The sequence below is a fragment of the Bradyrhizobium lablabi genome, from assembly GCF_900141755.1.
Taxonomy (GTDB): Bacteria; Pseudomonadota; Alphaproteobacteria; order Rhizobiales; family Xanthobacteraceae; genus Bradyrhizobium; species Bradyrhizobium lablabi_A.
Map to the genome: position 1 here is coordinate 1,425,941 of NZ_LT670844.1, position 115,343 is coordinate 1,541,283.

Consider the following 115,343-nt stretch of genomic DNA (forward strand, 5'->3'; position numbering starts at 1 on the left):
TCGGCAGGTCGCCGAGGTCTTCCATCTTCAAGGGCGAGTTGTTGAGCTGGATGTTGTATTCGAACTGGCCGATCTTCTGCGTTCCGACCGGCGTAATCAGGTTTTGCGCGGCGAGCGCGTTGGCGACGTCCTGTCCCGACAATCCGCGGGCCTGCAGCGCCGTCGAGTTGAGATCGATCTGCACCTGGCGCTGCTTGCCGCCGAACGGATACGGGATCGCGGCGCCGGGCACTGTGACCAGCGGCGTGCGCAGCTGGTTGATGCCGATGTCGGCGAGGTTTTGTTCGGTAAGGCCCTCGCCCGACAAGGCGACCTGGATGATCGGAACGGTTGACGCGCTGTAGTTCAGGATCAACGGCGGCGTCGCACCCGGCGGCATCTGTTTCAGAAGGGTCTGCGAAATCGCGGTGACCTGGGCGTTGGCGGTGCGGATATCGACGTTCGGCTGAAAGAAGATCTTGATGATGCCGAAGCCATTATAGGAATTGGCAACGATATGTTCGATATCGTTGACGGTCGTCGTCAGCGCGCGCTGAAACGGGGTGGTGATACGGCCGGCCATCTGGTCCGGCGGCAGGCCGGTATATTGCCAGACCACGCCGATCACGGGGATACGAATGTCCGGGAAAATATCGGTCGGCGTGCGCAGCGCGGCGAGCGGTCCGACAATCAACAGAAGCAGCGCCAGCACGACGAATGTATAGGGCCGGCTGAGCGCAATGCGTACCAGTGCGATCATGAAATAGGCATTCCCCGAAACAGAAAAGGGCGCAGAACTCGCGCCAAAGGTCAATTGACCGTATGCTGATTTACCCGAACCGCGGCAAAATAGCCAAGGTCCAGCACGCCGCCGATATTCACTTCCGCGATACCGGCCTGTCGGCGATGCCGGCCGCGGACGGAAGCTCTCGTCTTCTCAAAGTATGACCGGAAATGCAGGCAGCGTTTTCAGCCTCTTTTTCTAATCGCCCGAAAAAGGTTCTTTCCTAATCATCCGAAAAAGGTTCGCTTTCTCCTTATGGCCGGGCTTCGTTATGGAGCCGCACTCCATTGGCTGCTCTTTGAGTCACATTCTCAGGCTGCCCGCACCGAGGTCAGGAACTTGCTGACTTCGATTTTGAGCCGGTTGCTGTCGCCGGACAGCGACTGCGCCGCGGAGAGCACTTGGGAAGAGGCCGATCCGGTCTCGCTGGCGCCGCGCTGCACGTCGGTGATGTTGGAGGATACCTGCATGGTGCCCTGGGCGGCCTGCTGCACGTTGCGGGAAATCTCCTGCGTCGCCGCGCCCTGCTCTTCCACGGCGGCCGCAATCGTCGAGGAGATCTCCGACAGTTTTTCGATGGTGCCGCTAATCTCCTTGATGGCGTTGACCGACTCTTGCGTCGCCGCCTGGATGCCGGTGATCTGGGTACCGATCTCGCCGGTCGCCTTGGCGGTCTGCTCGGCGAGTGCCTTCACCTCGGACGCCACCACGGCAAAACCGCGGCCCGCTTCGCCGGCGCGCGCCGCCTCGATGGTCGCATTCAGGGCTAACAGGTTGGTCTGTCCGGCAATGGTGTTGATCAGTTCGACCACGTCGCCGATGCGGCTAGCTGCCTTCGAGAGTTCGCTGACGCGATCGTTGGTCTTGCGCGCCTGATCGACGGCATCGGTCGCCATCCGCGCCGAGTCCTGCACCTGGCGGCTGATCTCGTTGACGGAGGAGGCCATTTCTTCGGTGGCGGAAGCCACCGACTGCACGTTGGTGGAAGCTTCTTCGGAGGCCGCGGCGACCATCGTGGTCAGCTCCCGCGACCGCTCGGCGGTGGCGGTCAGCGTGCCGGCCGAGGCCTCGAGCTGTGCCGAGGCAGAGGATACGGTATTGACGATACCGCCGATCATCGATTCGAAATCGCGCGTGATGCCGTCGACCCGGCGGCCGCGCTCGATCTTGGCTTCGGCGTCAAGCGCTGCGGCTTCATCGGCGGCTTTCTTCGCGATCAGCGCCTCCTTGAACACCTGCAAGGTGTCCGCCATGGCGCCGATTTCGGTCTTCTCACCCTGATGCGGCACCTGCGCGGTGAGATCTCCGCCGCCCAGCGCCTGCATCGGCTCGACGATGGAGGCGATGCCGCGCGAGACATCGCGAATCAGATAGAAGCCGACGGCAATTCCGACGATGATGGCGATGCCGAGGATGGCGGCGAGCATGATGAAGGCGGAGGTGTAATTGTCGGCCGCGTCCCTGGCGGCCTTGTCGGCGCCGGCGTTGTTGAGCTCGATGCCCTTCTTCAGGATGTTGTCGGCCTCGATCCCGATCTTGTTCACCGTCTTGGTATTCAGTTCGTGCGCTTCATGGGGAAAATGGCCGGGGCTCTTGCGTGACAGCGCCACGACCTCCTCGGTGCCCTTCTTGTAGCTCTCCCACAGCCTGACCCAGTCATTGTACAAGGCGCGCTCTTCCGGAGTCGTAATCAGTGCCTCGTAGCTCTGCCGGATTCTCATGTTGCTATCGATGACGGTCGCCAAAACCTTTTCCGTCGCGTCCTTTTCCTCGATGGTTTCGCCGAGCATGTGCTCCCGGATCGCGTTGCGATAGGCGATGACGCCGGCGCGCAGATCGCCGAGCACGCGCACACTCGGCAACCAGCTGGTAGCGATGTCCACGGTATTGGCGTTGATCGCCCGCATATTCCAGACCGCCAAAAGGCCCATGCCCGTCACCGCAACGAGCAGGAAGGCAACGACGGCGGTGATCTTGGCGCGGATCGAGAACTTGGCGAACATCAGGGGAATCTTTCGGGTTTGGAGCGCAGTGGTGCTTACGAAGCAAGGCGGCGGAATGCCCGCCTGCATCAAAGCCGATGCGGGCTGAGTTTTTGTTAACCCGATTCTTCTTAAAGTTCCGTAAGACTACGCAGCACCGGGGAAATACGGGGTGCTTAGCGCATCAGCTTGAGCGCATCGGAGAAAAATTCCGGGCCGCCGAAATTGCCTGATTTCAGCGCAAGCAGCATGTCGCCGTCCCTTGCGCCGACCGCGCGCAATACCGGCACACCGGCGGCGATTTCCGCGCCCACCAGAAAGCCCGGAATTCCCAGCCGATCCACGACAGCGCCGGAGGTTTCGCCGCCGGCGACCACCAGCCGCCGCACGCCCGATTGCACCAAACCTTCCGCGATATCGGCCATCGCCTGCTCGATCGCTTGTCCCGCGGCATCGCGGCCATGGCGGGCCTGCAACGCCGCTACTTTGTCAGGCGTCGAACTAGAGGCGATCAGGATCGGGCCCTCGCCGAGCCGTTCCCTCGCCCAGGATAACGCGCGCCGGGCTTCCTCTCTCCCCGCGACGACGCGGTCGGGATCGAGATACAAAACCGGCATCGCCTTCTCGGCGTTGGCGATCTGCTGCAACGTCGCCTGCGAGCAACTGCCGGCAAGACACGCCGCAGGTCCCCCTACCGCTGCGTCGGTAGCGGCGTTCGGGGCATTCGGTTTGACTTTGCCCGAGGCGACCAGCGCGCGGGCAAGGCCGAGGCCGAGACCGGATGCGCCGACGGAGACGCGATGGTCCAGCGCGACCGTGCCGATGGTTTCGAGATCGCGTTCGAAAACGGCGTCGGCGATGGCCGCGCCGATGCCGTTCTTTGCAAGATCGGCAAGGCGCGCGCGGACGGCCTCCGGCCCGCGCGCGATCACGGCGAGATCGACCAGACCCACTTTTGCCCGGCTTTGGCGCGCCAGCACCCGCACCAGGCTGGAATCATGCATCGGATTGAGCGGATGATCTTTTAGGGGACTTTCGTTCAGCGGCACCACACCCACGAACAGATTGCCCATATAGACGGTGCGGCCGGTTTCCGGAAACGCCGGCGTCACCAATACGATGGTGTCGCCGGAATCGGCGCGCAGCGCGTCCATCACCGGTCCGATATTGCCGGCGTCGGTGGAATCGAAGGTCGAGCAGATCTTGAACAGCACATGGTCCGCGCCTCGCCCGCGCAGCCATTGTTCGGCCGCGCGCGAACGCGATACCGCAAGGCCCACCTCGATCGAGCGGCTTTTCAGCGACACCACCACCGCATCGACCTCGGGCAATCTCAAATCGTCGGAGGGCACGCCGATGGTCTGCACCGTGCGCAGGCCACAACGTGTCAGCGTGTTGGCGAGATCGGAGGCGCCGGTATAGTCGTCGGCGATGCAGCCCAAGACAAGGGTCACGGTTTTGCTCCGGCATAGGGCTTGAACCAGGCAAGGCCGTCGGTGGTCTTGCCGCGCGGGTTATATTCACAGCCGACAAAGCCGCCATAGCCGAGCCGGTCCAGTTCCTTGAACAGGAACGGATAGTTCAACTCCTCGCCATCAGGCTCGTGGCGCGAGGGGATGCTGGCGATCTGGATGTGGCCGATGATCGGCATCATCTCGCGCAGTCGCATGGTTACATCGCCGTGGATGATCTGGCAGTGATAGATGTCGAACTGCAGCTTCAGATTGGGAATTTCCAGCTCAACGATCAAATCGCGCGCGAAGTTAAAATCGTTGAGAAAATAGCCGGGCACGTTGCGCGGGTTGATCGGCTCGATCACGACGTCGAGGCCATGAGCCATCAGAAACTCGGCGGTCCATACCACCGATCGCGTGAACGCCGCCTCGGCCTGCGGATCCCTGCGGTCGGCGATGCCCGCCATCAGATGCAACCGCTTGACGCCGGTCGCCTGCGCGTAAGGCAGCGCGGTGCGCACGCTGTCCTGCAGGTCGCCAAAACGATCAGGCAGCGCCGCAAATCCCTTTTCGCCGGCCTCCCAGTTGCCCGGCGGCAGATTGAACAGCGCCTGGGTCAGCCCGTTACCGCGCAGCCGCTCGCCGATGGCGTCGGCGGGAAAATCGTAAGGAAACAGGAATTCGACGGCGGTAAATCCCGCTTTCGCCGCCGCCTCGAAACGGTCGAGGAACGGCACTTCGTTGAACATCATCGTCAGATTGGCGGCGAAACGGGGCATTGCGGTCCTCTTGTTCGTTCTATTTCGGCTCACCGGGCAGCTTCGTGCCCGAGATGCGTCCGTAGAGCCGCGCTACCGAGGCATCGTCGTCGCGGCCCATGCCGGAAGCCGACGCCATCAGGAACATCTGCAGCGCTGCGGACGCCAGCGTCGCCGGAAATCTGGCGTTGCGTGCCATGTCCTGGACGATGCCGAGGTCCTTGACAAAAATCTCCACCGCGCTGCGCGGCTTGTAGTCGCCGGCGATCACATGCGGCATGCGGTTCTCGAACATCCAGGAATTGCCGGCGGAGGCCGTGATCACCTCATAGACTTTTTGCAGATCAAGCCCTTGCCGGGCGGCAAACGTAATCGCTTCGGAGGCGGCGGCGATATGAACGCCGGCCAAAAGCTGGTTGATCATCTTGAACGCGGCGCCGTGGCCGGCGGCATCGCCAAGCTCGTAGAGTTTTGCCGCCATGGCATCGAGCGCCGGCCGCGCCTTGGCAAAGGCGGCAGCGCTCCCCGAGGCCAAAATGGTCAACTCGCCCTGCGCCGCGCGCTGCGCGCCTCCCGAGATCGGCGCGTCGAGATAATGCCGGCCGGTCGCTTCCAACTGCTTTGCGAGCCGCTTTGCCACTTCCGGATCCATGGTCGCGGAGGAGACGAACACCGTATCCTTCGCCATCGTTTCGACAACACCGTCCTTGCCAAACAAAATGGTTTCGGTTTGGGCGGCATTGAGGACGACGCTGATGACGATATCGGCCCCTTTTGCGGCTTCCGCCGGTGTTTTAGCGCCTTTGCCGCCGTCGGCAACGAACCGCGCAACAAGGTCGCCCGCGACATCGCAGCCGGTTACGTCAAAGTCCTTGCGGCGAAGCGAGGTCGCCATGCCAAATCCCATCGAGCCCAGCCCGATGACGGCGATACGCGGTTTTGCAGTTCTGGATTCAGGCATCGGCATTTCCTCAAACGGGTTCCTCGTCAGCCGAAATTCGAAAACGGCCTTTGTCTCTCCGTATCACGGCTTGGCCGCGCTGCCAAAGCATGAGACAAGGCGGCAAAGAGGATGCTGCCATGACCGAAAGCAATATCCGCGAAGAAATCTGCCGGCTCGGCCGTTCGCTGTTCGAGCGCGGGCTGACGCCGGGGTCGTCGGGTAATATCAGCGTCAAGCTCGACGACGGCGGGTGGCTGGTGACGCCGACCAATGCCTCGCTCGGCTTTCTCGACCCGGCACGGCTGTCGCGGCTTTCACCCGACGGCCGGCTCGCCTCCGGCGATGCCCCGACCAAGGAAGTGCCGCTGCACACCGCGCTCTATCAGACCCGCAACGCCGCGCGCGCCGTGGTGCATCTGCACTCGACGCATTCGGTCGCGCTCTCGATGCTGCCGGAGATCGACCCGCGCGCCGCGCTGCCGCCGATGACGGCGTATTATTTGATGAAATGCGGCGCCACCGCACTGGTGCCCTACTATCGACCGGGCGATCCGGCGGTGGCGGATGCCATCAAGGGGCTCGCTGGGAAATATTCATCGGTGCTGCTCGCCAATCACGGCCCGGTGGTCTCCGGTGACACCCTGGAAGCCGCAGTGTTTGCGATCGAGGAACTGGAAGAGACAGCAAAGCTCTATTTACTGCTGCGCGGGTTGAACCCAAGGTATCTGACGCCGGAGCAGGTTTCGGATTTGGTGAAGGCATTTGGGCTCACGCTGCCGGAACATGGGCACGACTAACCTCTCCACGTCATGGCCGGGCTCGTCCCGGCGATCCACGTCTTTAGTGCCTCAAGAAAGTAAGACGTGGATGCCTGGGACAAGCCCGGGCATGACGGCGGAACCGAAGCGTGGATTGCTTCGTCGCTGCGCTCCTCGCAATGACGATTGAGGCTACAATCCCAGATACGCTTTCCGCACATCTGGATTGCCCTTGATGTCCACCGCCCTACCCTGCATCAGCACGCGGCCGGTTTGCAGGATGTAGGCGCGGTCGGCGATGTCCAGGCACTCGGCCATGCGCTGCTCGACGATCAATACGGTCATGCCGGCGTCGCGGATTTGCTTTACCGCGGCAAAGATTTCGTCGACCAGCTTTGGCATGATGCCTTGCGACGGTTCGTCCAGCATCAGAAGGCGCGGCCGCGTCATCAGCGCGCGGCCGATCGCGAGCATTTGCTGCTCGCCGCCGCTTAGCGTCTCGGCGCGTTGCTCCAGGCGTTCGGATAATCGCGGAAACAAATTGAACACCAGTTTAAGCGGCGCGTCGCGATCGGTTTCGCCGCGATACATGTAGCTGCCGAGCCGCAGATTGTCGTGCACCGACAGCCGCGGAAACAGCCGTCGGTTTTCCGGCACATAGGCGATGCCGCGCGCGGTGATGATGTGCTGCGCCAGGCCGTCGATCCGCGCGCCGTCGAAGGTGACAGAGCCGGCGCGCGGACGTTCGGCGCCGGCGATGGATTTTAACAATGTCGATTTGCCGGCACCGTTAGCGCCGGCGACGCAAACGATCTCGCCCTTGGCGACCTCGATGCTCACCGAAGAGATCGCGACCAATCCCTGATAGGCGGTGGTGACTTCATGCACCGACAGCATGACGATCCCCAAGATAAGCGCTGATGACTTTCGGATCGCGCACGATGTCGGCCGGTTTTCCCTCGACCAGCACCTTGCCGAGATCGAGCACGATGGCGCGGTCGACCAGCGGCATCACGATCTCCATGACGTGCTCGACCATCAGCACGGTGACGCCGGAAGCGCGCACTTTCCGCACCAGTTCCACGCCGGTCTGGGCCTCGATCGGCGTCAACCCGGTGAGCACTTCGTCGAGCAGCAGCAGCTTTGGTTCGGTCGCAAGCGCGCGGGCCACCTCGAGCCGGCGTTTTTCCGACGGGATCAATTCGCTGGCGAGCACGTCGGCGCGCGCGGCGAGACCGCAAAATTCCAGCACGTCATGGGCCTTGCGGCGGGCCTCGCGCATCACGGTGGTGCGGACCAAGGCGCCTACGATAACGTTGTCGATGACGCTCATGGTTTCAAAGCTTTTGACGACCTGAAACGTGCGTGCGATGCCGCGCTGGCAGCGCTCCGCCGCCGGCAATGCGGTGACGTCCTCGCCGTCGAACATGAGCGAGCCTTGGGTCGGCGGCAGCACGCCCGCGATAAGGTTGAACAATGTCGACTTGCCGGCGCCGTTAGGGCCGATCAGGCCGACGATCTCGCCGCGCCCGACCGAAATCGAGATATCGCTGTTGGCGATCAGACCGCCAAAGCGTTGCCAGACGCCGCGGGTTTCGAGTAGCGGCGTCATCGCGCGGTTCCCTTGCGACGGCGCGAGAACAGTCCGACCAGCCCTTCGGGCCGCGCCAGCGAGATCAGCACGATCAGCGTGCCATAGACGATCAGGTCGACGCCGCGGCCGGAGCCGCCGATGTAGGAGCGCGTGAGTTCAGTGAGCGGGATCAGGATGACGGCGCCGAGCACCGGTCCCCACAACGTGCCGATGCCGCCGAGCACCGCGGGCAGCGCCATCAACAGCGAGAACTGAAAACCCATGACGCTTTCGGGATCGATATAGGACACGAACTGCGCGTAAAAACTGCCGCCGACCGCGGTGAGAAAGGCCGAGACCGCCGCGGCGCCCATCTTGGAATTGAACACGACCACGCCGAGACTCTCGGCGGCGTCCGGATTGTCCTTCACCGCGCGCCACCAATAGCCCCATTTGGAATCCTCCAGCCACCAGGTCACGAGCCAGGCGATGCAGGCCAGCACCAGCGCGAAATAGAAATAGGGAAGCTTGCTGCGCGTGAACTGAAAGGTAAGCCAGCTGTCGTGGCGCACGGGAATGTCGATGCCGAGCGCGGCACCGGCCCAATTCCAATTCTGGAACAGTAACAGCGCAGTCTCGGCGATGACGATGGTGGCAATGACAAAGTAGTGGCCGCGCAATCGGAAACAGGGATAGCCGAGCGCCATCGCAAAAGCTGCCGATATCAGGCCGCCGCCGATCATGCCGAACCACGGCAGCAGGCCGAATTTGGTAAAGAGAAGCGCTGTGGTGTAGGCGCCCAATCCAAAATACAGCGCATGGCCGAGCGAGATCTGCCCGCAATAGCCGGAGAGGATATTCCAGCTCTGCGACAGCGCCGCGTACAGCAGGGTCAGCACCATGATGTTCTGGACGTAGACGTCCTTGACGAACAGCGGCACCAGCGCTGCGATGATCGCAAAGCATGCGGCAACCAACAAATCGCGGCGGCGGCGCTCGGCAAATGTCTTGTCCATCAGATCGACCCGAACAGGCCGCGCGGCCGGATGAAGACCACCAGCAGATAGACCGCGTAGATGCCGACCGATTTCAGCGAAGGCGGCAGGATTAGTGCGGTGGATGCCTCGACCAGACCGACGAGGATGCCGCCGGCAAAGGCGCCGAACACGCTGCCAAACCCGCCGAGCGCCACCGTGACATAGGCGATCAGGGCAAAGGAAGCGCCGACATCGGGATAGATGTAGAAGAACATCGCCATGATCGCGCCGGCCAGCCCGACCAGCGCGGCGCCAAGACCCCAGCCGAGCGCGAACACGCGGTTCTTGTCGATGCCGACCAGCGCCACGGCGCCGGCGTCCTCGCGCGTGGCCTCAAGGGCGCGGCCGAAATCGGTGCGGTTGATGAAAAAATACAGCCCGACAAAGGCCGCGATCGACACCACCGCGCCGGCGAGCTGCGGCACTGGCAGGAAAATGCCGGCGACCGAGACTGTCTTGCCGCCCAGCCACGAATGGGTGACGCTGCGATAGTCCGGTGTGAAGAAATACTGCGCGAGCCCGCGCATCACGATGGCGAGCCCGAAGGTCGAAAAGATCTGCACCATGCCGGCGTTGGCTTTGGCGCGCACGGCAAAGCGCACGATCAGGAGATAGACAACCGCGCCTAACACGAACAGCGCCGCCGCGACCAATGGCGCCGCCAGCAAGGGATCGACGGCAAAGAACGCGAACAGGAAGAACGTCGCGTACATCGCGATCATGAGGAATTCGCCATGGGCGAAATTCACCACGTCCATCAGGCCGAAGATCAGCGCCAGCCCCACGGCGATCAGACCGTAGAGCAGCCCCATCAGGAGCCCGCTGGCGAGAGACTGGATGATGGTTTCGGCGGTCACCGGTGTTGCTCCAGGCCAACAGCCTCATCCTGAGGAGCGCGCATCGCGCGCGTCTCGAAGGATGGCCGCGAGTCCGTGCGTTGCCTCCATCCTTCGAGACGCTTGCTTCGCAAGCTCCTCAGGATGAGGGCGCGCGCCGCGGTGTGACGCGCGCGCGGCCTCACTTCATCGGCCAGACGGCTTCGGCGACGGCGGCCTGCGGCGGGGAGATGGTGACGAACTTGCCGCCGACATATTGCAACAGCACCGGATCGGCATCGTTGTTCTGGCCCATCTCGTCGAATTTTATCCGATTCCACGGCATGATGGTCTGCTCGCCGGGGATATCGGTTAGAGCCAGCGCTTCGCGGATCTTGTCGCCGTCAGTGGACTTGGCGCGATTGATGGCATCGGCCATGACGATCAGGCCCATGAACTGCCGCGAGGTGAGGTCATTAAAGTCCTTGCCGGACTTTTCCTTGAACATGGCGTTGATCTTGCCGACCATCGGCCGCTTGGTGGCGAGATCAAGCGAAAAAGTGCCGCGCGAGATCACGCCTTCGAGCTTGTCGCCCACCGCGTCATACAGCGCCTTCTCCGAGAAGCCCGCGTCCTGCGCGACGATGGCGTTGGGCTTGTAGCCGAGTTCGGCCATGGTCTTGACCAGAAGGATGCCGTCGGTGGTGTAGCTCGAGGGCATCAGCACGTCGGCGTTGGCGGCCTTGAGCTGCTGCACTTCGGCGGACAGTGACGGCGAGTTGGAGCGGTATTTGATATCGGCGACCACCTTGTAGCCGCGATCGTTGGCCAGCTTGAGCTGAGCGTTGGCCGAGTCGGTGCCGAAGATCGTGTCCTCGTGGAACAGCGCCAGCGTCTCGATCTTGGTGCCCTTCTTCTTCATGGCATCGAAGAAATCGAACATCGCCGCCGAGTACATCTCGTCATGGGGCGCGGCGCGGAAATAGAACTTTAGGCCGCGGCGATGCAGGCTCGGCGAGGAATTGTCCGCCGAGATGAAGGGAATCTGATAGCGCTCGCAGACCTGGCTGACGGTGACAGCGACCGCGCTCTGATAGGTGCCGATCACGGCGCAGACCTTTTCCTGGGTGATCAGGCGTTCGGTCTCGGCGCGGCCCTTCTGCGGATCGGACTGGTGGTCGGCAAACACCAGCCGGATCTTGGCGCCGCCGAGGCCGGGCAACCCTTCGTCCTTGGCCAGCGGCAGATCGAAATCATACTTCTTGTTGATGATTTCGAGAGCGGTCTCGTACGCCTTTTGCGCATCGACGCCGATCTGCGCGTTGGCGCCGGAGAAGGGATAGGTCAAGCCGATCACCACTTCGGTGGTCTGCGCGCGGCCGGCGATCGGAAGCAGCGCAGCCGTGGCGGTGGCCCCAAGCAATACATTTCGGCGAGTGATCGTCATACCAAAATCCTCTGTGTGATGCGAAAGCTATCGATGAAACGTTTGAAGTTTGCGGTAAAGCCTGAAAGTGCAGCAAACGCTGCCCATTAAAGCACGGCCAATTGCTTGTTCCGCAAATCCGTCACCAGCATCAATCCCGGCGCGTGCGTGATCGCAAACGGCAGCTTTGCCGCTGCGATCACCGCTTGCGGGGTGACGCCGCAGGCCCAAAACACCGGGATCTCATCGGCTTCCACCGGAACGGGATCGCCATAATCCGGCTTGGCGATATCCTTGATCCCGATCGAATGCGGATGGCCGAGATGAACCGGCGCGCCATGCACGGAAGGAAATCGCGAGGTGATCTGCACCGCGCGGATCGCATCCGCAGGCTTGAACGGCCGCATCGACACCACCATGGGGCCGGCGAACGGACCCGACGGGTGGCACGCGATATTGGTGCGGTACATCGGCACGCGCACCTTGCGCTCGATGTGACGGATCGGCAGGTCGTCCGCCATCAGCGCTTCCTCGAATGAAAACGAGCAGCCGAGCACAAACGCGACCAGATCGTCGCGCCAATGCGCCATGATGTCGGTCGGCTCGTCGGCCACCTCGCCGTCGCGCCACACGCGATAACGCGGCACATCGGTACGGATATCGAGGTCGATCCCGAGCGAGGGAATACGCGGGTCGCCGACGTCGGACATGCCGATGATCGGGCACGGTTTCGGATTGAGCTGGCAAAACCGGTGAAACGACGCCGCGAGTTTTTCGGGCAGGATCGCGAGATTGCCCTGGACAAAGCCATTGGCGATGCCGGCCGTGGTCGAGGCCATGCCTGCCCGGCACGCCAGCCGCGCCTGCAGGCTCGGAAGCGGGTCTTTTTCGCCGTGAAGCTGCGGCTCTGCCACTAAAACGGTCATCACATCGCCCTGCCTATTATCTCGACAGGAGTGAAACCTATGTCTACTATAAAGTCTAATCTTCCTTTCTAATTGAAATCGATAAATCTAAATTATCGATGGGAGTTTTGGGCTGATGGTGGATTTCAAGTCGATCGAGACCTTCCTGTGGGTGGCGACCTTGGGCAGTTTTCGCGGGGCGGCGCAGCGGCTGAACACCACCCAGCCGGCGATCTCGCAGCGGATCGCCCAGCTCGAACGCGAGATGGGGGTAAAACTCCTGCACCGCGACCACCGCGTGGCCTCGCCGACCCCCGGCGGCCGCCAGTTGATGGTCTATGCGGAAAAGCTGATCGGGCTGCGCTCGGAAATGATGGCGGCGGTCGGCGACCGCTCGGCCATGCGCGGCGTGTTGCGGCTCGGCGTCGCCGAGACCATCGTGCACACCTGGCTGCCGCGGCTGATCAAGAGCCTCAACACCACCTATCCCAACCTGTCACTGGAGATCGAAGTCGATATCACCCCGAACCTGCAAGCGCGGCTGTTGGCGCAGGAGATCGAGCTCGGCTTCGTGCTCGGCCCATTGTCAACACCCAGCGTACGCAGCCGCGTGCTGTGCGATTATCCGGTCGGTTTCCTGGCCAGTCCCGGGCTCGGCCTCGGCAATGGCCCGCTGACGGTCCACGACCTCGCAAAATTTCCGATCATCACTTTTCCGAGCAAGACCCAACCTTACGAGATCGTGCGCTCGCTGTTCAACCGGCCCGGTCTGCCGCCAATCCGGCTGCACGCCAGCGCGTCGCTGGCGACCGTGGTCCACATGGCGATCGAGGGGCTCGGCGTCGCGGTCATCCCCACCGCGATCGTCGAGAACGAAATGGCCGACGGGCGATTGCAACTGCTGTCGACCGACCTCACGATCGCGCCGCTGACGTTTTCGGCGAGCTGGCTGGAATCCCCCGACACGGTTGCGGTCGAACTCGTCGCCGAGCTCGCAAGCCGGATCGCGCAGTCGAGCACCTTGGTTGACGCGCCGCCGCCGGCGCGGCATTGAAAAGCTCGGTTCACCTCTCCCCGCTTGCGGGGAGAGGTCGGATTGCGAAGCAATCCGGGTGAGGGGGTACCGGTCTATCGATGGGCACCAGCTTCGCGGATAGCCCCCCTCACCCCGACCCTCTCCCCGCAAGCGGGGAGAGGGAGAAGTAGAGCAGTCACCGTGTCCAAGAGTTCTGGAACCGCCGCATGAGCCCCGTCGCATCCAATCTTCAGATCGATTCCGCCCGTCTCTGGGATACCATTCACGAAACCGCAAAATTCGGCGCCACGCCAAAAGGCGGCGTGCGGCGGCTGACGCTTGGCCCTGAAGACAAGCAGGTGCGCGACTGGTTCCGCAAGTCGTGCGAGGCGGCCGGCCTCGAGGTGCATGTCGACACGCTGGGTTCGATGTTCGCGCTTCGCAAAGGACGCGACATGTCGAAGCCGCCGATCGGGCTGGGCTCGCATCTCGATACGCAACCGACCGGCGGCAAGTTCGACGGCGTGCTCGGCACGCTCGCCGCGCTCGAAGTGGTGCGCACGCTCAACGATGCCGGGATCGAAACCGAAATGCCGATCTGCATCGTCAACTGGACCAACGAAGAGGGCTCGCGCTTTGCGCCGGCCATGATGGCGTCCGCCGCCTATGTCGGCGATTTCACCACCGACGATATCTTGTCGCGCAGGGATGCAGAGGGCGTCACGGTGGGCGAGGCGCTCGACAGCATCGGCTATCGCGGCGAGAAGCCGGTGGGCACCCAGAAATTTTCAAACTTTGTCGAACTGCACATCGAGCAGGGGCCGATCCTTGAAGCCGAAGGCAAGACCATCGGCGTGGTCGATTCCGGCCAGGGCGTGTTGTGGTATGACGGCAAGATCACGGGCTTTGAGAGCCACGCCGGCTCGACCCCGATGCCGCTCCGCCGCGACGCGCTGGCAACCCTGTCGGAGATCGTGCTGGCGATGGAGAGCATTGCGAAAAAACGCGGCCCCAACGCGGTCGGCACCATCGGCGAAGCCGTGATTGCAAAACCCTCGCGCAACGTCATTCCCGGCGAGATTGCCTTCACCATGGATTGCCGCAGTTCCGATGCCGCGATTATGGCCGCGCTCGATAAGGATCTGCGCGCGGCAATTTCGGAAATCGCGGCGCGGCGCAAGGTCGAGGTCGCGCTCGATCTGGTCTGGCACAAGCCGCCGACCCATTTCGACGCCAAACTGGTCGATGCGGTGGAACATGCCGCCAAGGCGCTCGGCTATTCACACCGCCGCATCACCTCCGGCGCCGGTCACGACGCCTGCAATCTCAACACCATCATGCCCACGGCGATGGTGTTCGTGCCCTGCAAGGACGGCGTCAGCCACAACGAGCTCGAGGATGCCACGCAAGCCGATTGCACGGCAGGCGCCAACGTGTTGATGCATACGGTGCTGGCGCTCGCCGGCGTCGCTTCCTGAGAAGAGTGGGAGATTTTCGGTGCGCGGTGTATTTGTCGATGCCAATGAATCGCTGGCGGTGATTTTCGAACGGCTGAACAAGCCCGGCGATCCGCCGGTGCGTATCAACCGCGATCCCGACATCAAATCAGACCAGATGCCCGCCTTGCTCGACGGCGCCGAGATCGTCGTCATCGATCACACGGCGTTGCCGACCGACGTCGCGCGACGCTGCACCGGGCTAAAGCACGTCGTCTTCCTCGGCACCGGCGCCCGCAGCTACATGAATCCGGACGAGCTCGCCGAGCTTGGCATCGAAGTTCACCTCATAAAAGGCTATGGCGACACCGCGGTCGCCGAATGCGCGATCGCGCTGATGTGGGAGGCCGCGCGCGGCATCGCGAAAATGGATCGCGAGATGCGCGCCGGCAACTGGCTGCGCGAAGACGCCATGCAGTTGACCGGCAAGACGCTCGGCCTGATCGGGTTCGGCGGCATCGCCGCCGAAGTGGCCCGCATCGCGCTCGGCGGCGGCATGCGCGTCATCGCCTGGAACCGGACGCCCAAAAAATTTGCCGGGGTCGAATTCGTGGATATCGATACGCTGTTGGCGCAGAGCCAAATCATCTCGCTGCATCTGTTGTTGAACGACGAAACCCGAGGGTTCATCACCCGCGAGCGCATCGCGGCGATGAAGCCGGGCGTCATCCTCGTCAACACCGCCCGCGGCGCCATCGTGGACGAGGCCGCGATGATCGATGCGTTGAAGTCGGGCCACATCCGGCATGCCGGGCTCGACGTTTTCAACATCGAGCCGCTGCCAAAGGATCATCCGCTGACGAAATTGCAAAACGTGACGCTGTCGGCGCATTCGGCGTTCCGCACCCCCGAGGCGAGCGAGAATCTGATTGGTGCAGCGTGGGAGCATTGCCGGCGGATTGTGAAGGGGTAACCCACCTCGTCGTCCCGGCCTTGAGCCGGGACCCATAACCACAGGCCGGCGTTGTCGCGCGAGGCTGAGGCCACAGCGCAACATCACAACAGACAGTTGTGGTTATGGGTCCCTGCTTAGAGGTGGCGCGGGCTACTCCACCATCTCCGCGACCGCCTTGCCGCAAGCCGTGGTGTCGGCATTGCCGCCGAGATCCCGCGTGCGCAGCGTACGTTCGCCGAGCGTGCGCTCGATTGCGGTGACGATCGCCGCCGCGGCCGGCTTCTCGCCGAGATGCTCCAGCATCATCGCGCCGGACCAGATCATGCCGATCGGATTGGCAATCCCCTGCCCCGCGATATCGGGCGCCGAGCCATGCACCGGCTCGAACACGGACGGGAAATTGCCTTCCGGATTGATGTTGCCCGAGGGCGCAATCCCGATGGTACCGGTGCAGGCCGGACCGAGATCGGACAGGATATCGCCGAACAGGTTGGAGCCGACCACGACGTCGAACCAGTCCGGGTGCAGCACAAAATTCGCGGTGAGGATGTCGATGTGGTACTTGTCCCACTTCACCTTGGGATAGGCTTTCGCCATCGCCTCGACGCGCTCGTCCCAATACGGCATCGTGATCGAAATCCCGTTGGACTTGGTCGCCGAGGTCAGATGCTTCTTCGGCCGCGACTGCGCCAGATCGAATGCGAATTTTAAGATGCGATCGACGCCGGTACGGGTCATGATGGTTTCCTGGATCACGAATTCGCGCTCGGTCCCCGGGAACATTCGCCCGCCGACGGACGAGTATTCGCCTTCAGTGTTCTCGCGCACCACCCAGAAATCGATATCGCCGGGCTTGCGGTTCGCAAGCGGCGACGGCACTCCCGGCATCAGCCGCACCGGGCGCAGATTGACGTACTGGTCGAATTCCCGGCGGAATTTGATCAGCGACCCCCACAAGGAAATGTGATCGGGGATTTTGGCCGGCCAGCCGACCGCGCCGAAATAGATCGCGTCGTGTTTGCCGATCTTTTCCTTCCAATCCTCCGGCATCATCTCGCCGTGCTTTTCGTAATAATCCCAGGACGCGAAGTCGAACTGATCGAAATGCACGGCCACACCGTGCTTTTTCGCCGCCATCTCCAGCACGCGCAGGCCTTCCGGCACCACCTCCTTGCCGATGCCGTCGCCGGCAATGACCGCGATCCGATATGGCTTTCTTCCGTTGCTCATCGATAGTTTCCTTATTCGTCTGGCCGCGCCGGCAACGCCCCTGATCTGCTCCGATTGCAATGGACCAAAGTTTGTCACGGTGCAACGGTGCAGTGCAATGTTGACCGCTTCCGCGACCCCAGCCTAACAATTAAAAACTTCCCGAGGACGCTTAAATCAAACGTCTCCCCCACCAAGAGAGAAAACCCATGGACCTGCATTTGCGCGGCAAGCGCGTCCTGATCACGGGCGCATCGAAGGGCATCGGCGCTGCCGCTGCCGAAGCCTTTGCCGAAGAAGGCTGCCATCTCCGTCTTGCCGCCCGCAGCGGCGACCAATTGAAGGCGCTTGCCGAGCGTCTGCGCTCGGCCCATCAGATCGACGCCACGGCCCATGTCGTAGACCTCCGCAAGGGCGAGGATATTGCGAAGCTCGCGAAAGACGCAGCCGATATCGACATCCTCGTCAACAATGCCGGTGACATTCCGGGCGGCTCGATCGACAAGATCGACGAGGCGACCTGGCGCCACGCCTGGGAGCTGAAAGTGTTCGGCTATATCAATCTGACGCGGGCGATCTACGCGCAGATGAAGGCACGCGGGCACGGCGTGATCGTCAACGACATCGGCGCCGCCGGTGAAAAATTCGACGCCAATTACATCTGCGGCAGCGCCGGCAACGCCGCGCTGATGGCTTTTACCCGCGCGTTAGGCGGAAAGAGCCTAGCCGACAACATCCGCGTGGTCGGCATCAATCCGGGCCCGGTCGGCACCGATCGCCACGTCACGCTGCTCAAGACGCGTGCAAAACATCAATTCGGCGACGAGAACCGCTACAAGGAATTCCAGAAGGGCCTGCCGCTCGGCCGCCCCGCGCACGCCCGCGAAATCGGCGACCTGATGGCGTTCTTGGCCTCCGACCGCTCCGGCTATACGTCGGGGGTGATCTTTACTGTCGATGGCGGGATCAGTGCGGGTTGGGGGTAGTGCACGGCCTGCCCAGATCGCGAGACGCGAGCGATCACTCTCAGTCGTCATGCCCGCGCTTGTCGCGGGCATCCACGTCTTTCCTTGGCGCAACAAGACGTGGATGGCCGGGACAAGCCCGGCCATGACGAACATCCTAGTCTCACTCGCACAACTGCCTGACCAACGTCGTAATCCGCCCACCCGGCGCGATCATCTCGTGCATGATCGTAAAATGGTCGGCGCCGGGAATTTCCTCGTAACTGACCGGCAATCCGAACCTCGCGCGATGGCAGGCAAAATCCGCACTCTGCTTGCGGAGCAGCGGCAACTCTGCGCTGCCAGCGACCAGCGCCAGCGGCTTTGTCGCGCCGCCTTGCTGCAGCATCGGCGAGTTGCGCCGCGACATTCCCTCATCGAGCTTTAGTTTGTCGTTGAGATAGCTGTGTCGGATCGGCTCGAGGTCGTAGATGCCGCTGATGCCGATTCCCGCTTTCACCTGCGGATGCGCCAGCGCCATCGCCGTCAGATGGCCGCCGGCGGACCAACCGGACACCACGATTCCGTCAGCATCACCGCCGAGCGCGGGCAACCGTTCGGCGAGAGAACCGATGCCGGCGTGTATCTCGGCGACGATCTCATCCAGCGTCGCCTCCGGCGCCAGCGTGTAGCCGATCAGCGCGACATTGATGCCATGCGCTAGCGGACCTTCGGCAAATAGCGCAAAAACTTCCTTGGCGCGAAGCTGCCAATAGCCGCCGTGGATGAACAAAAGCGTCGGCGCCTTTTCGCGCGCTTTGAGAAAGTCGATGCGATTGCGCTCGCGCGGACCGTAGCGCAGGTCGAGATGTCCGGAATGGCGCGCCCGCATTACAGCCGAGCGGCGCTCCCAGCCGGCGACGATGTCGGCGCTTCCCTTGACCGCAACGCCGTTGTTGAGGCCGAGGTCAAGCGCTTCCCGGCTCATGCCGCGCCAGTCAGGCGCGTCGAACGGCGTAGCCATGCGTTAGTCTCCGATGATGGTGCGTTGTCGTGCGTTTCCTCTTGCCCGAAAATGTTTTACAGCACTACCGGCCGCCGAGAAGCGGAACGAACGGAGAAACATGGTGGGATCCGATCAAGAACTGGTGCGGGCGACGGCGTGCGCCGTGGTCGACAAGCTCAAGGCCGGCGAAATCACGCCGCTCGATCTGCTCGACGTGCTGGAACGGCGGATCGGGCAAGTCGACGGCAAGGTCAACGCCCTGCCGACGCTTTGCTTCGATCGCGCCCGCGACCATGCGAGGGCGCTGATGAAAAAACCAGCCGGCGAGCGCGGCCTGCTCGCCGGGCTGCCGCTGCCGATCAAGGACCTCACCAATGTCGAGGGCGTGCGGACCACGCAGGGCTCGCCGATCTACCGGGACACGATCTCGGCGCGCTCCGATATCGTGGTCGAACACCTCGAAGCCAATGGCGGCGTGATCTACGCCAAATCCAACACCCCGGAATTCGGCGCCGGCGCCAACACTTTCAATGAGGTGTTTGGCCCAACCCTCAACCCCTGGGACCTCACGCGCTCCGCCGCCGGCTCCTCCGGCGGTGCCGCGGTCGCGCTTGCGACCGGCACCGCGTGGCTCGCGCATGGCAGCGACATGGGCGGCTCGCTGCGCAACCCCGCAAGTTTTTGCGGCATCGTCGGGATGCGGCCCAGCATCGGCCGGGTTGCGCATTCCCCCGCCTTCAAGATCGATCGCAATCTGACGGTGCACGGCCCGATGGCGCGCAATATCGAGGACGCAGCACTATTGCTCGACGCCATGAGCGGCGAGCATCCGGCCGATCCGTTATCGCTCCCCGTGCTACCGACCTCGTTCTTGTCCGCCGCGCGCTCCGGAGAGAGGCCGAAGCGCATCGCTTATTCGCCCGACCTCGGCATCACCCCGGTCGATCCCGAAGTTGCCGCCATCACACGGAAGGCGGCTGAACGCTTCGCCGAGGCAGGCGTAATTGTCGAAGAAGCCCATCCGGACCTGCGCGAGGCGCACGAATGTTTCCATGTGCTGCGCGCGTTCGATTTTGCCATCAGCAAGGCGGCGCTGCTGCGCACCAAGCGCGACCAGCTCAAGCCCGAGGTGATCTGGAACATCGAGGAAGGCCTGAAACTTTCGGTCGAGCAGCTCGAACGCGCCGAAGCCCAGCGGGTCGCGATGGCCGCGCGCACACTTGAATTCTTCAAGACCTACGATCTGCTGCTGGCGCCGGCCACTATTGTGGCGCCGTTTCCGGTCGAGAACCGTTATGTCGCCGAATGTGCAGGCGTAAAATTCGACAATTACGTCCAGTGGCTCGCGATCGTCTACGCCATCACGCTGGCGTGCTGCCCGGCACTGTCGCTGCCGTGCGGGTTTACCGCGTCAGGCCTGCCGGTCGGCTTGCAGATCGTGGCGCCGTCGCGTGGCGAGGCGCAGCTTCTTGCGGGAGCAAAAATGCTGGAGGACATTTTGGGGATACGCGGCACGACACCGATCGACCCGAGGCCTGCGAAGTAGCTTCCCCTCATGGTGAGGAGGCGCTCTTGCGCCGTCTCGAACCATGAGGCCACGGTGGCTTCCCCATCCTTCGAGACGCGGCCAAGAGGCCGCTCCTCAGGATGAGGAAGAGCACGAGCCGCCGCAGTTCAAGCCGCTACTTCGCCGGCCTGTCCGCCCGCGCCTCGTGCTGCAACTGCAAAAACATCGCCAACGCGAGACGGTCGATCATTTCCGGCTCCTGGAGCGAGACAAGTTTTGGCTTGTGCAGCACCGCGTTGACCAGGGTGCCGAACATCATCTGAAACGCGAAGCCGATGCTGCGCTTCTTCGCCTCGATCCGGCCGCGGCCCATCCGCGCCAGCAGTAACGGCGTGGCGAGATCGACCATGGCGCCTCCGGTGGTGCGGATGGTTCCCCACCGGTCCGGATAGATGCTCTCGAATTGCGAGGCGGCGCGGACGACGCCATCGTTGCGGCGCACCACTTCGACGGCGACTTCGACCACCCTTCGACACGCCGCTTCCAGCCCGCTGCCGAGATTGTCCTCATCGGCGACCGCCGCGCGGACGGCGGCGAGCGCCCGCGTGACCGCAAGCGACATCAGCGCATTGAAGAAGGCATCCTTGCTTTCGAAGCGGCCATAGAAGGCGCCGATGGTGACGCCGACGCGCGTGCACAAATCCTCGATCGAAAGTTCATCGAGCGAACGCTCGCGCAACATCAGGGCGGCGGCTTCCAGGAGCGCAACCGAAGTTTCCTGGCTGCGGCGCTGCCGCGTCGGCAGGATGCCGGGGAGGTCCCGAACGGTAAGCCAGTCCGTCGGCTGTCCATCTGCGGTCACGCGATCATCCAAATTTGTATTGACGGCAATATTATAGTCATGCCTATATTTCGGTACAATAGAAAACAGCGCGCCCTCTGAAGGGATCGAAGCGCGAAGCATGGCCGGCCGGTGCGCGAAGCGGTCGCGGGCGACGGTAAAGGGAGGTCAAGTCGAATGTCGAAATCCCCCAGATTGAGGCTGCGCGTCGACCAGGAGAAGTGTCAGGGACACGCCCGCTGCAAGTCGCTGGCGCCCGAACTGTTCGAGCTCGACGAATACGGCAACGCACACGAAGTCGGCGACGGCTCCGTGCCCGCGGGGCTCGAGGACAAGGCATGGCTTGCGCAGGCGAATTGCCCGGAAATCGCAATCGAAGTGACCGAGGAATGAATCTCGCCGCGAAGCGGTTGGCGCCGCCCATCATTTGATTTGAGCGAACGAACCAGAGGATTTGTCCCGATGTCCGACACCGCCCCCGTCGCGCCCGATCACCCTCCCGTAACCGATTGGGTCCACGATTTCGACCATACCGATCCGCGCTGGACCGAAGACCCGTTTCCGATCTGGGATGAACTGCGCAACGAATGCCCGGTGGTTCACACCAAGCGATTTCACGGCGTCTACCTGCCGACCACCTATCAGGCGGTGAAGGAAATCGCCTACGACACCGAACATTTTTCCTCGCGCCGTGTCATCGTGCGCGACGAGCGGCCGGAGCTTTCGAAGAACGCCGCGCCGCCGATCACCTCCGATCCGCCCGAGCACAAGCCAGCCAAGCAATTGCTGCTGCCGCCGTTCACCCCCGACGCGATGAAGAAGCTCGAACCGCGGGTTCGCGCCATCTGCAACGAGCTGATCGACGAATTCATCCAAGACGGCAAATGCGATGCCGCCGCGCGCTACACCAAGCACGTCCCGGTTCGCGCCATCGCCCACATGCTCGGTATCCCCGAAAAGGACGGCGATCTCTTTATCAAGTGGATCCACCAGATCCTCGAGCTCAGCATCAAGGACGAAAGCATACTGAGGCAGGCGGTAGGCGAGATGACCGCCTATTTCGCCGGCCATATCGAGGAGCGCAAGAAGCAGCCCACCGATGACCTGATTTCGACATTGATGAATGCCAAGGACAAGAATGGCCAACCTTTGGATGATACCCATGTGCTGGGCTCGCTGCGACTTCTGCTGATTGCCGGCATTGACACGACCTGGAGCGCGATCGGTTCCTCGCTCTGGCATCTGGCGAAAACGCCCGCCGATCGCGACCGCCTGATCGCGGAGCCGGAATTGCTGCCGACCGCTATCGAGGAATTGCTGCGGGCCTATTCGCCGGTGACCATGGCGCGCGAGGTGATCAAGGAAACGGAGATTGCGGGCTGCCCGATCAAGCCGGGCAACATGGTGCTGCTGTCGTTCCCCGCCGCCAACCGCGACCCCGCCATGTTCCCAGACGCCGACAAGGTCGTGATCGACCGCAAGGAGAACCGCCATGCCGCGTTCGGCCTCGGCATCCACCGCTGCGTCGGCTCCAATTTGGCGCGGATGGAGATGACGGTTGCGATCGAGGAATGGCTGAAGCGTATTCCGGAGTTCAGACTGGACCCGGCCGGCCAGGTCACCTGGTCGGAAGGCACGGTTCGGGGACCGCGGCAACTGCCAATGCTGTTTGGAAAGCCGGGCTGAAGTCTGCTAACAAGCGGCCTTCATTTGCTGGAGGCCGCCATGTCCGTTGAAGCCGTAGAATCGGCCCCCGATCACATCGATCTCGCCGACGCGGAACGCCGGATCAAGGCGATCTTCATTGGCTCGATCGGCAATCTCGTCGAATGGTACGATTTCTACGCCTATACGGCGTTTTCGCTTTATTTCGCGCCGGCGTTCTTTCCGAACAGCGATCCCGTGGTGCAGCAGCTCAACGCCGCCGTGCTGTTCGCCGCGACCTTCCTGATGCGGCCGCTCGGCGGCTGGCTGTTCGGTTACATCGCCGATCGCTACGGCCGCCGGCTGTCACTGACGCTGTCGGTGATCTGCATGTGCTTCGGTTCGCTGATCATCGCGGTAACGCCGACCTATGCCTCGATCGGCATCGCAGCGCCAGCCATCCTGGCGCTGGCGCGGATCATCGAGGGCTTGAGTCTTGGCGGCGAGTATGGCGCCAGCGCCACCTATCTGAGCGAGGTCGCCGACCCCAACCATCGCGGCTTCTATTCCTCCTTCCAATACGTCACCCTGATCGGCGGCCAGCTCACCGCGATCATCGTCCTGCTGCTGTTGCAAAAGGTGTTCTTGACGCCTGAGGAATTGAAAGCATGGGGCTGGCGGATTCCGTTCGTGATCGGCGCCCTGCTCGCGATTTTTGCCGCGGTGATGCGCCGCAAACTGCATGAGACCGAGGCGTTCGAGGAAGCGAAGAAAATCGCAAAACCCAGCGGCTCGATCCGCGGCCTTCTAAAATATCCACGCGAGCTCTTGCTGGTGGTCGGCCTCACCGCCGGCGGCACCGCCGCGTTTTATACCTTCACGACCTATATGCAGACGTTCGTCAAATTGTCGGTCGGATTGACCGAGGATCAGACCACCCTCGTGATCTTCGGCTCGCTGATTTTCGCGACCTTGCTGCAGCCGATCTACGGCGCGTTGTCCGACCGCATCGGCCGCAAGCCGCTGTTGATCTTTTTCGGCATCGCCGGCACCTTTGCGACCATCCCGATCCTGACCACGCTGAAAGAGGCAAAATCGCCGTTCATCGCGTTCCTGCTGATTTGCGCGGCCTGGCTGTTCGTCGCCGGCTACACCTCGATCAACGCCATCGTAAAGGCTGAATTGTTCCCGACCAATGTCCGCGCCCTCGGCGTAGGCCTGCCCTACGCGATCACCGTCTCTTTGTTCGGCGGCACGGCGCCTGCGATTGCGCTTTACTTCAAGTCGCTAGGGCACGAGGAGTGGTTTTTTTATTATCTCAGCGGCATCATCTTTCTGTCGCTGATCATCTACACGACCATGCGCGACACCAAGCATGAATCGGCGATGCACCGTCACGAATAACGAAGGTCACCAATAGCGAAGGCGCAGGATATGGCCGGGGATTTGAACGACGAGAGTGAGCCGCCCTGGGACTCAAAGCTGACGCGCAGCAAGCAGCGCTGGGCGCGCGAGGGCAAATTCCTCACCGGAAAAACCTCGCGGCCCGAGGAGCAGCGCCTGCCGCCCGGACAGCACCTGACCCGGGACTGGCCGGTCCTCGATCTCGGCCTGACGCCGCAGATTTCGCGCGAGCGCTGGCGGCTCGACGTCTACGGCGCGGTTGAAAAGCCGATCTTCTGGGATTTTGCGCAGTTTTTCGCACAGCCGCAGACGCAATTCACCTCCGACATCCACTGTGTCACCACCTGGTCGCGCTACGACAATCAGTGGGAGGGGCTCTCGACCCACGATCTTTTGATGGCCTGTCAGCCGCGCGACGAAGCGCGTTTCGTGGTGCTGCACTCCCATGACGGCTATACCACCAACCTCGCGCTGGAAGATTTTGCCGCCGACGACGCGCTGCTGGCGCATAGCTGGTCGGGCGCGCCGATCGAGGCCGAGCATGGCGGCCCGGTGCGGCTGGTGGTGCCGCATCTCTATTTCTGGAAAAGCGCAAAATGGCTGCAGAGCATCGAATTTTTGGAGCACGACGCGCCCGGCTATTGGGAAGTCCGCGGCTATCACAACCGCGGCGACCCGTGGGCCGAGCAGCGCTATTCCGGCGATTGACCGCGGCTTCCATCCCAACCATGGAGACTGAACGTGCCGACTGAACGTTTCCAATTCACGAGCTCGGAAGGCCATCAACTCGCAGCCGCGCTGGACCTGCCGGAGCGCGAGCCGATCGCCTATGCGTTGTTTGCGCATTGTTTTACCTGTGGCAAGGACGTGCTGGCGGCGAGGCGCATTGCGGTCGCGCTTTCGGCAAAAGGCATCGCGGTACTGCGGTTCGACTTTACGGGCTTGGGCTCCAGCGAAGGCGATTTTGCCAATGCGACGTTTTCCTCGAACGTCGCCGACCTGGTGCGCGCCGCCGACCATTTGCGCGGGACCCGCAAAGGCCCGTCGATCCTGATCGGCCATAGTCTCGGCGGCGCGGCCATCCTCGCCGCCGCCGGGCAGATTCCCGACGCCAAAGCCGTCGTCACCATCGCCGCACCGTCCGATCCCGCGCATGTCACCGGGCTGTTCAAAGATCGCATCGAGGACATCCGCAAGCATGGCAAGGTGGAGGTCTCGCTGGCCGGCCGTCCCTTCCACATCAAACGCGAATTCCTCGACGACATCGCCGAACACGGCCTGATGGAGCATGTGGCGAATTTGCACAAGGCGCTGCTGATCATGCATTCGCCGACCGACGACACCGTCGGCATCGACAACGCCACGCGTATCTTCGTCACGGCAAAACATCCCAAGAGCTTTGTGTCGCTGGCGGGCGCCGATCATTTGTTGACCGGCAAGCGCGACGCGGCGTACGTCGCAGGCGTCATCGCCGCCTGGGCGGAGCGCTATCTCGATCCGGTCGAACCGGAGCAGGCCGTCGTTTCAGGCGAAGCGGCGCGCATGGTCGTGGTCCGCGAAACCCGCAACAACAAATTCCAGCAGATGATCAGCGTGGGACCGCACCGCATGCTGGCCGATGAACCGGTTGCCGCCGGCGGCGAGGACACCGGGCCCGGGCCCTATGATTTTGTCCTTGCCGGCCTTGGCGCCTGCACATCGATGACCATGCGGCTGTACGCCGAGCGCAAAGCATTGCCGCTGGAGCGGACCACGGTGACGCTGAAGCACAGCAAGATCCATGCGGCGGATTGCGCCGAATGCGAAACCAAGGCCGGCATGCTCGACCAGATCGACCGGGTGATCGCGATGGAAGGCAACCTCGATGCCGATCAGCGCGAGCGACTGATGGAAATCGCCGACAAGTGCCCGGTGCATCGCACCCTTACCTCGGAGATACGTATCGTGACCAAGGCGGCGGACTGACGGACGTGAAGCGGCCTGTGGCTTCAGCTCAGGGGGCCCGACTGCGCGTCAGCCGACACCAATGGCTGCACACGAAGCGCGCCGCGCAGGCCTGCGGCGGTACCCAACAAGATTCCCGCAACGGCGACGAACGAGGCCAGCGCCAGCGTCGAGAGGCCGGTTAAACCCTGCCCGATCGAGCAGCCATAGGCCATCGCGCCGCCCGCGCCCATCAGCGCCGCGCCTCCGATCGAGCGCAGCATATGGCGCGGCGAGCTAAATCCTTCCCACTGGAAGCGGCGCGTCGAGAGCGCCGTCACCAGGCTTCCCGCGAACACGCCGGCAACCACAGCGATGCCGAAATTCAGCGTCAGCCCGGTCGAGAGCATGGCGTATTGCACCGCGTCCGCAATCGGCGCGATGAAGGTGAGCGAGGTGACGGCTACCGGGTTGAAATCGTCGGCGCCGAGATAGCCGGTCGCAAACCATCCCGCGGTAACCAGCAATCCGACGGCAAATCCCGCCGCGATCTGGCCCCAGGAGCGGTGGAACGGCGCGTGCGCGAAGGCAAAGATGATCAGCGCGCCCGCGATCACGGAGGCGGCAAGTGTGCGCGCGAAATTCTCGCTGAGGCCCGCTAGCGACACTAGCGCCGGCAGCGAAATGATCTTTGGCGTCGTCTGCGACGCCTGCAGCAAAAAGATCCGCGCCGGCGCGACCAGCCCCTTCAGCGTCATTTGCGCCGCGATGCCGAGCACGATTACCACGACAAACGAGCGCAGATTGCCGCGGCCGAGCAGCACCAGCGCACGCGAGCCGCAGCCATTCGCAAGCACCATGCCGTAGCCGAACAATAGTCCGCCGAAAAACATCAGCGGCGCTGAAAACGACGGCTGTAAGTAAATCGATTTTCCGAGGTCGACGACGCCCCTCGCGGCGAGGAGCTGCGTCGCGACGATGGCAACGCCGAGCGCCAGCGCGTAGGTCCGGATCAGGCGGCTGTCGCCGCGCGCCCACCAGCCGCGCAGGCCGCTGAGCAGGCAGAAGCCGCTCAACAAGGCGACCGCGCCGTAAAGCAGGCCGATCAGCAGTCCGCCAACTATGACAATGTTGCCACCGCTCAGCACTTGGCTTTCCCTTACGTATTCTTGCGCGGGCCGCGTGGGCCGGCACGGTCCAAGTTAAGGAATAATTTTCGCTTTGCTATAACAAAACCTTTGCCTTCCGGGCAAACGCGAACGGTTTGGTTTCCGCCCCGCTCTCCTGTTAGCCGGAGGGCCGCAGGATCACGCGGTCGCGCGACGAACCGGCGACCGCGACAAGAGCGGCTTTTGCGTCCTCCAGCTGATAGATCGCGCTCGGCAGAATCGGAAACGGTTTCAGATGCCCGCTGGCAAAGCCGGGGGCGAGTTCCCTGAGCACCGCGCCGGTCGCAGTCGACGACAGTGCCAGCGTATCGATGCCGACATAGGTGTGCTGGCCGCGATAGAATTCGAAGATATTAAACGGCACCACCGGATGGACGGCGGCGATCAGGATCTGGCGTCCGCGCAGCGCAAGCGATTTGGTCGCGGCCTCAAAATAGGGATCGCCGACGGTATTGAATACGAGGCCGGCGCCCTTGCCGTCCGTGAGTTCGCGAACGCGCGTGCCGACCTCCACGGCGGATGCGTCGATCACTTCAACTTTTGAGGTGGCGTGGCCCTGATAAAATTCGTTCTTGCGCACCACGCCGATCACGCGCGCGCCGTGCCAGCTTGCGATCTGCACCGCGGCCTGGCCGACCTTGCCGTTGACGCCCATCACCAGCACCGTCTCGCCTTCGGTCGGCATCCCGGCGCGCCGAAAACCTTCCATCGCGGTGACGAAGGGAACGCCGATGCCGGCGGCCTCCTCCCAGGAAATGCTCCTCGGCTTCTCCACCACCGCATCGGCCTCAATGGTGAGATGCGTGGCGTGGGTGCCGTCGCGCCGGATGCCGAGATCGCCGGACGAGCCGAACACCTCGCGCCCGATCGCATCGCTCGGGCCGTCGATGATGACCCCCGCATAGTCGCGGCCCGGAGTACGTGGAAATACCGCGTAGGGCATCAGTCCCGTCGCGGCCTTGACGTCGGAGGGATTGACCGCTGCCGCCTTGATCTCGATCAGCACCTCTCCGGCCGCGCACGACAGCGTACGCCGCTCGATGACGGGCGCGAGCGAAGCCGGATCGGCAGCCTTTATCAGCAGGCGCACGCAGCGGGCCTCGACCATGGCGGAGGCAACATTGGTTTCCTGGGGAACCGAATTCATTGGGCAGCTTCGAACAGTTCGATTGGATTGCCTGACGGATCTTCGCAAAGGATCTGCCGGCCTCCGGGCCCTGAGATGATGTCGCTTCTAAAGCGAACGCCCTTCTCTTTTAGCTTCGAAACCTGCCCGTCAAGGTCGTGGACAGAAAGCACAAATCTGGTCCATCCGCCGGAGGCAGGTTGCTCCCCGCTGGGCAAGGCTTTGCCGGCAGAGGACAGCGGACCCGCGATCCACAATCTGAGGTCTCCCTGTTCCAATATGGCCATGGCGGGGCCGAATTTTTGCACCAGGCGAAATCCAAGACATTGCTCGTAAAACGCCGCTGCCGCGTCCACGTCTTTTACGAGGTAACGGATTTGGGCCATTTAACCGTTCTCCGACGTTCGACGATGTGGCGATCTACGAGCCGAGAGCAATTGTAGTGCCGCGTAGTCGCCCCGTATGAACGCCTCTTTCTTCGCTCGACTCCACTTCTTCAACTTCCGTTCATTTTCTACGGCGTCGGTTATGCGGTCAAACCACTGAGAGAATACTAGCGTTACCGGTCGGCGAGTCGCTGTGTAACCCCCAAAAGTCCCGGCGTTGTGCTGAGCAATTCGTATTTCTAACGCAGTACGCGTTGTTCCGATGTAGAAACTTCCATCGGAACATCGAAGAATGTAAAGAAAGGCACCTTCAACCACTTCGATCACCTGGTCTCGCAATCCAGCCTCAGAGTCTGAGAATATATCACTGACCTCATCCCGAGGAACGCGCTTTTACGCGCGTCTCGAAAGACGGCCGCGAGTCCACGTGTTGCCATCCTTCGAGACGCTTGCTTCGCAAGCTCCTCAGGAGGAGGCCAGTATTTCCCCTCATCCTGAGGAGCGGCGTCGGAGTTTATCATCGGGCCGCGCTTCGCGCGGACCCGTTGGCCGCGTCTCGAAGGATTGAGGCCACCGGCGGGGCCTCATGGTTCGAGACGGCGCGAGAGCGCCTCCTCACCATGAGGGGAAGAACCGCCCCTCATCCTGAGGAGCGGCGTCGGAGTTTATCATCGGGCCGCGCTTCGCGCGGACCCGTTCGCCGCGTCTCGAAGGATTGAGGCCACCGGCGGGGCCTCATGGTTCGAGACGGCGCGAGAGCGCCTCCTCACCATGAGGGGAAGAACCTATTCCTTCGGCCGCTTGTCGAATACGCGCCTGGCCTTGCCGAGCGAGCGCTCCAGCGTCTCGGGCGCGACGATCTTGACGCGCGCGGAGATGCCGATGGTGTTCTTGATGAAGATCGAGACTTTTTCGGCATGCGGCGTCAGCCCGCTGCCGTCCCAGCTCTCGGGGCGCGCTTCCGCCAGGACCGCCATCTCGTCCATCCGTCCCTCGCGCGTCAGTTCAATGACAAAATGGCCGCCGCACCAATCGGTCGCGAGCAACACTTCCTCGATCTGGGTCGGAAACACGTTGACGCCGCGCAGGATGATCATGTCGTCGGATCGTCCGGTGACCTTCTCCATGCGCCGCATGCCCGGCCGCGCGGTGCCCGGCAATAACCGCGTCAGGTCGCGGGTTCGGTAGCGGATCACCGGAAACGCTTCCTTGGTCAATGAGGTGAAGACAAGCTCACCCTTTTCGCCGTCGGGCAACACCGCGCCGGTCTCGGGATTAATCACCTCGGGATAGAAATGATCCTCCCAGACATGCAGGCCGTCTTTTGTCTCCATGCATTCCTGCGCGACGCCGGGGCCCATCACCTCGGACAATCCGTAAATATCGGTCGCGTCCATGTCGAACGCTTGTTCGATCTCAGCCCGCATCGCATTGGTCCAGGGCTCGGCGCCAAAGATGCCGAACTTTAATGAAGATTTGCGCGGCTCCAGCCGCTGCTTTTTGAACTCGTCGAGAATCGCCAGCATATAGCTCGGCGTCACCGTGATGATGTCGGGCTTGAAATCGTTGATCAGCTGCACCTGCCGCTCGGTCATGCCGCCGGAAACCGGAACGACCGTGCAGCCCAGCCGCTCGGCGCCGTAATGCACCCCTAAGCCGCCGGTGAACAGGCCATAGCCATAGGCGTTATGGATGATCATGCCCTTGCGGCCGCCGGCGGCGCGGATCGAACGCGCCATGACGTTCGACCAGACGTCGATATCGGCCTTTGTGTATCCGACCACAATCGGCTTTCCGGTGGTGCCGGAAGAGGCGTGGATGCGAACCAGGTTTTCGCGGGGGACGGCGAACATGTTGAAGGGATAGTTGTCGCGCAGGTCAGTCTTGACGGTGAACGGGAATTTCGCGAGGTCAGAGAGCTGTTTGAAGTCGGAAGGATGCACGCCGACTTTGTCGAACGCGCGTCTGTAATGGGCGACGTTGTCATAGGCATGCGCCAGCGACCATGCGAGGCGCTTTGACTGTAGCGCGATGATTTCGTCGCGCGAGGCCCGCTCCGCATCGTCCATCTCGGCATTGTAGCCGCTTGCTCTGGATTTTAGGTTTGTCGAAGCCATCGCGCGTTTCCCTCAAAATTTGTTATTTTTTCGTTGCACCCGCCTCAGTCGGGAGCCATGTACCGCCGATTGTGCAGGAATGACCGCGAAACTCGGCGATCACGATGTCGCCCACGCTGATGCGCACGTCGTAGATTCCGGATCGGCCGCTGCGCGAGATTTCCCGTGCCACAGCCACCAGCCGATCGCCGAGCCTGCCCGGCTTGATGAAGGTGATGTCGCACTGGGCCGCGACCGCGCGCGCGTTGTGGGAGTTGCAGGCAAACGCGAATGCCGAATCCGCCAGCAGGAAGATAAACCCGCCATGGGCGATGCGCTGGCCGTTGACCATGTGCGGCATGACCGTCATCGCCAGTGTGGCTTCGCCGGCCTTGACCTCGACGATCTCCATGCCGAGGCCTTGGCTGGCGTCGTCTTCCTTCCACATCGCCTCGGCGCAGGCGCGCGCGAGGTCGTCGGGCGAAAGTGTGGCCTTGACGTTCACTTATCGCCTCCCTGTTCTTTTCAAACGTGATCGTAGTCTACCACGACCTTTTCCGAAACCGGCCGCGCCTGGCAGGTCAAGATGAAGCCTGCCTTGAGCTCCCACGGCTCGAGCGAATAGTTCACTTCCATCTGCGCATCGCCCTCGACCAGCTTGGCGCGACAGGTCGAACACATGCCACCCTTGCAGGCGAACGGCAGATCGACGCCGGCGCGCAACGCGGCATCGAGGATGGCCTCGCCCTCGGCGACCGGCACCTCGCGGCGCTTGCCGTCGATGATCAATGAAGCATGCGCCTTCGGCGGCGCGCTCACGGGTACGACAGTTTTGGGACGCGGCTTGCCGCCGAGCCCGGAGACAAAACGCTCGACGTGAATGCGATCCGCGGCAATGCCGATATCCCGGCAGGTCGCCTCGATGTCCTCGCTCATGCCGGTCGGGCCACAGACAAAAACATGATCGACGCTTTGCGCCGGCACCAGCGAACGCAGCAGCACCCTCACTTTCTCGCCGTCGAGCCTGCCGTGCAGGATCGGGATGTCCTGCTCTTCACCCGAGATCACGTGGAACAGCGAGAGCCGCTGCATAAAACGGTCTTTCAGTTCCTCCAGCGCCTCGCGAAACAGCATGCCTTCGGTCGAGCGATTACCGTAGAACAGGAAAAACCGGCTGTGCGGTTCGCGCGCGAGCACGCCCTTCACGATCGAGAGGATTGGCGTGATGCCGGAGCCGGCGGCAAACCCGACATAGAGCCGTGCTTTGTCGGGCGCCGGAGCGACGCCAAAACGACCGGTCGGCGTCATGACATCGAGTTCGTCACCGGGTTTCAGCTCGTCGGCGGCCCAGCTCGAGAACGCGCCGCCATCGACCTTCTTCACCGCGATGCGCAATTCGCCGTCATCAGGACCGGAGCAAATCGAATAGGAGCGGCGAACCTCTTCGCCGTCCATCGTGGTGCGCAAGGTCAGGTACTGTCCGGGGGCGAAACTATAATCGTCCGCAAGCGCCTTCGGGATTGCAAAGGTCAGCGAAACCGCGTCGGGAGATTCGCGGCGCAGGTCGCTCACGGCGAGACGGTGGAAACGGGGTGTTAGTGACATCGGATCTCCAGGCCTTCACCGTCATTGCGAGGAGCGAAGCGACGAAGCAATCCACTCTTTCTTTGCGGCTCTATGGGTTGCTTCGCGGAGTTTATCATCGGGCGCGCATTCGCGCGACCCGTTGGCTCGCAATGACGGGCGTCTAATGACACTTGAAATAATCGAACGGCTCGCGGCAGCTCTTGCAGCGCCACAGTGCCTTGCAGGAGGTCGAGCCGAATTCGGAGAGCACTTCGGTATCCGTTGAGCCGCATTGCGGGCATGCTACCTGCTGCACGCCGAACAATGCCCGGCGGGAGCCAGAAGCCTGCGGCGGCGCGATGCCGTATTCCCTGAGTTTGCGGCGGCCGCCTTCGCTCATCCAGTCGGTGGTCCAGGCCGGCGACAACACGGTTCGAATTTTTGAGTTGGAGAATCCTTCGCGTTCCAGCGCCAATTCGATCTCCAGCGCGATCATGTTCATCGCCGGGCAGCCCGAATACGTCGGCGTGATCGCGACCTCGACGCGACCATCCGATATCGCAACGTCGCGGAGCACGCCGAGATCGGCGATGGTGAGCACCGGAATTTCGGGATCGACTACGCTGGCCGCGGCATCCCAGGCGCGCCGCCGTAACTCGGCATCGTCAAGCACGGCGTTCACCATGTGGCCCCCGGAAAGGTCCGCTGCATCGATTGCAGTTCGCTGAGCAGATGGCCGAGATGCTCGCTGTGGCGCCCGCTGCGGCCGCCCTGCTGCATCCACTCGCTTTTGGGGAGGACAAGCGTCGCTTCGCTGACAACATCGGAGACGGTTTTGTGCCATTGCGAATGTAGCGTCGCGGGATCGACCGCAATGCCGGCATCGATCAGCGCGCGGTCGCTGTCGTCGACCTGGAACATCTCGCCGGTAAAAGCCCAGAGATCGTCGATCGCGGTTTGCGCGCGGGCGTGGCTTTCCTCGGTGCCGTCGCCGAGCCGGACCATCCATTCCGACGAATGGCGCAAATGATAGGCCATTTCCTTTTCGGATTTTGCCGCAATTGCCGCCAGCGTCGCATCGCCCGATTTTGTCATTGCGCGCCAATAGAGGTCGGCGAAGGCCGCGTAGAAGAACTGCCGCACCATGGTGCGGGCGAAATCGCCGTTCGGCTGCTCGAGCAGCAGGAGATTGCGGTACTGCCTGACGTCGCGCAGATAGGCGAACTTGTCCTCGTCGTTGCCTTTGCCTTCGACCTTTGCCGCATACGAATAGAGTTCGCGCGCCTGGCCCAGGAGATCGAGACCCATATTGGCGAGCGCCATGTCCTCTTCCAGCATCGGCGCATGGCCGCACCATTCCGACAGCCGATGCCCCAATATCAGCGCGTCGTCGGCGCGGCGCAGCGTGTAGAGCACGAGCGGCGTTTCGGAGATTTCGATCGAGGCGACGGCCATATCGGCGGACCTACTTGCTCTTCCTCATCCTGAGGAGCGCGCCCCTTGCGCGCGTCTCGAAGGATGGGCCACGGGCCTCATGGTTCGAGACGGCGCCAACGCGCCTCCTCACCATGAGGGGAAAAAGAATCACATATGCCCGACTTCTTCGGGCACGTCGTAAAATGTCGGGTGGCGATAAATCTTGGATTCCGCCGGTTCGAACATCATGCCCTTCTCGGCCGGATCGGATGCGGTGATCGCGCTCGAGGGCACCACCCAGATCGACAATCCCTCGCCGCGGCGGGTGTAGATGTCGCGCGCGGCCTGCAGCGCCAGCGTCGTGTCCGCGGCATGCAGCGAGCCGACATGCTTGTGCGCCAATCCGTTGCGGCTGCGGATGAAAACTTCCCACAGTGGCGTGTTCGGCGTGGCCATCATGACCTCCATGAATTTTTCAGGCGGCTTGCGCTGCCAATCGTTGCTTGCGCTTCTCGGCAAAGGTCTGCGCTGCCTCGCGCACCCAGGCGCCTTCATCATGCGCCTTGCGCCGCGCCGCCAGGCGATCGCGGTTGCACGGGCCGTTGCCGGCGAGCACCTGATTGAACTCGTTCCAGTCGATCGCGCTATATACCCAATGCCCGGCCTCATCCTGCTTCATGCCGGGATCGGGAATCGTCAGGCCCAAAAATTGCGCCTGCGACACCGTGGCATCGACGAATTTTTGGCGCAGCTCGTCATTGGAAAAGCGCTTTATTTTCCATTTGGTCGAGGTGTCGCTGTGCTGGCTCGCTTTGTCCGGCGGACCGAACATCATCAGCACCGGCCACCACCAGCGATCGAGCGCGCTCTGCGCCATCGCCTTCTGCTCTTCCGAGCCGCGCGAGAGCGTCAGCATGATCTCGAAACCCTGGCGCTGGTGAAAGGATTCTTCCTTGCAGACGCGGATCATCGCGCGTGCATAGGGGCCGTAGGAGCAACGACACAGCGGAATCTGGTTCATGATCGCGGCGCCATCGACCAGCCAGCCGATCGCGCCGATATCCGCCCAGGTCAGCGTCGGGTAATTGAAGATCGAGGAATATTTTGCCTTCCCCGCCAGCATCAGATCGACCAGCTCCTCGCGCGAGGTGCCGAGCGTCTCCGCCGCGGCATATAGATAAAGCCCGTGGCCGCATTCGTCTTGCACTTTTGCCAACAGCGCGGCCTTGCGGCGCAGCGTCGGCGCGCGGGTGATCCAGTTGCCCTCCGGCAGCATGCCGACGATCTCGGAATGCGCATGCTGTGAAATCTGCCGCGTCAGGGTCTTGCGATAGGCCGCCGGCATCCAGTCGTTCGGCTCGATGCGTTCATCGGCGTCGACGCGGGCCTGAAACTGCCCCGCGCGCGCGGCGTCCTCGATATTGCGGTCGTCTGTGTCGGACGTATTGAGCGCCTGCGTGTACATGACCGACCTCCCGGAAGCTTTGTTGCACCCGAATATATAACAAAAAATTAGATATGCAATCTATTTTTGTAACATAAAATCTAGTCGGAAAACCGCCGGGCCAGCTCCTTGCCGGCGGCGGGCAGCGGCCCGGTCTCGTTGGTTCCATGCCGGTCAAGCCATTGTTCGGACGCGGGAAGCAGCCCGCGATAGATTTCGCCGCAGAGTTTTCGCGCTACCCGGCCCGGCCAGTCCGCCGGCAGTAACGCCGTCGGCAGCAACGGGTCGCGCAGCACGACGCGGCGATAATGGTGAATCAGCAAAATCCGCGCGGTGAAGGCGTCGGCGTCGGCGAGAGCGCCGCGGCGATCGGTCCAGTCACGCAGCGGCCCGAAGGTTTTCATGAACTTTTGATAGGCCTCCGCGGTACGATCGAGCGGCCAGCTCTCGCGCAGCAGGCGCCGGCCGGCCTCGTCCTCGGCGGATACTTCCAGGCGGATCGCGCCCGCGGCTTCATCAGGAATCGGAACGCCCGAAGGCGCGACCCACACGCCCGGCAGCGGAGACCCAAAACCGGCATTCTTCAGCGCTTCGCGCGAAGCGTCGCGATCCTCGCCATTGCCGATCAGCAGAAGCTCAAACCGTCCGGTCCAGTCGGAGACCGGCGCGCCGTAGATGTGCCGGGTCGCAATGTCAAAAGTCTGCCGCTCGCGCTGCACCAGGCGGTAAAAACTGTTGCGGCCGACTTTGGTTCGCTCGAACCAGCCGTCGGCCGCAAGCCGCGACATCGCGGTGCGCACCACGGAGCTGTCGATGTCGATGGTCGCAAAGAATTCGAGCAGCGTGCCGAGCCAGACCGAACCGCCGCGCGGCACGATGGCATCGCCGAACACGGTGATGACGATCGAGCCGGTACGCGAGGGTTCGCGCTTCAGCTGTTCGATGATGCGGGCAAGTGGATGCGCCATGCGCCACGCATAGCGCGTTTTTTGGATTGACGACAACACTCGCCTATCGGGGCCTCATGGTTCGAGACGCGCGGCGTTGCCGCGCTCCTCACCACGAGGGTCTGGAAGACCTCATCCTGAGGAGCCGCGCGATGCGCGGCGTCTCGAAGGATGAAAGCCACCGGACTGGAAAACAGCTACCGATTGGGATCGGGATAGACGATGCTGCGCCAGCCGCTGCGGTCGAATGGCGCCCATTTGCCCTCGGGCTGCGCCAGGCGATCGGCGACCGCGTAGACCACGGCCGGATGATGGCCCATGCCGCAATGGCTGCTTTCGACCTCGATATTTTCCGAGAGCGCCGACGGCTTTTCCATGCAGCCCTGCCAGGCGCAGATGCCGTCGGTGCGGCTGAAGATCGCGGTGGTCGGCACCGGCGGCGTGGTCGACAAGGATCCGCCGAACCGCGAATCCTCTTCGTCGGCGCGGCGGCCGCTCGCCATTTCATAGACGCGCCAGGCGTTGGTCGCCTTGGGATGGCCGGCAAACGGGCTGCCGAGCGTGATCACCGAACGCACCCGATCCGGCATCATTTTTGCGAGCTGCCGCGCATAGACGCCGCCGAGGCTCCAGCCCACCAGGCTGATCTTGCGGCCCTCCGCGTCAGTGAGCTCGCGCACCAGATCGACCATCGCGCGCTGCACGCCATCGCGCAGGCCGAGATTGCGCCCCTGCCGCCAGCCGCTCACCGCATAGCCGCGGTTCTTCAAAAAGCTGCGCAGCGGGCGCGTCGAGGTATCCGAGGCGACGAGCCCCGGCAACACCAGTACCGGATGACCATCGCCCCTCGGCGCCAGGCTGAGCAGCGGCAACGCGCCGATAAACGCGCCGAGCTCATGGATCGCCCGCCCCTCCAGAAACATCAGGGTTCTGGACGGCGGGCGCAGCGTCTGGGCAGTGGCGGACATTGTAATCCCTCTTCTAGAGCCGGCCCTCGCTGGGCCGCTCGAATGATCAAGTTGAAGACGCAATTCCCGAGCAATCGTTCCGCAATGCAGCAATCTCTTGATTCAAGTTAGGTCGCTCGTTCCATCATTCAAGCCGGTGACATCGGACGCGACAATAGGTCTTTGCACTTAATAACGGCTGAGTGACGAATTAGTCACAGCCATCGCACCAGCAATTCCACGGTGTAGAGGGTAAGGCCGGCGAGGCCGCCGATCAGCGAACCATTGAAGCGGATGTATTGCAGGTCTTTGCCGATGTTGATTTCGATCAGCTGAAGCAACTGCCCCATGTCCCAGGCTTTTACCTGATCGGAGATGAAGCTCGAGACGCCGCTCTTCTGATCGGCGATGAAACTTCGGAGCACGGCAACAAAACCCTGGTTGATCTCGGCGCGCAGCGCGCCGTCGCTTGCGAGCGCTTCGCCTGCTTCCATGAACATTTTGGCAAGGTGATGCTGCAGCACCTGACTCTCGCCGCTGGCGCTACGCTCAATAAAAGTTCGCGCGTTCGACCAGATGGTGCGCGCAAGCTCAGCAAGCTCGGGGCGCGCCAAAAAATCGCGCTTCAATCCGTCGATGCGATCGGCATAGCTCGGATCGCTTCCGAGCCGGTCCACCAACGACAGCACCATCTGGTCGAACTCGCCGCGGAATGGATGTTTTTGATCGCTGCGCACCTCCTCGAAGAACGCGGTCGCGGATGCGACGATCTTGTTCACCAGATATTTGTCGGCGCGATAGAGTTTTAGCAGCGTCGGCAACTCGCCGCGAATTTTGGCGCGGACCATCGCCATGGTTTCCGGTCTTGTCAGCGTTTCATGAACCGCGCGCAGGATGTCGTCGAGCAGGCCCTGATGCCGGCCTTCTTTCACGAACGCCCGCAGCGTGCCGGCGGCGAGCGGCGCCAGATCGATCGATTGCAATTGGGTGGTGATCCGTCGCGTGATGAACGTCATCAGGCCCGAAGTTTCCGTTGCCGTCACCGCCTCCGGCAATAGCCGCAGCACAAAGCGGGCAAGATCAGTAGAGCGCTTGCGGTCACGCAGCCACTCGGCAATGAAAGTGGCAAAATCGATCTGGCGCAGTTTTGCCTCGACGGGTGCGGCTTCCAGAAAATGCACCTCGATGAATTCGCCGAGCTTGTCGGCGATGCGGTGCTGGTTGCTCTGGATGATCGCGGTATGCGGAATGGGCAGTCCCAGCGGCCGCTTGAACAGCGCCACCACCGCATACCAGTCGGCGAGGCCGCCGATGGTGGCGGCTTCCGCGAACGCCGCGACGAAGCCGAAGATGGGATGCACCGGCAGCAGCAGTTTTGCGGTCACGAACAGCAACAGCGTGCCCGCCAGCACCAACGTCGCCAGCGCCTTGACCCGCCGCAACTCCGCCGCCCGCGCGGCATCGCCGGGCGCGTCGAAGGAAAAGGTGGCGGGGAGCGTCATGGCGGCTTTCGGATGAACCAAGACCCTCATCCTGAGGAGCGGCCTCTTGGCCGCGTCTCGAAGGATGAAGGCCGGGCCTCATGGTTCGAGACGGCGCAAGTGCGCCTCCTCACCATAAGGGTCTGAGCTGATCTATGCGGATGGGCGCAAAAAAAGAAGGCCCGCACGAAGCGGGCCTTGGAATTAGCAACTAATCCAAACCGTATCAGGCGGTCTTGTTGTAGACCTTGGCGAAATTGTCCTGGGCGGTCTTGGCACCGTCGGCGACGAGCTTGCCGAGATATTCGGTCGAGGCCTTTGCCCGCGACACGAACACTTCGCCGCGCGAACGCAGCATGTCGGACTGGATCTGCACCGCCTCGTTGAACGACTTGGCGGAGGCCAGCTTGTCGATGCCGGCGAAGAACGCTTCCGCGTCCTGATAGATCGCGTCCTGGATGTTGCGGCTGATCTTGGCGGCCTCGGAGACCGAACCGGTAACTGCGGTTTCGATCGCGGCGGTCACCTTCTCCGAACCGGCATGAAGGTCGGCGGCGCGCTCTTTGGCGGTACCGGCGGTCTTCTTCACGAACTCACGGGCGGCTTCCGGAACTTCCAGGTTCTGGAGGTTCTTGAACGCGTCGGTGACGGGCGCGAAGGCTTCCTTGACGGTGTTCAGCACGGAATTGGTTTCGGTTTCGGTGGTCATGTGGGTCTCTCCATCCTCAGGTTTGAGCTATGGGCTCACCCCGTCCGGATTGGCCCGGGGCGACATCCTTGTGCCATAGTTAATGGTGCGGCGCAATATTGATGTTGCGCTGCGATATCACGAATTAGTGATTGGCCTTAATATTGGGCGAATTGCCTGTGGAACCGGCGGATTTTCTGGCTCGGCTAGTGCGCAACGGCCCCCGGCAGCCCATAGGCCTCCATCTTTGCCTGGACCTGCGCCACATTGTGCCCGAGCACGACGATGTCGTGGGTCCGGCCGTCGACGTCCCGGACATGGTCGCGCAACAGCGCCTCGGCCCTGAAGCCGAGGCTTTCGAATAAGGCGATCGCCGCCTGCTGGTCGACCGTCATCTGTACCGACAGTTTTTCAAGGCCAGCGCCCAACGCCAGCGCAAAGGTTTCCTGCGACAGCGCCCGGCCGACGCCCTGCCCGCGGACATCCTGCGAAACCACCATCCGTATTTCGCCGACATGCGGCGACCAGGAATGCGGATCGCGCACCAGCGTGCCGCAGCCCACCACCTTGCCGGCCTTCACCGCGAGGAGGCTCGTGATCGCGCCGCGCTCGATCTCGTTGATCCAGGCCGAGAGCACTTTCGGCTGGCTGATGTTGCGCGGCAGGAACAGCAAATCATGGGTCGGAAGTTTTTGCGCGAAATCGAGCACGGCGGCTTCGTCGATGCGCGACATCAGGCGGAATTCGATGTCGCCGGCATCGGTTTTGGTGTGGCGCGGATAGGAACGGGTTTCGGTCATGTCGATCTTCCAGCTAACCAGGAGTCCAGTTTCGGCCACAGCCGCTTGATGGCGTTGGCGCCGGCGACGAGGCTGACGTGACCGCCCTTGAGCATCACCTCTTCCTTGTCGGCCGAGCCGACCTTCGGGATCAAATGCCGGGCCGCCTCATAGGGCACGATGTGATCGTGCTCGGCGACCGCATGCAGGATCGGCACTTTGATTTGCGAGATATCAGCCGCGCGTCCGCCGACCGACATGGCGCCGTTGTAGAGCTTGTTGTCCCACATCAGGTCCTTGGTGATATTTCGAAAATATTCGCCGGCCAGCGGCAGCGTGTCGGTCGCCCAGCGGTCGAACATCCGGTACGATTTGACGAATTCGTCGTTCCAGATGTTTTCCCAGAGCTGCACTTGACCAGCCGCGCGCGAGGCCGGCCGCAACATCTCGAACGACGACAGGATCATTTCCGGCGGCACATTGCCGACGCTGTCGACCAGATGGTCGACGTCGAAATAGCGCCGATCCGAGAAATTCTGGAACAGCTTCATCTCGCGGAAATCGATCGGCGTGGTGAAGCAGATCAGGTTCTTCATCGGCCCGTCGCTGAAGATCGAGCCGTAGAGCAATGACAGCACGCCGCCGAAACAATAGCCGATCACGGTGACGTCGGTCTCGCCGGAATCCGCTTGCACCTTGCGGACGCAATCCGGGATGAAGTCGAGGACGTAGTCCTCCATCGCCAAGCGCTTCTCCTCGGGCTTTGGCGCGGACCAGTCCAGCATGTAGACGTCGTAGCCGCGCTTTAGGAGAAACTCGATAAAGCTCTGGCCGGGCACCAGGTCGAGGATATAGCCGCGGTTGGTGGTCGCCATCACGATCAGGATCGGCACGCGGTAGATTTCGTCTGACATCGGCCGGTAGTGATAGAGATTCATCGTGCCGCGGACACTCAAGATGTCCTTCGGAGTTGAGCCCAGCGACGGGCCGGATGAAGAAAAATATTCGACGCCCTTGATGCTGCGCTGGATCGCGCGCTGCACCTCGGTCTGGATCCGGTCCGGGATCGAGGCGAGATCGAGGCCGGCAAAATCCAGGCCCGCGGCGGCGCTCATTTTTGCTCTCCGCCCGCAGACGGCGGCCGCTTGGTGCGCGGCGGCTTTGGCGCGCCGCCCTCAGGCCCCGCGACATTGCCGTGGACCTGGTGCAGGAGCGCCTTGATCTCGTTCAATTGCCCTTCGATCGATTGCAGCCGCTCAGCCATAGAGACCATCTGCGCCCGGCTCGGCATATTCATGGTCAGGAGGTATTTCTCCATCATCTCGCCGAGCTGCTTTTGCGCGCCCGCCGAAACCCCGCCGACCTGATTCATCGCCTTGCTGAATTGCGGCGATTCCATCGCTTTATTGGCAAACGCGTTGAACCCCTTCTCCATCTCGCCGATCATGGTTTGCCAGATCGCGACGGGATCATTGCCCTTGTCTGCCATGGCGTCCTCCAGCGTGGTGACGGCGGTTTTGGCTCCGCCTGTTTTTGGCCATACCACACCGTTGCGGAAGGGCGGTCAACCTCGCAGGCCTCGATTTGTCGGGCCCCAAAAACCTTCTGCGGCGCGAAAAACCATGCCATAGAGTCCTCATGGCAATACCGTCCGAGGGACCAGCCAAGGGAATAGTCAGGTGAATTCGTCAGCCCATCAGCCGCCGCAGCTCGCCCGCGCCAACGGCATCGATATTTGTTACGAGATTTTCGGCGACGCCCACGCAGAACCGTTGCTGCTGATCATGGGGTTAGGGGCCCAGATGATCCATTGGGACGACGACTTCTGCGCACAACTCGCCGCGCGCGGGTTTCGCGTGATCCGCTTCGACAATCGCGACATCGGCAAGTCCAGCAAGCTAAGTGGCGGCAAGCGCCTGACCCCGCTGGAACTGTTAAAACTGCGGTTCCTGAAGATTCCAGTTGCCGCGCCCTACAGACTGCTCGACATGGCGAAGGATGTGACGGGATTGATGGATGTGCTCGGCATAAAGTCGGCGCATCTGGTCGGCGCCTCGATGGGCGGCATGATCGCCCAGGAGGTCGCGATCTCGTTTCCCGAACGTGTTCGTTCGCTGACTTCGATCATGTCGACAACAGGCAATCCAAAAGTACCGCCGCCGACCCGCGAGGCGGCCGCGGTGCTGATGGCGCCGCCGCCGGCCACGCACGACGAATACATCGCGCGCTTCGCGCAGACCTGGAAGGTGCTGCGGGTCGGCAGCTTTCCGCAAGACGAAGCGCTCGATCGCTCCCGCGCCGAACGCACCTTTGAGCGCGGACTTAATCCCGCCGGCGTCGGGCGGCAGGTCCGCGCCATCCTCGCCTCCGGCAGCCGCAAGGAACGGCTGGCATCGGTCAAAGCGCCGACACTGGTCATTCACGGCACCGTCGATCCCCTGGTGCGCCCCGAAGGCGGCAAGGACACCGCGGCATCGATTCCCGGCGCGAAGCTATTGATGATCGAAGGCATGGGCCACGCGCTGCCGATCCCGATGTGGCCGCAGATCATCGACGCGATCGATAAGCATGCGCATGGCGCGGCGGCGAAGGCGGCGTGAACGACGCAGAAAAAGTATCCGTCGTCCCGGCCTTGAGCCGGGACCCATAACCCCAAAAGTTAGTGTTGCAAAAAGCTGGGGCCACGGCTGTGTATGACAACAGCCGGTCGTGGTTATGGGTCCCCGCCTTCGCGGGGACGACTCGTTGAGCGATAGCGCTATCCGCCCGCCCAAACGTCCAGCACGTAGCGATTTTGCGTACCCATATCTTCGATCCAGCGGTGGCCCGCATCCGCATCCGCGCCCTTGCGTTCGCGATAGATCGCAACCAGCGCTGCCTTGACGTCCGGCTCCATCTTGCCGCCGTCGCCACAGACATAGATGATCGCGCCGTTGTCGATCAGGCTCCAGACCCGGCCCTTTTGCGCCTTGACCAGGTCCTGCACATAGGTCTTCGGACCCTCGCCGCGCGAGAACGCGGTGTGCAATTCGGTGATGCCGTCAAACGCAAACGCTTTCAATTCGTCCGCATAGAGAAAATCCTGATCGGGATGACGGCAGCCGAAGAACAGCATCGCAGGTCCAAGGTTTTTGCCATCTGCCTTCATCGCGGCGCGCTCCTGCAGAAAACCGCGGAACGGCGCGAGGCCCGTGCCGGGGCCGATCATGATGATCGGCGCCGCGGGATCGTCGGGCAGGCGGAAGCCGGCCTTGGTTTCGCGCAACGTCGCGTGGATGGTCTCGCTTGCCCTGCGGCCGGCGAGATAGTTCGAGCAGATGCCCTTGTAGATGCCGCGGCCGGAACTGGCGGGGCCCTCGACCACGGCGACGGTGACGCTGCAGCGCGAGGGATCGCCCGACGGCGAGGACGAGATTGAGTAATAGCGCGGCGCCAACAGCGACAGCATTTCCAGATAGGCATGGAACGGCAATTCGCAGGCCGGATGTTCCTCCAGAAGATCGAACACCGACTTACGTTTTGAAAGAATGTCTGAGCGATAGAGCTCGCTCGAGGCGACGTCGTCGCCGACATAGGCCAACAGTTTCGGTTGTGTCATGGGGCAGCGCGTGTGCTCCGACATGATCTGGATCTGCTTGCGGGTCGCGACCTGCTGCAGTTCGACGAACTCCGACAATAGGCGCCCGACCGACACCGCGTCGCCGACCGGCAATTGCGCGCGGCGGCCTTCGGCGAGCTGAAGCCTGATCTGATCGGCCGGCAGAAATCCGAAGCGGCGTGCCACGGAATCCACCAGCGCCGGATCGTTGCGCGGCACCACGCTCAGATGGTCGCCGACCCGGTAAGTGACATCAGGCGGCAATTGCACCTCGATATGCCGGGTCGAGCGATCGGAAGCGTTGGCGCCCGCCTTGCTCTGCAATTCGCTGTTGACCAGGACTTTCATCGGCGAGACGCCGCCGAGCGCGACGATGGCGTTGACGGCGGATGGCGCGACCGGCTCGATTCTGTAAAGCGGCTCGTCGTTGGCGCTGCGGGTAAAATTCGTGTCGACGCCGAACCCCTTCACCGCCTGAGGGGCGGCCTTGGCAAACCACTCCTCGAATTGTCCGTCGAGATCGCTGCGGGCGTCGCCCTCGCCCCGCGCATAGACGCTGCGCCCGCCATGCGCGGCCAGTTGCTCGTCGATCAGGCGCGGGATCGACTGATAGGTCGCGGCCCAATCGCTGTTGCCGCAGCCGAACACGACATAGCGCAGTTTTGCAAAGGCATCCTTCGGCATATCGCCGGTGAGCCATCTGACAAATTGCGTGGCGTTGTCCGGCGGCGCGCCGTTATATGACGCGCAGAAGATCAGCACGCCGCCCTGCTCCGGCAACTTGCCGACATAGTCATCCAGCGCCGCGAGTTTTGTGGCAAAGCCGTTGACCTCGGCGAGATCGGCGACGCGGGTTGCAAGCTCTTCCGCGGTGCCGAGGTTCGATCCGTAGAGCACCAGCAGCGGGGTGTTGTGGCCCGGCCGCGTCCGCGCCCGCGGCGCCGCGGCGCCGGTGGATGCAGCCGCCGTCGTCGTACTGCGGCCGGCATAAGCGCCGCGTTCCTTGTCGGTGCGCGGACGCACCTTGATCTTGAATCCATCAGGCTTGATGGTCAGCGTTTCCTTCAGATGCATCTGATAGCGATTAACGTCGATCAGCCTGAAACGCTGCAGGATCATGCCGATCGCAAGCGCCGCCTCATGCATCGCGAAGCCGCGGCCGATGCAGGCACGCTGGCCGTTGCCGAACGGCTTCCAGGCGTTGACCGGACGCTTGGCTTCCGCCTCCTTGCTGAAATTTTCCGGATCGAACGCGTCGGGATTGGGCCCCCACACGCTGGGGTCACGATGCAGCGCCAGCACCAGCACCGTGATAAACGTGTTCTTCTTGAGCTTGTATTTTCCGCCGATGGTCTCGTCCTTGAGCGGCGCGATGCCATAGGCCGGCGCCGGCGGCCACAGCCGCAACGCCTCTTTCAAAATCTGGGTGATGTAGGTGAGTTGCGTCACCTGCTGGTAGGTCGGTCTTGCCCCGAGATCGGGCCCGAGCACCCGGTCGACCTCCTCGTAGGCTTTCCTGAGAATGTCGGGATGTTTTAGAAGCGCATAGAGCGTGCAGGACAATAGCCCGCTGGTGGTCTCGTGCCCTGCGATCAGGAACGTGTTGATCTGGTAGCGGATGTTGACGTCGTCGAGCTGCTCGCCGGTTGAACGGTCGACACCGGTCATCATGGCGGCGAGCATGTCCTTCTTGCCTTCCGCGGCGTCCGCGTTCTTGCGGCGCTCGGCGACGATCTCGTCGACCATCTTGTTCATGAACTCGACGTCGGCGGCGAGATCGCGCCGCCGTTTCTGCATCCACCAATTTTCCAACGGAAGCCCGCGGATCATCATGATGGTTTCGAGCGAGCGCACCAGCGAGGCGACGAAGGGGTGATAATCGCGCCGGTAGAACGAATTGAAACGGTAGTCGAAACCGCAGAGCCCGATGGTGTCGAGCGTCAGCGCGGTCATGTCGTGGACGACGTCGATCTCGTCGTCGGCGTTGAGCCGCTCCCATTTCTTCACCAATTGCTCGGCGATATCGACCATGCTCGGGTGATAGGACTGCATGGCGCGGTTGCCGAACGGCTGCAGCAGGGTGTTATGCGCCTTGCTCCAGTTCGGCTCTGAAGTGTCGGCGGTGAACAGGCCGTCGCCGCCGACCGCGCGGACCCGGCGCAATGGGCCCCGCACGGCCTTGTCGAAGCGCTTTTCATCAGAGAGCTCGTCGACGAGATCGTGGCCGGAGACGATGACCAGCGGCGCGCCCATCATGTCGAGCCAGAAGATCGGGCCCAGCTCTTTCGCCAGCCGGGCCAGGTTTTGCACCGGCGCGCTCGAGTCCAGCGACAGCATGTTGCCGACGACAGGTTTTGTCGGCGGCTGCGGGATCGGACTCAGTCGGTTGGTCGACGCCATTGCGAAATTGTCTCCTGCCTCATCAACCCGTCATTGCGAGGAGCCCTTGCGACGAAGCAATCCACTCTTCGTCATTCCGGGACGGTCTGAAGGACCAGACCCGGAATCTCGAGATTCTCCGATGTGCAATTGCACATCGTAGTTCGATGCTTCGCATCGCCCCGGAATGACGGCTAGGATCGATTCGCTCGCAACGACGACGCAGCACCTTAGCCGAACCGCTTTCTGCGCCATTCGATCAGCTTGCCGCTGACCTCGTCCGGCTTTTCCTGCTGGGTCCAGTGGCCGCTGTTGCGCACCAGATATTTTTCCAGATCGGGGATCAGTTTCTCCATGCCGTCGGCCGCGGACGGCGGCAGCACGCGATCGTTCTCGGCCATGATCATCAGCGATGGCACCCGCACGGTATGATCGAGGCCCTCCGCGCGCCGCCAGTTGCGCGACATGTTGCGGTACCAGTTGATGCCGCCGGTAAATCCGGATTTTGTGAAGGTATCGACGAAGATTTTCTTCTCTTCCGGCGAAAGGATCGGCGTGCGCGGATCGTGCCTGGCGTCGTAGTTCGCAATCATCTGCGGAAACGCGAGGTTTAACCTCGGCGAGGCGCCGACGCCTGCGACCGGCTCCTCCGCCGGTGTCGACTCGGCCTGCGGGACCGGTTTCCGCATGAAGGCGTCAAAGGTCTGCTCGACCCGGCCGTTGAATATCTTGTCGACGCTATGCGCGGGATCCTGGAACTGCACGATGTACATGTGCTCGCCGAACCGCTTGCGCAGCAATTCGATCGGATCGGCCCAGGCGCGGTTGGTATGCGGGGTGTTGATGCCGACCACGCCGGCGACGCGGTCGATATGCCGCAGCGGCATCTGCCAGACGACAAAGCCGCCCCAGTCGTGGCCGACGAAGATCGCTTTATCGATCTTGAGATGGTCGAGCAGGCCAACGAGATCGCCGGTCAGATGCTCGATGTCGTAGTCCTCGACCGGTTCGGGCCGGTCGGTCGCCCCGTAGCCGCGCTGATCGGGTGCGATCACCCGAACGCCGGCTTCGCTGAGAGCCTTGATCTGGTGCCGCCACGAAAACGCGATTTCCGGCCAGCCATGGCAGAGGATGACCGGCGGCGTGTCGGTTTTCGGGCCGGCCTCGTAATAGCCCATGCGAATGCCATTGGTCTCGGCGAATTGCAGCGGCGGCATTTCAATCATGGTCGACTCCACTTTTAGTTCGCGGACCGAGTTCTAGCTCGCCACACTCTTGAGATCGGCGGCCGGCGGCGCGAACGCGGCCTCAAGCGCGGCGAACTCATCCGGCAGCATGTCGCAGAGCACCTGCACATGCGGAATGATGTTGGCGCCCGAGATAAAACCGAAATCGAGCTGATCGCGATAGCTCTGCACGGTGATATTGAGCGCGAGCCCATGGGTCGAGATCGACACCGGAAAGATGTGCAGCAATTCCGCCCCCGCCGCATACAGCGTCTGGCGCGGCCCCGGCACGTTGGACACCGTGATATTCGCGGCCGGCGGCAGCACGTCGGAGAGATTCGAGCGGCTATAAAGCAGCGCGAGAATTTGCACCAGGATCGGCGCGCCCAGCATCGACACGTTTGATATCTGCGGCATCAGGGCCCGCAAGGGATGCGACATCTCCTTGGATTTTGACGACTGCGCGATGATCGCCTCGAGCCGCGCCTTGGGATCCTCGATGTTGGACGCAATCGAGCAGATCATGCCGAACACCTGGTTGTTGGCGTCGGTATTGCCCTCTTCGCGCAGCGAGATCGGCACCGCGGCGGTCATCGATTTGGTCGGCAGCGCGCCCTGCTCCTTCAGATAGCGCCGGACCACGCCGCTCGAAATCGCCAGCACCACGTCGTTGAGCTTGCCGCCGGCCGCTTTCGCCACTGCCTTGGCCCGCGACAGCGGGATCGACACTCCGGCAAAGCTGCGTTCTGAGGAGATCGATTTGTTGAGGATGGTCGAGGGCGACACCATGCTGGCGAGGCTGTCGCGCGATTTCGGATCCGTGATCTTGCCAACCATCTCGGAGACGCTCTTGAACATCGTCGGGATGTTGCCGGCAAACTTCACCGCACTTTCGATCTGGAACATGGCGTTGTCGAACAGGATCGAACCGAGATCGCTTTTTCCGGAGCGCGGCAGGTCGATGCCCTTGGCGGCGGCCGAGGCATCGAACGGCTGGGTCCAGAGCAGCTGATAGGAATCGACGAGATTGGCGGCGATGTCGCGCGGCTCCTGCCCGACCTTGGCCCGCGCCGTCTGCGGTTCGATTTTCCTTGGGATCGGCGTGACATCGTAGATCATGTTGGTCAGCGCGGCGCCTGCGCCGCCGTCGATGCAGGCGTGATGCATCTTGGAGTAAAGCCCGATCTCATTGTCCTTCATGCCCTCGAACACGTAGAATTCCCACAGCGGACGGGCGCGATTGAGAAGTTTGGCGTGCATCCAGCCGACGATGCGCTCAAGTGTGGCGCGATCGTACGGCGCCGGCAGGCTGCCGCGAAAAATGTGGCGGTCGATATCGAACTGGTCGTCCTCGACCCAGGAAGGATGATCGATGTCGAGCGGCGCTTTTTCCAAGCGGGCTTTGAGGATCGGCGCGACGTGCAGCCGCGAGGCGATCATCGCCTTGAACTCCTCGAAGAAGGAGCCCTGGTAATCCCCAGGCAGGCGGAAGATCGCCATGCTCCCGACATGCATCGGCATTTCCGGCGTCTCCAGATACAGAAACGACGCGTCCATCGACGACAGCTTCTTGGCGTCACCCATGTTTTTTCCTCCCGAAGAGATCACGCGGCGCCTTGCTGGCACTTCTTAATGATCAGGCCGTCCCCGTTCGGGGACTTTGGTCATGATTGTGCATTTTCCGGAGGTGCATATGCAATGGCAAAGGGCCCGGATCGGTCAAATTGCCTGAATTCGCCCTCCGCCTGGGCCAAACGATCCGCCACCGCCCACAAAGCGGCCGGATTGACACCGAGCCCGACATGGCTCGCAAGGTGCACCTCAATGTTTTCCGCCGTTTCGGAGGGCCGCAGCAGGCAGGTTTTCCAATTCACGACGCCGTCGGTGCGCGAGTGGATCGACGTCGTTGGAACCGGCAGATCGCCGGCGATCGCGAGCCGAAGCGCGGAATTTTCCTCGACCACTTCCCCTGACAGCGCCTCGTAGAGCCGCGTCGCGTTGGTCGCCCGCACGTCGTTGGCAAACGGGCTTCCCAGCGTCACGACATAGCGCACCATGGAAGGTTCCTGCAGCGCCAGGTCGCGCGCATAGATGCCGCCGAGACTCCATCCGACGATGCTGACCTTGCGGCCGGTCGAAGAATGAATCTCGGCAAGCCTCTCCCGCAGCGCAGCGCGCATGCGCGAAAAGCCGCCGATGTTGCGGCCCATCTTCCAGGCGTAGCTGTCGTATCCGAGCTCCTTCAGATATCGCCGCATCGGCGCCATCGACAGATCGCTGGCGAGGAACCCGGGTAACGTCAGCACCGGATGACCATCGCCCCTCGGCGCGCGCATCAAGAGCGGCGAAAAAAATACGCTGGCGTTGAATTCGAAGATCCCCCTTGCTTCGGCCAGCAGCAGCGCGAGGCCGGGCGGACGAAGCCGCTCGGTCTCCTTCTTCTCGCCTCCGTCAAGCGGCGCCATTATTTCTTGTCGCCGGATTTTCTGTCGCGCGAACCGCCCAGCCCCGCCATGGTTACGAACATGTCCTGGAACCGCTCGGCGATTTTCGGATCGAAGGTGAACCAGCTCTGTATCAGCGCCTCCGGCGAGACCTTTTCGATATTGCTCATCATCTGTTTCTGGAGATTTTCCATCACGGCGGTCTGCATCGGCTGCACATCCGGAAGTCCCATGAATTGCCGGGCTTCGAGAGGCGTGCAATCTATTTCGACGTTTATCTTCATCTCCGGCTCCTGATTTGACGGCCGGTCATAGTATCGTCACGACAGGCCATGCGAAGCAAGCGATCTGACCGGAGGAGGCGCTGGCCCGCGCCGCCATTCGGCGGATATGGTCAACCGAAACGCTCGACCGCAAACGGGTTCGGGTCGGCGAATGGCGTCTCGCCGGTCATCATTTCCGCAAGCAGCCGCCCGGTCACCGGGCCCAGCGTCAGGCCGTGATGATGGTGTCCGAAATCGAACCACAGCCCGGCATGGCGCGGCGCCCGGCCGATCACCGGCAGCATGTCGGGCAGGCACGGCCGCGCGCCCTTCCAGGGTTTTGCGTCGACCGCCTCGCCTAAGGGAAACAGCGCGTGCGCCCGCGGCAGCGCCCGCTCCAGCTGGATCGGCGTCGGCGGCGCGTCGCGGCGGGCGAACTCGACCCCGGTGGCGAGCCGAATGCCGCGGTTCATCGGCGCCAACGCATAGCCGAGATCCGAGTCGAGCACCGGATGATTGAGCACCGCATTGCCGCGTGGCTTAAGATGCAGATGGTAGCCGCGCTTGACGTTGAGCGGGATCGAATAGCCGAGCCGGCCGAACACCAGATCGGACCACGGTCCGAGCGCCACCACGGCCTCGCGCGCACTAACCTTGCCGTCGGACGTCGCGACCTGCCATCGCCCGCCGGCATCCTGTTCGAGCGTCTTCGCATCGCCGACCACAAAGCGTCCGCCCTTGCGCTGGAACAGCGCGGCATAGGCTTTCGCCAGCCCGCCGGGATCGAGCACGAATCCGGGCTCGGTGAAATGGATGGCGCCGGCAAATTCGCCGGCAAGATGCGGCTCGCGCTCGATAATCGCCTTGTGGTCGAGAATATCGCCTTGAACCCCGTATTGCCTGGCCCGCTGGAATTCCCGCACCGCATTGGCAAGCGTCGCATCGTGACGAAACATCTTGATCCAGCCGCTCCGCCGCAACAGCTCCGGCACCCCGGCTTCGGCGATCAGCGCCTCATGCTCGATCAGGCTGCGGCGGATCAGCGGCATCACCGCCAGCGCACCGCGAAGCGCCCGGTCCGGCGCGGAGGCGAGATAGTAACGCACCAGCCAGGGCAGGAAGGAAGGCAAATCGGAAAACTGGTAGCGCACTTGCGGCGCGCGGTTCGTCGCGTGCCGGAGGATATCCTTAAGCGCCCGCGGAAACATGTAAGGGAATACCGAGCCGCACTCGATCAATCCGGCATTGCCGAAGCTCGTCTCTTCGCCGGCGAGTTCGTGCTTGTCGACCAGGATGACGTCCCGTCCCCGCTGCTGCAGGTGCAGGGCAGCGCCGACGCCGACCATGCCCGCGCCCAGGACGAGAACGTCGGTTTTTAGTTCCGCCATAGGCACTCCGAAAGTTGAATGTTAAGCGATTGCGCCCGCTGCCTAGACTTAGCGATTGCGGCGGCGGCGCGCAAACGGGCCTGGCTTTTAGGGAAATCGCGCTTGCGTGGCGGCCAAACTCTGGCAACATGGATCGGGCGGGGATGCCGAAATTGCAGAAGTTAACAGTGCGCCACAGCGGAGATCGTGAACATATGTCGGGACGCCAAACCTTGCTAGCAGCGACCATCGTCTCAATCGTCGCGTTTGGGATGTCGCCGGCATCGAGCCAGACGCTGCGCTACGCCAACCAGGGCGACCTCAAGTCGCTCGATCCGTATACGCTCAAGGAAACCACGACCATTGCCCATCATGCGCATGTCTATGAGGGCCTGGTCGCCCGCGGCAAGGATCTAAAGATCGTTCCGGCACTCGCCGAGAGCTGGGAAACGCTGACGCCGACGCATTGGCGCTTCCATCTGCGCAAGAACGTCAAGTTCCACAATGGAGATGCCTTCACTGCCGACGACGTCGTCTTTTCCGCCGAACGCGTGCGTGCCAACGGATCTAATTTCACCAGCAACGTTCCAGCCGATGCGAAGTTCGTCAAGGTCGACGACAATACGGTCGACGTGATGCTCGACTCGCCCAATCCGATTCTCATTGCGCAATGGGACGGCTGGTTCATCATGGACAAGAAGTGGTGCGAGGAAAACAATTCGGTGGCGCCGACGCCGGCCTCGGCAACCACGCCGAGCTTCGCCTCGCTGCATGAAAACGGCACCGGCCCCTTCTTCATCGAGAGCCATCAGCCGGGCGTGAAGACCGTGTTCAAGATCAACCCGAACTGGTGGGGCAAGTCTGAGACCAATCTGAAGGAAATCGACTTCACGCCGATCGCCTCCGCCGCGACCCGCGTCGCCGCCCTGCTGTCGGGCGAAGTCGACGTCATCGAGCCGGTTCCGATTCAGGACATTGAGCGCGTCAATGCGAGCGGGGTCGCCAAGGTCCTGACCGGGCCCGAACTGCGCACCATCTTCCTCGGCATGGACGAATCCCGCGACGAGCTGCTGTACTCGAATGTCAAAGGCAAGAATCCGTTCAAGGATATCCGCGTCCGTGAAGCCTTCTACAAGGCGGTCGATATCGACCTGATCCAGAAACGCGTGATGCGCGGGTTGTCGACGCCGTCGGCGCTGATGGTCGCGCCGCAATTGTTCGCGCTTTCGAAGGAGTTCACGCGGCCGAAATACGACCCCGACGCGGCCAAGAAACTCCTGACCGAGGCCGGCTATGCCGACCTCCAGGTCACCATGGATTGTCCCAACGACCGTTATGTCAACGACTCCGCGATCTGCGAGGCGGTGGTCGGCATGCTGGCCCGCATCGGCGTCAAGGTCGATCTGCTGGCCCAGCCGAAACAGCAGTATTTCGCCAAGGTGCTGAAGCCGGGCGGTTATAAAACTTCGTTCTATCTCCTGGGCTGGACGCCGGCTTCATCGGATTCGCATAACGTGCTGCACGACATCATGGGCTGCCGGAACGACGAAAAGGATCCCACCCGCGGCGAAGCCAATCTCGGCGGCTACTGCAACAAGGAACTGGACGCCTTGACCGACAAGGTCCTGGTCGAGACCGATGCCGCCAAGCGCGATCAGCTGATCAAGCAGGCTTTCGAGATCGGCATCAAGGATTACAGCTACATCCCGCTGCATCAACAGGCGTTGGCGTGGGGCGTCTCGAACAAGGTGAAACTGACCCAGCGTGCGGACAACGCGGTGCTGCTGTACTGGGCGACGAAACAGGAGTAGCAGCTTGAATGCACAGGTCCCGGGAGCCTCGCGCTTCCGGGACTTTTCGTTACGGGTCGCAATGACGCGCACCACGCTTACAGGGAAGTGAAAGGATCACATGCTCGCTTTCACTCTTCGCCGGGCGATCCAGGCCATCGGCGTCATGATCGCGGTCGGCATCATCTCATTCTCGATGTTCCGCTTCGCCGGCGACCCCGTCAACCAGATGGTTGCCATCGACACCTCGGCCGCCGAGCGCGCCGCGATCCGCCAATCCCTCGGCCTTGACGATCCCGTCGCCGTGCAGTTCGCGCGCTATTTCGCCAACGCGGTGCAGTTCAAGTTCGGTATCTCCTACCAGTTTCGCCAGCCGGTCGCGGACCTTCTGAAGGAGCGGATGCCGGCGACGCTCGAGCTTGCCACCTGCGCCACGATCTTTGCGATGGTGTTCGGCATCCTGATGGGCGTCTATTCGGCGCTCAAGCGCGACACCTTGCTGACGAAATTATTCCAGGCGATCTCGCTGATCGGCATCTCGCTGCCGACCTTTCTGATCGGCATCCTCCTGATCTACCTGTTCGCGGTCATTTTGGGCTGGCTGCCGTCGTTCGGCCGCGGCGAAGTGGTGCGGCTCGGCTGGTGGACCACGGGACTGCTCACGGTTTCCGGGCTGAAGGCCCTGATCATGCCCTCGATCACGCTCGGCCTGTTCCAGATGACCCTGATCATGCGGCTGGTGCGCGCCGAGATGCTCGAGGTGCTGCGCACCGACTATATCCGCTTCGCCCGTGCGCGGGGCCTGACCACCCGCGCCATTCATTTCGGCCACGCGCTGAAGAATACCCTGGTTCCCGTGATTACGGTGGCTGGGTTGCAATTTGGCTCGGTAATTGCATTCGCGATTATCACCGAAACCGTGTTCCAGTGGCCAGGAATGGGACTTTTGTTCGTGCAAGCTGTGCAAACCGTCGATATCCCGATCATGGCAGCCTACCTGCTGATGGTGTCGCTGATTTTCGTCACCATCAATCTGGTGGTCGACATCCTCTACACCGTCGTCGATCCGCGCCTGCGCTCGACCATCAGCCGACCGGCCTGACCATGAGCGACGCCGTCGTCCCGCACAAAACCGAGGTGAGCGCGCCGCGCGCGCGATCCTCTTCGGGCGGCTGGTTCAAACGCGCGATCGAAAGCGACCTGTTCTACTCCTTCCGCCGCTCCAGGCTCACCATGGTCGCAGCGGTAGTGACCGCGCTGTTCTTCCTGCTCGCGATCCTCGCCTCCCTGGTCGCGGTGCAGAACCCGTTCGATCCGGCGCAGCTTCAACTGATGAATTCGCGCATTCCCCCGCTATGGACCGCGGATGGCCAGAGCCCGTTCCTGCTCGGCACTGACGAGCAGGGCCGCGACGTGCTCTCCGCTATCCTTTACGGCATGCGCATCTCGCTGGTGGTCGGCGTGCTCGGCGTGGTGTTCTCCGGCGCGCTCGGCATCATGCTCGGGCTGATCGCGGGCTATTTCGGCGGCGCCGTCGACAGCCTGATCATGCGCATCGCCGACGTGCAGCTCACCTTTCCGGCGATCCTGATCGCGCTGCTCGTCAACGGCGTGGTCAAATCGGTGTTCGGCAACCGGCTGGACGCCATGAGCATGCTGGCCGTGCTGGTAGTTGCCATCGGCTTGAGCTTCTGGGTGCAATATGCCCGCACCGTGCGCGGCTCTGTGCTGGTGGAGAAGAACAAGGATTACGTCGCAGCAGCCCAGCTCATCGGCCTGCCGGCACCGGTGATCATGCTGCGCCACGTGCTGCCCAACACCACGGGACCGATCCTCGTCATCGCCACCATCAACCTCGCGCTCGCCATCATCACCGAGGCGACGCTGTCGTTTCTGGGCTCCGGCATGCCTGACACCATGCCCTCGCTTGGAACCCTGATCCGGATCGGCAACAATTATCTGTTCTCCGGCGAGTGGTGGATCGTTGCCTTCCCCGGCATTGCGCTGGCGGCCTTGATCCTTTCCATCAACCTGCTCGGCGACTGGCTGCGCGACGCACTCAATCCAAAACTTAGATGAGAGGCGCTGCAACACGCATGCAATTTACCGCATGACCGAACCCGTTCTCTCCGTGCGTAACCTCAAGGTGGAGTTCGCCACCCGCCGCAACACGCTGCGCGCGATCGACGGCGTTTCCTTTGACATCGCCAAGGGCGAAGTGCTGGGCGTAGTCGGCGAATCCGGCGCCGGCAAATCGGTCACCGGCCTTGCCGTGATCGGCCTGATCGATCCGCCCGGCCGCATCAGTGGCGGCGAGATCTATCTGTCGGGCTTAAGGATCGACAATTTGCCGCCGGAGGAACTGCGCCGCATCAGGGGCAAGCGCATCGGCATGATCTTTCAGGATCCGCTCACCAGCCTTAACCCGCTCTATCGGATCGGCGACCAGCTGGTCGAGACCATCCGGACCCACACCAATCTTTCGGAACAGGCCGCACGCAAGCGCGCGATCGATCTGTTGGCCGAGGTCGGTATTCCCGCCCCCGAAAAACGCGTCGATGCCTATCCGCATGAATTTTCCGGCGGCATGCGCCAGCGCGTCGTGATCGCGCTTGCGATCTGCGCCGAACCGGAACTGATCATCGCCGACGAGCCGACCACCGCCCTCGATGTCTCCGTACAGGCCCAGATCATCGCCCTGATAAAGCGGCTCGGGCGCGACCACGGCACGGCGGTGATGCTGGTGACCCACGACATGGGCGTGATCGCCGAGACTTCCGACCGGGTCGCGGTGATGTATTCCGGACGCGTCGCCGAAATCGGCCCGGTGCAGGACCTCGTGCAGCACCCCTTACATCCCTATGCCAAGGGATTGATGGGCGCGATCCCGACGCTGGCCGGCGAGGCCGCGCGGCTTGTGCAAATCCCGGGCTCGATGCCGCGGCTGTCCGCGATCCCTCAGGGTTGCTCGTTCAACCCGCGCTGCGCGTTTGCGTTCGATCGCTGCCGGATCGAACGGCCGGAGCCGATCCGGCACGGCACCCAAGCCGTCGCCTGCCATCTTTATGACGCCGCCGCCAAGGACACAGCGGCATGAGCTCAGCGCCCTTCATCAATGTCAAAAACCTGCGTCGCGTGTTCGATGTCTCAAAACCCTGGCTGAACCGGGTGATCGAGGGCGGCCATCTTGAATTGCTCAAAGCCGTCGATGGCGTCACCTTCGACATCAAGAAGGGCGAGACGTTTGCGCTCGTCGGCGAATCCGGCTCCGGCAAGACCACGGTTGCCCGGATGGTCGTCGGATTGCTGCCGCCGAGTTCGGGCGAAGTGATCATCGACGGCGTCTCGATGAGCGACCCCCGGCAATTGCAGGCGCGCCAGCAATTGCGCCGCCGCATCCAGATGATTTTCCAGGATCCCTATGCGAGCCTCAACCCGCGCTTCCGGGTCGATGCCATCGTCGCCGAGCCGATACGGGCGTTCGACCTGATCCAGGGCGAGCGCAACATCCAGGCGCGGGTCGGCGAGCTTTTGAGCCTTGTCGGCCTGCACGCCGACGATGGCTGGAAATTTCCGCATGAATTTTCCGGCGGGCAGCGGCAGCGGATCGCGATCGCCCGGGCGCTGGCGTCCGAGGCCGAGTTCATCGTCTGCGACGAGCCGACATCGGCGCTCGACGTGTCCGTGCAGGCGCAGATCCTCAATCTGATGCGCGACCTGCAGGACAAGTTCGGCCTCACCTACCTCTTCATCAGCCACAACCTCGCCGTGGTCCGCCACATGGCGAGCCGCATCGGCGTAATGTATCTCGGCCGCATCGTCGAAATCGCGGAAGGCCGCCAACTGTTCAATAGCCCCCGCATGCCCTACACCAAGATGCTGTTGGGCGCGGTGCCGGATCTCGCGATGTCCGGCCGCCAGCGGATTCCGGTCAAGGGCGAAATCCCCAACCCGATCGATCCGCCGCCCGGCTGCGCCTTTAACCCACGCTGCCCGCTGGCCTTCGATCTGTGCCGGAGGGAGGCGCCGGCGCTGATTGACGGCGTCGCCTGCCACGCCGTCAACCTCGCCCCAGCACCCGCCTGATCACGGGGATGCGAGCAAACCCTTCCACGGGGCCGGTTGGCAGGCCGCTTTGGCTGTGGTCAAGTGCACCGGCCGCAGCAGAATTTGATGGATTCCCATGAGCAACATCAATCCCGATCCGTTCACCACCCGGCCCGAAATCGAGGGCACCTTTGGGGTCGTGACGTCCACCCACTGGATCGCCACCGCGGTCGGGATGGCCACGCTCGAAAAGGGCGGCAATGCCTTCGATGCTGGGGTCGCGACCGCGTTCACGCTGCAGGTGGTCGAGCCGCATCTCAACGGCCCTGGCGGCGACGTGCCGATCATCGTGCATGACGTCAAGCGCGGCCGCACCGAGGTGATTTGCGGCCAGGGTCCGGCGCCGGCGGGCGCGACCATTGCGCATTACCGCAGCGAGGGCCTGGAGATGGTGCCCGGCACCGGGCTGCTCGCCGCCTGCGTTCCCGGCACTTTCGAATCCTGGATGCTGCTGCTGCGCGACTACGGCACGCTTCGCCTGCGCGACGTGCTCGAGCCTGCGATCGCCTATGCCCGCGACGGTTACCCGCTGGTGGAGCGCGCTTCCGCCACCATTGCGACCGTCGAGCAGATGTTCCGGAAGCACTGGAAGACCTCGGCCGCGGTCTATCTGCCGAACAATGAAGTGCCCAAACCCGGCACGCTCTTCACCAACAAGACGCTGTCGGAAACCTATGCCCGCATCCTGACCGAAGCCGAAAGCGCCGGCGCCGACCGCACAGCCCAGATCGAACGCGCGCGCAAAGCCTGGTCGCGCGGCTTTGTCGCGGAGGCGATCGACAATTTCTGCCGCACCCAGGAAGTCATGGATGTCAGCGGCTCACCACATCGCGGCGTGTTGCGCGCCGACGACATGGCGCGTTGGCAGCCAAGTGTCGAAGCCCCGCTGACTTACGATTATGGCCGCTACACCGTCTGCAAGGCCGGGGTCTGGAGCCAGGGCCCGGTGATGCTGCAGCAGCTCGCGCTGTTGAAGGGATTCGAGCTCGACGGGCTCGATCCGACAGGTCCGGAATTCATCCATCTGCAGATCGAATGCGCCAAGCTCGCCTTCGCCGACCGCGAAAAATTTTATGGCGATCCGAATTTTAACGAAATCCCGATCACGACGCTGTTGTCGGATGCCTATAATGACGAGCGCCGCAAGCTGATTTCAGAAAAGGCCTCGCTCGACTTCATCCCCGGCTCCGTCGAAGGCTTTGGTTCAGTCGTAAAACTGCGCCGCGCGGAGGGCCATCGCGAGGCGGTCGGCGCCATGGGCGCCGGCGAGCCGACGGTCGGCCGCTTCGGCGAGGTGCGCGGCGACACCGTGCATTTCGACATCATCGACCAGGCCGGCAACATGATCTCGGCGACGCCGTCGGGCGGCTGGCTGCAATCCTCACCGGTTATTCCGGAACTCGGCTTCTGCCTCGGCAGCCGCGCGCAGATGTTCTGGCTCGAGGAAAATCACCCTGCGGCTTTGGCGCCGGGAAAACGCCCCCGCACCACGCTCTCGCCGACCATGGCGCTGCGCGACGGCGAACCGTATCTGGCCTGGGGTTCGCCCGGCGGCGATCAGCAGGATCAATGGACCACGCAATTCTTTTTGCGGCACGTTCACGCCAAGCTCAATCTGCAGGAAGCGATCGACGCGCCGGCGTGGCATTCCGAGCATTTCCCGATCTCGTTCTGGCCGCGCACCGCGCGCCCCGGCGTGCTCGTGGTCGAGAACCGCGTCCCGAAGGCCACGATCGATAACTTAAAGACCCGCGGCCATATCGTGGAGACCGGCCCCGACTGGTCGGAAGGCCGCCTCACCGCCGCCTCCAAAGTCGGCCGCCGCCGCCGTGCCGCCGCCAATCCCCGGGGCATGCAGGGCTACGCGGCCGGACGGTGAAGAACTGAGATGACCTGGTCGATCATCGCCCGCGACAATGCAACCGGCCAAATCGGTATCGTCGTTGCGACAAAATTCTTCGCGGTCGGGGCGCGCGTGCCGCATATCGCAGCTAGCTTCGGCGGCATCGCAACGCAGGCGCTAGTGAATCCCTATTACGGCATCGACGGCGTAAAATTGCTGCGCGAGGGACGTGAGCCGCGCGATATCATCCAGACCCTGATCGCAGCGGACGCCGGCCGCGAGAGCCGGCAACTTCACATCATGGATGTCCATGGCCGCATCGCCTCCCATACCGGTCGCGACTGCGTCGACTGGTGCGGACATCTCGAGGGCGACGGTTTTTCCATTGCCGGCAACATGCTGGCGGGCCCGCGCGTGTTGGACGACACCGCGAAAGCTTATGTCGCCGGCAAAAGCCTGCCGTTCGCGCAACGCCTGATCGCGGCGATGCGATCCGGCGAAGCCGCCGGCGGCGACAAGCGCGGCAAGCAATCGGCGGCGCTTTTGGTCCATGGCGAGGAGGAATGGTCCGACCTCGACCTCCGCGTCGACGATCACGCCGATCCGCTGGCCGAGCTCGAACGCCTCGAACAAGTGAGCCGCGAGCGCTGGGTGCACTTTCGCCAATTCCTCCCCACGCGCAAGAATCCGGCTGGCGTTACTGACCGCGCCATCATCGATGCCGGGATCGAAGCGGCGATCGCGGGCGAGAAATGACCGCAAGCCCGCTGATCGAAATCGAGGGCTTGCGCGTGCTCTTCCATGGCGACAACGGCCGCATTATGCACGCGGTCGACCGCGTCGATCTCAGTGTCGCCAGGGGCGCGACGCTCGGCCTGGTCGGCGAATCCGGCTGCGGCAAGAGCGTCACGTCGTTGGCGATCATGGGTCTGCTCTCAAAGCATTCGGCCGAGGTCACCGGCTCGATCCGTTTCGATGGTTTCGATCTGCTTGATGTGCCCGACGAGACGCTGCGTGATCTGCGCGGCAACCGCCTGGCGATGATTTTTCAGGAGCCGATGACCTCCCTAAACCCGAGCTTTACCATCGGAGAGCAGATCATCGAGACCATCCTGCGCCATCGCGGCGGCTCACGGGGCAACGCGCGCGAGCGCGCCATCGAACTGTTGCGCCGCGTCCATATCCCCTCGCCGGAGCGGCGCATCGACGAATATCCGCACAAGCTCTCCGGCGGCATGCGCCAGCGCGTCATGATCGCGATTGCGCTGGCCTGCGATCCGATGCTGCTGATCGCGGACGAACCCACCACCGCGCTCGACGTCACCCTGCAGGCGCAAATCCTCGATTTGATGCGCGAATTAAAGGCCGCGAGTGGGGCTGCGATCATTCTGATCACCCACGATCTCGGCGTGGTCGCGGAAGTCTGCGACGAGGTCGCGGTGATGTATGCCGGCGAGATCGTCGAGCGCGCACCGGTCGATGAGTTGTTCGCTTCGCCCCAACATCCCTACACCGTCGGCTTACTCGGCTCGATCCCGCGGCTCGACCGCCGCGCGTCGCATCTTGCCACCATCGAAGGCATGGTACCCAACATGGCGGCGCCCCCGTCCGGCTGCCGTTTTGCGGCACGCTGCCCGTTCGTCGGCGATATCTGCGTGGACACACCGCCGCCGATGGTGGCATTAAGCCCCTCGCACTGGTCGCGTTGCGTTAAGGCGCCGCTGGAGAAATTGGTGTCGTGACTGCCCTCCTCGAAGTCGAAAACCTCAAAAAACATTTCGTCGCGGACCGTTCGGTGTTCGGGCGGCCGACGGCATACGTCAAAGCGGTCGATGGCGTCAGCTTCAGTGTCGAGGCCGGCAAGACGCTGGCGCTGGTCGGCGAATCCGGCTGCGGCAAATCGACGGTGAGCCGATTGGTGCTGCGGTTGATCGAGCCGGATGCGGGCAGCATCCGCTTCGAGGGCCGCGACCTGCTCGCGCTGGATTCAAACGAACTGCGCGCGTTCCGGCGCGATGCGCAGATCATCTTCCAGGACCCCTATGCGTCGCTCAATCCGCGCATGACGGTGAGCCAGATCCTGACCGAGCCCTTAGCGCTGCATGATCTGGTGCCGGCGGCGCGCCGGCGCGAACGCGTCGAGCAATTGCTGCGCCTGGTCGGGCTCGAGCCGCGCTTTGCACGACGCTACCCGCACGAATTTTCCGGCGGCCAGCGCCAGCGTATCGCGATTGCGCGCGCGCTCGCGGTCGAACCGAAACTCGTGATCTGCGACGAGCCGGTGTCGGCGCTGGATGTCTCGATCCGCTCGCAGATCCTCAATTTGCTGCGCGACCTGCAGGACCGGCTTGGACTTGCCTACATCTTCGTCTCGCATGATCTGGCTGTGGTAAAACACATCGCCGACCGCGTCGCCGTGATGAATCTCGGCGCCATCGTCGAAACCGCGGATACGCAAGCGCTGTTCGCCTCGCCGCGTCACCCCTATAGCCGCGCGCTTCTGTCCGCGATCCCGGTGCCTAAACCGCGGGCAAAACGCAGCCGTATTGTGCTGCAGGGGGAGATGCCGAGCGCGCTCAATCCGCCGCCAGGCTGCCGCTTTCATACGCGCTGCCCCTATGTGATCGATCGCTGCCGCGCCGAACCGCCACAACTGCTCGACGATGCGGCAGGACATGCGACCGCGTGTCACCGCGCGGCGGAATTGCCGCCGCCCGACACCATCATTCCCAATGACGGCGCCTTCTCGCCGGCGTTGGAACGATTGGTGGCGGCTTTCAGCGGGCATGCGGAAGTAGCCGGCTCTTGCGGTGTTGATATAGTCGGGGCTGCGCCACCGGCGGTCGTATGAAGGTAAGGATCAGTCTGATGAATAATTTGCGCTTGGCGCTTGTTGCGATGACATTGCTGATATCGCCGGTCACGGGAGCGCACGCCGAGAGCACGCTGCGCATCGGGCTTGCCGAGGACCCGGACATTCTCGACCCGACGCTGGCGCGCACCTATGTCGGCCGCATCGTGTTCGCAGCCTTCTGCGACAAGCTGTTCGACATCGACGAAAAGCTCAATATCGTGCCGCAGCTCGCGCTGTCGCATGAGACTTCCGCCGACGGCAAGGAGGTCACGATCAAGCTGCGCTCCGGTGTGAAATTCCAGGACGGTGAGCCGTTCGACGCCGAGGCCGCGAAATTCTCGCTCGAGCGTCATCTGACGCTGCCGACCTCCTTCCGCAAACCCGAACTGGCCGCGCTCGACCATGTCGATGTCGTCGATCCCCTCACCATCAAGCTGGTATTGAAGACGCCCTACTCGCCGCTGCTGGCCCAGCTTACCGACCGCTCCGGGATGATGGTCTCGCCCAAGGCGGCCAAGGAAGAAGGCGACAAGTTCGGGTTGCATCCGGTCTGCGCCGGCCCCTACAAATTCGTCGAGCGCCAGCAGCAGGACCGCATCGTATTCGAGAAATTCGCCGACTACTGGAACAAGGACAACATCTTCATCGACCGCGTGGTGTTTCTTCCGATCGTCGATTCCACTGTAAGGCTCGCCAATCTGAAATCCGGCGGGCTCGACCTGATCGAGCGGCTGCTGGCGACCGATATCAAGGAGGTGCGCGCCGATCCGAAGCTCGTATTGTCGACCTCGCTGTCGCTGGGCTATGAGGGCATCACCGTCAATATCGGCAATGACAAGAACAAGGGGCCGCTCAGCCAGTCCGCCAAGGTGCGGCAGGCGCTCGATCTTGCGATCGACCGCGAGGCGGTCAATCAGGTGGTCTACAACGGCGAATTCGTGCCGGGCAACCAATGGGTCAATCCGGAACATCCGTATTACCAGAAGGCCTATCCGGTGCGTGCGCGGGATATCGAGAAGGCCAAGGCGCTGCTGAAGGAAGCCGGAGTAACCGCACCCGTCACCGTCGATCTCATGGTGGCAAAAAACGTCGAGCGCGAGACGGTAGCCCAGGTGATCCAGTCGATGGCGGCGGAAGCCGGCTTCGACCTGAAGATCAGGGTCACCGAGCTCGCCACCGCGCTGAAAGCAGCCGAAGCCGGCGAATATCAGGCTTTTATTCTCGACTGGAGCGGGCGCATCGATCCCGACGGCAACTCCTATATTTTCCACAAGACCAAGGCGCCGCAGAACTACAGCGCCTATTCCAATGCTGACGTCGATAAGGCGCTCGAAGACGCCCGCCTCGTCACCGACCTGGCGCTGCGCAAGTCGATCTACGAAAAAATGACAAAGTCGGTCCTCGAGGACGAGCCGATCATCTATCTCTATCACCGCAAAAACCTGATCGCGCACACGACCAGGCTCGAAGGCTACAAGCAGATGCCGGACGGATTGGTGCGCGTGGTCGGGCTGAAATTGAAGTGAGGATGATCGCGGTGAGTTACCGCCTGGGGAGAGAGCCCCTCACCCCGACCCTCTCAGAGCGAGCTTCGCTCGTCTCGACCCCGCCAAGGGCGGGGAGAGGGGGCGGTAAGCGCGTGCCGAGGCGGCAAGCAAAGCTCTTTCTTAACCTCTCCCCGCTCTTTGCGGGGAGAGGTCGGAGGCGGCGCGTAGCGGCGCCTCCGGGTGAGGGGCATGGCACAGTGCCGTGGCGAATTCAGCGTTCGCGGATGGAAGAGCCCCTCACCCCAGCCCTCTCCCCGCGAAGAGCGGGGCGAGGGAGAAGAAACCCATGCTGAACTTCCTCGGCAAGCGCATCCTGCAGCTGATCCCGACGCTGTTCTTCGTGTCGATCCTGATCTTCTCGCTGCAGCATTTGTTGCCCGGCGATCCCGCGCTTGTCATGGCCGGCGAGGAGCGCGATCCCGACGTGATCGCCCATATAAGGGCGCAATACCGGCTCGATCAGCCGATCCCGGTGCAATATGTCTACTGGCTCAAGGGCGTTGCGTCGGGCGACTTCGGGGAATCGCTGCGCATCAAGATGCCGGTGCGTGAATTGATCGCGCAGAAACTGCCGGTGACGATGCAACTGGCGTCGATGGCCATCCTCATCGCGTTCCTGATCGGCATTCCCGCCGGCATCGTCTCGGCGGTCAAGAAGGGCACCGCGTGGGACTATGGCGCCAATTTGTTCGCGCTGTGGGGCATCTCGACGCCGAATTTCTGGCTCGGGATCATGCTGATCTTCTTGTTTTCGATCGAGCTCGGCTGGCTGCCGGCCTCGGGCTATGTGCCGCTTTCGGAAAACTGGCGCGCCAGCCTTGCCTCCACCATCATGCCCGCCTTCGTGCTCGGCAACGCGATTGCCGCGGTCCTGATGCGGCACACGCGGAGCGCCATGCTGCAGGTCTTGGAAAGCGATTATGTCCGCACCGCCCGCGCCAAGGGTCTTGCCGAACGCTCGGTGATCCTCAAGCACGCCATGCGCAACGCGCTGACGCCGGTGATCACGCTCGGCGCGCTCGAGCTCGGCACGCTGCTGTCGGGCGCGGTGCTGACCGAGCAGATTTTTACCATCCCCGGTTTTGGTAAGCTGATCGTCGACGCCGTGTTCAACCGCGACTATGCGGTCGTCCAGGGTGTCGTGCTGGTGACGGCGACCATTTACATTCTTTTGAACCTGATCGCCGATATCGCTTACATCCTCGTCAACCCGCGATTGAGGTCGTGAACAGCATGACCGATGCCGCGCTTGGCGCAATCCCTATTGCCGCTTCCGACGAGCTGGAAAGCCCGGCCCAGCGCGCGTTGCGCCGGCTGTTGCAGCGCAAGGGCGCGGTGGTCGGGATGGTCGTGATCGCGATCTTCATCCTGCTCGCAATATTTGCGCCGCTGATCGCGCCCTATGATCCCCTGGCGACCAGCTGGACTTTGGTGCGCAAGCCCCCCTCGGCGGCGCACTGGTTCGGCACCGACGACCTCGGCCGCGATATCCTTACCCGCGTGATCTATGGCGCGCGCGCCTCGCTGATGGCCGGCGCGATCTCGGTCGGCATTGCGCTTCTGGTCGGCGTGCCGTTCGGCCTGTTGTCGGGCTATCGCGGCGGCTTTGTCGACGCGCTGATCAGCCGGGTCACCGACGCCATGCTGGCCTGCCCGTTCCTGATCCTCGCCATTGCGCTGGCGGCATTTCTCGGCCCGAGTCTGAGCAATGCCATGATCGCGATCGGCATCACCACGACGCCCATCTTCGTGCGGCTGACGCGGGGACAAGTCATGAGCGTCAAGGTCGAGGATTATGTCGAGGCCGCGCGCGCCATGGGCAATCCGCGCTGGCGCATCGCGCTGTTTCATATCCTGCCGAACATCATGCCGGCGCTATTGGTGCAGGCGACGCTCTCGATCGCAGCCGCTATCATCGCCGAAGCGGCGCTGTCGTTTTTGGGCCTCGGCCAGCAGCCGCCGGCGCCGTCCTGGGGCAGCATGCTCAACGCCGCGCAACGCTTTCTGATCAACGCGCCGTGGATGGCGATATGGCCGGGACTGGCGATCTTTCTCGTGGTGCTGTCGTTCAATTTGGTCGGCGACGGTCTGCGCGATGCGCTCGATCCCAGGGAGCGGTAGCCGTTTTCAGGCATACGATCGCCGCGAGCACGGTGCGCCCCCTCTCCCGCGCTTGCGGGGGAGGGTTGGGGTGGGGGCTCTCTCCGCAATGGGATTCGCGGAGAGAGCCCCCACCCGCCTCGCTTTGCTCGGCACCCTCCCCCGCAAGCGCGGGAGAGGGAAGAGAAACCAGCACTTTCAAATCACCATCTCCCGCTGCACGCGCCGGCAATCCATCTCGTATTCGAGATCGATCACCGGCGGCCGGGCGAAATGCCACGTTAGTCCCGAGCGCATGGCGCCGTGGCGGACCAGCTCATCCGCGATCACCGGATGGAAGTCGTGCACGGTGTAGGCCTGCACTCCCGTGGTGTCCTTCCAGCTGAACCCGAACGCGTCGAGACGGCTTTCCATGGCGCCGACCGTGAAGCGGACTTTTTCCTTTAATCCCTCAGGGCTGAGATCACGAAAGCGCACGATGCGCTCGGGATAGCTGCCCGCTCCGCCGCGCGCTTCGGCGCCGCCGGCGATGACGAAGGATGGCGCGGTACTCTGGCTCGGGCGCGTGAACGAGAAGGCATAAAATGACGGCTCGGCCGGCGGGTCGATTTCGGGGCAGACATTGCTGCGCGCCACCGGATTGGTGGTGCCGTCGAAGATGCCCCATTCGCTAAGCGTCTTCACATAGTGTTCGTTGAATTTTCGAAACCCGTCCTCGGTAAAGGCGGCCGGCGAGCGCAGCTCGCAGGCGCAAAATGACGTCAATGGCCGGCCCGCGGCCTGGATATATTTTGCGGCTTGCGCAAATCCTTCGGCGAGCGGGGTTAGCCGGTCGAACCGCACGCGCTCGATCTCAAAGCCAGGCAAGGCCGCGGCGCCGCTCGAATATTGAAACACCGCCGGGATGAACCGGTAATTGCCGGGGGCAAAATCGCGAATCATGTCCGTTCCCTCAGGGATCTTGCTATTCCAGCTGCATGCGGACGCCCTTGGCGCCGTTGAGCAACCGTCGCAAGTGGAAGCCAGCCAGCGCATCGTCGGCATGCGACCCGACCAGTGCGGCGAAGGCCGGCATCGCCGCGGCGTCGCCGGCCTCGAGTTTCGCGAACGCGTCGGAATATTGCCTGGTGGCCGGACCTTCGAACGTCGCGCTCGGCAGCGGCTCGTAGGCACGCAGCGGCTCGCTGCGCCCGCGCAGCACGAGATCGCCGACAGGCCTTCCCCTGAAATTCTGGGTCCCATCGGCAACCGCCGCGCTGACGCAAATGCGCGTACCCAAAAGCTTGTTGGCGGCCTCGAGCCGCGCCGCAATATTGATGGTGTCGCCATAGGCGGTGTAATCGAAAAAGCGGCTGCCGCCGAAATTCCCCACCATGGCTGGACCGGCGTGAACGCCGATGCGGGTTATCCCAAAATTCACGCCTTTTGACTTCCAGCGCCCGCGAAACTCCTGGGCCCAGGCATCGAGATCATGCGCGCACGCGATGGCGCGCGCCGCATAGTCCGGCTGATCGCCGGGGGCGTTGAAGAGAATCTGAATTCCGTCGCCGATGACTTTCGCAACCGTGCCTTCATGTGCAAAGACGACGTCGGTCATGCCGCCGACATATTCGTTGAGCAGCGGGCCAAACACATCCGGCGCCGCGGTTTCCACCAGCGATGTGAAACTGGTGATGTCGGTGAAGATGACCGCGACATCGCGCCAATGCACCACCATGCCGTCGGCCTCGCCGTCGCAGGCGAGCCTCGAGGCGATCTGCGGCGAAAAATACCGCGACAGCGAGGCGTGCGCGCGCTCGGCCTCGAGCTGGCGGCGGCGCGCCTCGCGCATCATCTCGACATGACGGATGGTCTTGTCGATGGTCATTTCGAGATCGCCGAAGTCGATCGGTTTGGTCAGGAAATCGAACGCCCCCCTGTTCATCGCGGTGCGGATATTGCTCATGTCGCCATAGGCGGAAACGATGATGGTCGATTTCTTGTCCTCGGCCTCCTGCAATTTCTGCAGCAACGACAACCCGTCCATCCTGGGCATGTTGATGTCAGACACCACCATGTCGACATTCGGGTATTGCTCGATCGACGCCAGCGCCTCGATGCCGTCATGGGCGAACATGAAGCTCACCGCGCCATCGCGGATCTGCCTGCGGAATTTCTGCAGGACCAGAGCCTCCAGGTCTGGTTCGTCGTCGACGAAGAGAATGGTCGCGGTCATGCGGCTTGCTCGAGCCTCGTATCGATCTCATGGCGCAGCAGCGCAAAGTCGATCGGTTTTGTCAAAAGGCCGATAGCGCCCCTTTCGATCGCCTTCCGACGCGTCTCCGCATCGCCATAGGCGGTGATCATGATGACGGGAACGTCGGGCCGCTCGGCGCGCACCTTCGGGAGCATCTCCAGTCCGCTCATGCCGGGCATGTTGATGTCGGACAGGATCAGGATCAGCGAGGGATCGGCGACGTCGGCGGCGCGAGCCAATGCTGCAGGGGCCGATGGCGCAAACTCCATCGCAAAACGCCCCGAGCGCAAATCGCGCCGGAATTGTTGTCGGAACAGGGCTTCAACATCGGGCTCGTCATCGACGACGAGGATGTAAACGCTCAATTTTTGCCTCCAGACTGCATTTCGGCCGCCGCTGTCCGCGGCAGCGTAATAATGAATTCGGTAAATACGCCAGGCTTGGTATCGACGTCGATCTTGCCGCCATGTTGTTTCACCACGATGTCGTGGCTCATCGACAGGCCAAGCCCGGTGCCCTCGCCCGCAGGCTTGGTGGTGAAGAAGGGATTGAACATTTTCTCCTTTACTTCCGAGGGGATACCGGTGCCGTTGTCGCGGATCCGGATCTCGACCGCATTGCCGAGGCTTTTGGTGGTCGCGCTCAGCGTCGGCTCAAAGCCTTCTTCGCCCCTCTCCTTGCGCTTGGTGGCGGCATAAAACCCGTTCGAAATGAGATTGAGGAAGACCCGCGTGATTTCCTGCGGATAAAGGTCGATCATGCCGGCCGCGGGATCGAGGTCGCGCTTGAGCGTGATATTGAAGCCGGATCGTTCCGCGCGCGCGCCGTGATAGGCGAGGTTGAGGCTTTCCTCGACGATCGCGTTGATATCGGCGGGGCGATGTTCGCCCGACCCTTCGCGCGAATGCAGCAGCATGTTCTTCACGATCGAATCGGCGCGCTTGCCGTGCTGCACCACCTTGTCGAGATTGCCTTTCAGCATATGGGTGAGCTCGTCGATCTCCTCCCGCGTCTTCTTGTCGAGCGCGGCTGACGTCAGCACCTCGTTCAACTCGTCGATCAATTCCCCCGACACCGCCGAGAAATTATTGACGAAATTGAGCGGGTTCTTGATTTCATGCGCGATTCCGGCGGTGAGCTGGCCGAGGGAAGCAAGTTTTTCGGTCTGCACCAGGCGGTCCTGCGCGGTGCGAAGGTCTTCGAGCGAGAGCGAAAGCTCCTTGGTGCGCTCCTGTACCTGTTCGAACAAACGCACGTTCTCGATGGCAATGACAGCCTGGTCGGCAAAGGTCTGCACGAGATCAATCTGGCGCTGGCTGAACGGTCCGGGCCCCGGCCTTCCGAGCAACAGCACGCCTTCGACCGCGCCGTCGCGCATCAGCGGCACCGCGAGCACTGCCCTGTAGGCGCCGATCGTTGGAGCATTGCCGAAATTATATTCGGGGTCGCGTTGCACGTCCGCGACGTGGACAGGCTTGCCGTCCATAAAGACCCGGCCGGTGATCGTCTCACGACCAGGCCTGATCGGGTGGGTTTCCATGAAATCGACAAAGGCCGGCGTGCAGCCCGATTCGGCCCGCAGCCGCATCACCTCGCCGTCGCGGAGGGTAATGATGCCAAGCGATGCGCCGCATAGCGACTTTGCGGATTCGGTCAGGGTCGTCAGCACCGATTTCAGGTCGAAGGCCGAGCGGCTGATGACTTTGAGCACATCGGCGGTCGCGGTCTGCTGTTGCAGCGATTCGCTCAGATCGTCGGTGCGCTGGCGCAGTTCCTTCAACAGCCGGGTGTTCTCGATGGCGATGACGGCTTGCTTGGTGAAATTCTCGACCAGCGCGATCTGCTTGTCGGTGAACGGCCGGACCTCCTGCCGATAGATCGCGATGGTGCCAATCAGTTCGTCTTCCTTCACCATCGGCACGATGACGATGGTACGAGCACTGGCGATATCGGCCATTCCGACAACGACGCGGTCACCGGCCAAGTAAGCCGGACTGCTACGCAGATCATGAATTTGTACAACCTGATGGGTCCTGACGACGGCGGCTTGACCGCTTTCCGGATGAGGCCGGATCGATGTGCGCTCCCGCGAAGCCGCGAACGCAGGCGGCAGGTTGTAATTCGCGACGACATTGAGACGGTCCCCATCCCACAGATTCATCGTACCGAAATTCGCCCCACAGACACGCGTGGCGTTCTCCAGCATTTTCTGGAACACCGGCTCAAGTTCGCCCGGAGATGAACTGATGACCTGCAACACCTCCGAGGTCGCGGTCTGCTGTTCCAGCGACTCGCTCAATTCAGCGGTTCGCGATTCGACCTTCTTCTCCAAATCCGCATAGGATTCCTGCAGCCGCGCGCCCATGTCGTTGAACTGGTCGGCGAGGCCTTCGAGCTCGTCGCCGGTCCGAATCGAGATGCGCTGGGCGAAATCGCCGCCGCCGATGCGCGCGGCACCCGCGCGCAGCGCCTGGATCGGTCCGACCATGCGCCGGGCCAAAAATATCCCCGCCAGCACCGCGAAGATCGACGCGCCCGCGAGCACAATGGCGAGGCGCTGCAGCGCCAGATACAGCGATGCGTAGGCTTCCTCCACCGGCAGTTCGACGAACATGGTCCAGCCCAGCGGCGCGATCGGCGCCGACGCCGTCAGCACTTCCTGCCCCTGGATGTTCTTCGCGCCCTGCAACGATTCGAGGTCGGCGCCAGGATTTCCGGCTTGGGCTGCCTGCACCTGCAACAGCTTCGACATGTCGGTGTTGCGCAGCACCAGGCTGATGTCGGGATGCGCGATCAGGCGGCCTCCCGCGCCGACGACATAGGCGTGGCCGCGTTCACCGACCTTGATCTGCGAGACCACGTCCCAGATCAGCTTCAGATTGACCTCGGCGATGCTGACGCCGGCGTCCTTGCGGGTGCCGGCCAGCGACAGCGTCATATAGGGCTCGGACTCCCGGCGGAAATACACCGGCCCGTAATAGACCTTGTGGGCGACGGCTTCGGTGAATTTTGGGTCCCGGGAGAGATCGAGCCCTGAATCGACCACGTCCATGGCGAGGCGCGAAACCCTCAGGCGCTCCTTGCCGGTCGAATCGACCTGCGCCAGCTCCGTGATCGCCGGCACCTGCCGCAACAGCCGCAGGGCGTCGAACCGGCGCTGCTCGATCGAGCCCGCAGACCACGGCAGTTGGGTGGTCCAGCCGAGCTGGCTTTCGATCTCCTTGATGAACTGGCCGATCTTGGCTGCCGCAGCCTCCGCCTGCTCGTGCTGAATCCTGATCAGCGCCGCCTTGTGCTCGCGATAATAGAAGAAAACCTCAAAAATCCCGTTGGATAGCAGCGCCACGCCGACCACGGCGACGAACAAAGCGACGTATTTGATGAACAGCCGGCTGCGGATCTTCGTCGCCTGCGGCCTCGCCTCCGGCGCCGCTTCCGCCACAGGCGAAGCGGCCAGCGTGCGGCCTTCTAACGTTCGACCTTGGGGCGTGTCCGGGTGGAGGGAAATGCTCATCCCACCCAATTTAGCAAGAACGCGGGGGCTTGTCTCTTCCCGCAGTGCGGTAGGATTACGCGACCAATGCGACAGCGGCGATCAACGCCGCTGCCGCTTTAGGTACATTGGTTAATAGCTCAGGTCGGCTTCAGCGCCTTGGTTCCGAGATCGAACTCCGCGATTTCCTTGGCCCGCTCGGATTCCGCCGCTGCGCGGTGATCGGTAGCTATCGACACATAGACCGCCGGCAGCACGAACAGCGTAAACAAAGTCCCGATCGACATGCCCGCAACCACGACAAGTCCGATCGAGAACCGGCTCGCCGCGCCCGCGCCGGTCGCGGTCAACAGCGGCAGCAGGCCGGTGACCATCGCCGCGGTCGTCATCAGGATCGGGCGCAACCGGACGCGCGCCGCCATCTCGATCGCGGAGCGCCGATCGAGGCCTTCGTTGAGCTGCAGCTCGTTGGCGAACTCGACCATCAGGATGCCGTGCTTGCTGATCAAGCCGACCAGCGTGAGCAATCCGACCTGAGTATAGATGTTCATCGTGGCGGCGCCGAAGAACAGCGGAATCAAGGCGCCGACGATCGCCATGGGAACGCTGATCATGATGACGAGCGGATCGCGCAGGCTCTCGAACTGCGCCGCCAGCACCAGGAAGATGATGATCAAGGCAAACGCAAAGGTGATCGCGAGCTGGTTGCCTTCCTGCACATATTGCCGGGAATCGGCGAGGTAATCGTGGCTGAACCCGGCCGGCAGGTTCTTGGCCTGGCTCTCGAGGAAGTCGACCGCCGTTCCCACCGTCACGCCGGGCATCGGCACCGCCTGGAAGGTCGCCGAATTCAACTGGTTGTAGTGGGTCAGCGCGTTCGGATCGGTCCCCGTCTCAATCGAGACGACGGTCGACAGTGGCATCTGCTCGCCGCTCGACGTCGGCACATAATATCCGCCGAGCGCCTCGGGCGACAGCCGCTTGTCGCGCGGCACCTGCGGAATGACCTGATACGATCGGCCCTCGAGGTTGAACCGGTTCACGTAGTTTCCACCGAGCAGCGTCGCCAGCGAAGCCCCGATATTCTGCATGGTGATGCCGAGGTCGCTCGCCTTCGAGCGGTCGATCTTGACCCGCACCACCGGCTGGTTGAAGTCGAGATCGCTGTCGGAGACGATGAACAACCCGCTCTTGCGCGCGGCGTCCTTCAGCTTCACCATTTGCTCGAAGACCGACTGGAATCCGTTGGTCGAGGAGATCACCATCTGCACCGGCAATCCGCCGGGACCGCCGGGCAGCGGCGGCAGGTTGAAGGCAAAGGCATTGACGCCTTCGATCTTGCTGATCTGCGCCTGCACCAGCGGCTTGAGCGCGATCGAGGAGCGCTTTCGCTCATCCCATGGCTTAAGCAGCATGCCGGCGATGCCGTTTTGCGGACCGTTGATGCCGTTCAGGACGAAACGAAGGTCCGTCTCGGGGAAGCCGGCGAATGTCTTGTCCAGCTTCTCGCCGTAATAGTCGATGTAATCGATGTTGGCGTATTTCGGCGCCTTGGTCACGGAGAACACGATGCCCTGATCTTCCTCGGGCGCGAGCTCTTTCGAGGTGTGCATGTAAAGGAAACCGACCAGCCCGAGGATGGTCAGCGCGAACAACCCCGTGATCGGGCGGTAATCAAGCGAGCGATCGAGCTGCCGGCCGTACCAGCGCGTCATCGCTCCAAAAACCTTGTTGACGATCCGCGCAAACCTTCCTTCCTCGGCGCTCTTGAGGAACACCGAGCACATCATCGGCGACAGCGTCAGCGCGATCACGCCCGACACGATCACGGAGCCCGCCAGCGTGAAGGCGAATTCGCGAAACAGCGAACCGGTGAGGCCGCCGAGGAAGCCGATCGGCGCATACACCGCGGCGAGCGTGATGGTCATGGAGATGACCGGGCCGACGATCTCGCGCGCGCCCTGCATCGCCGCCTGCACCGGAGGTTTTCCTTCCTCCAGATGCCGGTGGATGTTCTCCACGACCACGATGGCATCGTCGACGACGAGACCGATCGCCAGCACCATTGCGAGTAGCGTCAGCAGGTTGAAACTAAACCCCGCCATCAGCATCAGGGTGCAGACGCCGATCAGCGACAGTGGAATGGTCACCACCGGGATGATCACCGAACGGAACGAGGCGAGGAACAGGAAGATCACCACCACCACGATGATGATCGCTTCGCCGAGCGTCTTCTCGACCTCGTCGATCGACGATTGAATGAACTTGGTCGAATCGTAGGCCACCTTCATCTTCATCGACGGCGGCAGATTGCGTTCCATTTCCGGAAACAGCGCGCGGACACCCTTGACCAGCGTCAGCGGGTTGCCCTGCGGGGTTGCCTGCACGCCGATGAAGATTGCGTGCTCGCCGTTGAAGGCGACGCTGGCGTCGGTACTCTGCGCCGCAAGTTCGACGGTTGCGATGTCCTCCATCCGCACGAAGCCACCGTCCTTGGATTTGACGATCATGCGCTTGAACTGCTCGACGTTCTGCAGATCGGAATTGGCGGTGACGTTGGAGACGATGAAAAAGCCCTTGGCCTGGCCCGCGGCGGCCTGGAAGTTGTTGGCGACGATCGCGGCGTTAACATCGCTCGGCGAAACGTTGCGGCCGGCCATTCGGACGGGATCGAGCCACAGCCGCATCGCGAAGGTCTGGCCGCCCAGAATATCGGCAGAAGCAACGCCATCGACGGTCGAGAGCACCGGCTGAACCACCCGCGTCAGATAGTCCGATATCGCCGATCCCGACAGCACTTCAGAGGAGAAGCCGAGATACATCACGGCGGTGGTCTGACCGGTGGTCTTGGTCACGACGGGGTCGTTGGATTCCTTGGGAATCAGGTATTTGACCGAATTCACCTTGGCGAGCACTTCGGTCAGCGCCTGGTTCGGATCGAAATTCAGCTTGATGTAGACCTGGATGGTGCTGGTGCCGAGCACCGAGGACGAGGTCATGTAGTCGACGCCTTCGGCGGAGGCGACGGCCTGCTCGATCGGCGTCGTGATAAAACCCTGAATCAGGTCGGCCGACGCACCGGGATAGGAGGTGGTGACGTTGACCACCGTATTCGACAGTTTCGGATATTGCCGGATCCCCAGACTGGTCGCGGCCCGCAGACCGATCAGGAGAATCAATAGACTGACGACCACCGCCAACACGGGTCGCTTGATGAAAATGTCGGTCCAGACCATCGTGATGCGCTCCGATCGTTAGATCATGATCCGATCAGATTGAATCGGAGATGATCTAACCCTTTTTGTTTAGTAACGCGTTTGTTTAGTAACGCGGTGGATTAGCCGGAATCGGCGGCGGCTCATCGGTTGAGATCGCCACTGCCGCTCCCGATTGCAGCTTGAGTTGGCCCACGGCGACCACGCGATCGCCGGGCTTCAATCCACTGACGATTTCGGTACGCCCGTTGACCCGGTTTCCGGTCCGCACGAAGGTGCGAACCGCGGTCAGGCTGGTCTTGCCGTCATCCTCTTTCTTCTCGGTGATCAGGAACACCGAATCTCCGTAGAGCGTGTAGTCGACGGCCGTTTCGGGAATAGTGACGACGGCTGGCTTGTCCGGCAGCACGATCGTCGCCGTCGTGAACATGCCCGGCTTCAAGATGTGATCGGGATTGTCGAGGGTGGCCTGAACGCGGATGTTGCGCGTATCGGTGGAGATCTGGGGTTCGATCGCGGTGATTTTGCCCTCGAATCTGCGGCCGGGATAGGCGTCAACCGTGATGCGCACCGTCTGTCCGACACTGAGCTGTGCAGACTGTTTTTCCGTCACCGTAAAATTGGCGTACAGCGTCGACAAATCGGTCAACGTCACGATCTGGGTGCCCGCGGTGAGATATTGGCCGACCTCGACGTGACGGACACCGAGCTCGCCGTCGAACGGCGCGCGCACCAGCTTCTGCGAAATGATCGCCTGGGTCTTGGCGATGCCGGCGATGGCCTGGTCGTAGGTCGCCTGCGCGGCATCGGCCGTCGCCTGCGGACCGAACTGGCGCGCCGCCAGTTGCTTGGCGCGATCGAGCGCCAGCTGCGCGCCGGTCGCCTGCGCCTTGAAGCTCGCGAGGTCGCCCTGCTCGGGGCCGTCGAATAATTGCACCAGCGGACTTCCGGCCTTCACGGTAGAACCCGCGGTAAACATGATGTCGGTGATGCGGCCTGAGAGATCGGAGGTGACATTGACCTGATGCACGGCGGCGAGGTCGCCGACCGCCATCAGCAGGTTCGGAACAACCTCCGATTTGGCCTCGGCAATCGCGACCGACGACGGCGGCGGCTTATTATTCGCGAAGAACTGCGCGATCATATGGCTGCGGAACGCATTGAAGCCGACCAGACCGCCGACCAACAGCGCGAGCAACAGGCCGACGATGATGAACCAGCGCACCATCCGGACCGGACGCGCGCGCGGCTTATCGGTAATCGCCCTGCCGGAGATATTGGCTTCGGTCACAATGTTCATGTCAGGCACTTTCTGCAGTTGCCGGCTGCCCCCAGACCGGCGACAGTTCCCGGTCCAGATGGGAGGCAATCACGGTTTCGTTAAGGCCAATTCCGCGGAGAATGAATTCGCACACTTGCCGTTCGAGCTTGGCCGGGGCGCCATAGGTCAGACATGGCACCGACGGCAGCCGCGCCAGCGCGGTCATCAAAACGGTATGATGCGCAAACCAGAACAGGTTCATCGGGTCGCGTCCGAGCGGCGCAGCGTCCCCCGCCGCCACCGCGCGCTCGAGCGAGGCGGTGAACATCTGTCCAATCAGATGGCCGATCTTGTCGTAAATCAGCCGCGCGAACTCCCCATCGTCGAGGTGGCTCGTCATCATCAGCCTGAGACGCTGGGCCTCTTCCTGATCAGGTGCCTCCGACAATTCGGTGAAATGGCGGACCATCCCGCGAATCAGCGTGACAAGCGTCTCGGTCGATGGCTCCAGCCCCAATAGTCGATGCAGCGCGGGATCGGCCTCGCACTCTTCGGAGAGGATTTCCGCATACAGCGCCGATTTCGACGGGAAGTGCTTGAACAGCAATCCTTCCGAGATCGAGGCCGCCGCCGCGACGCTCTTGGTCGTGGTCCCCGCAAAGCCATGGCGCGCAAAGCACCGCTTGGCGGCGCTCAGGATCAATTGCCGCCTTAAATCGCTGGTCATGCGCAGGGTGCTCATGCTCGTGAGTAAGCACTCACCTTTACAAAAAGTCAAGGTTTTTGCTGCAGCGCACCAGGTTCCTAGAGTTTCTAAAGACCAGAGGTTCTAAAGAACAGGCCTAGACGGGGCTAGATCGGCCCAAAGCCGAGCGCGCCGCGGATACGGGTAACCGTGTACTGGCCGTCGCGGCTGGAGAGCACGCGCTCCAGATTGGCGCTGTCGATCTTGATACTGGCAAAGCGCGGCCCGGTGAGGTCCTGCATGGACAGCGCATAGGCCTCGATCTCAGCCATGGTCGAAATCGCGCGGGCGTCCGCGATCCCGCAGGATCGGGCGACGCCGACGAGGTCGACGGTCGCGGCGGTGTGGCTCGCCTGCCCGCCGGTCTCGCCATAGACCTCATTGTCCAGCACCACGATGGTTAAGTTTTTGGGCTTTTGCAGGCCGACGGTCGCAAGGCTCCCGATCCCCATCAGCATCTCGCCATCGCCGGTGATCACCACTACCGGTAGCTCGGGCTGCGCCAGCGCGACGCCGAGCCCGATCATGACCGCGCCCCCCATGGCGCCCCACAGGTAAAAGTTGCGGTCGTGGTCGCCGGCGGCCGCAATGTCGTAGGTCGAGGCGCCGAGCCCGCCGACCACGATGGCCTCCTTGCGCTCCGCCAACAGGCTTGCGACGACGCTGCGCCGGTCGAGAAGATTTGCCTTGCTCATTTGGTAAAAACCTTTGCCCCGATCAGGCGCTGCGACAACAGCACGGCGGTCGGCGTGCAGGCATTGTAGGCCTGGCCGGCGGCGGCCTCGACCACCTCGCGCACTTCGCTCGCGTGGGAAGCCCGCAACACTTTTATCCCCGACAATTCGAAAACGCCTGATGTGCTCGAACCCATTGGCACCTGCCAGGGATTGAATTCGCCCCACTCGCCGCGCATCGTCACCAAAGTGAGGAACGGAAAGCGGAAAATCTGGGTCAGCGACAGCATGTTCACACAATTGCCGACGCCACTCGACTGCATCAGCAGCACGCCGCGCTGGCCGCCGGCCCAGGCGCCGGCGAGTAGCGCCACGCCCTCTTCTTCCGTCGTCAGCGGCACCGCGCGCATCGCGGGCGCCCCCAGCACGCGGTCGATCAATTGCGAATGCCCGGCATCCGGCACGTAAGGCACCTGGCGGACATCGAAGCGCTGCAATATCGCAAAGATCTCCTCCGGCCAGGAAGAGGCAGTTTCGGCCATTTCCGCTGCGGCTTCGGTTCGGGCGTGCATTTTCATTTCCAGTCGGCTAGGCGAGACTGTATTCGGGTGCAAGACTCTAGCAAGACTTTAGACGGCGCCGCATTTTACGAAAGAGCGAAAACGGCATATCCCTCTCCCCAAAGAGTATGGCAGCATGACTGCGAACGCACGAGAGCTGGCGAAGAGTTTCGACCTCGAGAGACTGACGGGCGAATTTTACGCCGACCCCTACCCGATCTATCGTGCACTGCGGGAGCACGAGCCGGTCAAGCTGATGCCCAACGGCGCCTACTTCCTGACGCGCTATGACGATCTGGTCTCTGCCTACAAGAACACGAAGATTTTCTCATCCGACAAGAAACGGGAGTTCTTGCCGAAATACGGCACATCGCTCCTCTACGAACATCACACCACGAGCCTCGTCTTCAACGACCCGCCGGCGCACACCCGCGTGCGGCGCTTGATCATGGGCGCGCTGTCGCCGCGCGCCATCGCCGAGATGGAGCCCTATCTGATCGCGCTGGTCGACCGCCTGCTCGATGGCATCGCCGCGAAGGGCGAGTTTGAGCTGATCGGCGATTTCGCTTCCGCGATCCCCGTCGAGGTGATCGGCAATCTGCTCGATGTGCCGCACGACGAGCGCGAGCCCTTGCGCGACTGGTCGCTGGCTATACTTGGCGCGCTTGAACCGGTCATCAGCGCCGAGGTGTTTGCGCGCGGCAACAAGGCCGTGGAAGATTTCCTCCTTTATCTCGAAGTCCTGGTCGAACGGCGTCGCGCAAAACCCGGCAACCCCGAACGCGACGTGCTGACGCGTCTGCTTCAGGGCGAGGATAATGGCGAGCGGTTGACGGCGAAGGAACTGCTGCACAATTGCATCTTTCTCCTGAACGCCGGCCACGAGACCACCACCAATCTGATCGGCAACGGGCTGGTGGCGTTGTCGCAAAACCCCGCGCAGAAAAACCGGCTGATCGAACATCCCGATCTGATCAAGACCGCGGTCGAGGAAATCCTGCGGTTTGAAAGTTCGAACCAGCTCGGCAACCGCATGACGACGGCGCAAGTCGAGCTCGGCGGCGTCACGCTTGCCACCGGCACGCCGGTGACGCTGTGCATTGGGGCTGCGAACCGCGATCCCGCCCAATTCCCTGACCCGGAAACGCTCGACATCGGCCGCACGCCGAACCGGCATCTGGCGTTCGCCACCGGCGCGCATCAATGCGCCGGCATGGCGCTGGCGCGGCTCGAAGGCGCCATCGCGATTTCGCGATTTCTGGCGCGGTTTCCGAATTACGCGCTGAACGGAGAGCCGGTGCGCGGCGGCCGCGTCCGCTTCCGCGGATTTTTGAGCGTGCCGTGTATTACTGCGTAGGATGGGTTGAGCGAAAGCGAAACCCATCAATTGCTTCCGAAGGAGTGATGGGTATCGCTTCGCTCAACCCATCCTACGATCGCCGCTGGACGCCCGCGGCATCTCGCTCATCGACCAGGCGCCGTTTCGACGGTATATTCATGGATCGTCCATTTCGGCAGGCGGCCGCTGGCGAAACGCGGGTGACAAAAAGATGTCTCCACCGTTCCAGGAATTCATCGCGAGGGAAGCGCGGTTTGGCGCCAACAACTATGCGCCGCTCGGCGTCGTGCTGTCGCGCGGCAAAGGGGTCTTTGTCTGGGATACGCAGGGCAACCGTTATCTCGATTGCCTGTCCGCCTATTCGGCCGTCAACCAGGGCCACTGCCATCCGAAGATTTTTGCCGCCATGGTGGAACAGGCGGGCCGGCTGACGCTGACCTCGCGCGCCTTCCACAACGATCAGCTCGCGCCGTTCTACGAGGAGATCGCGGCGCTGACCGGCTCGCACAAGGTGCTGCCGATGAACAGCGGCGCCGAGGCTGTGGAGAGCGCGATCAAGTCGGTGCGCAAATGGGGCTACGAGGTGAAGGGCGTGCCGGATGGGCAAGCCGAGATCATCGTCTGCGCCGATAATTTCCACGGCCGCACCCTTGCCGTCGTCGGCTTCTCTACCGATCCGGCATCACGCGAGCATTTCGGGCCGTTCGCGCCAGGTTTTACAATTATCCCGTTCGGCGACGCGCAAGCGCTGGAGGCGGCGATCACGCCGAACACCGTCGCCTTCCTGGTCGAGCCGATCCAGGGAGAGGCCGGCGTCATCATTCCACCCGCAGGTTATTTTGCGAGGGTGCGTGAGCTCTGCACCGCGCATGACGTGATGCTGATCCTCGACGAAATCCAGACCGGGCTCGGCCGCACCGGCAAACTGCTCGCCGAGCAGCATGACGGCATCGAGGCCGACGTCACGCTGCTCGGCAAGGCGCTATCCGGCGGCTTCTATCCGGTATCGGCGGTGCTTTCCAACAACGCGGTGCTCGGCACCTTAAAACCCGGCCAGCACGGCTCGACCTTCGGCGGCAATCCGCTCGCCTGCGCGGTGGCGCGGGCGGCGCTGCGGGTGCTGGTCGAGGAAGGGATGATCGAGAACGCGCACCTGCAAGGCGCGCGCTTCCTCGATGGCTTGAGGGGCATCCGCGCCAACACCATCCGCGAGGTGCGCGGCCGCGGCTTGATGCTGGCGGTCGAACTGAACCCGGAAGCCGGCCCCGCGCGCCGCTACTGCGAGGCGTTGCAAACGCGCGGCATTCTCGCCAAAGACACCCACGACCACACGATCCGCATCGCCCCGCCGCTGGTGATATCAAGCGATCAGGTCGACTGGGCGCTGGAACAGTTCGGCGCCACGTTGAGGCAGGATTTGTCGTGAGGGCGTGATCTCGTAGCTTGAAGCGTGGGAGCGCGACGCTCCTGAGCGTGACCTGCCAACCTTGCTTTATCCCGATCTTCCAGTTCAATTTCCCCCTGCACCTTGACGTGGAGGCAAAGATGAGCGGGCTTGAATTCACCAGAGAGGCCGCGAAACGACTTGAAAGAACCTACCTCACCAGCGACGTGGTCGCGCAACGTTCGGAGACGATCCGGCAGCTCGATTTGTCCAGCGGTGAGCGCGTTCTGGATATCGGGTGTGGTCCGGGTTATCTGTGCGAAAGCGTGGGCGAGATCGTCGGACCTCGGGGTGCTGTCGTCGGCATCGATATTTCGACCGACCTGATAGCCCTCTGCAATCAACGAAAAGCTTCAGCATGGCTTTCATATGCCATCGGCGACGCGACCAAAGTAAATCAAGCAGATGCGTCATTCGACGTCGTCGTATGTACGCAAGTTGCAGAATACGTTCCTGATGTCGACCGCCTTCTTTCGGAGGCATTTCGCGTCCTGAAGCCCGGCGGCCGAACGCTCTTCATGGCAACGGATTGGGACGCCGTTGTTTGGCATTCCGAAAATCCTGATCGCATGGCCCTGGTCATGAAATCGTGGGAAGCGCACTGTGCTCATCCGCATCTCCCGAGATCCATGCAATCCAGATTGGTCAATGCAGGATTTCGATTCGACGGCGCAGCCGTTTTTCCGATCCTCAATCTCAAATGTGATGATGATAGCTACAGTAACGGGCTGGCACGGGGTGTTCGCGAATTCGTTGGGCGCAAGAAAGACGTCTCTGCTGATGATCTGGACGAGTGGCATGGCGAATTCCAGCGCCTGAGCCAAGCAGGGCGATACTTCTTCAGCACCAACCGGTACATCTTCAAAGCGTCAAAACCCGATGCGCAAAGCCGTTGAAATGTTTGCTATCGGCATGGCGTCGTTTCGCTGCACTGCGGAATTTGGTCGCTCCCGGATCATGACGGATATGGGCGGACTTCCCTAACGCGATCATCCCTGAGTTGCATCAAAGCTGTCATATCGATCTTGTATCCTGTCGGCCCTACAAAACTACAAAAATCAGGGAGGACAGAATGATGCGTCATCGACCTTATCTCGTCGGCGCGGCTATCGGCCTGTTTGGCTGTGTCGCGATCGCCAGCTCGCCCGCGAAGGCGACGCCGTGCAGCAATCTCCAATCCTTGCAGCTCGACGACACCACGATCACCTCGGCGACCGACAACACGTCAGGGGTCTTCGTCGTCCCCGGCTCCAACCCGCCGAACACGATCGCCGGTCTTCCGGCCTTCTGCCGGGTCACCGCGACCCTGATCCCCACCGCGGATTCCAGCATCAAGATCGAGATCTGGCTGCCCGAGTCGACGTGGAACGGCAGGTTCCTCGGCACCGGCGGCGGCGGCTTCCAGGGGGTGATAACCTACGGCGAGCTCGCCAGCGGAATCCAGCATGGCTTTGCCGCGACCAACAGCGATCTCGGCACCGGGGTCTCGGGATGCAGCCCGCTCTACTGCGGTTCAGATGGCAACATGGGCAATCCGCTGGCGATTGCGTTCGGCGATCCGGCGGCGCCGTCGACCGGTTTGTTCGGGCATCCCGAGCGGATCAAGGATTTCGGCTACCGGGCGATCCATTTGATGACCGTGCGGGGCAAGGAGATCGCCAACGCGTTCTACCGGCAGAGCGCGCATAAGTCCTATTTCGCCGGATGCTCCACCGGCGGCCAGAACGCACTTATGGAGGCGCAGCGCTACCCCGACGACTACGACGGCATCCTGGCGGGCGCGGCCGCGTTCAACCGCACGCACCTGCATATGGCAGGTCTCGCGTCTTGGCAGAACACCCACGCGAGCCCGGGCCGGTTCATCCAGCCCGGCCAGATGACGCTGATCAACCAGGCCGTGCTCGCGCAGTGCGTCGGCCGCGACGGCGGCGCCAGCACCGACCCGTTCCTGACCGATCCGCGGGATTGTCATTTCGATCCCAAGGCGCTCTTGTGCACTGGCGGTAAGGTGCCTCCCGCGTGCCTGACGGCCGACCAGGTCACCACGATCCAGAACTACTACGCCGGCACGATCGACCCGGTGAACGGGCAGGTCATCAATCCGGGCTCCGAACGCGGCAACGAGACTGACGACGTGCGCGCGCTCGGCTTGGCGTTCGGGGAGCGGCTTCCCGAGCCCGCGTTCGACGGCCTGTTCTACTGGGTGTTCGGCCCGGGCTTCGGCCATCCGGCGAGCGCGGTCAATTTCGCGAATTTCGACTTCCACCACGACGTCGACACGGTCGATGACCAGCTAGCCGCGGTGCTGAACGCGGACAGCACCGATCTCGGCGAGTTCAGGGAGCATGGCGGCAAGCTCCTGATGTATCACGGCTGGGCCGACCCGCTCATCCCGTCGCAGAGCAGCATCAACTACTTCAACGCGCTGGTTGCAAACGGCGGCCATGGGTTCGAGAAGGCAAGCTTCGACGAGGATGGCAGCCCTGCGCTGCGGCGGACCCAGAGCTACGCCCGGCTGTTCATGGCGCCCGGGTTGTACCACTGCTCCGGCGGGCCCGGCCCCAACACGTTCGATGCGCTCACGCCACTCGTCACCTGGGTCGAGACCGGTGTGGCGCCGGAGACGATCGTCGCGACCAAGTTCGTCAACGATACGCCGCCCTCGGTCCAGATGACTCGCCCGCTCTGCGTCTTCCCCAAGGTCGCGAAGTACTCAGGAAGCGGCAGCACCAGCATCGCGGCGAATTTTACCTGCGTCGCTGACGAGCCCGACTTCAACCAGACGCCGGCCCCCAAATTCGGGCCGTAAGAAGTGCGACGCCGGCGAGCCGCGTGCTCGCCGGCGCCTTGCTTTTGCAGCGGCGACGCCGGTCCGCACGTAGCAGCGAGATGGTCATCGCCATTCAACAAACCGGGCACCATTGCAGTGCATGAGTCCGAAACTGGGATGCTTGGCGTCGTACAGCGGCTCCGCCGCCGAGCTCGGTCTCCAAATCGCAGCCTATGTGGACAAGATCCTCAAAGGACACAAACCCGCTGATCTTCCGGTGCAGCAGCCGACCAAATTCGAAATAACGATCAATCTCAGGACCGCCAAGGCGCTGGGTCTCACGATATCGCCCGCGCTACTCGCGCGAGCAGACGACGTGATCAAATAGGAGCTCCGATGACGGCTCTTGGCACTTTCGAGACATGCCGACCGGCTCTCTCAACGACCGCGGCATGATGGGCGATGGCCTGCGGGCTGTTGTCGACCCACGATCAGGCTCACATCACTGCATCGTCCCGCTGAAGCCGGAAACGGCGTTGAGCGGCGTACCGTCCCTTCCATTGCCGCCAATCTGATTGTTCTTGAACGATTCCACCACGCCGCCGGACACAGAGCTTACGCCAACGTCATTTCCGGAAATCGTCGAGTCGCCAATGGAAATGTTTGAGTTCGCGCCCAACGACTGAAGCGCGTTGCCGACATTGTTCGTGAGCGAGGAATGGTCAATTACGAAATTGATCGACGTTCCAGCCTGCGACAGAATCCCGTTGCTCAAGCTGGATCGGATTGCACTGTCCTTCATGACCATCTCAATTGCGCCGTTGGCGCTGCTTAGGAGTATCGCTGTCGCGTTGTACCTAAATTTTACGTTGTCGAGAACGATACGGGCACTACCGCCTGCCGAGGGCATAACTTGCAGTCCGCCCCCGCCCGATGGAGCGGTTCCATTGTTTTCAATGAGGCTGCTCGTGATCGAAAGCTGGGAGTCGGGCGTCGAAGGCTGAAATCTGATTGCAACCCCGGAGTAGAGGTGAATGAGGCAGTTTTCGAGCACCAATTCGGCACCGTTCTGAAAATCGATGCCGGGGCTAAAGGACCCGGTCCCGTTGATCGTCAGATTGCGAATTTTTACCACGATGCCTAGAGCGTTTATTACGATAGAGAGCGGGAAGTGGGCGTGCGGTAAATTTCCGCAGTCGATCGTGATCGATTTCGTAATTGTCAACGAGGGAAAAACGGCGAACGAAGCACCTCCATCAAGGCACGAAATCTCACCTCCGGGAGCCGTGGCATCATGGGCACTTTGAAAGGTTGGGCAAGGAGCGGCCAAAGTACAATTCACATTGGCGGTGCCCGTGGCGGAGATATAGCTTTTGTAGGTTTTCGCCTGAGCCAGGCTCCCGGGCAATCCCGAGATGACAACAGCAGCGAGACCGGCAAGCAAAGGTACGAGCTTTCGCATGACCTATACCTCCGTGCAAAATGTTGACTTGCAAGAAGTCCAGGGTAGTCAAAGTTAGCCTGGATTACTCGTTCCCGATATACCCAAACGACAGCGCAGAAGCCGCAGCGGCAATGTCTGTTTACGGGCATATAGCGTCATTTCGCGGCGCTGCGGAATTTGGTCGCTATCGCTAGGGCATAGCTCAACAAGCAAGCATGACGCCTTCCCACACCATGATTTACAGCCCTGGGCGTCGCTACTTCTATTTTACGTTTCGACCGTCAAGTTCTTGATTTTCGTCCTGGACCACCCCGCTTGACGCACTCAACAACTCTATTGTCGTAGAAGTTGATCTCGGCGTGACTCGTCATGTTGCAGGGGCCGAAGTCGGTGTTGGGAACAATCCAAATCCGACAATTAGGCCCCTTTATTTCGGCACGGACGGCGGCACGGCATTGAACTTCCAGCGGCTCCGCCAGCGCTGTCCTATTCGAAGCCGAGAAAGCAATTGTACAAATTGCCGAACCCAAGACAAATCTCATGATCGACGGCGATTTCATGTTCGTTGCCTCCATATTATTTTTTATGGAATGCAGACAATCATGCATCCAAGTGTTGATGGTCCGCAAGCCAGCCGTTGCACGGCGGCGACGACATTCCACGCCACATCATCGTCACACGCGCTGACGGACTTCATCGCCATCGGCTTCATGCCCCATCGCGGCAAAGTCAAAGACACACTCTGCGCCTAGCTGAACTCGCGGCCGGGCTGCTGTGCTTCGGACGGCTTACGGGAGCAACCTCATGACGCGCGCTCAGCGTTCACCGGCAGGGTGAACTGAAACGTGGCGCCGTGGGGTAGGTTTGCCGTGGCCCACAGCCGGCCACCATGGGCTTCCATGATCGAACGGCAGATCGAAAGTCCCATGCCCATGCCGCCGGATTTGGTGGTGAAGAAGGCGTTGAACAGCCGGTCCGCATTCTCGGCGGGGATTCCGACGCCGCAATCCGTCACACTTACAAGCACCTGTTGTTTCTCGTCGCGGCGCGATCGGATCACCAGCTGGCGCGGCCGATCCGTGACCGCTTGCATCGCTTCAATGCCATTCATCACCAGGTTGATGATCACCTGCTGCAGTTGGACCCGATCACCAAGGATCGTGGGTACAGCCGCTGCTAAATCCATTCGCAACGATACCTGATGGCTGATCAACTCACGCCGCACCAACGGGATCGTCTCCCTCACGACGTCATTGACGTCGAGCGGCACCTTCTCAAGGCTGGTCTTCTTCGCGAGCGTCCGGACGCGCCGGATCACCTCGCTTGCCCGATTGCCGTCGTCGATAATCCATTCCACCGAACGGCACGCTGCGTCCACGTCGGGAGTTCCGCGGCGCAGCCAGCTTAGACAGGCCTCCGCGTTGGCGACAACGGCGGCGAGCGGTTGGTTCACCTCATGAGCGATCGAGGCGGTCAGCTCGCCCAAGGTTGTTATGCGCACAACATGTGCCAGGTTCGCCTCCGCATCGCGCAACGCTCCCTCGACATGCTTGCGCTCCGTTAGGTCCAGCACGAAGGCGACGCCCTCATCTCGGTTCCACTCGAAAATCGCGCGGGCGACCAGCACCGGCACACGGCTGCCGTCTTTGCGAAAGTACTCTTTCTCACGGGGCTGGACGGTTCCAGTCGCCTTCAGCTCCGCGAAGGCCTGGTCGTCGACATCGCGCCATTCGGCCGGCGTCAGCTCCGTCCACCGCAGTGAGGCGAGATCTTCCCGGGCATATCCGACAATATCGAGAAAGGCGTGGTTGGCTTCGATGATCCGGCCCTGAAAATCCCAGATTACAATTCCGACGATGTTCGAGTCGACCAGACGGCGGATCCTGGCCTCCCGTTCCCGGAGATCGTTGTATAGGCGCGCGTTCTCCAGCGAAATCGCCGCTTGCGATGCCAGCAATTCCAGCACCGAGATCCGGGAGGGCGTGAACACGTGCGATGCCAAATTGTTCTCGAGATAGAGCACCCCGATCAGCTTGGCCTGCTTCACCAGGGGCAGACAGAGCACCGACCGAGCACGCTTTTGACAGATGTACTCATCCGCCGGGAACGGATTCTGCGCCGAGGCGTCATCAAGGATCACGCTCTGCCGCGTCCGGATCACGGTGTGGAGCACGGATTCGGGAAGCTCGGCTGGCGAGGCGGCCGTCTGGCGCAGCGTGACCTCAACCTGGCCGCGGCCGGTTGTCGCTTCCGCCGCGATCTGTGGCTCGTCGCCTTGGAACAGGATTAGCAGGCCACGCTCGGCGCCGGCATGTTCGACGGCGATCCGCAGCAGCGTCTTGATAAGCTCACCGAGGACGATCTCGCCGGACACCGCCTGCGCGGCCTTGAGCACCGTCCCGACATCCAGCCGCTCGACGGGCGCGCCAATGGTAGTGGTGGGAGATGCAGGCACTGGTGCGTCGCGGAGATGCGGATACATCTCATCGAGCTGCCGCACCTTGCCATCGGCTCCCCAACGGAGATAGCTGTGGCGGGCGTCCTGCAAATACGCACGGCCGATCTTCTCGAAGCCACGGGCCGCGTAGAAGCGGGAAGCCAGTTCATTGGCGAGCGCCTCGTTGTGGACAAAGCCATGTGCCTGTGCCGAGCGAATGGCCTGTTCGTAAAGGTCCATGGCATCGAGCGCGCGGCCTTCAATCCGGGCGATCTCGGCGCCGACCAGCGCGGCGCGATTTTCGAAGTTCTCCGGACAGTTCTCCGCCCAAATCTGGAGTTGCTTACAATGCGCCGCCAGGGCGTCTAGAAGCTCCTGCCGCTCGCCGGCTGCCGCGGAATCGCACAAGGCGGCTTGAGACAGTGCGGCGTAAAAGTGATATTCCGCCGTTTCGAAATGTGAAGGTAAAGCCCACAGGAGAGATTGCGCCCTCGATGAGGCCTCGACGGCTACAGGATACTCGCCTGCAAAGAAGCGCGCCTGCAGCTTGCGGATCCAATACTTGCACTCGGCAATCGCCAGATCCGGATTACGGGTGAAACGGCGCTCAATCCGAAGCTCGTCAAACTGCCCATCATCAAAGGATCCAAATGTCGGCGTCAGTCCGCGAAGGGTCCGGATCAGCCCGAGCTGAGTGGCAGCGATGGCAATGACAAGCCCGAACTGGGCCTTTTGCGCAAACGCGAGTCCCTTCTCGGCTTCACGTTGCATATCAACGAGCGGGTCGCCCGCCGCGAGAAGGTTAGTGGTCAGGTGGTCGGCGCTGTAGGCCACGTAAGTGGGGTCGCCCATCTCGTTTGCTGCCTGCAACGCGCGGCGCAGCAAATCCCGCCCAGACCGGATATGTCTCGTCCACGGCAGGATGAAACATCCGAAGCACATATAGGTCCTGGCCTGGAAGCGCTTCAGTCCGTGCCGTTCGACCAGGTCATGGCCGAGCCGGCCGAAGCGGTATGCCGCCTGATAGTCGCCGAAGCGCGATCCGGCGACCATGCCAAGCCGAACGTAGGCGAAGCACGAGCCATCACAGTTGCCATTCTCGAGGCTGAGATTGACCGCCCGACAGATGACCAGGGAAAACAGGTGCGCATCCGTATGCAAGCTAGACGGCCCGATCTTGGTCAGAACGTCCATCGTCGCGAGGGATGCAGGGTCGCTCATCAAAGGCAGCTCGATCAGATCCTCGATCGTGCGGCTCCCGAGCTGAGACCAGATCCGCTCGTATTCGCGTCGCGTTTCCTCGTCTTTCGGATGCGCCGACCAGTCGATGCCCAGATGTCGGAGGTAATCGAGCCCGACGGCAACCGCGCGGCTGCTCTGATCGAGGGTCGTGTACAGATCCGCCCGCAAGCACGCGACCGTGGCTCGTTCTACCGTATTTGCGGCGCGGCTTGACAGGGCCGCCAGGCGCTGCTCCGCCTCAGCCAGCGCGCCGGTGAGGAACTCGCATTCGCCCCGGTGCAGCTCTAGCGCAAAGGTAAGCTCGTGCCGGCGGTCCCAGGAGTCTTCCGACAGCAGGGCCGCACCGGCGGCCAGATAGGTGATCGCCGCGGCGTAGGCGGTAGTCGCCTTGGCGCGCTGGCCCGCGAGCAGGTTGAGCTCCGCCAGTTGCTCACGCTCGTCTCGCGAGGTAACCAAGGCGGCACCGCGGTTGAGCTGATTGACAATCTCGAAGATGGCCTCTTCGCGTTTTTCCGCAGGGGTATGCGCCGCGAGCAGCCTTCCGACGCGCAGGTGCGCCTCGGCGCGCAACCGTTCCGGTATGAGTGAATAGGCGGCTTCCTGTACCCGGTCGTGGATGAACTTGTACGAGCCCTCCGAGTGCTCGACCAGCTCAAGACGAACAGCGTCCCAAAGATCCGAATGGACCTCCTCGTTCGATTTCCCGAGGACTACCGAAAGTATCGTGATCTTGGCGGCGTTGCCGAGGCAGGCAAGCTGCTGCAACGCCGCCTGGGTCTGGACGGGCAGGCGGGTCAATCTTCCGACCATGAGGTCCACCACATTGTCGGTGTACCCCTTGGCGCGAAAGCGATCGAGCTCCCAGTGCCAGCGCGCCACATCATGATCGAAGCGGAGCAGCCCCTCTTCGGCGAGCGCAGAGATGAACTGAATGGCGAAAAACGGATTGCCGCCGGTTTTCTCGTGCACCAGTCGGGCCAGCGGGGCGGCGCGGCCCGGCGTGCAGCTAAGTGTATCCGCAATGAGCCGCCCCAGGTCTTCGCGGGCGAGCGGCGCAAGACTGATCTCCTGCACGGATGCTCCCGCCTTGCGGACAGCATCCAGCGTGCGCAGCAGCGGATGAGAGACACCGATCTCGTTGTCGCGGTAGGCGCCGACCAAAAGCAGGTGCCGCACGTCGGAGTGCGTCACCAGATGCTCGAGGAGGTCGAGCGTGGCGGCGTCCAGCCATTGCAAATCATCGAGGAACAGCGCGAGCGGGTGCTCCTTGCGCGCGAACGCCCCGAGGAAGCGCCGGAACACCATCTGGAAGCGGTTCTGCGCGTCTTGCGGCGGCAGGTCCGCGACCGGGGGCTGTTTTCCGATCACGAGCTCCAGCTCGGGAACGAGGTTGACGATGAGCTGACCATTCGGGCCGAGCGCCTCGCTTAGGGAGTCCCGCCACCGGCCAAGCTCGGCCTCGCTCTGGCTCAGGAGCGAGCGGACAAGGCTCTGGAAGGCTTGGGCAAGAGTGGTGTACGGGATGTCGCGCTTGTACTGGTCGAACTTGCCGGACGCGAACAGGCCACGCGGCGGCACCAGCGCCTTGTGCAGCTCGTTCACCACTGAGGATTTGCCGATGCCGGAATATCCGGACACCAACACGAGCTCCAAGGTGCCGTTCTCAACGACCCGGTCGAAGGAAGCGAGCAGCGTCTCGATCTCGAGCTCCCGGCCGTAGAGCTTCTCGGGTATCAGCAACCGGTCCGATACGTCGTGAGCACCGGGCAGGAACGCCTCGATACGGCCAAGCTGCTGCCATTCCACCAGACTCCATCGCAGATCGGCCTCGACACCCGCGGCGGTTTGGTAGCGCTCCTCGCCGGTCTTGGCGAGAAGCTTCATCACCATGGCCGAGAGCGGCCCCGGCACGCCGGCGACCCGCTCGGCGGGCGGCACCGGTTGCCGCGCGATATGGCAATGCACCCACTCGATCGGATCGGCGGCCGTGAAGGGGAGCTGCCCCGTCAACATTTCGTAGAAGGTGACACCCAGTGCATAGAGATCGCTGCGGGAGTCCACCGAGCGGTTCATCCTGCCGGTTTGTTCCGGCGCCATGTAGGCGAGCGTGCCCGCGATCACCTCTGGCGGGGCGGGGGCTTGGCGCTCGCGCGGCAGACGCGAGGCAATGCCGAACCCCGTCAGCCGCACACCGCCGCTTGCCGCGTCCACCAGGATATTTGCCGGCTTGATGTCCTTATGGATAAGGCCGCGCTCATGCACATGGCGGAGCGCCCCCGCGAGAGGGATCGCGATGCGCAGGAAATGCGATACGTCCAATGGCTGGCCAAGCAGTCGATCGAGTGGCGCACCGCCGGGATCCTCAAGCACCAGCGTCATGCGGTCGTTGTAATGTGTCAGCGCGATCGGTCGCGCCGCCCAGTCAGCGTCAAGTTCGGACTTGAGCGCATATTCGTGTTCAAGCCCCTCGACGCAACCGGGCGAGGTTTCCACCGCGGCAACAAGCAGGATCGGCACCAGGCCGCTGCCGGAGCCACGGTAGAGAGAGATGTCTCCCTCCCGCAGCTGCGAGAATACGTAGCTCGAGAGTTCGTTCACGGAGGCCTCCTGTCAGGAGGACTACTTTAGTAGATTGATTAGGTTACGTTTGCTTTCGTCCGTCAACCCAAAAACGGACGTCAAAAAGATGCGATCGGTGCCATATTTGTGGCTAGACGACAACGAGAGCCACGCCGGCCTTTTGCTCACAAAGCCGAGATGCTTTGTCGAAGAATGCGTCTACGAAGTGATCGATAAATCGAGTGACTTCCGGTGATGGGCATGTAGCGTCATTTCGCAGCGTTGCGGAATTTCGTCGCTATCGGGGCATAGCGGACATCGACCAAGCCGCAGCGATCAAGCTCGATTTACGCGCCCCCGCCTGCCGGGCCGGCGCGGCCGCGGCGGCGATCAGCCGGTCCGCGGCGGTCCACTCCTTCAACAGCCGCATCACAAAATCTTCGACACTTGCGGAGATACCGACATGTCTGAGGACATTATCGTCTTGGGTGGTTTGGCTGGCGTGTTCTGCTGGACCTATATCGTCTTGCCGCTGGTTTTTTATCATAATTGAACTCGCCGGGCGCTCGAGCAACCGACGCCATTGTGCTGCGCGCCCGCGCCTTACGGGTTCCGGTGATCGAATGTCACCGGCGTTACACTCTAGGGCGCCGATCGCATCTTGGCGACTTGCATTGCGGCGCGAGGCATCGGATGATCAGGCATACGGTAGTGGCCGATGGGGGCGCCGCTCAACAGCTGGAGTAGCAATATTTAGACAGTAGGAGGGCGCGATGGTTCGCACTGCTTGGCGTATAGCAATACCCGGCTTTCTGTTCCTGCTCGCAACATGTTCGGAAGGGTTGGCGGGCTACGTCGGAGACCGCTTCTTCCCCTCTACATTGGCAACCACTGTTCCCACGGCGGCCGACTTCTACAATCCGCCCTACTTTGTGAAGCTGCCTGACACCGCCACCACGCCCTCCACGCGCGAAATCGACATTCCCACCACCTACAGCAGACTTGTTACCAAGGACTGGTCGGTGTTCTTCACCGAGACGTTTCGCATCATCGAAAACTCAAACACGGGCACGCGCTCGGGCTTCGACAATCTCGTGATCGGCACCCAGTATCAGCTCTATACCAACCCCGAGCACCAATTCATCGTCACCGTGGGCGGCACGGCGGCGATCGGCGGCACCGGAGCGCCCGGAATCGCCTCGTCATTCTCTACGCTGACGCCGACCGTCTATATCGGCAAGGGCTTCGGCGATCTGCCGGATTCGGTGGCGTGGTTGCAGCCGCTCACGATCAGCGCCACGGCCGCCGTCGCGGTGCCAACCGAATCGTCCACCCTGACTTCCTTGGGTACGATCAATATCCCACGCACAGACACGGGCGCTTTCACAAGTCTAACGCCGCTGCCCACCGGCCCGACCACGCTCGCCGAGGCGATCAACCCGAAGATACTGCAATTGGGCTTTGCGCTGGAATACAGCCTGGTCACTAATGAGTATACCGGTCCCAACCGTACCGGGACCCGCTACGCAGAGGGGTGGGTTCCCTTGATCGAATTCACAACGGCAACGCCGCTCAATGGTCCGCTGGCGGGGAGAACGACCGGCACCGTCAATCCCGGCGTCATCTGGGTGAGCCGTTATCTCCAGGCCGGCGTCGAAGCGATCATCCCGATGGATGCCCATTCCGGCCGCGACGTCGGCGTGCGCGCACAGGCGCACCTGTATCTTCCGGCGATCTTTCCCGGTTTGAAGCCGATCTTCGGTAACTGAGCGCGCGCCGCGTGAACCTGAGCCGGACGCCGAAAACTTTGGGTAGCCGTTACGAAACGTTGGAGCGACTTGTTTCTTGTCGCCCCCGTGTGCTTGCCAGGTCTCTTGGCGAAGCCAGGCGATGTGAAGGAAAAGGTGTTCTTGCCGCGGCCCTAAAATGACAAAGGACATCATCGTGCTTGGTGGATTGGCCGGCGTGTTCTGCTGGACCTACATCATCCTGCCACCGGTTTTTTTACCACAATTGAGCCAGGTGGATGGCAGGCCATCGCTATCGCGTGGCGCAACAGGCAGTCGCCGACGGCAAACAGGCCTGATTTTGCTGGCGTTCGCGGCATTCCGGCATGTGGATCGAGCCGATCCGTAAAATGCTTCGAAAACACGGTTACATTGCGAGCGGTCGCGCTAAGCCAATTCCAATAAGTCTTCTTTAAAAGAGGCTTGAATGGCGGATGAACCATTATTGAACAAGGTGAAGGACGGACATGTTAGCGATAGCGAACCGGCGTAAAAGCGAGCGTCGTCTCTGCAGAAGCCTCGCGCGGATTCAATTCGGGACCGGCTCGTTGCCGCGCGACTGTACGATCACGGACATATCGGACGGCGGAGTCAAGGTGATCGCCGAATATGTCGACCTTCCCTCGGAGTTTACCATCATCTTGTCCGAAGGGCGCCCGCGCCAATGTCGGTTGGCCTGGCGGATCGGCTGCGAATTCGGCGCGCAGTTCGTCGACTAAATCGCAACGCTCGCAAAAAATACCGAGGCCGCTCAGCGGCCTCGGTTCGCGCGCGCGGCGTCGAAGCCCCTTATGATTGAAACCGCTGCTACCCACAACCTAAGCCGCAGGTTCCGGTTAACGGGAATTTAGGGTTAACCTGTAAGCATCCTGGCCAGTCGTCGACGATAGGCCAAACGAGATGCCCCGGCAGTTGCTCCCATATCCTTGCGGCGCGAGACGTCTTGCGTCCGTCGCAATTTCCGCGCTGCTGGTGTTCTCCCTGTGCAGCTGCCAGACCGACGGCGCGTCGGATATCACGGGCTCGCTCGGCGACAAGGCCGAGAAAAGCCACGCAGCCGACCCCCGCAAGGACCTCGATTCCTATCGCGATCGCTACCGCGCCAACCCCAAGGATGCCGACGCAGCGTTGCAATACGGCAAGGCGCTGCGCGCCACGGGGCAGCGGTCCCAAGCGGTTGCGGTGCTCGAAGAGGCTTCGCTGGCTCACCCCGACAACAAGGCGCTGCTGGCCGGTTACGGGCGGGCGCTGGCGGACAACGGCAATTTCCAGCAGGCGTTCGACGTCCTTGGGCGCGCCCACAGCCCCGACGATCCTGACTGGCGGATTCTCTCGGTCCAGGGAACGGCGCTCGATCAGCTCGGCCGCTACGAGGAGGCGCGGCAGTACTATGCGAGCGCGCTGAGAATAGCTCCCGATGAGCCTTCGGTGCTGTCCAATCTCGGCCTCTCCTACGCCCTTTCAAAAGACCTGCCGAAGGCCGAGGAGACGTTGCGGCGCGCCGATAGCCGCGCCGATGCGGATCTGCGGGTGCGGCTGAACCTGGCGCTGGTGGTTGGCCTGCAGGGCCGCCTTGCCGAGGCTGAGAGCATCGCGAAAGCCGATCACTCTCCCGAGGAGGCGGCGGCCAACGTCGCGCAGCTCCGGCGATTGTTGTCGCGCAAGGAGAATGCCCGCGCCGAGGCGGATAAGGCGCCGGTGACAGCGACCGCGCATCATGATTGAGCTTTGACGAAGGGACGGTCTTGGCCGAGACTGTCTTTGCCGAGACTGTCTTGGCCGAGACTGTCTTGGCCCCGCGACTATTTTGCGCGCAACTTCCGCATGATCGGCGACAGGAACGAGCCCCGCTGCCTTTCCTCGCCGCGACCCGTCAGCCGCCGCGCGATCTGCAGGAACGTCTTGGTGGTGCGGTGGCCGGCCGAGATTTCCGCGATCATCTGGCCGTTGTTGGCCGCCGTGCCGAACAGCCGCGAATCGAATGGAATGGAGGCGATCGGCGGGATCTCGATGGTCTTGGTGAAGCCGCGCGCGTCGATTTCAGGACGCTTCGGCATGCGGACCTGGTTGAGACAGTAAAGCGGCGGCCGGTCGTTGGGCCGCGCCGATTTCAGCACGTTCAACATGTTCTTGGTGTTGCGCAGATTGGCCAAATCAGGCTCGGCGACGATCAGGATATCGTCGGCGCCGACCAGAATCCGCTTGGTCCAGGCCGACCATTGGTGCGGAACGTCGAGCACGATGCAGGGCGTGGTCAGGCGGAGCGTGTCGAAAATCGCGTCGAACGATTCGGCGGCGAAGTCATAGACCCGATCGAGGCTTGCGGGCGCAGCCAACAGGCTGAGGTGGTCGGTGCATTTGGCGAGCAGGCGCTCCATCACGGTGGTATCGAGCCGTTCGGCCGAGAATACCGCGTTCGCGATCCCCTGCACCGGATCCTGATTGTAGTCGAGGCTGGCGGTGCCGAAGGCAAGGTCGAGATCGATGACGACGGAATCGAGCGCGAGATCGCGCGCGACCGCCCAGGCCACATTGTGCGCGACGGTGGATGCGCCGACGCCGCCCTTGGCGCCGACGACCGCGATGATCCGGCCGAGGGCTACCGCTTCCGATGCCGAGAACAGGCTGCAGATCGCGCGCACCACGTCGATCGGGGCGACTGGGCCGATGACGTAGTCGCTGACGCCGCGACGCACCAGTTCGCGATAGGGCGCGGTATCGTGGGCGGTCCCGATCACGACGACGCGGGTTCCGGGATCGCACACGGTTGAGAGGTCGTCGAGGCCGGCCAGGATATCGCGGCTGCCGTCGGTTTCCAGGATGATCACGTTCGGTGTCGGCACACTGCTATAGACATCGATCGCGGTCGCCACGCCGCCCATCTTGACCGTGACATGGGCCTTGCCGAGCCGGCGATCCTCGCTCGCCGCGCGCACGGCGGCCGCGGTCTGGTCGGTCTCGCAATAGGCCTGCACCGACACGCGCGGCGCGGGCGCAATATAATCGTCGGTGAACGACGACGTGACGTCTGGCTGCTCGTCGGAATCGTGGCGGGCGGAGCTGATCATTTGCCTGAATCGCTGAGTTTGGCCTTGTCGGCTTCGGGATAGTTGGTCGTGGTCGGCTCGCCCTTGCGATAATGCTCGAAGCCCTCGGTGCGTCGCATCGTATAGGGCGGCGTTTCAGGCCGCGGCTGCACGAGATCGGACGGATTGTCGATCATCGCCGCCATGTTGCGCTGATAGGCGCAGCCGAAATTGTGGTACTCGCGGTTCTTCGAATAGCCGGGATCGTAGATCGAGGGCCCGAGATCCTCCGGCCACACCCCGCAAGGTCCGGCCACCGCCGCGATCCTGGGATAGCTGAGCCGGATGGTCGGGAGCGTCCGAATGTCGTCCGGATGGTAGTGACGGACCACGATGCCGTGTGCCGGCACGCCTGAGGCCTCGAGCAGCGATTTGGCTTCCCGGAACGCAGACGACGCCGCGCGCGCGTTCGGCGTGTCGACCGGCACATCGGCTGTTATCGCGCCGGTGCCTTCGCGCACCCAGGTCCGTGCCAATCCGGTGACGTCGGTGCGCTGCGTGGCGGTGAGGCCGCCGCGGCCCTGGCCGACGAAAATCACGATCGACTGGTTGGCCTCCTCGATCGCGATCGGATGACGCAAGCGATAATCGTCGGGAACGCTCGCGGTCACCACTTCGTTGCCGGAATAGATGCATCCACCGAGCGTGGCCGAAAGGCCGACGAGTGCGCCTGCGAGGCGCAGCTTTCGATAGCGACCGGCCGCTGTTCTGTTTGTCATCGTTCTCGTCCCCGTCCCGCCCTGCTCAGGCAGCCCCCGTGTCAGTCAATGATGAAACCGAAATTGGCCTGGTAGCTTCCAACCGGATCGACGCGGCTCGAAATTCCGTAAATCCGGCTCATCTGGGCCAGCAGCGTCGATTGCGAATCGGTGGCGGGCGCAAACCCGTCATCCGGACGCGACAGTTCTTTCTGGGCGACCGCCCGAACCACATAGGGCGTCACCAGGACCATCAATTCGGTCTCGTGATTGACGTAATCCTGGCTCCTGAACAGCGCGCCAAAGATCGGTATCGCGTCGACGCCGGGCATTCCGTTGACGGCCTGCTTGGTCTGCTCCTGGATCAGGCCGGCCATCGCCATCGAGCCGCCCGATGGAATCTCCAGCGTGGTTTCGGCACGGCGGGTCTTGATCGAGGGGATCGTCGTTCCACCGGAACCGCCGGTCAAAGAGTTCTCGGTCGAGACTTCGGACACTTCGGTCATCACCCGCAGGCTGATCCGGCCCTCCGTCAGCACCACCGGCGTGAAGTTGAGCGAGATGCCGAACTTCTTGTAGGTGACGGTCTGGACGCATTGTCCGATCGCGCCCGACGTCGTGGTTTGGCAGGTCACGCCGGTCGGGATCGGAAATTCGCCGCCCGAGATGAAGGTCGCGGACTCGCCGGAGATCGCCGTCAAATTGGGTTCGGCCAGCGTCCGTACCACGCCGGCGCTCTCCATCGCGCGCAAGGTCGCGGTGACCGTGGGCAGGCCCTTGGTGATGGATGAAGCGCTGAAGCCGTTGCCGGGGACGAGAGTCCCGCTGTTCGCGGTGAACGGGTTGACGTTGTTGAAATTCACGACCGCGGTGCCGTAGTTCATGCTGGCGCTGAGATCGACGCCCATCTGCTTGACGATGTCGCGCCGCACTTCGGCGACCGTGACCTTCAACATCACCTGGTCGCGGCCGCGAACCACGATCGAGTTGACGACCTTGTCGACACCCCCGACCAGACGCGCCGCGAGATCGCCGGCCGACTGCGCCTCGATCGGGGACGACACCGAACCGGTCAGGATCACGCTGTCGCCGACGCCCTCGATCTGGATTCCTGGCATCGATTGCTTCAACGCCGCGCGCACGCCGTTGAGATCGCGCTTGACCGCGATGTCGTAGGCCGCAATCTGCTGGCCGTCGGCATCGAAGAACACGACGTTGGTCTGGCCGACCGCGGAGCCGATGATATAGGCGCGCTGCGGCGAGCGGATCACGGCGTTGGCAATCTTGGGGTCGGCGACCAGCACGTCCTTGACGTCGCGCGGCAAGTCAATAATCGAGGACTTGCCGATACCGAGCGCCAGAAAGCGCGTCTTCGCCACGGAGCCGGTAACGAGCGGCGTTTGGGAGCCGGTCGGTGTCGCCTCGGCCGCCACCACGGGCGCCAGGGCCGGATTGAGCGTCAACGCCGCGACGGCCGTAAACGACAGGGCGCGGAGCAAGCTCCACATCGCCAGCTGAATTCCCCCGCATTTCATCTCGGACGTCCTTTCAGTCACTTCTGTGTCGTTTTCGCGCTCTGGACGCCGTAGGGCACCACACTGATGCTGCCACCGCGCTTGGGAGCTTGATCGTCGGTCGCATTCTCGACCGTTTTGGCATCAACGAGTGAGCGCAGCGCCGGCAACAGCGCGCCGCTCTGGCGCGTGCGGGCGAGCATCTCGGCCTGGCGGGGTCGGAGCTCGGGCGTGACGGTGTTGCCGAGCACGGTGTTCTGGCCGGTATGCATACGCTTCACTATCTACATTTACGCCGCGATGCGTGGAGCGCACGCGGAGCAAGCCTCTCCTCCCATCATGACTAAGCATTAAAGGTATAAGGGAACTTGCCGGTGGAACCAGTTTGCCCGCAGGAGCGGCGGGATTTGCCGTCATGGTGAACGGAGTGTTATCGTTCGAAGCGCGGCCCGCAAATCTATTGCCCGCGTTCGCCGATCGACAAAGTTGGCTTGGCCGGGACCACGAGGATAAAAATTCCTAAACCGCCGAACGATGCCGTTGGATACAGGTCTGCAAGACCTCGTCCATCGGTTTCTCCCACCAGTCGTCGGAAAAAATCTCGATCTCGGAATAGCCGTCAAAACCCTGCGCCTCGACGGCTGCCCGAATCGATTTGATATCGATCACGCCATCGCCCATCATGCCGCGGTCGTTGAGAATGTCTTTTGTCGGCACCAGCCAGTCGCAGACGTGAAACGCGAGCAGGCGATCTTTTCCGGCGCGTTCGATCTGCGGCAGCAAATCGGGGTCCCACCAGATGTGATAGACGTCGAGCGCGACACCGAGCGCGCCTGACCGCTGCGGGTCGAGCCGATCGCAGATGTCGAGCGCCTGCTTTGTCGTGTTGACGCAGGCGCGGTCGGCGGCATAGGCGGGATGTAGCGGCTCGATCGCCAGCGGCATCTTTGCTTTCAGCGCATACTCCATCATCTCGGCGATGGCGTCCTCGACCTGCGCGCGCGCTTCCGCGATATCTTTTGTGGCGGCACTCCCGGGCCGCGAATATTGCGGCAATCCGCCGACCACGAGCACAATGCAGGGCGCGCCGAGCGCCGTGGCCTCATCGACCGCTCGGCGGTTGTCGTCACGCGCCTCGATCCGATACGCGGCGTCGGAGGTGAACATGCCGCCACGGCAATAGCCCGACAGCTCCATACCAGAATCGCGCACCGCGCGCACCGCGCGATCGAGCCCGATGGCTCCGACCTGGTCGCGCCAGGGATCGATGGCGCGGATGCCATGCCGCGCGCAGGCGTCGATGATTTGCACGAGATCGCCCTGCTTGCGGACCGTCGCGGTGTTCAACGACAGCCAGCGATGGTCGGCCGAAAAATCCCGCATCACGCATCACAGCCGCGCAGCGCAAGCACGGCCTTCATGCGCCGCGTCGCGAGCTCGGGATTGGCGAGCAGTCCCGCTTGGTCAGCCAGGCGAAACAGTTCGGCAAGATGCAAGGTCGAGCGCGCGCTCTCCTGCCCGCCCACCATCGCAAAATGATCCTGATGGCCGTTGAGATAAGCCATGAACACGATGCCGGTCTTGTAAAACCGCGTCGGCGCCTTGAAGATATGACGCGACAGCGGCACCGTCGGCCCCAGCACGTCGTGGAAACCAGCCTCATCGCCGGCAGCAAGCCGCGACAGCGCGTAGGACGCCACTGGGGCGATGGCATCGAAGATGCCGAGCAGCGCATGGGAAAAGCCGCGGCTGTCGCCGGCGATCAGCTCGGCGTAGTTAAAATCGTCGCCGGTATACATTTTTACGTTTTTGTCGAGCCGGCGACGCATGTCGATTTCGCGCTGCTTGTCGAGCAGCGACACTTTCACGCCATCGACTTTCGCGGCATTGGCGTTGATGACGCTGACTGCGACATCCATCGCCGCATCGAGGTTTGGCGTGCCCCAGTAGTTTGCCAGCGCCGGATCGAACATGTCGCCGAGCCAATGGATGATCACGGGCTCGCGAACCTGCGACAGCACGCGGTCGTATACCCTGACATAGTCGTCGGGGCCGCGGCCGATCTTGGCCAGCGCGCGCGACGCCATCAAGATGATGCGTCCGCCGGCCTTCTCCACCGCCGCAATCTGTTCCTCATAGGCGCGGATCACGTCGTCGAGGCTTTTTGCATCCTCCGGCGCCAGATGATCGGTGCCGGCGCCGGAAAACACCAGCGCATTGCCCCTCGCCTTCGCGGCCCGCACCGATCGCTGGATCAATTCCAGCGAGGTCGGCCAGTCCAGCCCCATGCCGCGCTGCGCGGTGTCCATGGCTTCGGCGACGCCGAGGCCGAGGTCCCAGACATGCTCGCGAAAGGCAATGGTCCTGTCCCAGTCGATGGCGGCTGACAGCCATGGATCGACATCGGCAAGCGGATCGGCGACCACATGAGCCGCGGAGAATGCCACCCGGTTCAGCGTGCCCTGAAGTTTTGCCGGAAAACTCCGCGACGCCGCCAGGCGATAGGTCTCGATCGAGCGATCAGCCTTCGGCAGTTTCAACTGATACGACGAGATCGGCAACACCGGTTTATTCACAGCGCGTCCTCCTCACAATTTGATCGGCGCAACGTCGATCCAGCGCCGTTCGCGCCAGCTCTGAAGCGCACATTCGGCGAGCTGCACGCCCTTGGCTCCTTCCAGCAGCGTATATTTATACGGCGCGTCCTCGCAGACGTAGCGGATGAACATTTCCCACTGCTCTTTAAAGCCGTTGTCGTAAGAGCTGTTTTCGGGGAGCTTTTGCCAGTCGGCATAGAAATCGTGGGTGCGCTTCTCGTCCGGATTCCATACCGGCCGCGGCGTCGCCTGGCGCGCCTGGATCACGCAATCGGTGAGCCCAGCCACCGCCGAGCCATGGGTGCCGTCGACCTGGAAAGTGACGAGATCGTCGCGATAGACCCGCGTCACCCAACTCATGTTGATATGGGCGATCACTCCGCCCTTGAGGCGGAACGTCGCGTAGGCGGAATCATCCGCCGTCGCCTTGTACTTCGCGCCCTTCTCGTCGAACCGCTCGGGAATATCCGTGGTGCCGAGGCAACTCACGCTTTCGACGTCACCAAAAAGATTGTCGAGCACGTAGCGCCAGTGGCAGACCATGTCGAGGATGATGCCGCCGCCGTCCTCGCTGCGATAATTCCACGACGGCCGCTGCGCTTCCTGCCAGCCGCCTTCGAACACCCAATAGCCGAATTCGCCGCGCACCGCGAGCATGCGGCCGAAGAAGCCGGAGTCGCGCAGGAATTTTAGCTTCTTCAGCCCCGGCAGGAACAATTTGTCCTGCACGGTGCCATGCTTGACGCCCTTGGCGTTGGCGAGCTTGACCGCCGCGACGGCTTCTTCAAGGTTGGTCGCGATCGGCTTCTCGCAATAGACGTGCTTGCCGGCATTGATCGCTTTCGTCAGCAATCCCGGACGCGCCTGCGTGGTCGCGGCGTCGAAGAAGATGGTGTCGCTTTTCTCGGTCAGCGCCTTGTCGAGATCGGTGGTCCAGCGCGCCACATTGAATTGCTTTGCGAGACCTTCCAGCTTGCCGGAGTCGCGGCCCACGAGAATCGGATCCGGCATCATGCGGTCGCCATTGGCAAGCTTGACCCCACCCTGGTCGCGGATCGCGATGATGGAGCGGATCAGATGCTGGTTGAGCCCCATGCGGCCGGTGACCCCGTTCATGATCACGCCGAGGCGTTGCGTCGTCATATCGCTTGCTCCTTCAGGATTTTTGCTTTGGTTGTTCGAGCGGCGATAGCGCCGACCAGTTGGGGTGCACGCCGGTCGCAAAACCGGGCGAGGTCAGCGATCCCGTCAGGAGATCGCCGTCGTGGATCGATAGCCGGACGATGTTTCCGTCGCGGGCGTAGAGATCGGGATGCGCCGACAGGAACGCTTCCGCTTCGGTGGCGGGCGTCTCGGCAAAACCCTCGACATAATGATGGCCGTTGCGCTCGGCGTGGGTGACGCCGATCAGGGCGCCGAGCGCAAGGTCCTGCTGCACGCAGAGCCCGGCCTGACAGGTCAAATCCTCGCCCGAGATGAAGAATTTTTCGCCTGCCCCGCTCCATTTCGCGGCACGGGTCGCGTTGATGATCGACTTGTAAATCCCCTTGCACGATTTGGAAGAAATGCCGCGATAGCCGAGCGCGCGCGCCACGGGAAACGCATCGTAGGAATCGTCGGCCTCGTCGATGATGAGATCGCGGCCGGCCAGCGAACCCAGCGGCGATTGCCGCGTGATATCGCGCGGCATCGGCTGCTCGATGTAGAGCAGCTTTGCCGCAATCGGTCGCAGGGCGCTGTCGCGGTCGAGCCGCTCGGCCAGCGCGCCAAGCGCCGCGAGATCGGCATATTGCTCGTTGGCATCCAGCGTCACTTTGTAGTCATGCGGCAACGTGGCGAGCTGGTTGCCGATCCGCGTCAAGCGCGCGGCGTCGTGCTCCGGATCGCCGTTGAGCTTTAGCTTGAAATAACGCGCGCCGGCATTTTCGTGGCCGTCCGCGACGCCGCCCTTGCCCTCGACCTGGTCGTCGAGGCCGACGGTATGCCGGATCGCGACGCGGTCGAGCCGCCGCCTCCCGGAGAGGAATTGCCCGATATCGTCATCGCGCAAATCGGGCGACAGTCGCGCATTGATTCCGGCGATATTTTGCGCCATGCCCTCGAAGAAATTTTTCCCCGCGCCGCGCAGCAGCGCATCCAACACGGCCTTGTCGATTTCCGCCGGGCCGTAGGCGGCGGCAAGCGGCGGGATGTCTTCCCTGGCACAGGCCTCGACCTGTGCTGCGATGACACGGGCATGCAGGCCGAACGCGGTCTCGAACCCTTTTTGGCTGAGATAGAGCTCCCGCGCGATCACGAGCGCGCGTCGCAATTCCCAGACCGTTTGCTCCGGCGAAAGCTCGGTGCGCTTGTCGAACCATTTTGGCACCAGCAATTCGGCGCTGGCGCCGGTTGACGAGCCCTTGCCTTCTATTTCGATCTCCGCACGCACGAACATCTGCGGCGTGGCGTTGATGACGATGGCGCCAAACCTGAACGGCCGGGCAAAGCGCACCGGGCGTTCGAAGAAGGCGATGTCGCGCACGGCCAGACGGAGCGGCATGATATTGGTCCTTTAATCCAGCGCGCTCTGGGTGAAAAAATGCTTGCGGATGCGCTGCACCAGTTCAGTGAACACCGGATCGGCCATGGCGTCGAGCGAGCGCGGGCGCGGCAGCGGCACGTCGTAGATCGCAGCGATCGCGCCGGGCCGTTCGGTCATGACCAGAACGCGGTCGGCGAGGAACACGGCCTCGGGAATCGAGTGGGTGATCAAGAGTACGGTCTTGCCGGTCTCGCGCTGGATCCGCATCAATTCGACATTCATGCGTTCCCGCGTCATCGCGTCCAGCGCGCCGAACGGCTCGTCCATCAGCATGATCTTGGGATCATGCACCAGCGCCCGGCAGATCGAGGCCCGCTGCTGCATGCCGCCGGACAATTGCCAGGGCAGTTTTTTCTCAAACCCCTCGAGGCCGACCAGCTTTAGCAGCGCCTGCGCGCGCGGCAGATATTGGTCGCGCGGCAACCGCTTCATGTCGATCGGCAGCATGACGTTGTTGAGGATATTGCGCCACGGCAATAGCAGCGAGTTCTGGAACACGATGCCGACATTGCCGTGCGGTTGTGTCACCGGCTCGCCGTCGACCGAAATCTCGCCGGTCGATGGCGCGAGCAGCCCGGAGATCATTTTCAACAGCGTGGACTTGCCGCAGCCGGACGGTCCGACCACGACAAAGAATTCGCCGGTGTTGATATGAAAGTCCAGCGGCCGCAGCGACGGCACATCGCCATCGCGGGAGCGATAGGTTTTCGACACGCCGGAAAGTTTTATCCCGGGCGTGCCAGAGTCCACGCGATCCGACACCAGGCGAAGATGCGCGCCCGATTGATCAACGCCCGATGTTTTGGTCGCTGGATTCATTCAGGTCCATTCAGAACTAATGATGAGGAACCGTCATTGCGAGGAGCACTTGCGACGAAGCAATCCATCCTTGCTTTGTGGCGCCATGGATTGCTTCGCTCCGCTCGCAATGACGCGTTCACGAATTGCCCTTTGGCAGGTAGTCGTTGGTGTAAAACGCCTTCGGGTTTTCCTTGGCCTTGGCATCAAGGCCGCCATATTCGACCATCAGATTGACGGTGTCGGTCATGTTCTGATCCGTGACCTGGAACGGCCGCTTGCCCTTGGTTTCGCCCGTGCGATAGAGCGGGATCGTCAGCTCAAAGCCTTGCGTCAGCGTCTCGATCTTGCCGCCCTTCGGGTTGGCATCGAGGATCGCCTGCGCCGCGCCCTTCGGGTCCTTCTCGGCGGCTTCGACCGCTTTCGTCGTCGCCGACATGAAGCGCCGCACCAGATCGGCGTTGGCCTTCACGTAATCCGCGTTGGCGATAATGCCGGATGAAACCATGTTGATGCCGTAGTCGGCGAATTTTATGGGATAGACGTCCTTACCCGTCGCGTCCTTGATCTTCATCGACTGGTCCATGACATAGCCGAGCAAGAGATCGGCCTGGCCGTTGATCACGGCGTTCAGCTTGGTCTGGCCGTCGCCGGCAACCGTGTTGAAATCGCTTTCCTTCAAGCCGGTCTTTTTCAGAAACAGCGGCCAGATCTGCGTCATCGAATCCGCGGGCGTGATCGCCACCGTCTTGCCCTTGATATCCTCGGGCTTCCTGATGTTTTTCTCGACAAATCCCATCGCCGACATCGGGCTCGTCTGCAGCAGCACGCCGGTCGCGATGACAGGCGCGCCCTTCACCGCCGCGCGCATCATGGTGGGCACGTCGACATAGCCGAAATCGGCGGTCTTGGCGGCAACGGCCTGCGTGGTCGCAGCCGAGCCGCGGCCTTCCTGGATTTCGAGATCGATGTTTTCGGCAGCATAGATGCCCTTGGCCTTGCCGTAATAGAACGGCGCGTGCTCGCCATAGACATACCAGTTGAGCATCAGCACCACCTTGTCCCCGGCAGAGGCTGGGGCTGCCGCCAGCGCCGACCAGATCAGCGCCGCCGCTAGAGCCGTCAAAAATCGCATCATGTTTCTCTCCCGTCGATGTCTTATGCGGTCCTTGAGGGCCGCTTTTTTCATTCTCTCGCCGCTTATGCGGCGATGAAAATTTCCTCGCGCTGGCTGACATGCCAGGGAATCACAAGCTTTTCGATCCGGTCGACGATCCAGAACAAGACCACGCCGAGCAGCGCCAGGATCACCAGCGCCGCAAACATCGTCGGCAGATCGAAGGTGCCGATCGAGCGCTGCAGCACATAGCCGATGCCCGAATTGGAGCCGACGAATTCGCCGACCACCGCGCCAACCACCGCCAGCGTCACCGAAACCTTTAATCCCGAAAAGATCGCCGGCATCGCATGCGGCAGGTTGACGGCGCAGAACACATGGAAGCGGCTGCCCTGCATGGCGCGGGCGAGATCGACCATGTCAGGGTCGACCGATTTAAAACCCTGCACCGCGGACACCACCACCGGAAAGAATCCCAGCAGAAACGCCGAGATCACTTTTGGGATAATGCCGAAACCGAACCAGACCACGAACAATGGTGCAATCGCGATCTTCGGCACCGACTGTGAAAACACCAGCAACGGATAGACGTAGCTTTCCACCGTCTTCGATCCCGCAATCAGCATCGCCACGGGAATGCCGAACACCGCCGACAACAGGAAGCCGCAGATCGTCGCGTACGTCGTCGGCCACGCCTGCCGCAACAATTCCGGCCAATCCTGCCACAGCACGGCTACGACATCGGCCGGCGCCGGAATCTGATAGGCGGGAATCTTGAACAGCCGGATCGCCAAATCCCAGGCGACCACGATGAAGATCAGGAACAAAAACGGCCGCACCCACGCCGCATTCAGCGCTCTCGACACATTTCCCTGGCCCTTCGGTTCGGCCACGCCTCTCTCCCTGGTTTATCGGCTTTCGCAGACAAATTAACCCGTTGGATAAATACTGTCTAGGGGCTTTCGAGGTGGCGAATTAGAACCTCTCAGCCGTCATGCCCGGGCTTGTCCCGGGCATCCACGTCTTGCCGACCGCGAGAAGAAAGACGTGGATGGCCGGGATAAACCCGGCCATGACGCAGCGGTATCAAGTCGCATCAAGCGGTATGATGCGCCGGAGCGGACTACGCTGCCCGGCTTTCCGCCACGGACCTTGATACCATCTTATTTGTAGCTACAATAATTCAATGACCGGGAAAAAGCGCGCTTTGGGAAGCGACTTGAAGAAAGTTGATCGGCACGTCATTCAGCCGCACGAATATGACGAGGTGCCGGAACTGACCGACGAAATGGCTGAGCGCGCCGATCTCTATCGAGGCGCCAAGCTGATCCGTCGCGGGCGGCCGAAATCCGACGACCCCAAGCAACTGATCACCTTGCGGCTGGACGCCGCGGTGCTTCGCTGGTTCCAGCAGAGCGGCCCCGGGTATCAATCTCGCATCGGCGCCGCGCTGAAATCGCACATGACCCGTAAGAAGGCGGCAGCGAAGGCAACGCCGCGCGGAAAGAGCGTGGGCAAGAAGAAGGCGGGGTGAGGCTGCCCTTCGGCCCGGCCTCGGATTAATTTCTGATTTTCCGAAATTTCGCTTGCGACCCGACCCAAATCAGTTGTATATGCCTGCCGTCCCGCCTCCTTTCGAGGGGCGTTTCGCGATCGTCACGGACGTGGGCGGCGGGATGCGGTGGACGCGGGCGGTGCCAAAGACGAGGGCGCCTGCACGCGGACGGCGAAGTCGTGTGGTCCTGACACCCCGACGCTGGTGTCAAGTTGGCGGAAGCAATTTCGCCGATGACGGTGGCAAGAAAGCCCGGCTCACCGGGGAGAGCACGATATAAGCCGTAAAACCATTGCGCGGGGAATGCCGGGTGATTCCGGTGTGACCTGACTAACGCGTGTGCGTTCTACCACTATCATTGCACACGCGGCTATCGGGCGCATCGGGCGCCCGGCATTCCCTGCGCCCTCTAATTTAAGAGGGCGGCAAGTACCAGCAAACCTCGCGCAAATGGTGCGGCGAGATCGCGAAGCTGTGTCTGAACATGGCAGGCTGTTTGAAACGTGAAGGTGGGTAGGTGGGTAATTGAGCGGAGAGAAGTGCGCCGCCTTCGCTTTCTTCTCCCTCGCCCCGCTCTTCGCGGGGAGAGGGTTGGGGTGAGGGGCTGCTTCCGCAAATTCCCAAGACGAAGCGCGCGCGGTGAGTCCCCCTCACCCGAAATTCTCGCGATGCGAGAATTTCGACCTCTCCCCGCAAGCGGGGCGAGGTAAGGCTAGTCCGCCGCTCCGATCAAGCATTATTCCGCGCCTGTATGCGCTGGAGCACGCACCTTCGGCATCTTGCTCTTCCCAAACACCGCCGCCGACTTTCCCGTCAGCGCCGCCAGCACCAGCGCGACCATGTGCTCCAGCCGCTCATCCCTTGCGTCCTTGCTCAGGAGGTCGCGGCCGAAGATCACGCTCAAGGTCGCGCTGTTCGACAAATAGAAGAAGCACAGCGCCGCGATCGAGATGTAGAGCTGCACCGGATCGACCGCGACGACGAAATCGCCGCTTTCGACGCCGCGCCGCACCACCGTGCGGATCATCTCGACAAACGGCGAGTGCATCGATTTGACTTTTGTGGAGCGCTTCAGATGCCGCGCCTTCGCCAGATTTTCGGTGTTGAGCAGCGCCAGAAATTCCGGATTGCGGATGAAATAATTCCAGGTGAAGTCGATCAGGCGCTCGATCGCATCCGGCGGATCGAGATGTTCGAGATCGAGGCCACGTTCCTCGACGCGGATCTTCTCATAGGCGCCTTCGAGCACGGCGAGATAGAGATCGTCCTTCTTGCCGACGTGATAATACAGCATGCGCTTGTTGGCGCCGGCCTTTGCAGCGATGCGGTCGACGCGCGCGCCGGCGAGGCCATGGGCGGCAAATTCCTGCTTCGCGGCCTCGAGAATGCGCAGCCGCATGCCCTCGGGATCGCGCTGCCATTTCAAAATTCGTTTTGCCTTGGCCAAATGAGGTCGCCTGATGAATGTGCTAACGTGCCTGTAGCACAGGCGGGGCAGTTTGAGAATGAAGCGTATTCTCTCCACCGTCATTGCGAGCAAAGCGACCTGCCCGCCGTAGCTCGAAGAGCGAAGGTGGAAGCAATCCATCTGCCGGCAACGACCCATGAAGATGGATTGCTCCGTCGCGTTGCTCCTCGCAATGACGCGGAGGCTCAATCAGGCCCTCACCGCCTTCTCCACCAGCAGCGTGGGGATGCCGCAGGTGCCGCTGCGAACCGTCGCAACCCGCGTTCCCGGCTTGCGGCCGTCGCGCACGTCCGACACATCGACGCCGTTCGAGGCGAGCCGCGCCCGCGTCGCGTCGATATCGATGACCCGCCAGCTCAAACCCCAGAGCCGGTCATGCGCCTTGTCGACCGAATTGTCCTTTGGCCGGCTCACGACCTCGACGATGAGATCGCCGCAGCGAAAGAACATCAGCCGGCCCCAATCCGGATGCGAACGGTCGAGCGCCATATCGAGCCCGAGCCGCGCACCATACAGCGCGGCGGCGCGTTCGGGATCGGCGGTTGCGATCACGACATGATCCATCGCGGTGATCGAGGCCACCGCCGAGCGCACCGAAAGCGGGCGTTCCCTGGCCAGTTCAAGGAAAAACAGCCGCACGCCCCGTGCGGCCTCGGTCGCCGCGCGGGTGCGCTTCCACGACAAAGTCGCGCCCGACATCACGTCGCGGCTTTCGACGTCAGTGACCGGCTCGGGCTTCAGCGTCAGCCGGTCGAGCCGGCGATGCATCTTCGCGATGTCATTGGTGCGAAAACACAGGCTCGCAAGCCCCTCGCCCTGCTCCGCGATGACGGCACGGATGCGCTCGGCGGTCGCATCATCGCCATCGGGCGCCATCAATTCCAGCGTCATGTTATCGAGCGTGAACATGGCGCGGTCGGCGCCGTCGCCGTTGTTGCGCCACGAAGGCGCGCGCGCAAACAGCGTTTCGTAAGCCGCGACGCCCGCGGTTATATCGCGGACGAGAATGACGACATGATCGAGCCCGGTAATCACGGAAACAGCCCCCGCGTGGTCTTGGCGGCGCGGACTTTTTCGACCCCGATCGCCATCGCGGCGGTGCGGTGGGGAATCTTGTCGGCCTTGGCGCGCTTGACCATCTGGTCGAAGGCGCGATCGAGGATGTGGTATTCGCGCCGCGTCACTTCCTCTTCCTCCCAGAACAATTGTTGCAGGTCCTGCACCCATTCGAAATAGCTGACCACGACGCCGCCGGAATTGCACAGGATATCTGGTATGACAAAAATCTCGTCCTGGCGTTTTTCCAAGACCAGATCCGCCTCCGGCGTGGTCGGGCCGTTGGCGCCTTCGGCCAGCACCCGGCATTTCATGTTTTGCGCGATGTGCGCGTCGATCACCCGCTCCATCGCCGCCGGCACCACGACATCGCAAGGCAGCGTGAGAATTTGATCGGGATCGTAGGCGAGTTCATTGGAAAAGCCGGCGATGCTGCCATGGGTGCTCGCGTGGTGCATCAACGCGGGGATGTCGAGGCCGGATTTGTCGTACAGCGCACCGGTGTGATCGGCGACCGCGATCACCTTGAGGCCATATTGATGCAGCTCAAACGCCGCATAGGACCCAACATTGCCAAAACCCTGGATCACCGCGGTGGCGCCGTTCAGGTTGATGGAAAGCTCGTTCAACACCCGCCTGGCGAGATACGCCACGCCGCGCCCGGTCGCTTCCAGCCGCCCTACGGTGCCGCCGGAGGCCACCGGTTTGCCGGTGACGATCTCAGTCACGGTGTGGCCCTGATACATCGAATAGGTGTCCATGAACCAGGCCATCACCTGCTCGTTGGTGCCCATATCAGGCGCCATCACGTCGGTATGGGGACCTACGAACGGGATCATCTCCTGCATATAGCGCCGCGACAGCAACTCCAGTTCGCGCCTGGAAAGCCTGGAAAGGTCGACCCGGACGCCGCCCTTGGCGCCGCCATAGGGCAGGCCCGCCAGCGCGCATTTCCAGCTCATCCAGATCGCAAGCGCTGCGACCTCGCCGATGTCGACAGAGGGAGCAAATCTCGTGCCGCCCTTGGTGGGGCCAAGCGTGAGGTGATGCTGCACGCGGTAGCCCTCGAACACCGCGATCGTGCCGTCGTCGCGGTGGATCGGGCAGGAGACGGTGATCGCCCGTTTCGGCAGCAGCAGGCGGTCGCGCTCGTCGAGCGGGATCGACAGATGATCGGCGATGACAGCGAACTGGTTTGCCGCCATGTCGAAAACCGGGCCGGAATAGACGCTCATCGTGCCCTCCCCTTTTTCGCTCTCAGGGACCCTGGGCGGCCGCGGACCATGGGATCGGCGGCGCGGCAGGGACCCCTCAAGGACGGTCGTAGTCCGGCCACATGGTCATCTCAAGCGATACCAGCGGCGGAATTGCGAATAAATTTTGCGAATATCCGGCGAAATCAGGTGCTAGTGTATCGGCGCCGGCCGGGATCACCCTCAGCCACGACGGACAAATTATGCAGGCCCTCTTCATCGGACAGACCTATATCGACGTCACCTTCATTACCGACCACATGCCGACCGGCGACGAGAAGCACGTCGCCAAGGCCTACGCGGTCTCGTTCGGCGGCAATGCTGTCACCGCGGCTTTTTGCTGCGCCAAACTTGGCATCGTGCCGGATCTGATCGCCACCGTCGCCAATGACTGGCTCGGGCGGATGTTTCAGGACATGAGCGCGAAGTATGGAATCTCGATCCATCCGCGCAAGGTCAACTCGTCCTCGCTGTCATTCATCATGCCAAAGGACGGCAAGCGGGCGATCGTGCGCTGCCGCGACGACGAGCACATCCACCCCTTTCCGCTACTAAACCTCGGCGGCTGCCGGGCGCTGCATATCGACGGCCACCAGCCGGATGCGGCGATTCACTACGCAAAGCTCTGCCGCGAGGCCGGCATCCTGACCTCGCTCGACGGCGGCGGTCTTCGTACGAATACCCACGAACTTCTGGAATTCATCGACGTCGCCATCGTCGCCGAGCGGCTGTGCGAGCAGATGGACCTGACGCCGGAAAAGATGCTGGAATATCTCAAGAGCCGGGGTTGCCGGGTCGGCGGCATCACCATGGGTGAGCGCGGGCTACTCTGGTACGACGAGACCGGCGCCGTTCACACGCTGCCCGCGCTGCCGATCGCGCGCGAGCGCGTGCTCGATACCAACGGCGCCGGCGACGTGTTCCACGGCGCTTATGTCTATTCGTATCTGGCCAATCCCGGCAAAAGCTGGCAGGACCATTTCGAGTTTGCGCGCGCGGCATCGACCTTCAAGATTCAACGGCTCGGCAACGAGGCTGGATTGCCGACGCTCGCCGATATCGAGGCCGTCAAGCAGGAGTTTCAGATCGGGCGTAAGAAGGAATTTTGGGATTAGGTTTTGGGATTAGGCATGAGCCGCGTTTTCGTTGCCGGCAGCATCAACATGGACGTGGTGGCAACCGCCGACCGCCATCCGCGCCTCGGGGAAACGGTCGCAGGCCGAGAGGTGCTGTACTTTCCCGGCGGCAAAGGCGCGAACCAGGCGGTGTCGGCGGCGAAATTGGGCGCGCCGACAACGCTGATCGGCCGGTTGGGTGCGGATGCGTTCGGCAAACAGCTGAAGGCGTACCTCGGCGCACAGGGCGTCGACCTGAGTTTTGTCCAGAAGACAGAAGAGGCCCACACCGGAACGGCGATCATCACTGTCGCCGATGCCGACAATACGATCGTCGTCGTTCCCGGTGCGAATGCGTTGGTTGGTGTTGACGATGTCGCCGCGCCGATTTTCGCAAAGGGCGATATCGCGGTCAGCCAGTTCGAGATTCCGCTGCCCGCGATCAGCGCGTTCTTCCAGCGAGCCCGCGCCGCGGGCGCGACCACGATCCTCAATCTCGCGCCCGCGATCGAATTTGGCCGCGAACTGCTCGATCTCGTCGATATCTTGATCCTCAATGAAAGCGAGCTCGGTTTGCTGGCGAAGAGGGACCTTCACGATACCGACGATCACGCGCGCTTCACTGAAGCGGCCAGATCGTTGCAGACCGGCCGTGGCAAGATCATCTGCGTGACCTTGGGCAAGCGTGGCGTGCTGGCGCTTGTGAACAACGAGCCGCTGATCATTCACGGCGAGAGTGTCAAGGCAGTGGATACGACAGGCGCCGGCGATTGTTTTGTCGGCGCGGTGGCCGCGCAACTTGCCAGCGGAAAAACGATCGCCGACGCGCTCACCTACGCCAATATTGCAGCGTCGATCTCTGTGCAACGAATGGGCGCGGCGCCGTCGATGCCGACGATGGAGGAGGTGTCGGCATTCCTTCGCCTTAAGTCAGCGAAGCCTTCAAATCGAAACTGAGATCCGCCGCCTGTTCCGGCGTGATCGACCGCTTCATGCCGAGGACCTTGCGTCCGAACACGTGGTCGGAAGCACGATTGACGGACTCGATGCCGACCAGCTGCCCGGACTTGTAGCAAAATGCGGAAAACGATCGCTGGGCGCGGTCGCCGCGCACAACGACCTGATCATATCCGGTGGTGAGCCCTGCGATCTGCAGCTTGTCGTCGGCCTGGTCGCTCCAGAACCACGGCAGGCCGTCATAGGTCTTGGCGTCGCCGGTCAGCCGCGCCGCCACACAGCGCGCATGGTCGGTGGCGTTCTGCACCGACTCGAGCCGCAGCGAGCCGCCGAAGCGCGGGCTTGCGAACAGCGCGCAGTCGCCGATCGCCGAGATGTTGGGGTCGGACGTCAGCAATTGCTCGTCGACAATGATGCCCGAGGCGACCGGCAGGCCGGCTTCGGCTGCCAGTTCGACGTTGGGCAGGACGCCGACGCCGACCACGACAAGGTCGGCGGGGATGTGGCGGCCGTCGCTGAGGCTGACGCCGGTCACCTTCGCGCCGTCGGCCTCGATGCTGGTGGCCTGCACGCCCAGATGAATGCGAATGCCGGCCGCGGTGTGGCGCTCCTGAAAATAATCCGAGATTTCCGCCGTAACCGCGCGCGCCATGACGCGCGATGCGAGTTCCGCCACGTCCACTTCGAGGCCCTTGATGCGGGCGGTAGCGGCGAATTCCAAGCCGATAAAGCCCGCGCCAATCACGACGACCCGCTGGCCCGGCGCGATCCGTTTTCGCAGGACCTCGCTCTCGTCAAGGATTCGCAAATAACGCACGTCTTCCAGATTGGCGTTGGGAATGTCGAGCAGGCGGTTGCGCGCGCCGGTCGCGAGCACCAGATGCCCGTAATCCAACGAAGCGCCAGAGGCGAGCGAAAGCCGGCGCGAAGCGCGATCGATCTCGGCGGCGCGGTCGGCGATCAACTCGATGTTCTGGTCGCGGTAAAATTTGTCGGGCCGGAACATCAGGCTGTCCGGACGGCCCTCGCCCTTCAGATAGGCTTTTGACAATGGCGGACGCTGATAAGGCAGATGTGCCTCATCGTTGATCAGGCAAATCCGATCGCCATAACCGTGCTGCCGCAGCGAGGCCGCGACCTGAAAACCGGCATGGCCGGCACCGACGATCAGAACTGTTCCTTGCGTCATCAATCAGGCCGGTACCACGCGAAGCGGCAGGGTGTCGAGCCCGCGCAGGGTGTTGTTGAGGCGCAGCTCGGGCTTGCCGGTCAGTTCGAACGACGCGACGCGTTTTGTCAATGCCCCGAAGATCGCCTCGCTTTCGAGCCGGGCCACCGCCTGGCCTACGCAGCCATGAATGCCGGTGCCGAAGGTCATGTGCCCGGTGGCGCGGCGATTGACATCGAAAATATCGGGTCTGTCCCAGCGGCGCGGATCGCGGTTGGCGGCCGCGAGAAACAACAGCACCTTCTCGCCGTCGCCGATTCCAACGCCGGAGACGTCGACCGCCTTCGTGGTGGTCCGGAAGAAGGTCTGCACCGGCGCCTCGAAGCGCAGCACTTCCTCGAAGGCGCCGCGGATCAATTTCGGGTTTTCGCGGAGAATGCGCCATTGTTCCGGATAATAGGCAAAACAAGAGAGCGCGTTGCCGAGCCCGTAGACCGTGGTGTCGATACCGGCCGAAAGAAACGAGCGCACCAGCATGCCGGCTTCGGCTTCCGTCAATTCGCCGGAATCGACGGCCTGAAAAATCTGCATGCCCAGGCCGCCGGGCGCCAGCGCCGCGCGGCTGCATTTCGACATGATCCAGTCGCGGACCGGGCCGGCATTGGCCATCGCCGCGTCGAACAGGTCGTTGCGCGGGCCGAATGAGTTGAACACCATGCTGCCGTACGGCAACAGATTCTCGCGGCCGTCTTCGGAGAGGCCGACCGCATCCGGAAACACTTTTAGCGGATAGGCTTCAGCGATATCGGCGATCCCGTCGAACTCGCGCTGTTCGATCAGGCGTGCGACCAACAGTTCCGCCTCACGCTCGAACGTCGCGCGCAAATTATTGATCGCGGCCGGCGACAGGATTCGGGTCAGCACCGCGCGGGTGCGGGTGTGCAGCGGCGGATCGGCCTCCAGGATAATGCTCGGCGGCCGCCATGGCGGTTCCTTGCGAAAATCGCTCAAGCCGACGCCGGCCGAGGAACAATAAGTCTGCCAATCGGTCAGCGCGTCGCGGACCTCCTGGTGCCGGGCCATCGCCCATATCCCGTATTGCTCGAGCCACACCACGGGGCCTGTCTCGCGCAGTGCTTCGTGATGCGGATAGGGATCGCGCAGAAAGCCATGCGAAAACGGATCGATGGTGGAAACCGCACGGTCGACTGTCGTATCGATGCTCACCACGCCTCTCCCGTTTCCTGCTGTTGCGCTGCGGTGATCCGCTTTCGTCGTTATCCGCAGTTTGCAGATTTCGGCGGGGATTG

The 115,343-nt window shown here is 62.4% G+C and carries 101 protein-coding genes (1 of these 101 cut by a window edge); 36 read left to right on the forward strand and 65 right to left on the reverse strand.

All coding sequences use genetic code 11. The features are described 5' to 3' along the window. From B5526_RS06805 to ltnD, 5 genes are all read right to left on the reverse strand, one after another. Window positions 1-739, reverse strand: the beginning of a protein-coding gene (locus B5526_RS06805; protein WP_079537522.1) for an efflux RND transporter permease subunit. Its footprint begins 2,441 nt before the window's first position; only the first 739 of its 3,180 coding nucleotides appear in the window; it begins with the start codon at window positions 737-739; the stop codon falls past the left edge of the window. A gap of 335 nt (window positions 740-1,074) precedes the next feature. Next, entirely contained in the window at window positions 1,075-2,766 is a 1,692-nt protein-coding gene (locus B5526_RS06810) for a methyl-accepting chemotaxis protein (protein WP_079544751.1), read from the reverse strand. Between the two features lie 155 nt (window positions 2,767-2,921). Continuing rightward, entirely contained in the window at window positions 2,922-4,199 is a 1,278-nt protein-coding gene (otnK, locus tag B5526_RS06815) for a 3-oxo-tetronate kinase (RefSeq protein ID WP_079537523.1), read from the reverse strand. Next, the gene (gene otnI, locus B5526_RS06820; protein WP_079537524.1) at window positions 4,196-4,978 is read right to left on the reverse strand and encodes a 2-oxo-tetronate isomerase; all 783 of its coding nucleotides are present in this window, start codon (window positions 4,976-4,978) and stop codon (window positions 4,196-4,198) included. Before otnI ends, otnK begins: the two co-directional genes overlap by 4 nt. A gap of 19 nt (window positions 4,979-4,997) precedes the next feature. After that, entirely contained in the window at window positions 4,998-5,918 is a 921-nt protein-coding gene (gene ltnD / locus B5526_RS06825) for an L-threonate dehydrogenase (protein ID WP_079544752.1), read from the reverse strand. A 119-nt stretch (window positions 5,919-6,037) separates the two neighbouring features. Between ltnD and B5526_RS06830 the strand changes: the two genes are divergently transcribed. Further along, window positions 6,038-6,697, forward strand: a complete 660-nt coding sequence (locus B5526_RS06830) for an aldolase (RefSeq protein ID WP_154071175.1) — start codon at window positions 6,038-6,040, stop codon at window positions 6,695-6,697. Between the two features lie 153 nt (window positions 6,698-6,850). Here B5526_RS06830 and B5526_RS06835 read toward each other — a convergent pair whose 3' ends face one another. The 6 genes from B5526_RS06835 to B5526_RS06860 all read right to left on the reverse strand — a co-directional run bounded on the left by B5526_RS06835 (window position 6,851) and on the right by B5526_RS06860 (window position 12,435). Beyond that, window positions 6,851-7,555: an ABC transporter ATP-binding protein gene (locus B5526_RS06835; RefSeq protein WP_079537526.1), complete on the reverse strand. Its 705-nt coding sequence runs from the start codon at window positions 7,553-7,555 to the stop codon at window positions 6,851-6,853. After that, a complete protein-coding gene (locus B5526_RS06840; protein ID WP_079537527.1) occupies window positions 7,539-8,270 on the reverse strand; it encodes an ABC transporter ATP-binding protein in 732 nt (243 codons plus the stop codon). Before B5526_RS06840 ends, B5526_RS06835 begins: the two co-directional genes overlap by 17 nt. After that, window positions 8,267-9,247, reverse strand: coding sequence for a branched-chain amino acid ABC transporter permease (locus B5526_RS06845; protein ID WP_079537528.1), 981 nt, complete (start codon window positions 9,245-9,247; stop codon window positions 8,267-8,269). The genes B5526_RS06840 and B5526_RS06845 overlap by 4 nt, the downstream gene beginning before the upstream one ends. Further along, window positions 9,247-10,125, reverse strand: a complete 879-nt coding sequence (locus B5526_RS06850; RefSeq protein WP_079537529.1) for a branched-chain amino acid ABC transporter permease — start codon at window positions 10,123-10,125, stop codon at window positions 9,247-9,249. The genes B5526_RS06845 and B5526_RS06850 overlap by 1 nt, the downstream gene beginning before the upstream one ends. Before the next feature lie 160 nt (window positions 10,126-10,285). Beyond that, window positions 10,286-11,530: an ABC transporter substrate-binding protein gene (locus B5526_RS06855; protein WP_079537530.1), complete on the reverse strand. Its 1,245-nt coding sequence runs from the start codon at window positions 11,528-11,530 to the stop codon at window positions 10,286-10,288. 86 nt (window positions 11,531-11,616) lie between these two features. Further along, window positions 11,617-12,435: a putative hydro-lyase gene (locus tag B5526_RS06860; protein WP_079537531.1), complete on the reverse strand. Its 819-nt coding sequence runs from the start codon at window positions 12,433-12,435 to the stop codon at window positions 11,617-11,619. A 115-nt stretch (window positions 12,436-12,550) separates the two neighbouring features. Between B5526_RS06860 and B5526_RS06865 the strand changes: the two genes are divergently transcribed. The 3 genes from B5526_RS06865 to B5526_RS06875 all read left to right on the forward strand — a co-directional run bounded on the left by B5526_RS06865 (window position 12,551) and on the right by B5526_RS06875 (window position 15,838). After that, a complete protein-coding gene (locus tag B5526_RS06865) occupies window positions 12,551-13,468 on the forward strand; it encodes a LysR family transcriptional regulator (protein WP_079537532.1) in 918 nt (305 codons plus the stop codon). A 188-nt stretch (window positions 13,469-13,656) separates the two neighbouring features. Next, window positions 13,657-14,907, forward strand: coding sequence for a Zn-dependent hydrolase (locus tag B5526_RS06870; protein ID WP_079537533.1), 1,251 nt, complete (start codon window positions 13,657-13,659; stop codon window positions 14,905-14,907). 19 nt (window positions 14,908-14,926) lie between these two features. Continuing rightward, a complete protein-coding gene (locus B5526_RS06875) occupies window positions 14,927-15,838 on the forward strand; it encodes an NAD(P)-dependent oxidoreductase (RefSeq protein WP_079537534.1) in 912 nt (303 codons plus the stop codon). A gap of 132 nt (window positions 15,839-15,970) precedes the next feature. Here the strand turns inward: B5526_RS06875 and B5526_RS06880 are convergent, their stop codons facing one another. Then, window positions 15,971-17,050, reverse strand: a complete 1,080-nt coding sequence (locus B5526_RS06880) for a tartrate dehydrogenase (protein WP_079537535.1) — start codon at window positions 17,048-17,050, stop codon at window positions 15,971-15,973. Between the two features lie 188 nt (window positions 17,051-17,238). Between B5526_RS06880 and B5526_RS06885 the strand changes: the two genes are divergently transcribed. Beyond that, window positions 17,239-18,015 carry an SDR family oxidoreductase gene (locus B5526_RS06885; RefSeq protein WP_079537536.1) on the forward strand — a complete coding sequence of 259 codons (777 nt, stop codon included), beginning with the start codon at window positions 17,239-17,241 and terminating at the stop codon, window positions 18,013-18,015. A 142-nt stretch (window positions 18,016-18,157) separates the two neighbouring features. On the opposite strand, the gene B5526_RS06890 is transcribed toward B5526_RS06885, so the two are convergent. Beyond that, window positions 18,158-18,997, reverse strand: a complete 840-nt coding sequence (locus tag B5526_RS06890) for an alpha/beta hydrolase (RefSeq protein WP_079537537.1) — start codon at window positions 18,995-18,997, stop codon at window positions 18,158-18,160. A 103-nt stretch (window positions 18,998-19,100) separates the two neighbouring features. On the opposite strand from B5526_RS06890, the gene B5526_RS06895 reads away from it, so the two are divergent. Next, complete coding sequence (locus tag B5526_RS06895) at window positions 19,101-20,525, forward strand: amidase (RefSeq protein WP_244562209.1); 1,425 nt, start codon at window positions 19,101-19,103, stop codon at window positions 20,523-20,525. A gap of 136 nt (window positions 20,526-20,661) precedes the next feature. Here B5526_RS06895 and B5526_RS06900 read toward each other — a convergent pair whose 3' ends face one another. Next, window positions 20,662-21,348 (reverse strand): helix-turn-helix domain-containing protein, encoded by a 687-nt coding sequence (locus B5526_RS06900; RefSeq protein ID WP_244562210.1) that lies wholly within the window; start codon window positions 21,346-21,348, stop codon window positions 20,662-20,664. A 156-nt stretch (window positions 21,349-21,504) separates the two neighbouring features. Here B5526_RS06900 and B5526_RS06905 point away from each other — a divergent pair, with 156 nt between their 5' ends. From B5526_RS06905 to B5526_RS06925, 5 genes are all read left to right on the forward strand, one after another. Then, complete coding sequence (locus B5526_RS06905; protein ID WP_079537540.1) at window positions 21,505-21,720, forward strand: ferredoxin; 216 nt, start codon at window positions 21,505-21,507, stop codon at window positions 21,718-21,720. Between the two features lie 69 nt (window positions 21,721-21,789). Next, window positions 21,790-23,013, forward strand: a complete 1,224-nt coding sequence (locus tag B5526_RS06910) for a cytochrome P450 (protein ID WP_079537541.1) — start codon at window positions 21,790-21,792, stop codon at window positions 23,011-23,013. 39 nt (window positions 23,014-23,052) lie between these two features. After that, window positions 23,053-24,375: an MFS transporter gene (locus B5526_RS06915; RefSeq protein ID WP_079537542.1), complete on the forward strand. Its 1,323-nt coding sequence runs from the start codon at window positions 23,053-23,055 to the stop codon at window positions 24,373-24,375. A 42-nt stretch (window positions 24,376-24,417) separates the two neighbouring features. Next, window positions 24,418-25,083 (forward strand): sulfite oxidase-like oxidoreductase, encoded by a 666-nt coding sequence (locus B5526_RS06920; protein ID WP_079544753.1) that lies wholly within the window; start codon window positions 24,418-24,420, stop codon window positions 25,081-25,083. A 33-nt stretch (window positions 25,084-25,116) separates the two neighbouring features. Continuing rightward, complete coding sequence (locus B5526_RS06925) at window positions 25,117-26,340, forward strand: bifunctional alpha/beta hydrolase/OsmC family protein (RefSeq protein WP_079537543.1); 1,224 nt, start codon at window positions 25,117-25,119, stop codon at window positions 26,338-26,340. 23 nt (window positions 26,341-26,363) lie between these two features. Here the strand turns inward: B5526_RS06925 and B5526_RS06930 are convergent, their stop codons facing one another. The 18 genes from B5526_RS06930 to B5526_RS07015 all read right to left on the reverse strand — a co-directional run bounded on the left by B5526_RS06930 (window position 26,364) and on the right by B5526_RS07015 (window position 41,832). Then, entirely contained in the window at window positions 26,364-27,446 is a 1,083-nt protein-coding gene (locus B5526_RS06930; protein ID WP_154071176.1) for a YeeE/YedE family protein, read from the reverse strand. Window positions 27,447-27,585: 139 nt separating this feature from the next. After that, window positions 27,586-28,614 carry a quinone oxidoreductase family protein gene (locus tag B5526_RS06935; protein ID WP_079537544.1) on the reverse strand — a complete coding sequence of 343 codons (1,029 nt, stop codon included), beginning with the start codon at window positions 28,612-28,614 and terminating at the stop codon, window positions 27,586-27,588. Continuing rightward, window positions 28,611-28,979, reverse strand: a complete 369-nt coding sequence (locus tag B5526_RS06940) for a VOC family protein (RefSeq protein ID WP_079537545.1) — start codon at window positions 28,977-28,979, stop codon at window positions 28,611-28,613. Before B5526_RS06940 ends, B5526_RS06935 begins: the two co-directional genes overlap by 4 nt. After that, on the reverse strand, window positions 28,980-29,306 hold the full coding sequence (locus B5526_RS06945; RefSeq protein WP_349642764.1) for a GIY-YIG nuclease family protein: 327 nt from the start codon (window positions 29,304-29,306) through the stop codon (window positions 28,980-28,982). Between the two features lie 458 nt (window positions 29,307-29,764). Further along, complete coding sequence (gene paaK / locus B5526_RS06950; protein WP_079537546.1) at window positions 29,765-31,096, reverse strand: phenylacetate--CoA ligase PaaK; 1,332 nt, start codon at window positions 31,094-31,096, stop codon at window positions 29,765-29,767. A 22-nt stretch (window positions 31,097-31,118) separates the two neighbouring features. Continuing rightward, entirely contained in the window at window positions 31,119-31,580 is a 462-nt protein-coding gene (gene paaI, locus B5526_RS06955; RefSeq protein WP_079537547.1) for a hydroxyphenylacetyl-CoA thioesterase PaaI, read from the reverse strand. A 20-nt stretch (window positions 31,581-31,600) separates the two neighbouring features. Next, window positions 31,601-32,680, reverse strand: a complete 1,080-nt coding sequence (gene paaE, locus B5526_RS06960) for a 1,2-phenylacetyl-CoA epoxidase subunit PaaE (RefSeq protein ID WP_079537548.1) — start codon at window positions 32,678-32,680, stop codon at window positions 31,601-31,603. Between the two features lie 142 nt (window positions 32,681-32,822). Further along, on the reverse strand, window positions 32,823-33,326 hold the full coding sequence (paaD, locus tag B5526_RS06965; RefSeq protein ID WP_079537549.1) for a 1,2-phenylacetyl-CoA epoxidase subunit PaaD: 504 nt from the start codon (window positions 33,324-33,326) through the stop codon (window positions 32,823-32,825). Next, complete coding sequence (gene paaC / locus B5526_RS06970; RefSeq protein ID WP_079537550.1) at window positions 33,320-34,096, reverse strand: 1,2-phenylacetyl-CoA epoxidase subunit PaaC; 777 nt, start codon at window positions 34,094-34,096, stop codon at window positions 33,320-33,322. The genes paaD and paaC overlap by 7 nt, the downstream gene beginning before the upstream one ends. 129 nt (window positions 34,097-34,225) lie before the next feature. Then, entirely contained in the window at window positions 34,226-34,513 is a 288-nt protein-coding gene (gene paaB, locus B5526_RS06975; protein ID WP_079544756.1) for a 1,2-phenylacetyl-CoA epoxidase subunit PaaB, read from the reverse strand. A gap of 19 nt (window positions 34,514-34,532) precedes the next feature. Further along, window positions 34,533-35,522, reverse strand: coding sequence for a 1,2-phenylacetyl-CoA epoxidase subunit PaaA (gene paaA, locus B5526_RS06980; RefSeq protein WP_079537551.1), 990 nt, complete (start codon window positions 35,520-35,522; stop codon window positions 34,533-34,535). An 80-nt stretch (window positions 35,523-35,602) separates the two neighbouring features. Next, a complete protein-coding gene (gene paaX, locus B5526_RS06985; protein WP_079537552.1) occupies window positions 35,603-36,469 on the reverse strand; it encodes a phenylacetic acid degradation operon negative regulatory protein PaaX in 867 nt (288 codons plus the stop codon). A 176-nt stretch (window positions 36,470-36,645) separates the two neighbouring features. Then, window positions 36,646-37,416, reverse strand: coding sequence for an esterase/lipase family protein (locus B5526_RS06990; protein WP_079537553.1), 771 nt, complete (start codon window positions 37,414-37,416; stop codon window positions 36,646-36,648). Window positions 37,417-37,610: 194 nt separating this feature from the next. After that, entirely contained in the window at window positions 37,611-38,897 is a 1,287-nt protein-coding gene (locus B5526_RS06995) for a DUF445 domain-containing protein (RefSeq protein WP_079544757.1), read from the reverse strand. A 205-nt stretch (window positions 38,898-39,102) separates the two neighbouring features. Further along, window positions 39,103-39,585, reverse strand: a complete 483-nt coding sequence (locus B5526_RS07000; protein ID WP_079537554.1) for a phasin — start codon at window positions 39,583-39,585, stop codon at window positions 39,103-39,105. A 185-nt stretch (window positions 39,586-39,770) separates the two neighbouring features. Next, the gene (locus tag B5526_RS07005; RefSeq protein ID WP_079537555.1) at window positions 39,771-40,364 is read right to left on the reverse strand and encodes a GNAT family N-acetyltransferase; all 594 of its coding nucleotides are present in this window, start codon (window positions 40,362-40,364) and stop codon (window positions 39,771-39,773) included. Beyond that, the gene (locus B5526_RS07010) at window positions 40,361-41,458 is read right to left on the reverse strand and encodes an alpha/beta fold hydrolase (RefSeq protein ID WP_079537556.1); all 1,098 of its coding nucleotides are present in this window, start codon (window positions 41,456-41,458) and stop codon (window positions 40,361-40,363) included. Before B5526_RS07010 ends, B5526_RS07005 begins: the two co-directional genes overlap by 4 nt. Further along, the gene (locus B5526_RS07015) at window positions 41,455-41,832 is read right to left on the reverse strand and encodes a hypothetical protein (RefSeq protein WP_079544758.1); all 378 of its coding nucleotides are present in this window, start codon (window positions 41,830-41,832) and stop codon (window positions 41,455-41,457) included. Before B5526_RS07015 ends, B5526_RS07010 begins: the two co-directional genes overlap by 4 nt. Window positions 41,833-42,022: 190 nt before the next feature. On the opposite strand from B5526_RS07015, the gene B5526_RS07020 reads away from it, so the two are divergent. Next, window positions 42,023-42,943, forward strand: coding sequence for an alpha/beta fold hydrolase (locus tag B5526_RS07020; RefSeq protein WP_079537557.1), 921 nt, complete (start codon window positions 42,023-42,025; stop codon window positions 42,941-42,943). 158 nt (window positions 42,944-43,101) lie between these two features. Here the strand turns inward: B5526_RS07020 and B5526_RS07025 are convergent, their stop codons facing one another. The 6 genes from B5526_RS07025 to B5526_RS07050 form a co-directional block, all read right to left on the reverse strand. After that, complete coding sequence (locus B5526_RS07025) at window positions 43,102-46,341, reverse strand: bifunctional cytochrome P450/NADPH--P450 reductase (RefSeq protein WP_079537558.1); 3,240 nt, start codon at window positions 46,339-46,341, stop codon at window positions 43,102-43,104. Window positions 46,342-46,550: 209 nt separating this feature from the next. Continuing rightward, window positions 46,551-47,546 carry an alpha/beta fold hydrolase gene (locus B5526_RS07030; protein WP_079537559.1) on the reverse strand — a complete coding sequence of 332 codons (996 nt, stop codon included), beginning with the start codon at window positions 47,544-47,546 and terminating at the stop codon, window positions 46,551-46,553. A gap of 33 nt (window positions 47,547-47,579) precedes the next feature. Continuing rightward, window positions 47,580-49,130 carry a wax ester/triacylglycerol synthase family O-acyltransferase gene (locus B5526_RS07035; protein WP_079537560.1) on the reverse strand — a complete coding sequence of 517 codons (1,551 nt, stop codon included), beginning with the start codon at window positions 49,128-49,130 and terminating at the stop codon, window positions 47,580-47,582. Between the two features lie 80 nt (window positions 49,131-49,210). After that, on the reverse strand, window positions 49,211-50,011 hold the full coding sequence (locus B5526_RS07040) for an esterase/lipase family protein (RefSeq protein ID WP_079537561.1): 801 nt from the start codon (window positions 50,009-50,011) through the stop codon (window positions 49,211-49,213). Next, a complete protein-coding gene (locus tag B5526_RS07045; protein ID WP_079537562.1) occupies window positions 50,011-50,274 on the reverse strand; it encodes a DUF6489 family protein in 264 nt (87 codons plus the stop codon). The genes B5526_RS07040 and B5526_RS07045 overlap by 1 nt, the downstream gene beginning before the upstream one ends. Window positions 50,275-50,384: 110 nt before the next feature. Then, a complete protein-coding gene (locus tag B5526_RS07050) occupies window positions 50,385-51,641 on the reverse strand; it encodes an NAD(P)/FAD-dependent oxidoreductase (RefSeq protein ID WP_079537563.1) in 1,257 nt (418 codons plus the stop codon). Between the two features lie 194 nt (window positions 51,642-51,835). Here B5526_RS07050 and B5526_RS07055 point away from each other — a divergent pair, with 194 nt between their 5' ends. The 12 genes from B5526_RS07055 to B5526_RS07110 all read left to right on the forward strand — a co-directional run bounded on the left by B5526_RS07055 (window position 51,836) and on the right by B5526_RS07110 (window position 65,882). Next, the gene (locus B5526_RS07055) at window positions 51,836-53,431 is read left to right on the forward strand and encodes an ABC transporter substrate-binding protein (RefSeq protein WP_079537564.1); all 1,596 of its coding nucleotides are present in this window, start codon (window positions 51,836-51,838) and stop codon (window positions 53,429-53,431) included. A 100-nt stretch (window positions 53,432-53,531) separates the two neighbouring features. Then, window positions 53,532-54,512 carry an ABC transporter permease gene (locus B5526_RS07060; protein ID WP_079537565.1) on the forward strand — a complete coding sequence of 327 codons (981 nt, stop codon included), beginning with the start codon at window positions 53,532-53,534 and terminating at the stop codon, window positions 54,510-54,512. Between the two features lie 2 nt (window positions 54,513-54,514). Continuing rightward, window positions 54,515-55,489: an ABC transporter permease gene (locus tag B5526_RS07065; RefSeq protein WP_079537566.1), complete on the forward strand. Its 975-nt coding sequence runs from the start codon at window positions 54,515-54,517 to the stop codon at window positions 55,487-55,489. A 31-nt stretch (window positions 55,490-55,520) separates the two neighbouring features. Continuing rightward, entirely contained in the window at window positions 55,521-56,507 is a 987-nt protein-coding gene (locus tag B5526_RS07070; RefSeq protein WP_079537567.1) for an ABC transporter ATP-binding protein, read from the forward strand. Next, a complete protein-coding gene (locus tag B5526_RS07075) occupies window positions 56,504-57,496 on the forward strand; it encodes an ABC transporter ATP-binding protein (protein WP_079537568.1) in 993 nt (330 codons plus the stop codon). The genes B5526_RS07070 and B5526_RS07075 overlap by 4 nt, the downstream gene beginning before the upstream one ends. A 97-nt stretch (window positions 57,497-57,593) precedes the next feature. Further along, the gene (locus B5526_RS07080; RefSeq protein WP_079537569.1) at window positions 57,594-59,396 is read left to right on the forward strand and encodes a gamma-glutamyltransferase family protein; all 1,803 of its coding nucleotides are present in this window, start codon (window positions 57,594-57,596) and stop codon (window positions 59,394-59,396) included. 9 nt (window positions 59,397-59,405) lie between these two features. Further along, window positions 59,406-60,116: a DUF1028 domain-containing protein gene (locus tag B5526_RS07085; protein ID WP_079537570.1), complete on the forward strand. Its 711-nt coding sequence runs from the start codon at window positions 59,406-59,408 to the stop codon at window positions 60,114-60,116. After that, complete coding sequence (locus B5526_RS07090; RefSeq protein WP_079537571.1) at window positions 60,113-61,102, forward strand: ABC transporter ATP-binding protein; 990 nt, start codon at window positions 60,113-60,115, stop codon at window positions 61,100-61,102. The genes B5526_RS07085 and B5526_RS07090 overlap by 4 nt, the downstream gene beginning before the upstream one ends. Next, entirely contained in the window at window positions 61,099-62,211 is a 1,113-nt protein-coding gene (locus B5526_RS07095; protein ID WP_079537572.1) for an ABC transporter ATP-binding protein, read from the forward strand. Before B5526_RS07090 ends, B5526_RS07095 begins: the two co-directional genes overlap by 4 nt. Before the next feature lie 17 nt (window positions 62,212-62,228). After that, window positions 62,229-63,740: an ABC transporter substrate-binding protein gene (locus tag B5526_RS07100; RefSeq protein WP_079544759.1), complete on the forward strand. Its 1,512-nt coding sequence runs from the start codon at window positions 62,229-62,231 to the stop codon at window positions 63,738-63,740. 307 nt (window positions 63,741-64,047) lie between these two features. Continuing rightward, window positions 64,048-64,989, forward strand: coding sequence for an ABC transporter permease (locus B5526_RS07105; RefSeq protein WP_079537573.1), 942 nt, complete (start codon window positions 64,048-64,050; stop codon window positions 64,987-64,989). 5 nt (window positions 64,990-64,994) lie between these two features. Beyond that, the gene (locus B5526_RS07110; RefSeq protein WP_079544760.1) at window positions 64,995-65,882 is read left to right on the forward strand and encodes an ABC transporter permease; all 888 of its coding nucleotides are present in this window, start codon (window positions 64,995-64,997) and stop codon (window positions 65,880-65,882) included. A 177-nt stretch (window positions 65,883-66,059) separates the two neighbouring features. On the opposite strand, the gene cnbZ is transcribed toward B5526_RS07110, so the two are convergent. The 9 genes from cnbZ to B5526_RS07155 form a co-directional block, all read right to left on the reverse strand. Further along, window positions 66,060-66,803: a 2-amino-5-chloromuconate deaminase CnbZ gene (cnbZ, locus tag B5526_RS07115; RefSeq protein ID WP_079537574.1), complete on the reverse strand. Its 744-nt coding sequence runs from the start codon at window positions 66,801-66,803 to the stop codon at window positions 66,060-66,062. 22 nt (window positions 66,804-66,825) lie between these two features. Continuing rightward, window positions 66,826-68,076 carry a response regulator gene (locus B5526_RS07120; RefSeq protein ID WP_079537575.1) on the reverse strand — a complete coding sequence of 417 codons (1,251 nt, stop codon included), beginning with the start codon at window positions 68,074-68,076 and terminating at the stop codon, window positions 66,826-66,828. Continuing rightward, window positions 68,073-68,462 (reverse strand): response regulator, encoded by a 390-nt coding sequence (locus tag B5526_RS07125; RefSeq protein WP_079537576.1) that lies wholly within the window; start codon window positions 68,460-68,462, stop codon window positions 68,073-68,075. Before B5526_RS07125 ends, B5526_RS07120 begins: the two co-directional genes overlap by 4 nt. Further along, on the reverse strand, window positions 68,459-71,611 hold the full coding sequence (locus B5526_RS07130) for a GAF domain-containing protein (RefSeq protein WP_079537577.1): 3,153 nt from the start codon (window positions 71,609-71,611) through the stop codon (window positions 68,459-68,461). Before B5526_RS07130 ends, B5526_RS07125 begins: the two co-directional genes overlap by 4 nt. Before the next feature lie 119 nt (window positions 71,612-71,730). Next, complete coding sequence (locus tag B5526_RS07135) at window positions 71,731-74,826, reverse strand: MexW/MexI family multidrug efflux RND transporter permease subunit (protein WP_079537578.1); 3,096 nt, start codon at window positions 74,824-74,826, stop codon at window positions 71,731-71,733. Between the two features lie 85 nt (window positions 74,827-74,911). After that, a complete protein-coding gene (locus tag B5526_RS07140; RefSeq protein ID WP_079537579.1) occupies window positions 74,912-76,105 on the reverse strand; it encodes an efflux RND transporter periplasmic adaptor subunit in 1,194 nt (397 codons plus the stop codon). Between the two features lies 1 nt (window position 76,106). Beyond that, the gene (locus B5526_RS07145; RefSeq protein ID WP_079537580.1) at window positions 76,107-76,808 is read right to left on the reverse strand and encodes a TetR/AcrR family transcriptional regulator; all 702 of its coding nucleotides are present in this window, start codon (window positions 76,806-76,808) and stop codon (window positions 76,107-76,109) included. A 110-nt stretch (window positions 76,809-76,918) separates the two neighbouring features. Next, window positions 76,919-77,506: a thiamine pyrophosphate-dependent enzyme gene (locus B5526_RS07150; RefSeq protein WP_079537581.1), complete on the reverse strand. Its 588-nt coding sequence runs from the start codon at window positions 77,504-77,506 to the stop codon at window positions 76,919-76,921. Continuing rightward, window positions 77,503-78,057 carry a thiamine pyrophosphate-binding protein gene (locus B5526_RS07155; protein ID WP_079537582.1) on the reverse strand — a complete coding sequence of 185 codons (555 nt, stop codon included), beginning with the start codon at window positions 78,055-78,057 and terminating at the stop codon, window positions 77,503-77,505. The genes B5526_RS07150 and B5526_RS07155 overlap by 4 nt, the downstream gene beginning before the upstream one ends. 124 nt (window positions 78,058-78,181) lie before the next feature. Between B5526_RS07155 and B5526_RS07160 the strand changes: the two genes are divergently transcribed. The 5 genes from B5526_RS07160 (at window position 78,182) to B5526_RS07180 (ending at window position 83,986) form a co-directional block, all read left to right on the forward strand. Further along, window positions 78,182-79,402 (forward strand): cytochrome P450, encoded by a 1,221-nt coding sequence (locus B5526_RS07160; protein ID WP_079537583.1) that lies wholly within the window; start codon window positions 78,182-78,184, stop codon window positions 79,400-79,402. A gap of 193 nt (window positions 79,403-79,595) precedes the next feature. Further along, window positions 79,596-80,810, forward strand: a complete 1,215-nt coding sequence (gene rocD, locus B5526_RS07165) for an ornithine--oxo-acid transaminase (RefSeq protein WP_079537584.1) — start codon at window positions 79,596-79,598, stop codon at window positions 80,808-80,810. A gap of 119 nt (window positions 80,811-80,929) precedes the next feature. Then, window positions 80,930-81,724 carry a methyltransferase domain-containing protein gene (locus B5526_RS07170; RefSeq protein WP_079544761.1) on the forward strand — a complete coding sequence of 265 codons (795 nt, stop codon included), beginning with the start codon at window positions 80,930-80,932 and terminating at the stop codon, window positions 81,722-81,724. Between the two features lie 176 nt (window positions 81,725-81,900). After that, window positions 81,901-83,637, forward strand: coding sequence for a tannase/feruloyl esterase family alpha/beta hydrolase (locus B5526_RS07175; RefSeq protein WP_079537585.1), 1,737 nt, complete (start codon window positions 81,901-81,903; stop codon window positions 83,635-83,637). Between the two features lie 112 nt (window positions 83,638-83,749). Then, on the forward strand, window positions 83,750-83,986 hold the full coding sequence (locus B5526_RS07180) for an ABC transporter substrate binding protein (RefSeq protein WP_283807604.1): 237 nt from the start codon (window positions 83,750-83,752) through the stop codon (window positions 83,984-83,986). Between the two features lie 114 nt (window positions 83,987-84,100). On the opposite strand, the gene B5526_RS07185 is transcribed toward B5526_RS07180, so the two are convergent. Further along, window positions 84,101-85,060: a right-handed parallel beta-helix repeat-containing protein gene (locus B5526_RS07185; protein WP_154071180.1), complete on the reverse strand. Its 960-nt coding sequence runs from the start codon at window positions 85,058-85,060 to the stop codon at window positions 84,101-84,103. A gap of 784 nt (window positions 85,061-85,844) precedes the next feature. Beyond that, on the reverse strand, window positions 85,845-91,286 hold the full coding sequence (locus B5526_RS07190; RefSeq protein WP_154071670.1) for a trifunctional serine/threonine-protein kinase/ATP-binding protein/sensor histidine kinase: 5,442 nt from the start codon (window positions 91,284-91,286) through the stop codon (window positions 85,845-85,847). Between the two features lie 836 nt (window positions 91,287-92,122). On the opposite strand from B5526_RS07190, the gene B5526_RS07200 reads away from it, so the two are divergent. The 4 genes from B5526_RS07200 (at window position 92,123) to B5526_RS07210 (ending at window position 94,792) form a co-directional block, all read left to right on the forward strand. Further along, window positions 92,123-93,049, forward strand: coding sequence for a hypothetical protein (locus B5526_RS07200; RefSeq protein WP_079537590.1), 927 nt, complete (start codon window positions 92,123-92,125; stop codon window positions 93,047-93,049). Window positions 93,050-93,206: 157 nt separating this feature from the next. After that, window positions 93,207-93,416, forward strand: a complete 210-nt coding sequence (locus tag B5526_RS37455) for a hypothetical protein (protein WP_154071181.1) — start codon at window positions 93,207-93,209, stop codon at window positions 93,414-93,416. A 118-nt stretch (window positions 93,417-93,534) separates the two neighbouring features. Next, window positions 93,535-93,786: a PilZ domain-containing protein gene (locus B5526_RS07205; RefSeq protein ID WP_172841989.1), complete on the forward strand. Its 252-nt coding sequence runs from the start codon at window positions 93,535-93,537 to the stop codon at window positions 93,784-93,786. Between the two features lie 181 nt (window positions 93,787-93,967). Continuing rightward, window positions 93,968-94,792, forward strand: a complete 825-nt coding sequence (locus B5526_RS07210; protein WP_079537591.1) for a tetratricopeptide repeat protein — start codon at window positions 93,968-93,970, stop codon at window positions 94,790-94,792. Window positions 94,793-94,869: 77 nt separating this feature from the next. On the opposite strand, the gene B5526_RS07215 is transcribed toward B5526_RS07210, so the two are convergent. From B5526_RS07215 to B5526_RS07265, 11 genes are all read right to left on the reverse strand, one after another. Then, window positions 94,870-96,135, reverse strand: a complete 1,266-nt coding sequence (locus B5526_RS07215; protein WP_079537592.1) for an AAA family ATPase — start codon at window positions 96,133-96,135, stop codon at window positions 94,870-94,872. Further along, entirely contained in the window at window positions 96,132-96,872 is a 741-nt protein-coding gene (locus B5526_RS07220) for a CpaD family pilus assembly protein (RefSeq protein ID WP_079537593.1), read from the reverse strand. Before B5526_RS07220 ends, B5526_RS07215 begins: the two co-directional genes overlap by 4 nt. A gap of 41 nt (window positions 96,873-96,913) precedes the next feature. Further along, window positions 96,914-98,359 carry a type II and III secretion system protein family protein gene (locus tag B5526_RS07225; protein WP_244562212.1) on the reverse strand — a complete coding sequence of 482 codons (1,446 nt, stop codon included), beginning with the start codon at window positions 98,357-98,359 and terminating at the stop codon, window positions 96,914-96,916. A gap of 44 nt (window positions 98,360-98,403) precedes the next feature. Then, window positions 98,404-98,637, reverse strand: coding sequence for a hypothetical protein (locus B5526_RS07230; RefSeq protein ID WP_079537595.1), 234 nt, complete (start codon window positions 98,635-98,637; stop codon window positions 98,404-98,406). Between the two features lie 247 nt (window positions 98,638-98,884). Next, a complete protein-coding gene (locus B5526_RS07235) occupies window positions 98,885-99,748 on the reverse strand; it encodes a sugar phosphate isomerase/epimerase family protein (protein ID WP_079537596.1) in 864 nt (287 codons plus the stop codon). Next, window positions 99,748-100,941 carry a dihydrodipicolinate synthase family protein gene (locus B5526_RS07240; RefSeq protein ID WP_079537597.1) on the reverse strand — a complete coding sequence of 398 codons (1,194 nt, stop codon included), beginning with the start codon at window positions 100,939-100,941 and terminating at the stop codon, window positions 99,748-99,750. The genes B5526_RS07235 and B5526_RS07240 overlap by 1 nt, the downstream gene beginning before the upstream one ends. 12 nt (window positions 100,942-100,953) lie before the next feature. Next, window positions 100,954-102,105, reverse strand: coding sequence for a Gfo/Idh/MocA family protein (locus tag B5526_RS07245; protein ID WP_079537598.1), 1,152 nt, complete (start codon window positions 102,103-102,105; stop codon window positions 100,954-100,956). A 13-nt stretch (window positions 102,106-102,118) separates the two neighbouring features. Continuing rightward, window positions 102,119-103,504, reverse strand: coding sequence for a hypothetical protein (locus B5526_RS07250; RefSeq protein ID WP_079537599.1), 1,386 nt, complete (start codon window positions 103,502-103,504; stop codon window positions 102,119-102,121). A gap of 12 nt (window positions 103,505-103,516) precedes the next feature. Beyond that, the gene (locus B5526_RS07255; RefSeq protein ID WP_079537600.1) at window positions 103,517-104,365 is read right to left on the reverse strand and encodes an ABC transporter ATP-binding protein; all 849 of its coding nucleotides are present in this window, start codon (window positions 104,363-104,365) and stop codon (window positions 103,517-103,519) included. 118 nt (window positions 104,366-104,483) lie between these two features. Then, window positions 104,484-105,479, reverse strand: coding sequence for an ABC transporter substrate-binding protein (locus B5526_RS07260; protein WP_433994641.1), 996 nt, complete (start codon window positions 105,477-105,479; stop codon window positions 104,484-104,486). A 65-nt stretch (window positions 105,480-105,544) separates the two neighbouring features. Continuing rightward, window positions 105,545-106,354: an ABC transporter permease gene (locus B5526_RS07265; protein WP_079537601.1), complete on the reverse strand. Its 810-nt coding sequence runs from the start codon at window positions 106,352-106,354 to the stop codon at window positions 105,545-105,547. 326 nt (window positions 106,355-106,680) lie between these two features. Here B5526_RS07265 and B5526_RS07270 point away from each other — a divergent pair, with 326 nt between their 5' ends. After that, a complete protein-coding gene (locus B5526_RS07270; protein WP_244562213.1) occupies window positions 106,681-106,995 on the forward strand; it encodes a BrnA antitoxin family protein in 315 nt (104 codons plus the stop codon). A gap of 757 nt (window positions 106,996-107,752) precedes the next feature. Here the strand turns inward: B5526_RS07270 and B5526_RS07275 are convergent. The 3 genes from B5526_RS07275 to B5526_RS07285 form a co-directional block, all read right to left on the reverse strand. Beyond that, a complete protein-coding gene (locus B5526_RS07275) occupies window positions 107,753-108,463 on the reverse strand; it encodes a TetR/AcrR family transcriptional regulator (RefSeq protein WP_172841990.1) in 711 nt (236 codons plus the stop codon). A gap of 210 nt (window positions 108,464-108,673) precedes the next feature. Then, on the reverse strand, window positions 108,674-109,519 hold the full coding sequence (locus tag B5526_RS07280) for a VOC family protein (protein ID WP_079537603.1): 846 nt from the start codon (window positions 109,517-109,519) through the stop codon (window positions 108,674-108,676). Continuing rightward, window positions 109,516-110,775 carry a Glu/Leu/Phe/Val family dehydrogenase gene (locus tag B5526_RS07285; protein ID WP_079537604.1) on the reverse strand — a complete coding sequence of 420 codons (1,260 nt, stop codon included), beginning with the start codon at window positions 110,773-110,775 and terminating at the stop codon, window positions 109,516-109,518. Before B5526_RS07285 ends, B5526_RS07280 begins: the two co-directional genes overlap by 4 nt. Before the next feature lie 221 nt (window positions 110,776-110,996). On the opposite strand from B5526_RS07285, the gene B5526_RS07290 reads away from it, so the two are divergent. Both B5526_RS07290 and B5526_RS07295 read left to right on the forward strand, forming a co-directional pair. After that, on the forward strand, window positions 110,997-111,908 hold the full coding sequence (locus B5526_RS07290; protein ID WP_079544765.1) for a sugar kinase: 912 nt from the start codon (window positions 110,997-110,999) through the stop codon (window positions 111,906-111,908). 15 nt (window positions 111,909-111,923) lie between these two features. After that, entirely contained in the window at window positions 111,924-112,865 is a 942-nt protein-coding gene (locus B5526_RS07295) for a ribokinase (protein ID WP_079537605.1), read from the forward strand. Here B5526_RS07295 and B5526_RS07300 read toward each other — a convergent pair. Next, window positions 112,834-114,054: an NAD(P)/FAD-dependent oxidoreductase gene (locus B5526_RS07300; protein ID WP_079537606.1), complete on the reverse strand. Its 1,221-nt coding sequence runs from the start codon at window positions 114,052-114,054 to the stop codon at window positions 112,834-112,836. The two genes, B5526_RS07295 and B5526_RS07300, sit on opposite strands and share 32 nt — an antisense overlap. 3 nt (window positions 114,055-114,057) lie before the next feature. Beyond that, the gene (locus B5526_RS07305) at window positions 114,058-115,260 is read right to left on the reverse strand and encodes a cytochrome P450 (RefSeq protein WP_244562214.1); all 1,203 of its coding nucleotides are present in this window, start codon (window positions 115,258-115,260) and stop codon (window positions 114,058-114,060) included. Window positions 115,261-115,343 lie beyond the last annotated feature (83 nt).

Excerpts from the sequence above, each read along its gene's own strand:
- B5526_RS06810 (WP_079544751.1), bottom strand. The coding sequence starts at position 2,766 with ATGTTCGCCAAGTTCTCGATCCGCGCCAAGATCACCGCCGTCGTTGCC.
- otnI (WP_079537524.1), bottom strand. The coding sequence starts at position 4,978 with ATGCCCCGTTTCGCCGCCAATCTGACGATGATGTTCAACGAAGTGCCG.
- ltnD (WP_079544752.1), bottom strand. The coding sequence starts at position 5,918 with ATGCCTGAATCCAGAACTGCAAAACCGCGTATCGCCGTCATCGGGCTG.
- B5526_RS06830 (WP_154071175.1), top strand. The coding sequence starts at position 6,038 with ATGACCGAAAGCAATATCCGCGAAGAAATCTGCCGGCTCGGCCGTTCG.
- B5526_RS06835 (WP_079537526.1), bottom strand. The coding sequence starts at position 7,555 with ATGCTGTCGGTGCATGAAGTCACCACCGCCTATCAGGGATTGGTCGCG.
- B5526_RS06840 (WP_079537527.1), bottom strand. The coding sequence starts at position 8,270 with ATGACGCCGCTACTCGAAACCCGCGGCGTCTGGCAACGCTTTGGCGGT.
- B5526_RS06845 (WP_079537528.1), bottom strand. The coding sequence starts at position 9,247 with ATGGACAAGACATTTGCCGAGCGCCGCCGCCGCGATTTGTTGGTTGCC.
- B5526_RS06855 (WP_079537530.1), bottom strand. The coding sequence starts at position 11,530 with ATGACGATCACTCGCCGAAATGTATTGCTTGGGGCCACCGCCACGGCT.
- B5526_RS06860 (WP_079537531.1), bottom strand. The coding sequence starts at position 12,435 with ATGACCGTTTTAGTGGCAGAGCCGCAGCTTCACGGCGAAAAAGACCCG.
- B5526_RS06865 (WP_079537532.1), top strand. The coding sequence starts at position 12,551 with ATGGTGGATTTCAAGTCGATCGAGACCTTCCTGTGGGTGGCGACCTTG.
- B5526_RS06870 (WP_079537533.1), top strand. The coding sequence starts at position 13,657 with ATGAGCCCCGTCGCATCCAATCTTCAGATCGATTCCGCCCGTCTCTGG.
- B5526_RS06880 (WP_079537535.1), bottom strand. The coding sequence starts at position 17,050 with ATGAGCAACGGAAGAAAGCCATATCGGATCGCGGTCATTGCCGGCGAC.
- B5526_RS06885 (WP_079537536.1), top strand. The coding sequence starts at position 17,239 with ATGGACCTGCATTTGCGCGGCAAGCGCGTCCTGATCACGGGCGCATCG.
- B5526_RS06890 (WP_079537537.1), bottom strand. The coding sequence starts at position 18,997 with ATGGCTACGCCGTTCGACGCGCCTGACTGGCGCGGCATGAGCCGGGAA.
- B5526_RS06905 (WP_079537540.1), top strand. The coding sequence starts at position 21,505 with ATGTCGAAATCCCCCAGATTGAGGCTGCGCGTCGACCAGGAGAAGTGT.
- B5526_RS06910 (WP_079537541.1), top strand. The coding sequence starts at position 21,790 with ATGTCCGACACCGCCCCCGTCGCGCCCGATCACCCTCCCGTAACCGAT.
- B5526_RS06915 (WP_079537542.1), top strand. The coding sequence starts at position 23,053 with ATGTCCGTTGAAGCCGTAGAATCGGCCCCCGATCACATCGATCTCGCC.
- B5526_RS06935 (WP_079537544.1), bottom strand. The coding sequence starts at position 28,614 with ATGAATTCGGTTCCCCAGGAAACCAATGTTGCCTCCGCCATGGTCGAG.
- B5526_RS06940 (WP_079537545.1), bottom strand. The coding sequence starts at position 28,979 with ATGGCCCAAATCCGTTACCTCGTAAAAGACGTGGACGCGGCAGCGGCG.
- paaK (WP_079537546.1), bottom strand. The coding sequence starts at position 31,096 with ATGGCTTCGACAAACCTAAAATCCAGAGCAAGCGGCTACAATGCCGAG.
- paaE (WP_079537548.1), bottom strand. The coding sequence starts at position 32,680 with ATGTCACTAACACCCCGTTTCCACCGTCTCGCCGTGAGCGACCTGCGC.
- paaD (WP_079537549.1), bottom strand. The coding sequence starts at position 33,326 with ATGGTGAACGCCGTGCTTGACGATGCCGAGTTACGGCGGCGCGCCTGG.
- paaC (WP_079537550.1), bottom strand. The coding sequence starts at position 34,096 with ATGGCCGTCGCCTCGATCGAAATCTCCGAAACGCCGCTCGTGCTCTAC.
- paaB (WP_079544756.1), bottom strand. The coding sequence starts at position 34,513 with ATGGCCACGCCGAACACGCCACTGTGGGAAGTTTTCATCCGCAGCCGC.
- paaA (WP_079537551.1), bottom strand. The coding sequence starts at position 35,522 with ATGTACACGCAGGCGCTCAATACGTCCGACACAGACGACCGCAATATC.
- paaX (WP_079537552.1), bottom strand. The coding sequence starts at position 36,469 with ATGGCGCATCCACTTGCCCGCATCATCGAACAGCTGAAGCGCGAACCC.
- B5526_RS06990 (WP_079537553.1), bottom strand. The coding sequence starts at position 37,416 with ATGTCCGCCACTGCCCAGACGCTGCGCCCGCCGTCCAGAACCCTGATG.
- B5526_RS06995 (WP_079544757.1), bottom strand. The coding sequence starts at position 38,897 with ATGACGCTCCCCGCCACCTTTTCCTTCGACGCGCCCGGCGATGCCGCG.
- B5526_RS07000 (WP_079537554.1), bottom strand. The coding sequence starts at position 39,585 with ATGACCACCGAAACCGAAACCAATTCCGTGCTGAACACCGTCAAGGAA.
- B5526_RS07005 (WP_079537555.1), bottom strand. The coding sequence starts at position 40,364 with ATGACCGAAACCCGTTCCTATCCGCGCCACACCAAAACCGATGCCGGC.
- B5526_RS07010 (WP_079537556.1), bottom strand. The coding sequence starts at position 41,458 with ATGAGCGCCGCCGCGGGCCTGGATTTTGCCGGCCTCGATCTCGCCTCG.
- B5526_RS07015 (WP_079544758.1), bottom strand. The coding sequence starts at position 41,832 with ATGGCAGACAAGGGCAATGATCCCGTCGCGATCTGGCAAACCATGATC.
- B5526_RS07025 (WP_079537558.1), bottom strand. The coding sequence starts at position 46,341 with ATGGCGTCGACCAACCGACTGAGTCCGATCCCGCAGCCGCCGACAAAA.
- B5526_RS07030 (WP_079537559.1), bottom strand. The coding sequence starts at position 47,546 with ATGATTGAAATGCCGCCGCTGCAATTCGCCGAGACCAATGGCATTCGC.
- B5526_RS07035 (WP_079537560.1), bottom strand. The coding sequence starts at position 49,130 with ATGGGTGACGCCAAGAAGCTGTCGTCGATGGACGCGTCGTTTCTGTAT.
- B5526_RS07040 (WP_079537561.1), bottom strand. The coding sequence starts at position 50,011 with ATGGCGCCGCTTGACGGAGGCGAGAAGAAGGAGACCGAGCGGCTTCGT.
- B5526_RS07045 (WP_079537562.1), bottom strand. The coding sequence starts at position 50,274 with ATGAAGATAAACGTCGAAATAGATTGCACGCCTCTCGAAGCCCGGCAA.
- B5526_RS07050 (WP_079537563.1), bottom strand. The coding sequence starts at position 51,641 with ATGGCGGAACTAAAAACCGACGTTCTCGTCCTGGGCGCGGGCATGGTC.
- B5526_RS07055 (WP_079537564.1), top strand. The coding sequence starts at position 51,836 with ATGTCGGGACGCCAAACCTTGCTAGCAGCGACCATCGTCTCAATCGTC.
- B5526_RS07060 (WP_079537565.1), top strand. The coding sequence starts at position 53,532 with ATGCTCGCTTTCACTCTTCGCCGGGCGATCCAGGCCATCGGCGTCATG.
- B5526_RS07065 (WP_079537566.1), top strand. The coding sequence starts at position 54,515 with ATGAGCGACGCCGTCGTCCCGCACAAAACCGAGGTGAGCGCGCCGCGC.
- B5526_RS07070 (WP_079537567.1), top strand. The coding sequence starts at position 55,521 with ATGACCGAACCCGTTCTCTCCGTGCGTAACCTCAAGGTGGAGTTCGCC.
- B5526_RS07075 (WP_079537568.1), top strand. The coding sequence starts at position 56,504 with ATGAGCTCAGCGCCCTTCATCAATGTCAAAAACCTGCGTCGCGTGTTC.
- B5526_RS07080 (WP_079537569.1), top strand. The coding sequence starts at position 57,594 with ATGAGCAACATCAATCCCGATCCGTTCACCACCCGGCCCGAAATCGAG.
- B5526_RS07085 (WP_079537570.1), top strand. The coding sequence starts at position 59,406 with ATGACCTGGTCGATCATCGCCCGCGACAATGCAACCGGCCAAATCGGT.
- B5526_RS07090 (WP_079537571.1), top strand. The coding sequence starts at position 60,113 with ATGACCGCAAGCCCGCTGATCGAAATCGAGGGCTTGCGCGTGCTCTTC.
- B5526_RS07100 (WP_079544759.1), top strand. The coding sequence starts at position 62,229 with ATGAATAATTTGCGCTTGGCGCTTGTTGCGATGACATTGCTGATATCG.
- B5526_RS07105 (WP_079537573.1), top strand. The coding sequence starts at position 64,048 with ATGCTGAACTTCCTCGGCAAGCGCATCCTGCAGCTGATCCCGACGCTG.
- B5526_RS07110 (WP_079544760.1), top strand. The coding sequence starts at position 64,995 with ATGACCGATGCCGCGCTTGGCGCAATCCCTATTGCCGCTTCCGACGAG.
- cnbZ (WP_079537574.1), bottom strand. The coding sequence starts at position 66,803 with ATGATTCGCGATTTTGCCCCCGGCAATTACCGGTTCATCCCGGCGGTG.
- B5526_RS07120 (WP_079537575.1), bottom strand. The coding sequence starts at position 68,076 with ATGACCGCGACCATTCTCTTCGTCGACGACGAACCAGACCTGGAGGCT.
- B5526_RS07130 (WP_079537577.1), bottom strand. The coding sequence starts at position 71,611 with ATGAGCATTTCCCTCCACCCGGACACGCCCCAAGGTCGAACGTTAGAA.
- B5526_RS07135 (WP_079537578.1), bottom strand. The coding sequence starts at position 74,826 with ATGGTCTGGACCGACATTTTCATCAAGCGACCCGTGTTGGCGGTGGTC.
- B5526_RS07140 (WP_079537579.1), bottom strand. The coding sequence starts at position 76,105 with ATGAACATTGTGACCGAAGCCAATATCTCCGGCAGGGCGATTACCGAT.
- B5526_RS07145 (WP_079537580.1), bottom strand. The coding sequence starts at position 76,808 with ATGAGCACCCTGCGCATGACCAGCGATTTAAGGCGGCAATTGATCCTG.
- B5526_RS07150 (WP_079537581.1), bottom strand. The coding sequence starts at position 77,506 with ATGAGCAAGGCAAATCTTCTCGACCGGCGCAGCGTCGTCGCAAGCCTG.
- B5526_RS07155 (WP_079537582.1), bottom strand. The coding sequence starts at position 78,057 with ATGCACGCCCGAACCGAAGCCGCAGCGGAAATGGCCGAAACTGCCTCT.
- B5526_RS07160 (WP_079537583.1), top strand. The coding sequence starts at position 78,182 with ATGACTGCGAACGCACGAGAGCTGGCGAAGAGTTTCGACCTCGAGAGA.
- rocD (WP_079537584.1), top strand. The coding sequence starts at position 79,596 with ATGTCTCCACCGTTCCAGGAATTCATCGCGAGGGAAGCGCGGTTTGGC.
- B5526_RS07170 (WP_079544761.1), top strand. The coding sequence starts at position 80,930 with ATGAGCGGGCTTGAATTCACCAGAGAGGCCGCGAAACGACTTGAAAGA.
- B5526_RS07175 (WP_079537585.1), top strand. The coding sequence starts at position 81,901 with ATGATGCGTCATCGACCTTATCTCGTCGGCGCGGCTATCGGCCTGTTT.
- B5526_RS07185 (WP_154071180.1), bottom strand. The coding sequence starts at position 85,060 with ATGCGAAAGCTCGTACCTTTGCTTGCCGGTCTCGCTGCTGTTGTCATC.
- B5526_RS37455 (WP_154071181.1), top strand. The coding sequence starts at position 93,207 with ATGACAAAGGACATCATCGTGCTTGGTGGATTGGCCGGCGTGTTCTGC.
- B5526_RS07205 (WP_172841989.1), top strand. The coding sequence starts at position 93,535 with ATGTTAGCGATAGCGAACCGGCGTAAAAGCGAGCGTCGTCTCTGCAGA.
- B5526_RS07210 (WP_079537591.1), top strand. The coding sequence starts at position 93,968 with ATGCCCCGGCAGTTGCTCCCATATCCTTGCGGCGCGAGACGTCTTGCG.
- B5526_RS07215 (WP_079537592.1), bottom strand. The coding sequence starts at position 96,135 with ATGATCAGCTCCGCCCGCCACGATTCCGACGAGCAGCCAGACGTCACG.
- B5526_RS07220 (WP_079537593.1), bottom strand. The coding sequence starts at position 96,872 with ATGACAAACAGAACAGCGGCCGGTCGCTATCGAAAGCTGCGCCTCGCA.
- B5526_RS07225 (WP_244562212.1), bottom strand. The coding sequence starts at position 98,359 with ATGTGGAGCTTGCTCCGCGCCCTGTCGTTTACGGCCGTCGCGGCGTTG.
- B5526_RS07230 (WP_079537595.1), bottom strand. The coding sequence starts at position 98,637 with ATGCATACCGGCCAGAACACCGTGCTCGGCAACACCGTCACGCCCGAG.
- B5526_RS07235 (WP_079537596.1), bottom strand. The coding sequence starts at position 99,748 with ATGCGGGATTTTTCGGCCGACCATCGCTGGCTGTCGTTGAACACCGCG.
- B5526_RS07245 (WP_079537598.1), bottom strand. The coding sequence starts at position 102,105 with ATGACGACGCAACGCCTCGGCGTGATCATGAACGGGGTCACCGGCCGC.
- B5526_RS07250 (WP_079537599.1), bottom strand. The coding sequence starts at position 103,504 with ATGCCGCTCCGTCTGGCCGTGCGCGACATCGCCTTCTTCGAACGCCCG.
- B5526_RS07255 (WP_079537600.1), bottom strand. The coding sequence starts at position 104,365 with ATGAATCCAGCGACCAAAACATCGGGCGTTGATCAATCGGGCGCGCAT.
- B5526_RS07260 (WP_433994641.1), bottom strand. The coding sequence starts at position 105,479 with ATGCGATTTTTGACGGCTCTAGCGGCGGCGCTGATCTGGTCGGCGCTG.
- B5526_RS07285 (WP_079537604.1), bottom strand. The coding sequence starts at position 110,775 with ATGAGCGTCTATTCCGGCCCGGTTTTCGACATGGCGGCAAACCAGTTC.
- B5526_RS07290 (WP_079544765.1), top strand. The coding sequence starts at position 110,997 with ATGCAGGCCCTCTTCATCGGACAGACCTATATCGACGTCACCTTCATT.
- B5526_RS07295 (WP_079537605.1), top strand. The coding sequence starts at position 111,924 with ATGAGCCGCGTTTTCGTTGCCGGCAGCATCAACATGGACGTGGTGGCA.
- B5526_RS07300 (WP_079537606.1), bottom strand. The coding sequence starts at position 114,054 with ATGACGCAAGGAACAGTTCTGATCGTCGGTGCCGGCCATGCCGGTTTT.